The sequence below is a fragment of the Amycolatopsis sp. NPDC005003 genome, assembly GCF_053600695.1.
The window spans coordinates 1-113,186 of record NZ_JBSGAI010000010.1 but is presented as its reverse complement, the minus strand read 5'-3'; the positions used below and the strand labels follow the sequence as shown (position 1 = coordinate 113,186).

The 113,186-nt window shown below is 71.9% G+C and carries 107 protein-coding genes and 1 pseudogene; 61 read left to right on the top strand and 47 right to left on the bottom strand.

Translation table 11 applies throughout. From position 1 onward, the window contains the following. The first annotated feature begins 178 nt into the window (after positions 1–178). The 3 genes from ACWED2_RS14395 (at position 179) to ACWED2_RS14385 (ending at position 4,225) form a co-directional block, all read left to right on the top strand. Positions 179–1,855, top strand: coding sequence for a PQQ-dependent sugar dehydrogenase (locus tag ACWED2_RS14395; RefSeq protein WP_449690919.1), 1,677 nt, complete (start codon positions 179–181; stop codon positions 1,853–1,855). A gap of 26 nt (positions 1,856–1,881) precedes the next feature. Beyond that, a complete protein-coding gene (locus ACWED2_RS14390) occupies positions 1,882–2,892 on the top strand; it encodes an SMP-30/gluconolactonase/LRE family protein (RefSeq protein ID WP_449690918.1) in 1,011 nt (336 codons plus the stop codon). 184 nt (positions 2,893–3,076) lie between these two features. Further along, the gene (locus tag ACWED2_RS14385) at positions 3,077–4,225 is read left to right on the top strand and encodes a M48 family metalloprotease (RefSeq protein ID WP_449690917.1); all 1,149 of its coding nucleotides are present in this window, start codon (positions 3,077–3,079) and stop codon (positions 4,223–4,225) included. 47 nt (positions 4,226–4,272) lie between these two features. Here ACWED2_RS14385 and ACWED2_RS14380 read toward each other — a convergent pair whose 3' ends face one another. Beyond that, the gene (locus ACWED2_RS14380; protein WP_449690916.1) at positions 4,273–4,875 is read right to left on the bottom strand and encodes a TetR family transcriptional regulator; all 603 of its coding nucleotides are present in this window, start codon (positions 4,873–4,875) and stop codon (positions 4,273–4,275) included. A gap of 81 nt (positions 4,876–4,956) precedes the next feature. Between ACWED2_RS14380 and ACWED2_RS14375 the strand changes: the two genes are divergently transcribed. Continuing rightward, positions 4,957–5,418 carry a nitroreductase/quinone reductase family protein gene (locus tag ACWED2_RS14375; RefSeq protein ID WP_449690915.1) on the top strand — a complete coding sequence of 154 codons (462 nt, stop codon included), beginning with the start codon at positions 4,957–4,959 and terminating at the stop codon, positions 5,416–5,418. A 48-nt stretch (positions 5,419–5,466) separates the two neighbouring features. Here ACWED2_RS14375 and ACWED2_RS14370 read toward each other — a convergent pair whose 3' ends face one another. Next, positions 5,467–6,372 carry a LysR family transcriptional regulator gene (locus ACWED2_RS14370; protein ID WP_449690914.1) on the bottom strand — a complete coding sequence of 302 codons (906 nt, stop codon included), beginning with the start codon at positions 6,370–6,372 and terminating at the stop codon, positions 5,467–5,469. A 128-nt stretch (positions 6,373–6,500) separates the two neighbouring features. Here ACWED2_RS14370 and ACWED2_RS14365 point away from each other — a divergent pair, with 128 nt between their 5' ends. From ACWED2_RS14365 to ACWED2_RS14345, 5 genes are all read left to right on the top strand, one after another. Continuing rightward, positions 6,501–7,595, top strand: a complete 1,095-nt coding sequence (locus ACWED2_RS14365) for a PrpF domain-containing protein (RefSeq protein WP_449690913.1) — start codon at positions 6,501–6,503, stop codon at positions 7,593–7,595. Positions 7,596–7,609: 14 nt separating this feature from the next. Continuing rightward, positions 7,610–8,977 carry a C4-dicarboxylate transporter DctA gene (gene dctA / locus ACWED2_RS14360; protein ID WP_449690912.1) on the top strand — a complete coding sequence of 456 codons (1,368 nt, stop codon included), beginning with the start codon at positions 7,610–7,612 and terminating at the stop codon, positions 8,975–8,977. Positions 8,978–9,332: 355 nt separating this feature from the next. Then, positions 9,333–10,322, top strand: a complete 990-nt coding sequence (locus ACWED2_RS14355; protein WP_449690911.1) for a trypsin-like serine peptidase — start codon at positions 9,333–9,335, stop codon at positions 10,320–10,322. A gap of 10 nt (positions 10,323–10,332) precedes the next feature. Continuing rightward, positions 10,333–10,578, top strand: coding sequence for a hypothetical protein (locus ACWED2_RS14350; RefSeq protein WP_449690910.1), 246 nt, complete (start codon positions 10,333–10,335; stop codon positions 10,576–10,578). Between the two features lie 145 nt (positions 10,579–10,723). Further along, complete coding sequence (locus ACWED2_RS14345) at positions 10,724–11,599, top strand: fumarylacetoacetate hydrolase family protein (RefSeq protein ID WP_449690909.1); 876 nt, start codon at positions 10,724–10,726, stop codon at positions 11,597–11,599. A gap of 28 nt (positions 11,600–11,627) precedes the next feature. Here the strand turns inward: ACWED2_RS14345 and ACWED2_RS14340 are convergent, their stop codons facing one another. After that, positions 11,628–13,547, bottom strand: a complete 1,920-nt coding sequence (locus tag ACWED2_RS14340; protein WP_449690908.1) for a potassium transporter Kup — start codon at positions 13,545–13,547, stop codon at positions 11,628–11,630. A 240-nt stretch (positions 13,548–13,787) separates the two neighbouring features. Between ACWED2_RS14340 and ACWED2_RS14335 the strand changes: the two genes are divergently transcribed. From ACWED2_RS14335 to ACWED2_RS14325, 3 genes are all read left to right on the top strand, one after another. After that, positions 13,788–14,324, top strand: coding sequence for a hypothetical protein (locus ACWED2_RS14335; RefSeq protein WP_449690907.1), 537 nt, complete (start codon positions 13,788–13,790; stop codon positions 14,322–14,324). A 73-nt stretch (positions 14,325–14,397) separates the two neighbouring features. Continuing rightward, positions 14,398–15,240 carry a class I SAM-dependent methyltransferase gene (locus ACWED2_RS14330; protein WP_449690906.1) on the top strand — a complete coding sequence of 281 codons (843 nt, stop codon included), beginning with the start codon at positions 14,398–14,400 and terminating at the stop codon, positions 15,238–15,240. Between the two features lie 194 nt (positions 15,241–15,434). Next, positions 15,435–16,874: a DUF1996 domain-containing protein gene (locus ACWED2_RS14325; RefSeq protein WP_449690905.1), complete on the top strand. Its 1,440-nt coding sequence runs from the start codon at positions 15,435–15,437 to the stop codon at positions 16,872–16,874. Between the two features lie 106 nt (positions 16,875–16,980). On the opposite strand, the gene ACWED2_RS14320 is transcribed toward ACWED2_RS14325, so the two are convergent. Beyond that, positions 16,981–18,300, bottom strand: a complete 1,320-nt coding sequence (locus ACWED2_RS14320; RefSeq protein ID WP_449691017.1) for a pyridoxal phosphate-dependent decarboxylase family protein — start codon at positions 18,298–18,300, stop codon at positions 16,981–16,983. Between the two features lie 165 nt (positions 18,301–18,465). On the opposite strand from ACWED2_RS14320, the gene ACWED2_RS14315 reads away from it, so the two are divergent. Then, a complete protein-coding gene (locus tag ACWED2_RS14315) occupies positions 18,466–18,918 on the top strand; it encodes a MarR family winged helix-turn-helix transcriptional regulator (RefSeq protein WP_449690904.1) in 453 nt (150 codons plus the stop codon). A gap of 17 nt (positions 18,919–18,935) precedes the next feature. Here ACWED2_RS14315 and ACWED2_RS14310 read toward each other — a convergent pair whose 3' ends face one another. Then, the gene (locus ACWED2_RS14310) at positions 18,936–19,625 is read right to left on the bottom strand and encodes a TetR/AcrR family transcriptional regulator (RefSeq protein ID WP_449690903.1); all 690 of its coding nucleotides are present in this window, start codon (positions 19,623–19,625) and stop codon (positions 18,936–18,938) included. Positions 19,626–19,736: 111 nt separating this feature from the next. Between ACWED2_RS14310 and ACWED2_RS14305 the strand changes: the two genes are divergently transcribed. Together ACWED2_RS14305 and ACWED2_RS14300 are read left to right on the top strand one after the other, a co-directional pair. Then, positions 19,737–20,588: a 3-hydroxybutyryl-CoA dehydrogenase gene (locus tag ACWED2_RS14305; protein WP_449690902.1), complete on the top strand. Its 852-nt coding sequence runs from the start codon at positions 19,737–19,739 to the stop codon at positions 20,586–20,588. Then, a complete protein-coding gene (locus ACWED2_RS14300; RefSeq protein ID WP_449690901.1) occupies positions 20,588–20,905 on the top strand; it encodes a hypothetical protein in 318 nt (105 codons plus the stop codon). The genes ACWED2_RS14305 and ACWED2_RS14300 overlap by 1 nt, the downstream gene beginning before the upstream one ends. A gap of 133 nt (positions 20,906–21,038) precedes the next feature. Here the strand turns inward: ACWED2_RS14300 and ACWED2_RS14295 are convergent, their stop codons facing one another. From ACWED2_RS14295 to ACWED2_RS14280, 4 genes are all read right to left on the bottom strand, one after another. Next, the gene (locus ACWED2_RS14295; RefSeq protein ID WP_449690900.1) at positions 21,039–23,702 is read right to left on the bottom strand and encodes an RICIN domain-containing protein; all 2,664 of its coding nucleotides are present in this window, start codon (positions 23,700–23,702) and stop codon (positions 21,039–21,041) included. Positions 23,703–23,794: 92 nt separating this feature from the next. Next, positions 23,795–24,547 carry an ATP-binding cassette domain-containing protein gene (locus tag ACWED2_RS14290; RefSeq protein WP_449690899.1) on the bottom strand — a complete coding sequence of 251 codons (753 nt, stop codon included), beginning with the start codon at positions 24,545–24,547 and terminating at the stop codon, positions 23,795–23,797. Continuing rightward, positions 24,544–25,512, bottom strand: coding sequence for an ABC transporter permease (locus tag ACWED2_RS14285; RefSeq protein WP_449690898.1), 969 nt, complete (start codon positions 25,510–25,512; stop codon positions 24,544–24,546). The genes ACWED2_RS14290 and ACWED2_RS14285 overlap by 4 nt, the downstream gene beginning before the upstream one ends. 13 nt (positions 25,513–25,525) lie before the next feature. Continuing rightward, positions 25,526–26,623 carry a substrate-binding domain-containing protein gene (locus ACWED2_RS14280; RefSeq protein ID WP_449690897.1) on the bottom strand — a complete coding sequence of 366 codons (1,098 nt, stop codon included), beginning with the start codon at positions 26,621–26,623 and terminating at the stop codon, positions 25,526–25,528. Between the two features lie 287 nt (positions 26,624–26,910). On the opposite strand from ACWED2_RS14280, the gene ACWED2_RS14275 reads away from it, so the two are divergent. The 15 genes from ACWED2_RS14275 to hypB are packed head-to-tail and all read left to right on the top strand — an operon-like array spanning position 26,911 to position 38,147. Beyond that, the gene (locus ACWED2_RS14275) at positions 26,911–27,531 is read left to right on the top strand and encodes a D-sedoheptulose-7-phosphate isomerase (protein WP_449690896.1); all 621 of its coding nucleotides are present in this window, start codon (positions 26,911–26,913) and stop codon (positions 27,529–27,531) included. Beyond that, complete coding sequence (locus tag ACWED2_RS14270; protein ID WP_449690895.1) at positions 27,528–27,770, top strand: HypC/HybG/HupF family hydrogenase formation chaperone; 243 nt, start codon at positions 27,528–27,530, stop codon at positions 27,768–27,770. Before ACWED2_RS14275 ends, ACWED2_RS14270 begins: the two co-directional genes overlap by 4 nt. A 5-nt stretch (positions 27,771–27,775) precedes the next feature. Continuing rightward, positions 27,776–28,459 (top strand): D-sedoheptulose-7-phosphate isomerase, encoded by a 684-nt coding sequence (locus tag ACWED2_RS14265; RefSeq protein WP_449690894.1) that lies wholly within the window; start codon positions 27,776–27,778, stop codon positions 28,457–28,459. Then, the gene (locus ACWED2_RS14260) at positions 28,456–29,508 is read left to right on the top strand and encodes an NADH-quinone oxidoreductase subunit B family protein (RefSeq protein ID WP_449690893.1); all 1,053 of its coding nucleotides are present in this window, start codon (positions 28,456–28,458) and stop codon (positions 29,506–29,508) included. The genes ACWED2_RS14265 and ACWED2_RS14260 overlap by 4 nt, the downstream gene beginning before the upstream one ends. Further along, complete coding sequence (locus ACWED2_RS14255) at positions 29,505–31,277, top strand: nickel-dependent hydrogenase large subunit (protein ID WP_449690892.1); 1,773 nt, start codon at positions 29,505–29,507, stop codon at positions 31,275–31,277. The genes ACWED2_RS14260 and ACWED2_RS14255 overlap by 4 nt, the downstream gene beginning before the upstream one ends. Beyond that, complete coding sequence (locus ACWED2_RS14250; protein ID WP_449690891.1) at positions 31,277–31,786, top strand: NifU family protein; 510 nt, start codon at positions 31,277–31,279, stop codon at positions 31,784–31,786. Before ACWED2_RS14255 ends, ACWED2_RS14250 begins: the two co-directional genes overlap by 1 nt. After that, positions 31,783–32,388, top strand: a complete 606-nt coding sequence (locus ACWED2_RS14245; RefSeq protein WP_449690890.1) for a DUF5947 family protein — start codon at positions 31,783–31,785, stop codon at positions 32,386–32,388. The genes ACWED2_RS14250 and ACWED2_RS14245 overlap by 4 nt, the downstream gene beginning before the upstream one ends. Then, the gene (locus tag ACWED2_RS14240; protein ID WP_449690889.1) at positions 32,381–33,010 is read left to right on the top strand and encodes a DUF6084 family protein; all 630 of its coding nucleotides are present in this window, start codon (positions 32,381–32,383) and stop codon (positions 33,008–33,010) included. Before ACWED2_RS14245 ends, ACWED2_RS14240 begins: the two co-directional genes overlap by 8 nt. Further along, positions 33,007–34,155: a hypothetical protein gene (locus ACWED2_RS14235; protein ID WP_449690888.1), complete on the top strand. Its 1,149-nt coding sequence runs from the start codon at positions 33,007–33,009 to the stop codon at positions 34,153–34,155. Before ACWED2_RS14240 ends, ACWED2_RS14235 begins: the two co-directional genes overlap by 4 nt. Then, positions 34,152–34,637, top strand: a complete 486-nt coding sequence (locus tag ACWED2_RS14230; protein WP_449690887.1) for a hydrogenase maturation protease — start codon at positions 34,152–34,154, stop codon at positions 34,635–34,637. The genes ACWED2_RS14235 and ACWED2_RS14230 overlap by 4 nt, the downstream gene beginning before the upstream one ends. A 4-nt stretch (positions 34,638–34,641) precedes the next feature. Next, entirely contained in the window at positions 34,642–34,914 is a 273-nt protein-coding gene (locus tag ACWED2_RS14225; RefSeq protein ID WP_449690886.1) for a HypC/HybG/HupF family hydrogenase formation chaperone, read from the top strand. An 8-nt stretch (positions 34,915–34,922) separates the two neighbouring features. Then, the gene (gene hypD, locus ACWED2_RS14220; protein WP_449690885.1) at positions 34,923–36,050 is read left to right on the top strand and encodes a hydrogenase formation protein HypD; all 1,128 of its coding nucleotides are present in this window, start codon (positions 34,923–34,925) and stop codon (positions 36,048–36,050) included. After that, on the top strand, positions 36,047–37,123 hold the full coding sequence (hypE, locus tag ACWED2_RS14215) for a hydrogenase expression/formation protein HypE (RefSeq protein ID WP_449690884.1): 1,077 nt from the start codon (positions 36,047–36,049) through the stop codon (positions 37,121–37,123). Before hypD ends, hypE begins: the two co-directional genes overlap by 4 nt. Next, the gene (locus ACWED2_RS14210) at positions 37,124–37,459 is read left to right on the top strand and encodes a hydrogenase maturation nickel metallochaperone HypA/HybF (RefSeq protein ID WP_449690883.1); all 336 of its coding nucleotides are present in this window, start codon (positions 37,124–37,126) and stop codon (positions 37,457–37,459) included. Further along, positions 37,452–38,147 (top strand): hydrogenase nickel incorporation protein HypB, encoded by a 696-nt coding sequence (hypB, locus tag ACWED2_RS14205; protein WP_449690882.1) that lies wholly within the window; start codon positions 37,452–37,454, stop codon positions 38,145–38,147. Before ACWED2_RS14210 ends, hypB begins: the two co-directional genes overlap by 8 nt. Here hypB and hypF read toward each other — a convergent pair. The 4 genes from hypF to ACWED2_RS14185 form a co-directional block, all read right to left on the bottom strand. Further along, on the bottom strand, positions 38,104–40,260 hold the full coding sequence (hypF, locus tag ACWED2_RS14200; protein WP_449690881.1) for a carbamoyltransferase HypF: 2,157 nt from the start codon (positions 40,258–40,260) through the stop codon (positions 38,104–38,106). The two genes, hypB and hypF, sit on opposite strands and share 44 nt — an antisense overlap. A 321-nt stretch (positions 40,261–40,581) precedes the next feature. Beyond that, positions 40,582–41,169 carry a DUF5947 family protein gene (locus ACWED2_RS14195; RefSeq protein WP_449690880.1) on the bottom strand — a complete coding sequence of 196 codons (588 nt, stop codon included), beginning with the start codon at positions 41,167–41,169 and terminating at the stop codon, positions 40,582–40,584. Further along, positions 41,166–41,648, bottom strand: a complete 483-nt coding sequence (locus ACWED2_RS14190; protein ID WP_449690879.1) for a NifU family protein — start codon at positions 41,646–41,648, stop codon at positions 41,166–41,168. Before ACWED2_RS14190 ends, ACWED2_RS14195 begins: the two co-directional genes overlap by 4 nt. A gap of 2 nt (positions 41,649–41,650) precedes the next feature. Then, positions 41,651–42,670, bottom strand: a complete 1,020-nt coding sequence (locus ACWED2_RS14185; RefSeq protein ID WP_449690878.1) for an NADH-quinone oxidoreductase subunit B family protein — start codon at positions 42,668–42,670, stop codon at positions 41,651–41,653. 223 nt (positions 42,671–42,893) lie between these two features. Between ACWED2_RS14185 and ACWED2_RS14180 the strand changes: the two genes are divergently transcribed. Beyond that, the gene (locus tag ACWED2_RS14180) at positions 42,894–43,409 is read left to right on the top strand and encodes a helix-turn-helix domain-containing protein (RefSeq protein WP_449690877.1); all 516 of its coding nucleotides are present in this window, start codon (positions 42,894–42,896) and stop codon (positions 43,407–43,409) included. A gap of 28 nt (positions 43,410–43,437) precedes the next feature. Here ACWED2_RS14180 and ACWED2_RS14175 read toward each other — a convergent pair whose 3' ends face one another. Beyond that, a complete protein-coding gene (locus tag ACWED2_RS14175; RefSeq protein ID WP_449690876.1) occupies positions 43,438–44,427 on the bottom strand; it encodes an anti-sigma factor RsbA family regulatory protein in 990 nt (329 codons plus the stop codon). Positions 44,428–44,935: 508 nt separating this feature from the next. Here ACWED2_RS14175 and ACWED2_RS14170 point away from each other — a divergent pair. Then, on the top strand, positions 44,936–45,679 hold the full coding sequence (locus ACWED2_RS14170) for a PP2C family protein-serine/threonine phosphatase (RefSeq protein ID WP_449690875.1): 744 nt from the start codon (positions 44,936–44,938) through the stop codon (positions 45,677–45,679). Between the two features lie 46 nt (positions 45,680–45,725). On the opposite strand, the gene ACWED2_RS14165 is transcribed toward ACWED2_RS14170, so the two are convergent. Together ACWED2_RS14165 and ACWED2_RS14160 are read right to left on the bottom strand one after the other, a co-directional pair. Beyond that, a complete protein-coding gene (locus tag ACWED2_RS14165) occupies positions 45,726–45,908 on the bottom strand; it encodes a hypothetical protein (protein WP_449690874.1) in 183 nt (60 codons plus the stop codon). After that, positions 45,908–47,155 (bottom strand): sulfite oxidase, encoded by a 1,248-nt coding sequence (locus tag ACWED2_RS14160; protein WP_449690873.1) that lies wholly within the window; start codon positions 47,153–47,155, stop codon positions 45,908–45,910. The genes ACWED2_RS14165 and ACWED2_RS14160 overlap by 1 nt, the downstream gene beginning before the upstream one ends. A 646-nt stretch (positions 47,156–47,801) precedes the next feature. Here ACWED2_RS14160 and ACWED2_RS14155 point away from each other — a divergent pair. The 3 genes and pseudogenes from ACWED2_RS14155 to ACWED2_RS14145 all read left to right on the top strand — a co-directional run. After that, positions 47,802–48,164: pseudogene (locus tag ACWED2_RS14155) on the top strand (SRPBCC family protein); the annotation flags it as partial. 175 nt (positions 48,165–48,339) lie between these two features. Further along, on the top strand, positions 48,340–49,515 hold the full coding sequence (locus ACWED2_RS14150; RefSeq protein ID WP_449690872.1) for a zinc-dependent alcohol dehydrogenase: 1,176 nt from the start codon (positions 48,340–48,342) through the stop codon (positions 49,513–49,515). Between the two features lie 17 nt (positions 49,516–49,532). Then, positions 49,533–50,657, top strand: coding sequence for a hypothetical protein (locus tag ACWED2_RS14145; RefSeq protein WP_449690871.1), 1,125 nt, complete (start codon positions 49,533–49,535; stop codon positions 50,655–50,657). Here ACWED2_RS14145 and ACWED2_RS14140 read toward each other — a convergent pair. The 3 genes from ACWED2_RS14140 to ACWED2_RS14130 all read right to left on the bottom strand — a co-directional run bounded on the left by ACWED2_RS14140 (position 50,654) and on the right by ACWED2_RS14130 (position 53,895). After that, positions 50,654–51,580: a phosphotransferase family protein gene (locus ACWED2_RS14140; protein WP_449690870.1), complete on the bottom strand. Its 927-nt coding sequence runs from the start codon at positions 51,578–51,580 to the stop codon at positions 50,654–50,656. The genes ACWED2_RS14145 and ACWED2_RS14140 overlap by 4 nt on opposite strands. Before the next feature lie 74 nt (positions 51,581–51,654). After that, positions 51,655–52,875, bottom strand: coding sequence for an MFS transporter (locus tag ACWED2_RS14135; protein ID WP_449690869.1), 1,221 nt, complete (start codon positions 52,873–52,875; stop codon positions 51,655–51,657). 96 nt (positions 52,876–52,971) lie between these two features. Next, complete coding sequence (locus tag ACWED2_RS14130; protein WP_449690868.1) at positions 52,972–53,895, bottom strand: LysR family transcriptional regulator; 924 nt, start codon at positions 53,893–53,895, stop codon at positions 52,972–52,974. Between the two features lie 84 nt (positions 53,896–53,979). Here ACWED2_RS14130 and ACWED2_RS14125 point away from each other — a divergent pair, with 84 nt between their 5' ends. From ACWED2_RS14125 to ACWED2_RS14100, 6 genes are read left to right on the top strand one after another with little or no spacing between them, the layout of a single operon-like run. Next, entirely contained in the window at positions 53,980–54,942 is a 963-nt protein-coding gene (locus ACWED2_RS14125) for a cyclase family protein (protein ID WP_449690867.1), read from the top strand. Positions 54,943–54,968: 26 nt separating this feature from the next. Continuing rightward, on the top strand, positions 54,969–56,099 hold the full coding sequence (locus ACWED2_RS14120; protein WP_449690866.1) for an FAD-dependent oxidoreductase: 1,131 nt from the start codon (positions 54,969–54,971) through the stop codon (positions 56,097–56,099). A 19-nt stretch (positions 56,100–56,118) separates the two neighbouring features. Further along, entirely contained in the window at positions 56,119–57,045 is a 927-nt protein-coding gene (locus ACWED2_RS14115) for a VOC family protein (protein WP_449690865.1), read from the top strand. A 10-nt stretch (positions 57,046–57,055) separates the two neighbouring features. After that, a complete protein-coding gene (locus tag ACWED2_RS14110) occupies positions 57,056–57,976 on the top strand; it encodes a fumarylacetoacetate hydrolase family protein (protein WP_449690864.1) in 921 nt (306 codons plus the stop codon). After that, complete coding sequence (locus ACWED2_RS14105) at positions 57,973–58,698, top strand: SDR family NAD(P)-dependent oxidoreductase (protein ID WP_449690863.1); 726 nt, start codon at positions 57,973–57,975, stop codon at positions 58,696–58,698. Before ACWED2_RS14110 ends, ACWED2_RS14105 begins: the two co-directional genes overlap by 4 nt. 10 nt (positions 58,699–58,708) lie before the next feature. Beyond that, the gene (locus ACWED2_RS14100; RefSeq protein ID WP_449690862.1) at positions 58,709–59,866 is read left to right on the top strand and encodes an alpha/beta hydrolase family protein; all 1,158 of its coding nucleotides are present in this window, start codon (positions 58,709–58,711) and stop codon (positions 59,864–59,866) included. Between the two features lie 37 nt (positions 59,867–59,903). On the opposite strand, the gene ACWED2_RS14095 is transcribed toward ACWED2_RS14100, so the two are convergent. From ACWED2_RS14095 to ACWED2_RS14085, 3 genes are all read right to left on the bottom strand, one after another. Continuing rightward, on the bottom strand, positions 59,904–60,950 hold the full coding sequence (locus ACWED2_RS14095; protein ID WP_449690861.1) for an NAD(P)/FAD-dependent oxidoreductase: 1,047 nt from the start codon (positions 60,948–60,950) through the stop codon (positions 59,904–59,906). Next, positions 60,947–62,419, bottom strand: coding sequence for a LodA/GoxA family CTQ-dependent oxidase (locus tag ACWED2_RS14090; RefSeq protein WP_449690860.1), 1,473 nt, complete (start codon positions 62,417–62,419; stop codon positions 60,947–60,949). The genes ACWED2_RS14095 and ACWED2_RS14090 overlap by 4 nt, the downstream gene beginning before the upstream one ends. Before the next feature lie 177 nt (positions 62,420–62,596). Further along, positions 62,597–65,215, bottom strand: a complete 2,619-nt coding sequence (locus ACWED2_RS14085; protein ID WP_449690859.1) for a CHAT domain-containing protein — start codon at positions 65,213–65,215, stop codon at positions 62,597–62,599. 120 nt (positions 65,216–65,335) lie between these two features. Between ACWED2_RS14085 and ACWED2_RS14080 the strand changes: the two genes are divergently transcribed. From ACWED2_RS14080 to ACWED2_RS14055, 6 genes are all read left to right on the top strand, one after another. Further along, the gene (locus ACWED2_RS14080) at positions 65,336–66,478 is read left to right on the top strand and encodes a S8/S53 family peptidase (protein WP_449690858.1); all 1,143 of its coding nucleotides are present in this window, start codon (positions 65,336–65,338) and stop codon (positions 66,476–66,478) included. A 10-nt stretch (positions 66,479–66,488) separates the two neighbouring features. Then, entirely contained in the window at positions 66,489–67,061 is a 573-nt protein-coding gene (locus tag ACWED2_RS14075; protein WP_449690857.1) for an RNA polymerase sigma factor, read from the top strand. Beyond that, positions 67,061–67,516 carry a hypothetical protein gene (locus ACWED2_RS14070; RefSeq protein WP_449690856.1) on the top strand — a complete coding sequence of 152 codons (456 nt, stop codon included), beginning with the start codon at positions 67,061–67,063 and terminating at the stop codon, positions 67,514–67,516. The genes ACWED2_RS14075 and ACWED2_RS14070 overlap by 1 nt, the downstream gene beginning before the upstream one ends. 276 nt (positions 67,517–67,792) lie before the next feature. Continuing rightward, positions 67,793–68,140, top strand: coding sequence for a hypothetical protein (locus ACWED2_RS14065; protein ID WP_449690855.1), 348 nt, complete (start codon positions 67,793–67,795; stop codon positions 68,138–68,140). Then, positions 68,137–69,555 carry a M4 family metallopeptidase gene (locus tag ACWED2_RS14060; RefSeq protein WP_449690854.1) on the top strand — a complete coding sequence of 473 codons (1,419 nt, stop codon included), beginning with the start codon at positions 68,137–68,139 and terminating at the stop codon, positions 69,553–69,555. The genes ACWED2_RS14065 and ACWED2_RS14060 overlap by 4 nt, the downstream gene beginning before the upstream one ends. After that, positions 69,552–69,899, top strand: coding sequence for a protealysin inhibitor emfourin (locus tag ACWED2_RS14055; protein WP_449690853.1), 348 nt, complete (start codon positions 69,552–69,554; stop codon positions 69,897–69,899). Before ACWED2_RS14060 ends, ACWED2_RS14055 begins: the two co-directional genes overlap by 4 nt. Before the next feature lie 94 nt (positions 69,900–69,993). On the opposite strand, the gene ACWED2_RS14050 is transcribed toward ACWED2_RS14055, so the two are convergent. Next, the gene (locus ACWED2_RS14050; protein ID WP_449690852.1) at positions 69,994–71,175 is read right to left on the bottom strand and encodes a glycosyltransferase; all 1,182 of its coding nucleotides are present in this window, start codon (positions 71,173–71,175) and stop codon (positions 69,994–69,996) included. 44 nt (positions 71,176–71,219) lie between these two features. On the opposite strand from ACWED2_RS14050, the gene ACWED2_RS14045 reads away from it, so the two are divergent. After that, complete coding sequence (locus tag ACWED2_RS14045; RefSeq protein ID WP_449690851.1) at positions 71,220–71,834, top strand: TetR/AcrR family transcriptional regulator; 615 nt, start codon at positions 71,220–71,222, stop codon at positions 71,832–71,834. Here the strand turns inward: ACWED2_RS14045 and ACWED2_RS14040 are convergent. The 3 genes from ACWED2_RS14040 to ACWED2_RS14030 all read right to left on the bottom strand — a co-directional run bounded on the left by ACWED2_RS14040 (position 71,806) and on the right by ACWED2_RS14030 (position 74,351). Beyond that, entirely contained in the window at positions 71,806–72,714 is a 909-nt protein-coding gene (locus ACWED2_RS14040; protein WP_449690850.1) for a dioxygenase family protein, read from the bottom strand. The two genes, ACWED2_RS14045 and ACWED2_RS14040, sit on opposite strands and share 29 nt — an antisense overlap. Positions 72,715–72,718: 4 nt before the next feature. Continuing rightward, complete coding sequence (locus ACWED2_RS14035) at positions 72,719–73,282, bottom strand: NADPH-dependent FMN reductase (protein ID WP_449690849.1); 564 nt, start codon at positions 73,280–73,282, stop codon at positions 72,719–72,721. 100 nt (positions 73,283–73,382) lie between these two features. Next, positions 73,383–74,351 carry a helix-turn-helix transcriptional regulator gene (locus ACWED2_RS14030; protein ID WP_449690848.1) on the bottom strand — a complete coding sequence of 323 codons (969 nt, stop codon included), beginning with the start codon at positions 74,349–74,351 and terminating at the stop codon, positions 73,383–73,385. A gap of 172 nt (positions 74,352–74,523) precedes the next feature. Here ACWED2_RS14030 and ACWED2_RS14025 point away from each other — a divergent pair, with 172 nt between their 5' ends. After that, entirely contained in the window at positions 74,524–77,937 is a 3,414-nt protein-coding gene (locus tag ACWED2_RS14025) for a S8 family serine peptidase (RefSeq protein ID WP_449690847.1), read from the top strand. Positions 77,938–78,197: 260 nt separating this feature from the next. Here ACWED2_RS14025 and ACWED2_RS14020 read toward each other — a convergent pair whose 3' ends face one another. Further along, on the bottom strand, positions 78,198–79,154 hold the full coding sequence (locus ACWED2_RS14020) for an NADP-dependent oxidoreductase (RefSeq protein ID WP_449690846.1): 957 nt from the start codon (positions 79,152–79,154) through the stop codon (positions 78,198–78,200). A gap of 95 nt (positions 79,155–79,249) precedes the next feature. Between ACWED2_RS14020 and ACWED2_RS14015 the strand changes: the two genes are divergently transcribed. Beyond that, positions 79,250–79,870, top strand: a complete 621-nt coding sequence (locus tag ACWED2_RS14015) for a TetR/AcrR family transcriptional regulator (RefSeq protein WP_449690845.1) — start codon at positions 79,250–79,252, stop codon at positions 79,868–79,870. 7 nt (positions 79,871–79,877) lie between these two features. Here the strand turns inward: ACWED2_RS14015 and ACWED2_RS14010 are convergent, their stop codons facing one another. The 4 genes from ACWED2_RS14010 to ACWED2_RS13995 all read right to left on the bottom strand — a co-directional run bounded on the left by ACWED2_RS14010 (position 79,878) and on the right by ACWED2_RS13995 (position 84,933). Then, positions 79,878–81,632: a hypothetical protein gene (locus ACWED2_RS14010; RefSeq protein WP_449690844.1), complete on the bottom strand. Its 1,755-nt coding sequence runs from the start codon at positions 81,630–81,632 to the stop codon at positions 79,878–79,880. A 16-nt stretch (positions 81,633–81,648) separates the two neighbouring features. Continuing rightward, entirely contained in the window at positions 81,649–82,689 is a 1,041-nt protein-coding gene (locus ACWED2_RS14005; RefSeq protein WP_449691016.1) for an AAA family ATPase, read from the bottom strand. 5 nt (positions 82,690–82,694) lie between these two features. Continuing rightward, positions 82,695–84,173, bottom strand: a complete 1,479-nt coding sequence (locus tag ACWED2_RS14000) for a VMAP-C domain-containing protein (RefSeq protein WP_449690843.1) — start codon at positions 84,171–84,173, stop codon at positions 82,695–82,697. 142 nt (positions 84,174–84,315) lie between these two features. Beyond that, positions 84,316–84,933: a TetR/AcrR family transcriptional regulator gene (locus ACWED2_RS13995; RefSeq protein ID WP_449690842.1), complete on the bottom strand. Its 618-nt coding sequence runs from the start codon at positions 84,931–84,933 to the stop codon at positions 84,316–84,318. A 96-nt stretch (positions 84,934–85,029) separates the two neighbouring features. Between ACWED2_RS13995 and ACWED2_RS13990 the strand changes: the two genes are divergently transcribed. The 5 genes from ACWED2_RS13990 to ACWED2_RS13970 all read left to right on the top strand — a co-directional run bounded on the left by ACWED2_RS13990 (position 85,030) and on the right by ACWED2_RS13970 (position 89,096). Continuing rightward, positions 85,030–86,199, top strand: a complete 1,170-nt coding sequence (locus ACWED2_RS13990) for an alpha/beta hydrolase family protein (protein WP_449690841.1) — start codon at positions 85,030–85,032, stop codon at positions 86,197–86,199. Positions 86,200–86,301: 102 nt separating this feature from the next. After that, a complete protein-coding gene (locus tag ACWED2_RS13985) occupies positions 86,302–87,048 on the top strand; it encodes an SDR family oxidoreductase (RefSeq protein WP_449690840.1) in 747 nt (248 codons plus the stop codon). 9 nt (positions 87,049–87,057) lie between these two features. Next, entirely contained in the window at positions 87,058–87,960 is a 903-nt protein-coding gene (locus tag ACWED2_RS13980) for an SDR family NAD(P)-dependent oxidoreductase (RefSeq protein WP_449690839.1), read from the top strand. A gap of 31 nt (positions 87,961–87,991) precedes the next feature. Continuing rightward, positions 87,992–88,216, top strand: coding sequence for a tautomerase family protein (locus ACWED2_RS13975; protein ID WP_449690838.1), 225 nt, complete (start codon positions 87,992–87,994; stop codon positions 88,214–88,216). A 118-nt stretch (positions 88,217–88,334) separates the two neighbouring features. Beyond that, a complete protein-coding gene (locus ACWED2_RS13970; RefSeq protein ID WP_449690837.1) occupies positions 88,335–89,096 on the top strand; it encodes a TetR/AcrR family transcriptional regulator in 762 nt (253 codons plus the stop codon). A gap of 195 nt (positions 89,097–89,291) precedes the next feature. On the opposite strand, the gene ACWED2_RS13965 is transcribed toward ACWED2_RS13970, so the two are convergent. The 3 genes from ACWED2_RS13965 to ACWED2_RS13955 form a co-directional block, all read right to left on the bottom strand. After that, positions 89,292–90,047 (bottom strand): hypothetical protein, encoded by a 756-nt coding sequence (locus ACWED2_RS13965; RefSeq protein ID WP_449690836.1) that lies wholly within the window; start codon positions 90,045–90,047, stop codon positions 89,292–89,294. Then, positions 90,047–90,676, bottom strand: a complete 630-nt coding sequence (locus tag ACWED2_RS13960) for an RNA polymerase sigma factor (RefSeq protein ID WP_449690835.1) — start codon at positions 90,674–90,676, stop codon at positions 90,047–90,049. Before ACWED2_RS13960 ends, ACWED2_RS13965 begins: the two co-directional genes overlap by 1 nt. Before the next feature lie 152 nt (positions 90,677–90,828). Next, entirely contained in the window at positions 90,829–92,310 is a 1,482-nt protein-coding gene (locus tag ACWED2_RS13955) for a hypothetical protein (protein ID WP_449690834.1), read from the bottom strand. A 224-nt stretch (positions 92,311–92,534) separates the two neighbouring features. Between ACWED2_RS13955 and ACWED2_RS13950 the strand changes: the two genes are divergently transcribed. Continuing rightward, positions 92,535–93,365: a helix-turn-helix domain-containing protein gene (locus ACWED2_RS13950; RefSeq protein WP_449690833.1), complete on the top strand. Its 831-nt coding sequence runs from the start codon at positions 92,535–92,537 to the stop codon at positions 93,363–93,365. Here the strand turns inward: ACWED2_RS13950 and ACWED2_RS13945 are convergent. Further along, a complete protein-coding gene (locus ACWED2_RS13945) occupies positions 93,346–93,603 on the bottom strand; it encodes a hypothetical protein (protein ID WP_449690832.1) in 258 nt (85 codons plus the stop codon). The two genes, ACWED2_RS13950 and ACWED2_RS13945, sit on opposite strands and share 20 nt — an antisense overlap. Before the next feature lie 191 nt (positions 93,604–93,794). On the opposite strand from ACWED2_RS13945, the gene ACWED2_RS13940 reads away from it, so the two are divergent. Next, complete coding sequence (locus ACWED2_RS13940) at positions 93,795–94,322, top strand: DUF6318 family protein (RefSeq protein ID WP_449690831.1); 528 nt, start codon at positions 93,795–93,797, stop codon at positions 94,320–94,322. Positions 94,323–94,559: 237 nt separating this feature from the next. On the opposite strand, the gene ACWED2_RS13935 is transcribed toward ACWED2_RS13940, so the two are convergent. From ACWED2_RS13935 to ACWED2_RS13915, 5 genes are all read right to left on the bottom strand, one after another. Beyond that, positions 94,560–95,297, bottom strand: a complete 738-nt coding sequence (locus tag ACWED2_RS13935) for a helix-turn-helix domain-containing protein (RefSeq protein ID WP_449690830.1) — start codon at positions 95,295–95,297, stop codon at positions 94,560–94,562. 23 nt (positions 95,298–95,320) lie between these two features. Continuing rightward, positions 95,321–97,066: a copper resistance CopC/CopD family protein gene (locus tag ACWED2_RS13930; RefSeq protein WP_449690829.1), complete on the bottom strand. Its 1,746-nt coding sequence runs from the start codon at positions 97,064–97,066 to the stop codon at positions 95,321–95,323. 85 nt (positions 97,067–97,151) lie between these two features. Further along, complete coding sequence (locus ACWED2_RS13925; RefSeq protein ID WP_449690828.1) at positions 97,152–97,871, bottom strand: YcnI family copper-binding membrane protein; 720 nt, start codon at positions 97,869–97,871, stop codon at positions 97,152–97,154. Positions 97,872–97,885: 14 nt separating this feature from the next. Continuing rightward, a complete protein-coding gene (locus ACWED2_RS13920) occupies positions 97,886–98,971 on the bottom strand; it encodes a multicopper oxidase domain-containing protein (RefSeq protein ID WP_449690827.1) in 1,086 nt (361 codons plus the stop codon). Positions 98,972–99,042: 71 nt separating this feature from the next. Then, positions 99,043–101,865 carry a plastocyanin/azurin family copper-binding protein gene (locus ACWED2_RS13915; RefSeq protein WP_449690826.1) on the bottom strand — a complete coding sequence of 941 codons (2,823 nt, stop codon included), beginning with the start codon at positions 101,863–101,865 and terminating at the stop codon, positions 99,043–99,045. An 876-nt stretch (positions 101,866–102,741) separates the two neighbouring features. On the opposite strand from ACWED2_RS13915, the gene ACWED2_RS13910 reads away from it, so the two are divergent. The 3 genes from ACWED2_RS13910 to ACWED2_RS13900 are packed head-to-tail and all read left to right on the top strand — an operon-like array spanning position 102,742 to position 104,976. After that, positions 102,742–103,245, top strand: coding sequence for an MmpS family transport accessory protein (locus ACWED2_RS13910; RefSeq protein ID WP_449690825.1), 504 nt, complete (start codon positions 102,742–102,744; stop codon positions 103,243–103,245). 4 nt (positions 103,246–103,249) lie between these two features. Next, complete coding sequence (locus tag ACWED2_RS13905) at positions 103,250–104,122, top strand: hypothetical protein (protein WP_449690824.1); 873 nt, start codon at positions 103,250–103,252, stop codon at positions 104,120–104,122. An 8-nt stretch (positions 104,123–104,130) separates the two neighbouring features. Continuing rightward, on the top strand, positions 104,131–104,976 hold the full coding sequence (locus tag ACWED2_RS13900; protein ID WP_449690823.1) for a carbon-nitrogen hydrolase family protein: 846 nt from the start codon (positions 104,131–104,133) through the stop codon (positions 104,974–104,976). Between the two features lie 27 nt (positions 104,977–105,003). Here the strand turns inward: ACWED2_RS13900 and ACWED2_RS13895 are convergent, their stop codons facing one another. Genes ACWED2_RS13895 through ACWED2_RS13875 form a run of 5 tightly spaced genes read right to left on the bottom strand, consistent with a single transcriptional unit; the run spans position 105,004 to position 109,321 of the window. Continuing rightward, entirely contained in the window at positions 105,004–105,882 is an 879-nt protein-coding gene (locus ACWED2_RS13895; protein ID WP_449690822.1) for a MurR/RpiR family transcriptional regulator, read from the bottom strand. Continuing rightward, a complete protein-coding gene (locus tag ACWED2_RS13890) occupies positions 105,879–106,805 on the bottom strand; it encodes an ABC transporter substrate-binding protein (RefSeq protein ID WP_449690821.1) in 927 nt (308 codons plus the stop codon). The genes ACWED2_RS13895 and ACWED2_RS13890 overlap by 4 nt, the downstream gene beginning before the upstream one ends. A 53-nt stretch (positions 106,806–106,858) precedes the next feature. Beyond that, entirely contained in the window at positions 106,859–107,548 is a 690-nt protein-coding gene (locus ACWED2_RS13885) for an ABC transporter permease (RefSeq protein WP_449690820.1), read from the bottom strand. 10 nt (positions 107,549–107,558) lie between these two features. Beyond that, positions 107,559–108,188, bottom strand: a complete 630-nt coding sequence (locus tag ACWED2_RS13880; protein ID WP_449690819.1) for an ABC transporter permease — start codon at positions 108,186–108,188, stop codon at positions 107,559–107,561. Then, the gene (locus ACWED2_RS13875) at positions 108,185–109,321 is read right to left on the bottom strand and encodes an ABC transporter ATP-binding protein (protein ID WP_449690818.1); all 1,137 of its coding nucleotides are present in this window, start codon (positions 109,319–109,321) and stop codon (positions 108,185–108,187) included. Before ACWED2_RS13875 ends, ACWED2_RS13880 begins: the two co-directional genes overlap by 4 nt. A 151-nt stretch (positions 109,322–109,472) precedes the next feature. On the opposite strand from ACWED2_RS13875, the gene ACWED2_RS13870 reads away from it, so the two are divergent. Further along, entirely contained in the window at positions 109,473–110,966 is a 1,494-nt protein-coding gene (locus ACWED2_RS13870; protein WP_449690817.1) for an aromatic amino acid ammonia-lyase, read from the top strand. 32 nt (positions 110,967–110,998) lie between these two features. Here the strand turns inward: ACWED2_RS13870 and ACWED2_RS13865 are convergent, their stop codons facing one another. Further along, positions 110,999–112,282, bottom strand: a complete 1,284-nt coding sequence (locus ACWED2_RS13865; protein ID WP_449690816.1) for an amidohydrolase family protein — start codon at positions 112,280–112,282, stop codon at positions 110,999–111,001. Positions 112,283–112,291: 9 nt separating this feature from the next. Next, complete coding sequence (locus ACWED2_RS13860; RefSeq protein ID WP_449690815.1) at positions 112,292–113,032, bottom strand: PDR/VanB family oxidoreductase; 741 nt, start codon at positions 113,030–113,032, stop codon at positions 112,292–112,294. Positions 113,033–113,186: the final 154 nt, after the last annotated feature.

The window sequence follows — 113,186 nt, the reverse complement described above, 5'->3', positions numbered from 1 at the left end:
CCGAAGCTGCCCGGCATCCCCGGCATCGAGGCCTTCCGCGGGCACACCTTCCACACCAGCGGGTGCGGTTGGATATCTGCCCACCGGCCTTGTCGGCGGCAAACCATTTGCGCTACGGTACGGCTGGGAGCGCTCCCAGCCGGGTTGATCACCTCGCATTCCGTGAGAGAGGAACACCATGCGAGCTATCCCGGGAACGAACCGCTCGGGCTTCCGGGCGGTGTGCACGGTGGTGCTGGTGAGCATGGGTGTCGTGCTGCCGTCACCGGCCGCGCCGGCCGCCACCGCCGCCGACACGACGCCGCCGACCGCGCCGGCCAACCCCCGCACCTCGAACCTGACCTGCACCGGGGTGACGCTTTCGTGGTGGCCGTCGTCCGACGACGTCGGGGTGGCCTTCTACGACATCTACCACGACGGGCAGCTCATGACGTCGGTGCCGGGCACCGCGCTGTCCGCGCGGCTGACCACCGTACCGGGAGCCACCTGGGGCCTGTACGTCAACGCCCGCGACGCCGCGGGCAACGTCTCCCAGGCCAGCCGCACGGTCACCCTCACCGTGCCGCAGTGCCAGAGCGACACCGAGCCGCCCACCACCCCCACCGGCGTGACGGCGGCCGCGGCGGGCACCACGGTCACCGTGCGCTGGACGGCCGCCACCGACAACATCGGCGTCACGGGCTACGAGGTGCTTCGCGACAGCACCGTGGCCGGCTCGACCAGCGGTGCGGCCGCGACCTCGTTCACCGACAGCGGCCTGGCCGCGAGCACCCGCTACCGCTACCAGGTGCGGGCGCGCGACGCGCAGGGCAACCGGTCGGCCCCGAGCACCGAGGTCACCGTCACCACGGGCTCCGCCTGCGCCACGGCGTTGTGCTCGGTCACCCGCGTCACCACCGAAACCGACCTGCCGTGGGGGCTGACCACCCTGCCCGACGGGCAGGTGCTCTTCGGCCGCCGCGACACCTTCGAGATCGTCCGCCTCGACCCCGCCACCGGCACGAAGACCGTGGCCGGGCGGCTGCCGAACGTGGCGGGAACCGACGGTGAGGGCGGGGTTCTCGGGCTCGCCGTGGCCACCGACTTCGCGGCCGACCCGTGGCTGTACGTCATGCACACCAGCTCGACCGACAACCGCGTGGTGCGCGTCCGCTACAGCGGCGGCGTGCTGACCGGCACCCCGCAGGTGCTGCTCACCGGCATCCCGCGCAACAAGTACCACAACGGCGGCCGGCTGCGGTTCGGGCCCGACGGCAAGCTCTACGTCTCGACCGGCGACGGCCAGAACGGCGACTGGGCCCAGGACCTCGCGAATCTCGCGGGCAAGGTCCTGCGCATCAACCGCGACGGCACCGTGCCCTCGGACAACCCCTTCGGCACCCCGGTGTGGAGTTACGGGCACCGCAACCCGCAGGGCCTGGCCTTCGACTCCCAGGGGCGGCTCTGGGAACAGGAATTCGGCAACAACGTCATGGACGAGACCAACCTGATCGTCCGCGGCGGCAACTACGGCTGGCCCCTCTGCGAGGGCACCACGGGCGACTGCGGCCGGGCCGGCTTCGTCGCGCCCAAGCACACCTACCCCGTCGCCGAAGGTTCGTGCAGCGGCATCGCCGTGGTCCGCGACGCCCTCTACATCGCCTGCCTGCGCGGAGCCCGGCTGTACCGGGCCGAAATCTCCGGGGACAGCCTGACCGATGTCCAGCAGTACCTCAACGGCACGTACGGGCGGCTGCGCACCGTCGAACCGTCCGCCGACGGCGGTTTGTGGCTGACCACCAGCACCCGCGGCGACAAGGACAGCATCCCGAACAACAGCAGCGAAAGCATCCTCAAGGTCGAGCTCGGACACTGACCCCCGCTCACGAAAGGAAAGCCGTCATGGCTCACCGCAGGACAGCGCCGCACCGTCGCATGTGGACGGTGACGGCGGCGGCGGTCGTCGTCGCGGGCGCGGTGGCGCCCCCGGCGTCCGGCACCACCACGAGTTCGCCGTGCACCCCGGGAACGACCTACGGCTCGCCGTTGCCGAGCCCGGCGGTCACGTCCCGGCTCGTGCGAGGAGGCTTCACCTTCCTCGAAGGGCCCACCTGGGACCAGCGGACGGGCACCCTGCTGGTGTCGGACATGCAGAACGCCACCGGCCCCCAGGGCGTGCAGCCCTCCGCCGTGCTCCGGTACACCCCGCCGGCCACCTTCGAAACCTTCATCGCCGGCTCCGGGAGCAACGGCCTGGCGATCACCCCCGACGGCACGCGGGTGCTCGCCGCCACGCACGACAACCGCACCGTTTCCGCCTACGACCTGACCGACCGCAGCCGGACGACCGTCGCGGCCGGCGCCCCCGGCCACGCGTTCAACTCGCCGAACGACCTGACCATCGCCCGCGACGGCACCGTCTACTTCAGCGATCCCAACTACCAGCGCGGCAACCGCGCCGACGAACAAGGCGGCCGCACCAGCGTCTTCCGCGTCCACGACGGGGTGGTCGGCCTCGTCGACGACACGCTGCGCCAGCCGAACGGCGTCGTCCTGTCCCCCGACGGCAAGACGCTCTACGTGGGAGCCACCGGCGGCGACGTGATCATGAAATACCCGGTCCGCCCCGACGGCACCACCGGCGGCGGGACGACGTTCGCGAACATCCGGACGCCCGACGGCGCGACCGTCGACTGCGCGGGCAACCTGTACTGGGTGTCCAACAGCGAAGGGCTCGTGCACGTCTTCTCGCCCTCGGGCGCGCAGCTCGGCACCGTCTCCGCCGGCCGCACCAGCACCAACGCGGCGTTCGGCGGGCCGGACGGGCGAACCCTGTACATCACGTCGAGCGCGCCCGGTGGCGGCTTCGGTCTCTACCAGACACGCCTCAACGTGCCCGGCAATCCCTACTGAGTTACACCCGGCGATCAACCGTCCCGCGCCTAGTACTTTCGGCCGAGGTCCGCACGGTGAAAACCCTCCGAAAGGCGTGAGCCATTCCGGGGTTCCTTTCCCGGCGCCGGTTCCACCGCCAGTAACCGTCCTAGCGTGGCGGTGCTTGGTGATCTTCAACCGGAACCGAAGAGGGGAAACCACCTTGCCCGACCGGACCAGATTCCTCGGCAAGACGCTCGCGGCCGCGGGCACCGCGGTGGCACTCGTGCTCGCCACCGCCGTGCCCGCCGCCGCGGCCGCACCATCCACCGTCGAAGAGGACGTCGCGCAGCTGTACCAGGACGTCACCGACCTCTACAACGGCCTGCCCGCGGACGCGCTGCGCGGCGTCGACCGGCTCATCGAGTCGCCCATCCCGCGGATCGGCCCCCGCAGCCGGGCCGCGGACGGCCCGATCCCGGGCTGCACCGAGGGTTCGCTGCTGACGTACGCGAACAAGCTCGCGTCGCAGCTCACCCCGCTCGAAGGCCGGGCGCTCGACGCGTTGACCGGGCTCAGCCAGCTCTACGTCCTGGGCGTCACGTCCGACCGGACACCACAGGTCTTCGGCACCGACGGCCAGTACACCGCCCGCGCCACCACCGCGATCGACAAACTGCGCGGGTTCTGGGACATCGAAAGCTGGAACATCCAGCTCGTCGCCTGGAAGGGCACCGACCTCGGCAGCCAGGCGAAGATGGCGCAGACCTTCAGCCTCGGTCTCGCGCCGGCGAAGGTGAAGGCGGCCGCCGCGCTCGCCACCAAGGTGCTCTACGAAATCCCGACCCTGCAGGGCGGCCGCCACCCGCTGCTCACCCTGAACGCGTTCGCCGCCCCGGCCGACAGCCTCGGCGGCAAGCGCATCGCCCTCGGCGACGGCCTGCTCGACACGGTCGAGGTCCTCGGGTTCGACGACGTCTCGGTGGAGTCCGTGCTCGGCCACGAATACGGCCACCAGGTCGACTTCGCCCACGACAACCACCCGCGCAACGAATCGTCGGAAATGGGCCCCGACGCCTACGGCGGCTACTTCGTCGCGCACGCCAAGGGTTTCGCCTGGAACGCCCGCATCCAGCAGGAGGTCAGCTACCTCGACGCCTCGATCGGTGACTGCTACCACAGCCACGGCACCCCCGACCAGCGGAAGGCCGCCGGTGCCTGGGGCGAGAAGCAGGCGACGAGCCAGGCCAACCCGAACCGGATCATCCCGTCCGCGACGATGATCGAGAAGTTCCAGAAGGTGTACCCGAAGCTGATGCCGCCGGCCACCGGCCAGCCGGCCGCCGCCGCGGTGGCCGCGGCTCGCGGCTGACCCCCGGCGGGCCGTCTCCCTCGCCGCGAGCGGACGGCCCGCCGCGGTCACCGGGCCGCGGGGTAATCCAGGCCGGCGCCCAGCAGGTCGAAGGCCTGCCCGGTCAGTTCGGACTCCGGCCCCGGCCGTCCCGCCGCCCGCCAGGCGACGATGGCGGGCGGCACCGCGCACAGCGCCACCGAGGCCACCAGGTACGGCCGGGGGTCCACCGCCGGATCGACGCCCATCCGGGCGCCGACCAACCCCGCGACCTCGTCGAACCGGGCGATCGCCCGCTCGAGGCGCGCGGCCGTCAGCGCCGGGCTGACCGAGATCAGGTCCTGCAGGCCGTGGAAGCGCGCGTCGGCCTCGTACGCCCGGATGACCTCGACCGCGGCGGTCCGCAACGCGGTCAGCACCGGCAGGCCGGCCGGTTGCGCCGCGAACGCCTCGAGCACCGCGGTGATCTGTTCGTCGGCGAGGGCCAGCGCGACGTCCTCCTTCGAGGAGAAGTACCGGAAGAACGTCCGCGAGGAGACTTCGACCGCTTCGGCGATCTGGTCGATGGTCGTGGCCTCGAACCCGTTGGCGCAGAACAGTTCCTGGGCCGCGTCGATCAGCGCCTCCCGGGTCCGCCGCTTCTTCCGTTCCCGCAGGCCGAGCGTCTCCATGCCGGCCAGCATACGGCCGGGACGTCATCGACGGACTCTTGTCGCTTGACGACATTTGTCACTCTATGACAGATTGTCCTCATGCCCAAGGCTCCCCCACCGACGTCCCGCTACTGGAAAGTGCAGCGGCAGCTGGCGCGGCTCAACACGTTCCTGTTCCGCAAGACCCGGGGCAAGGTCGGCGGCTCGTTCTTCGGCGGCGCCCCCGTGCTGCTGTTGCACCACGTCGGCCGCAAGTCCGGCGAAGCCCGGGTCAGCCCCTTGATCTACCTCGACGACGCGCCGCGGCTGGTCGTCATCGCCTCGAAAGGCGGCGTGGACGCACATCCGGCGTGGTTCCACAACCTGACCGCGATGGCGACCACCGAGGTGGAGCTCCCCGGCGGCGAACGACGGCGAGTCCGCCCGCGCGTCGCCGAGGGCGCCGAGCGCGCCCGTTTGTGGGATCGGGCGGTGGCGATCTACCGGCCGTACGCGAACTACGCGACCTACACCGAACGCCGGATTCCGGTGGTCGTCCTCGAACCGGTGCCGGCACCGTGACCGAGCGGGCCCGCCCCGGCCCGCAGCTTCGTCCCCGGTGCCGGACGGTCAGCCGGCGCGAGCGGCGGCGCTCTCGCGCAGGAGTTCGCTGAACGCCTGCGCGGCCGGGGTCAGCGAGTGGCCGGCCATCCGGACGAGCAGGATGCGGCGGATCGCCGTGGCGGGGCGCAGCGGCAGCACTTTCACCCCGGGGCGGATTCCCTCCAAGGCCAGCCGGGGTGCCAGTGCGACGCCGATCCCGGTGGCGACCATCGCCTGGGCTTCCTGGTAGTCGTGGGCTTCGTAGGCGATCTGCGGTTCGAAGCCGACCTCCCGGCAGCTGCGGGTCAGCGCCTCGGCCACCGGGTGGTTTTCCGCGCGGGTGATCCAGGTGTCGCCGGCGAGGTCGGCGAGTGCCGCGCTGCGCCGCCCGGCGAGCGGGTGCCGGTCGCTGACCAGCAGCGCCGGCGGGTCGTCGAGCAACGGGGTGACGACGGCGTCTTCGCGATCGATGCGGCACCAGTCGTAGTCCCACATCAGCGAGAGTTCGATCTCGCGGTTCTCCAGCATCGTCCACAGGCCGGCGATGCGGCTGCTGCGCACGGTCAGCCGGATGTCCGGATGCCGGTCGCGGAACGCGGTCACCGCGTGCGGGAGCAGGGCGGCGCCCACCGTGGGGAACGTCCCGACGCGCAAGGCGCCCGCGCGCAGGCCGGCGAAGTCCGCCAGCTCGTTTTCGATGGCCGTGAGCTCGCGCTCGATGCGTTCGCCCCGTTCGACCAGAGCTCGGCCGGCGTCGGTCAGCGTGACGCCGCGGGCGTGGCGCTCCAGCAAGGGCTGGGCCGCTTCGGTTTCCAAGCGGTGGATCTGCTGCGACACCGCCGAAGGGGTGTAGCTCAGAGCGCGCGCGGCCGCGGTCACCGAACCGCGACGGGCCACCTCGACCAGCAGCAGCACGCGGCGGACGTCCAGCACCACGATCCTCCAGCGTTAAGTCCAGCTTAATGGCCATGCAGGTTTTCGAGATTGTACTTCACGCAGACGTCGTCGAAGGTGGAACGCGGCAGAGCCGAGCCGCCCCCATCCCCGGACAGGAGTCAGTCGTGTTGCGTCTGCAGGGCGAAATGATCCGCGGAGGTACCAGCAAGTGCTGGATCTTCGACCACGACGACGTGACCGCGACGGGCGCGGACGTCGACGCGCTGCTGCTCGCCGCCTTCAACGCCGCCGACCCCCGGCAGATCGACGGCGTCGGCGGTGCCTCCTCCACGACGTCGAAGGCCGCGATCGTGCGCACCCCGGCCCGGCCGGGTGACCCCGTCGAGTACGCGTTCGCGCAGGTCGGCATCGGGGACGAGCGGGTCGAGTGGACCAGCAACTGCGGCAACTGCGCCACCGCGGTCGCCCTCTACGCCCTCCACCACGGCCTCGTCCCGGTCCGCTCCGGTGCCACCACCGTCAGCATGGTCAACGTGAACACCGGCGCCCGGCTGACCGGCACCATCCCCACCCCCGGCGGGATCGCGCCCGACGAAGGGACCGCGACGATCCCCGGGACGTCGGCACCGGGCGTGCCCGTCCTGCTCGGGTTCACCGAGCCGGCCGGGACGACCACCGGCAGACTGCTGCCGACCGGGCACCCGATCGACGCGCTGCCCGAGGAGGCCGGCACCGTCGAAGTGACCCTGGTGGACGCCGGTGCGCCGGCGGCGCTGTTCGACGCCAAGGCCTTCGGGCTCGACGGCGGCACCACCCTCGAGCGGTTCGCCGCCGCCGTTCCCGCCCTCACCGCGCTGCGGCCGGAGGCCGCACTGGCCATGGGGCTTGCCCGGCCGGGACAGCCGGTGAGCCACGCCGTCCCGAAGGTCGGCGTCATCGCCCACCCGGTGCCCTACCGCACCTCCCAAGGCATCGAGGTCGCCGCGGATTCCTACGACCTCGCCGTGCGCATGGTCTCCATGCACGCCCCCCACCCGGCGATCGGACTGACCTCCGCCGTCGCCGTGGCCACCGCCGCCGCCACCCCCGGCACCCTCGCCCACCGCATCGCCCGGCCGACCGCCGACGGCACCCTGCGCCTGGGCACGCCCGCGGGCGTGATCACCGCCCGGACCGCGTCCGGGACCGTGCTGCTGCGCCGGGCCGCCCGGCGCATCGCCCGGGCGGAACTGCACGTCCCGATCCCCGTCCCCCTGTAGAAAGGACGCCCGCCATGAGCCGCAACGCCGCCGCCACGGGCACCGGCCGTCTCCGTCGCCTGCTCTCCCACCTCTACGTCCAGTGCCTGATCGGCGTCCTCGCCGGTGCCGTGGCCGGCTGGCTGTGGCCCTCGTTCGGCGCCGGCCTCAAACCGCTCGGGGACGGCTTCATCGCGCTGGTGAAGATGCTGATCGCGCCGATCATCTTCTGCACCGTCGTGCACGGGATCGCCACCATGGGCAACGCCCGCGCGGTCGGCCGGGTCAGCGTGAAGGCGCTCGTCTACTTCGAAGTACTGACCACGATCGCGCTGGTGATCGGCCTCGTCGTGGTGAACGTCGTGAAACCCGGCAGCGGGCTGCACGTCGACGTCGCGAGCCTGTCGACCGCGCACCTGCCGGCCACGGCGACGCAAAGCCACGAGGGCTTCGCGGACTTCCTGCTCGGCATCATCCCCGCCACCCTGGTCGGCGCCCTGACCGGCCAGGAGATCCTGCCGGTGCTGCTCGTCTCCGTCCTGTTCGGCTTCGGCCTGCACGCCACCGGCCCGGCCGGCCGCAGCATCGCCGACGGCATCGAGAAGTTCTCCAAGGTCCTGTTCACGATCATCCGCTGGATCATGCGGCTCGCCCCGATCGGCGCGTTCGGCTCCATGGCCTTCACCATCGGCAACTACGGCCTGGGCACCCTGCGCCACCTCGCCCTGCTGGTCGGCTCGTTCTGGCTCACGGCGGCGTTCTTCGTGCTGGTCGTCCTCGGCACGGTGATGCGGCTCAACGGCCTGCGCCTGCTGCCGTTCCTGCGCTACCTCAAGGAAGAACTGCTCATCGTGCTGGGCACGTCCTCCACCGAGCCGGTCCTGCCGCGGATGATGGCCAAGCTGGAGCACGCGGGCGCCGCGAAGCCCGTCGTGGGCATCACCCTGCCCGCGGGCTATTCGTTCAACCTCGACGGCACCGCGATCTACCTCACCATGGGCGGGGTCTTCCTCGCCCAGGCGCTCGGCATCGAGCTCAGCTTCACCCAGCAGCTGACGATGCTGGCCGTCATGCTGCTGACGTCCAAGGGCGCGGCCGGCGTCACCGGCTCCGGCTTCGTGGCCCTCGCGGCCACACTGAGCGCCATCCCGCACGTGCCGGTCGCGGCCCTCGCGCTGATCTTCGGCATCGACCGGTTCATGTCCGAAGCCCGCGCACTGACCAGCCTCGTCGGCAACGGGGTCGCCACCCTGGCCGTCGCGCGCTGGGACGGCCAGCTGGACACCGCCCGCGCCCGCGCGGTGCTGCGCGGCGACCTGCCGTTCATCCCGGTTCCGGAGGTCGCGGCATCTCCGAAACCGGCCGCCGAGCCGGCGCGCGACCCGGTACCGGTCCTCCCCTGACCGGCGGCGGTTCCCGGTCGTCCGTACGCCCTCGGCCGCTCCGCCGAGGGCGTACGGCCGCCGAACTGCCGTCGGACGGGCGACTGTCCATTTCGGTCACCATGCGCAACGCCGGCCGGGGTCGTGCCACGGGACGGCCGATTGCACGGGCAGCCGGTTTCCGCATCACGCAATCAGTGGGAAAAATCTGGCCGGAGGCACCGAGCAACCGGAAATGCGCCGTGGTGCGCAAGCTCTTGTGCCAACCGGCGGGTTGTTCGACCAAAATCATCTCGGTACGGTCTTGCGCAGGCCGGCGAAATCGCCGCCGTCGTAAATCAAATCGAGGGGAACAATGATCTTCGAGCGAAGACCCGTGCTTGCCTTCATTTCCGGCCTGACGCTCGCCGCGTCGGCACTGATCACGGTTCCGGCCGCCGCGGAAACCGTGGCGAAGACCGATTCGATCGTCGGCGCTCCCGCGGCCGTGTGGGACGAAAGCGCCCACGCGCAGCGAACCGTCTCCGCCGCGGACGCCCAGCGGATCGTCGGCGACTACTGGACGCCGGAGCGGCTGGCCTCGGCCACCCCCGTCGCCACACCCACCGCCACACCCACCGGCACGCCCGACAAGGAACTCACGGCCGCGGCGCAGAAGGCCGTGACCGCATCCGATCCGGCGGCCCCGGCCGGCGACCGGGCGACCCGGGACGCCTGGTTCTCCTACACCAACGGCAAGATCTACTTCGTCGACCCGCGGGACAGCAAGCGGTACATGTGCTCCGGCAGCGCCTTGAACAGCGGCTCGAAACGGCTCGTCGTGACCGCGGGCCACTGTTCGGTCGTGGGTGGCGGCAACGGGCAGGTCATGCTGAACTGGATCTTCATCCCGGGCTACGACCACGGCTCCGAGCCGCGAGGACGGTTCTCCGCCTACTGGTTCCACTACTCCACCGGGTGGTCGGTGCGCAACGACTGGCAGCGGGACTTCGCGTTCGTGGTGACCAACACCAACGGTTCCGGCCAGCGGGTGGTCGACGCGGCGGGTGGCCACGGCTTCCGGGTCAACGGCAGCTACAGCCGGTTCGTGCACATCGCGGGATATCCCGGCGACCGGGACAGCGGTGAAGTGCAGTGGTACTGCTGGGGAACGACCGACCGGTGGCCGAGTGCCAACGCCTATCGGCTCGGCTGCAATTTCGGCGGCGGTTCCAGCGGCGGGCCGTGGCTCGAGGACTACCAATCGAACGGCCTCGGCTACGTGATCAGCGCCATGCAGGGCAATCTCAACGGAAACAATTCCGGACCGTATTACGACAACCACGTCCTCGACGTCTTCAACCAGGCGAAGGACCACACCCCGTAAGGAGGTACCCGTGACCGCCCGCACGCGCAGGGTCGTGGTGGTGGCGCTGGTCGCGGCGGCCGTCGCGCTGGGCGCCTCCGCGGTCGCCGGGTGGCTGAGCGCCGGTGGCGCGGCCACGCCGGCCGGTCCGGCCGCACCCGCCGATCCGGAGGCGACCGGTGGGCCGGCGGTGCACACCGACCCGGACTACTGGACCGAGGATCGCCTGCGCGGGGCACAGCCGGCCCCGATGCCGGCACCACCCGAAGGCCGGTGAAAGCACGCGACCGAACCGAAGGCCCGTTCCCGCCCGTGCGGCCGGAACGGGCCTTCGCCGCGTGCCGGCCGGGCCCCGGCCACCGCGTCGCATTGACCGCCGCGCCTCGCACTCCGTAAGTTCGACGGTGACGAGGAGGTCCCGGATGAGCCACCTGGTGCGATTCGCCGTCGGAACCGGCGAAATCCGCGTCGGCCTGCTCACCGGTGAGCGGCTGCGGCCGCTCGCGGTGGCATCGATGAGCGACCTGCTGCGCCGGCCGGTCGCGGAGATCCGGGCGCTGGCCGAGGCCGCCGGGGAGCCCGTGCCCGCGGCCGGAGCCCGCCTGCTGCCACCGCTGGACGGCCGGATGGAGGTGTGGGCGGCCGGGGTGACCTATCTGCGGTCGGAGGAGGCCCGCCGCGAGGAGAGCGTGGACCAGGACGTCTACGCGCGGGTGTACCGCGCGGAGCGGCCCGAGTTGTTCTTCAAGTCGCCCGCGTGGCGCGTGGTCACCGACGGCGAGCCGATCGCCGTCCGCGCCGATTCCGCCAACAACGTGCCGGAGCCGGAACTCGGCCTGCTGCTGACCGCGACCGGGGAGATCGCCGGGTACCTGGTGGTCGACGACGTCAGCTCCCGCAGCATCGAAGGCGAGAACCCGCTGTACCTCCCGCAGGCCAAGATCTACACCGGTTCGTGCGCGGTGTCGGCGCGGGTGCGACCGGCGTGGGAGGTGCCGGACCCGCTTTCGCTCGGCCTCCGCATGCGGATCCTGCGCGACGGCCGCGAAGTGTTCGCCGGCGACGCCAACACCTCGCAGCTGAACCGCAAACCGGCCGAACTGGTCGAGTACCTGTGGCGCGACAACGACTTCCCCGACGGCGCCGTGCTCTCGACGGGCACGTCCGTCGTGCCGTCCCTCGATCTCGGGCTGCGGCCGGCCGATGTGGTCGAGATCGAGATCGGCGAGGTCGGATCGCTGCGCTCCCCCGTGGTGCTGGGCGCGGACGAGGTGCGCCGGGCGCTCGCCGCACGCTGAGACCGCCGGACGCGCCGCCCCGCCGGGCTCACACGTCGATGTGGGAGCCCATGATCACCGTGCGGTCCCGCGGCAGGCCGAAGTACTCCGCGGCGTCCGCGGTGATGTAGGAGGTGGCGATGAACAGCCGCTTGCGCCAGCCCGCCATGGTCGGTTCCGGGCCGCGCTGCAGCTCGATCTTGGACAGGAAGTACGACGCCTCGTCCAGCTGCAGCCGGCCTTCGGTCTGCGCCGGGTCCAGCCGGGCGAGCGCGCCGGGGACGTCCGGGGTTTCCATGTAGCCGTAGCGAGCGATGACGAAGACGATGCCGTCGTCGGCGTGGCCCAGGTCCTGCACGGTCGTCCGCTGCTCGGCCGGCACCCGCGGCACCGGCTCGGTCTCCAGGGACAGGATGACGACCTGCTCGTGGCGCACGTGGTTGTGCTCGGCGTTCGCCCGCAGCGCCAGCGGGGCGGTCCGGCCGCCGCGGTTGAGGAACACCGCCGTTCCCGGCACCCGCTGCACCGGGGCCTCGCGGAGCTCCTCGACGAACTCCGGCAGCGCGCCTTCGCGGCGTTCGCGCTCGGCGGTGACGATCCGGCGGCCGCGCTGCCAGGTCGTCATGATCGTGAACGCCGTGAGGCCGATCAGCAGCGGCAGCCACGCGCCGTGCACCAGCTTGGTCAGGTTGGCCGCGACGAACAGCAGGTCCACGGCCAGCAGCACGGTCGCGCCGACGCCGATCAGCCACGCCGGGGTCCCCCACCGTGATCGGGCGATGTAGAAGAACAGCAACGTCGTAATGGTGATCGTGCCGGTGACCGCCATGCCGAACGCGAACGCCAGCGCCGCCGAGCTGCGGAAGGCGAACACCAGCGTGAGCACCGAGACCATGAGCAGCCAGTTGATCCACGGGACGTAGATCTGGCCCCGCTCGGTCTCCGACGTGTGCGCGACGCGCAGCCGCGGCAGGTACCCGAGCTGCGCGGCCTGGGCGGCGACCGAGTAGGCCCCGGTGATCACCGCCTGGGACGCGATCACCGTCGCCGCCGTCGCCAGCACCACCAGCGGCAGCCGCGCCCAAGAGGGCACGAGCAGGAAGAACGGGCTGCTGATGTTCGCCGGGCTCTCCAGGATCAGCGCGCCTTGGCCGAGGTAGCTGAGCACGCACGCGGGCAGCACGAGCAGCAGCCAGCCGCGGGTGATCGCCCGGCGGCCGAAGTGGCCCATGTCGGCGTACAGGGCTTCGGCGCCGGTGACCGACAGCACGACCGCGGCGAGTGCGAAGAACGCGATGTCGAAGTGGCCCGCCATGAACCCGATGGCATACGTCGGCGAGAGCGCCTTGAGGATGTCCGGGTGCCCGGCGATGCCGGCCACGCCGAACCCGCCGACCGTGACGAACCAGGCGATCATCACCGGCCCGAACACCCGGCCGACGGCGGCGGTGCCGCGCCGCTGCACGAGGAACAACCCGATGATGATCACGGCGGTGATCGGGACGATCCAGTCGTCGAGGCCGTCGGAGACGACCTTCAGCCCTTCCACCGCCGACAGCACGGAGATCGCCGGGGTGATCATGCTGTCGCCGAAGAACAGCGCCGCGCCGAAGATGCCCAGCCCGGCCAGGACGACGGCCGCGCGCTTGCCGCGTTGCGCGCCCCAGCGGCGCAGCAGGGTGATGAGGGCCATGATGCCGCCCTCGCCGTCGTTGTCGGCGCGCATCGCCAGCAGCACGTAGGTGACGGTCACGATGATCATCACCGACCAGAAGATCAGCGACACCACGCCGAACACGTTGTCGGTGCTGACCGGAACCGGGTGCGGGTCGGCGGGGTTGAACACCGTCTGCAGCGTGTAGATCGGGCTGGTCCCGATGTCCCCGAACACCACGCCGAGCGCGCCGATCACGAGGCTCAGCCGCACCACGTCACGCGCGGACGACGTGGGGGTCTTCTCCTGCTTCACGAACCGCGACCCTACCGGTCCACTGTGGCCGGACGCCGGTCAGCACGGCCGGTTCCCGGGGAGCTTCACACGTATTTACGAAACCTTTGCGCCGACGCGCCGCCGACGCCCCGCGGCCTGACGTGACCGCCGGCGGAGCCGCCGCCGGTACGCCATCCGGCCGAAGTGGCGGAAACCCACCGGGTCGCCCGCCGAATCGCCAGCCACAACCGGCTACCGATCGTGGCTAGGCTGGGTTCCGTGACGCGTGCCGACCGCCTTCCGGCCCCCGCCCTGAGCGGCGGCGTGCTCGGCGTGGTCACCACGGGGATCGGCATCTCGGCGCACGCGGCCGGCGGCGGCGCGCTCCCCCACCCGGGGCTGACCATCGGCGTCGGCGCGCTCGTCGCCTGGGCCGGCTCCGCACCGGCGGGCCGACGGCGCGGCCCGGCCGCCACGGTGGCCGCGCTGACCGCGGGCCAGGCGATGCTGCACGTCGTCCTCGTGCTGCCGCCCGGGCTCGGGCACCAGCACCCGCCGTCCGGTGCCGGCCTGCTGACGATGCTGGCCGGCCACACCACCGCCGTCGTGCTCGTGGGGCTGCTGCTGGCCTGGACGGACACGGTGGTCCTCGCGGCCCTCCGGATCGTCCGCGGCGTCCTGCGCCGGATCCGGACGACCGTTCCCGTGCACGCACCGCTCTGGGTGGCCGTCGTGCCCGCCGTGGCGCGTGACGGCGCGAAAGAGGTCCTCCTGCGCCGGACCCGCACCCGGCGCGGCCCGCCGCTGTTCGCCTGACTTCTCCCGTACCCGCCGGAGCTCCGGCGGCTTCCGCACTCCCCCGCCTCACCGACACCAGCGAGGTCCCCCCATGCCCGATTTGCCGTCCGCGGCCGTCCGCCGAGCGAAACGCGCGGCCCGCCACGCCGAAAATCTGTTCCACCGCGCGCTCGCCACCGTCGGCGCCCGGCACCCCGAGTCGCGCATCTCCGCCGACGCCCAGGACTACTGGCGGCAACCCGCCGACGAGGCCTGGCGCGGCAACTCCCACTGGCGCGACGCCCCGGTGTTCGGCGGCACCGACCTGTGGACCCGGATCGGCGCCCGGCACCTCGACCTGTTCGACGCCGGTGCCCGCATGTGCGGCTTCGACCGCCCCTGGCGCCGCGTTCTCGAGTGGGGGTGCGGCGGCGGCGCCAACGCGGTCCACTTCGCCCCGCGCGCCGAAGAGTTCATCGGGGTCGACATCTCCGCGGAAACCCTGCGGGAATGCGCAAGACAGGTCGGCGCGGTGTGCGAGACGCCGTTCCGGCCGATCGCGATCGACGTCGCGGACCCGGAATCGGCGATCCCGCGCATCGAAGGCGCGTGCGATGTCTTCCTGTCCTGCTACGTCTTCGAGCTGGTGCCGACACCGGAGTACGGGGAACGCCTGCTGCGCATCGCCCACGAAGTCCTCGCTCCGGGCGGGCTGGCCCTGATCCAGATCAAGTACTCCGACGGCAGCTGGCGCACGAAGCCCCGCCGCCGCGCGTACCGCCGCGGACTCGCCGAGATGACCACCTACCCGATCGACGGGTTCTGGCAGCTCGGCCAGCGGTGCGGGTTCGTCCCGAAGGCCGTCCACCTCGTGCCGCGCAACGAGCTCGACGAGCGCTACGCCTACTTCTTCCTCATGCGGGAGCCGGCCGCGGATTTGATAACGAAACGGTAACGCAGCCCCGGCGATTTGAACCGATAGTCTGAATTGCCCGTTTCTGCCTACGTCGGGACCAGTGGCCGGAGGTCGAGACCCTCCGGCCGCTCCCCCGGGTCCCGCGCGTCCGGACCGGACGTGTCGCTGGTTGCTGCCCGAGCGCGCTTCACCTTGCCGCGCCCGGGAAAAACCCGAACGAGGTGAACGACTCCATGCCCCGAAACCCCGCCACGGGCCGACACCGCATCACCCGCCGCACCAAGATCGCCACCCTCGGCATCGGCCTGGCCCTGGCCGCCGGCGCCTTGGTCGTCGCCGCCACCACCGGCGGCTCCGGCACCGCCGGAGCGTCCGAAGTGGACAAGTCGTTCTTCGTCGACATCACGAAGGTCCCCAAGGGGACCAACGTCGACCAGGCACTGCAACGCCAGGGCGCCCGCGGCACCTTCACCGTGGACTGCGGCCGCAACGAGAACCAGCACTTCAACCCCGACAACTTCATCGCCCAGCCCGGCGTCCGCAACGGCGCCGAGCACCTGCACGACTACGTCGGCAACCTCTCCACCAACGCCGACTCCACCAACGAGAGCCTGGCCAAGGCCGGCACCACCTGCAAGAACGGGGACAAGTCGACGTACTTCTGGCCGGTCGTCCGCATCGACACCGAAGAGGACGAGGAGAACCCGCCCGCCAAGGACGTCTCCCGCGATCGCGAGCAGGCGAAACAGGAGAAGGCCGGCACGCGGGTCGACTGCCCCGACGTCGCCAGCAAGCTCGCCGACGTCCCGGACCAGGCGGCCGCCGAGGTCGAGCGCAACCTCGACCTGCTCGACACCCAGGTCGAGGAAGCGAACACCCGGATCGCCGGTGGCGACCTGAAGGCGGAGCAGGACATCCGCAACGCCGTGCTGAACCCGCTCGGCGACAAGCGGAAGGCGACCCTCGACCGCATCGCCATCGCGATCGGCCGCACCGGCGCGAAGCCGGCGGACCTCGGCGGCCTGGCGGCCTGCGCGCTGAAGAAGAACGGCCAAGGCGGGCTCGACAACGGCGGCGGCAACAGCAACGGGCAGCCGGCCGAGCTGCCGGGCGTCAACGAGGACAACGAGATCGGCGACAACGAAGGCGAGATCCAGCGCGTCGAGCGGGCGGACCTGACGTTCACCAGCGGCGGCGCCCGCCGGGTCGTGGCGATGCCGCAGTTCCTCCGGATCCTCTACGGCGACGCCAAACAAAGCACGAACGGCCCGGCCAACGCCCGGCCGAGCTGGACGTGCAGCGGCTTCGAGGACCGGCTCACCGACAAGTACCCGATCTGCCCCGAGGGCAGCAAGGTGAAGCGGATCCACAGTTTCCCGAACTGCTGGGACGGCAAGAACATCGACAGCGCGAACCACCGCTCGCACATCGTGTTCGCCGACGGGCAGGGCCGCTGCCCGCAGGGCTTCAAGAACGTGCCCCAGCTGCGGATCACGTTGACCTACAACATCCCCAGGGACGTCCAGGTCAACGGTCAGTACAAAGTGGACGCTTTCGCGCAGGAGAAGCACAACCCGCGCTCGGACCACGACGACTTCGCCAACGTCATGGGCCAGCGCCTGATGAACCAGGTGGTCCGCTGCATCAACACGGGGCAGCGCTGCTCGCAGTGACAGCGCGCCTGCCCGGGTTGCCGAGCACGCCCGGCAACCCGGGCACCGCGGTCAGGCCACTGCCCCACCGGGCCGGCGCCTCGGCCGGCGCGAGCCGGGACGCCCGCTACCCGGGCCGCACGTCCACCGCGGTACCACGGCTCAACCGGGCGATTTCGCCGTGCAGGCCGTGGATGTACGTTTCGCTCTCCGGCTTCATCAGGACGCTGCGCAGGATGCGGCCGCGCGGGATGTCGTCGTGCACGGCGTGGCCCCGGCGGGCGAGGTCGGCCGCCGTGACGGTGTACGTCGCCACGAACAGCGCCTGGCTCATCCCCGTCTCGAGGACGTGGGCGCTGGCCCGGTCGATCTCGGAAAGGGTTTCGCGGACCGGGAAGTAGCTGACGATGTCGAGCTGCGGCGGCTGGAACGTCGCCAGTTCGGCGCTGCCGGTGATCAGGTCGGCCCAGGCCAGGGCGGCGCGGCGGCCGGGCCGGAGCACCGCGCCGAGGCCGTCCGGGGTCAGGGGCAGGACCCGGGAGGTCAGCCACAGTGCCGCGGCCGCCGCGCCGGCGCGTGAGCATTCGAGGGAGATCTCACCGAGGTGCAGCTCGTCGGAGGTGAAGTACGTGTACGGCGAGTCGTGCAGGTAGTGGCGGGCGACCGACGGGTCGCGGAAGAGCACGGCACCGCAGCCGTAGGGCTGCAGGCCGTGCTTGTGCGGGTCGATGACCACCGAATCGGCGTCGGCGATGGCGCGGAACGGCGCCGAGCGCACCCCGTCGGCGGTGTCGTCGGCGATGAGCCGGAAGAAGCCGCCGTAGGCCGCGTCCACGTGCACCCGGGCTCCGTGGCGGCGCGCGAGGGCGACGATCTCGTCGACGGGGTCGACGGCACCGAGGCCCGTCGTCCCGGTGGTCGCGACCACCGTGCCGACGCGTCCGGTGCGGAGCAGGTCCTCGAGCGTGTTCAGGTCGAGGGTCCCGGCCGCGGTGACGGGCACCGGAACCGCCTCGATGCCGAGCAGGTGGCTCATCCGGCCGTGGGTGTAGTGGGCGTCGGCGCTGTGCGCGATCACCCGGCCCGGGTGCGTCTCGCGGGCGACGAACAGGGCTTCCAGGTTCGCGATCGTCCCGCTGCTGGTGAGGTGCCCCAGGTGCTGGGGAAGGCCGAACATCGCCGCCAGGTCCGCGACCACCTCCTTCTCCATGGCCGCGGTGGCGGGACCGCCGTCGAGGGCGTGGTTGTTCGGGTTGATCAGCATCGCGCTCAGGTAGCCGGCGACGGCCGCCGGGTGCGGCGGCTTGAGCATCTGCCCGGCGTAGCGGGGGTGGAAGAACGGGTAGTTGTCCCGCAGGCGCCGGTGCAGTTCCGCCGCCGCTTCCCGGAACCGCCCGAGCGGCACGTCCTGGGACGGGTGCGGGTCGTAGCCGCCGTACTCCGACATCCAGGCCCCGACGTCGCGGACGGCGTCGCCGAGCACCGCGGCGAGCTCCGCGAAACCAGCCGGCCCCGCACGCAGGACACCTTCGTTCCGGTCCATCGGCACTCCCCGCACACAGGCTATCGATTGATAATTATGCTTGCATAATTATCAGGTAGTGTTCAAGGGGTGCCCCGCCCCCAGCCTCCGGATCCGCACGCCGACCTGGCCGACCTCGTGCTCAACGTCGCCCGCCTGATCCGCCTGCGCACCCCGGCCGCGCCGGACATCGTGCCGCTCACCGCCACCGAGCGCCAGGTGATGCGCATCGTGGACCTGGACCCCGGGTGCGCGCCGAGCCGGATCGCCGAGCGCACCGGGCTGCAGCGCCCGAACGTCAGCACCGCCCTCCGCGGGCTCGAAGCCAAGGGCATGCTGACCCGGTCCGGCCAGGGCCGGAGCGTCACCGTGCACCCCACCGAACTGGCCCGGGCCAACCTCGAAGTCCTCCGCGGCGCCTGGTCGGAACTGCTGGCGGACCTGCTCGACGACGTCGACCCGGGCACGATCGCGCAGTGCAACCGCACCCTCGCCCACCTCGAGCGGCGCTTCGCCGGCGACGATTTGGGCAGCGGCGCCTAACGTCGGCGCGCCACGCCTTAAGGACGCGGGTTCTCCGGTGCCCTCGACCGGGGTTCGCCGAGCAGCCGGTGCAGCTCGGGGAGCACGGCGTCGAGGTCCTTGGTCGTCCGGAAGACCACAATGGACGACGCACCGGCTTCCGGGGGACGGCTGAACAGGTCGACCGCCTCGGTCATCGCGGCGTCGAACTCGCGCTCCGGATCGCTCGCCTGGCCGCGCAGCCACCGGCGCAGCACGTGGTTGTGGGCGCTCACGACCGCTCCGGCCATCAGCTCGGCGCGCAACGCCGTGTCCGGGCCGCCGCCCATCCAGCGGTGCAGGAAGCGGCCGAAAAGCCGTTGGTACTGCTGCACTCCGGCGATCTCGCGGTCGCGCAGCGCCGGGACGCTGCGCGTCAGGCGGTAGCGGGTCACCGCCCGCTCCCCCTCGGCCAGGTAGTGGCGCAGGACCAGCCGGGCCGCCTCGGTCACCGCGATCAGCGCCGTGCTTTCGGTCGAGCCGGCCAGGCGGGATTCGATGGCCCCGAGGAGCACGTCGTGGTCCGGGAAGATCACGTCTTCCTTCGCCCGGAACGTGCGGAAGAAGGTCGTGCGGCCGACGCCGGCCCGGTCGGTGATGTCGTCGACCGTCGTCTGCTCGTAGCCACGCTCGGCGAACAACGCGAACGCAGCCTCGGTCAGCCGCTCCTTGGTCGGCTTCGCCGCCATATCCCCTCCTCCTGCCGCGGGCGAGCCTAGTGCGTGGCAGGCGTCACCTTCAGCTACCGGTCGGTACTGAGTACCGTCGACACGGTATCGAGTCCCAGAGAGGTGGCGGCGATGGAACGCGTTGGCGTGGTCGGATGCGGGCAGATGGGCGCCGGGATCGCCGAGGTGTGCGCCCGGGCCGGGCTCGACGTGGTGGTCGTCGAGGCGGATCCGGTCGGCGCGGACACCGGGCGGCGCCGGCTCGAAACCTCGCTGGCCCGCGCGGAGAAGAAGGGCAAGGTCCCCGACGCCGCCGAGGTCCTGCGCCGGATCCGGGTCACCGAAACGCTGGACGACCTGGCCGACCGCACCTTCGTCGTGGAAGCCATCGTCGAAGACGAGACGGTGAAGACCGAGCTGTTCGGTCAGCTCGACAAGATCGTGGCCGCGCCGGACGCGGTCCTGGCGTCGAACACCTCGTCCATTCCCATCATGAAGCTCGGCACCGCCACCGGACGGCCGGAACAGGTCGTCGGTGTGCACTTCTTCAACCCGGTACCGGTGCTCCCCCTGGTCGAGCTCGTGCCCAGCCTGCTGACCACCGAGGCCACCGTCGACCGCGCCCGGACCTTCGCCCAGGACGCGCTGGGCAAGGAGGCGATCCTCTGCCAGGACCGCGCCGGGTTCGTGGTCAACGCCCTGCTCATCCCGTTCGTCCTCGCCGCGATCCGCATGCTGGAATCCGGCTTCGCCACCCGCGAAGCCATCGACGAAGGCCTCGTCCGCGGCGCCGCCCACCCGCAAGGGCCGCTCGCGCTGGCCGACCTGATCGGCCTCGACACCACCAAGGCCGTCGCCGAATCGCTCTACGAAGAGTTCAAAGAGCCGCTGTACGCGCCGCCGCCGCTGCTCGCCCGCATGGTCGACGCCGGCCTGCTCGGCCGCAAGACCGGCCGCGGCTTCTACACCTATGGCCGGTCCTGATGGAGTGCCAGTGCCTCTGCGCCCCGGCCGGCCACCAGCACCAGATCTGCACCGGAGCCGCGGAGTTCGGCAAAGCCGTCCGGCTCCCGGGCAGCCCGGCGACGGCGTTGGTGCCCGCGTGCGCTCCCTGCCAGCACGCGACAGCCGCCAAGCCGCCCCGCGCCCCGGCCGCCCCGCAGCTCGGCGGACCGCATCGGCCCCTCGGCAAGCGCGACTGGGACGACGCCGCACTCGCCCGCCCGGGACGGCGCTCCGCGCGCTGGCCGAGACCGGCCGAGGCACCGAGCCCGGCCCGGCATCCGCGCCCCGCGGACTGAACGGCCGGCGTCGGCAGGCTTCCGGCCCGGATCAGCGCCTGCACCCGCGGCGGCAGCGCCAGGGCCGTCACCGCGGACGGCTTGACGCGACCGCGAGATCACCGCGGCCTACCGCCACCGGGTCTCCTCACGCTCACGCCGGGGTCAGCTGCCATTGCTGGTTCGGCCCGTTGTTGGCCGACCACTGGACGACCTGCGCGCCATCGGCGGTCGACTGGCCGTACACGTCGGCGACCAAGCCGCTGTCGTGACTGGCGATGGCGTAGTACCCGTCGCCGGTCGCACGCAGGTACCACTGCTGGTTCGTGCCGCCGTTGGCGGTCCACTGCTGCAACTGCAGCCCCACAGTGGTCGCGGAGCCGTTGACGTCGAGCGCCTTGCCGCTCGCGGTGTAGCGCAAGGTGTAGGCCCCGCCCGCAACGGTGGCGAGGGTCCAGGTCGCGGTCCCGGCCTGCTGGACCGCCTTGGCGCCGTCGGCCGTCGAGTTGCCGGCGATGGCGAGCGGCTTGCCGCTGTTGCGGTTGACGATGCGGTAGATGCCCGGCGCCGGGCCGGTGCTCGAACCGCCCAGCGTGAAGTACTCGACCGCGTCGGTGAACGTCGTCGCGCCGGCCTTCGCGGTCGACAGCACGAGGTACACCCGCGAGCCGGAAGCCGGGGCGGTGAACGACACGGGCTGGGTCACCCGGGACCCCTGCGGAATCGAGAGGGTCGCGCCGCCGGACGCGAGCACCGTGCCGGTGGGACTGTCGAGCCGGGCGCTCCAGGCGAAGTCCACGGCGGTACCCGCGAGGTCGTCGTTGAAGACGGTGACCGCGCGGCTCACCGGGGCGCCGGCGGCGTAGCCCGGCACCGCCTGCGGCAGCGGGAAAGCCCCGCCGGCGTCCGAGACGCCGGACGCCGACCAGTACGGCAGGTCGATCGCCGCGACCGGGTTGAACGCGGCCTGGACCCGCTGGAACTGCGGGTTGCTCCACGGGTCGGCCAGGTTGTCCGCGCCGTAGACCGGACGCCCGCCCTCCTCGGGCGTGAAGTCCGTGGACCGCACCCCCGGGACGACGCCCGCCCAGGCGGACAGCAGCGTGTAGGGGCGCAGGTCGTTGGCACCCTTGCCGCGTTTGGCGGCCGTCGCCGTGGCGAACCACTCGAAGCCCTGCTTGGTGCTGCACTTCGGCCAGATGTACTCGCCCTCGCCGTCGGGCCGTCCGGGCACGGACGGCACCCGCTCGCCGTACTGGCCGGTGCCGTCGAGGTAGTGCGCGAAGATCGCGAAGTTGGCGTAGTTCATGTTCGGGTACCGGCCGGCCGAGTCGGCGCCGGGCGCGGCGTCCACGCTGATCGGCCGGGTCCCGTCCGCGCCGTTCACCGCCGCGTAGAGATCTTGCTCGAACTGCTCCGAGTCATTGCCGAAGCTGGGTTCGTTCGCCTGGCTCCAGCGGACGACCGCCGGGTGGTTGCGGTCCCGCAGCGTCAACGCCCGGACGTGGTCGACCATGTTGTCGTGCCCGCCGGCGAAGTCCTCCGCACCGCCGCGGACGCCGCTCTCGTCGATGATCATCAGGCCCAGCTCGTCGGCCACGTCCAGCATGTACGGGCTGGCCGGTTCCTGGTGGATCCGCACTACGTTGAAATTCAGCCGCTGGTAGTTGTCGACGGCTCGGGGCCAGCCCGGATTTCCCGATGACGGCGGGAGGAACCCGGGCAGCGTGTCGTAGGCGTCGCCCTTCCCGCCGTTGTCGATCCGGTCGTAGTCCGCGCCCTGGAGGTTGTCGCCGCGGTAGTTCACGCGCACGCCGTTGAGCTCGAAGTACTCGCCGTTCTGCGTGCTTTCGCGGAACCCGAACCGGTAGGCGGTGTCGCTGGTGCGCCCGTCGTCGGTGACCGCGTGCACCGACAGCCGGTGCAGCTGCGCCCGGTACCCCGGCCGGTAGGGCACGTTCGGCCACCAGTACGAGGCCGGGCCGAGGTTCCACGCGACCGGGCCGACGGTGACCTTGGCCGTCGAGCGGGCGGGCACGCTGACCGTCCGGCTCGGCAGGGCCGGGTAGGCGAACGAGCCGCCGCCGTCCGGGGCGAGCGTCCCGGTGAGGGTCACCGACCGGGCGACGGCGGAACTGTTCGTCACGGACACGTCGTAGGTGAGGGACTGGCTCGCCACCGACGTGCGGACGAACGTGTCGCTGACGGACACCGCCGGGTACGTCCGCAGGAAGGCCGAACGGAAGATGCCCTGCGGCACGGCTTCCGACCAGTCGGCGGCCACCGGCACCAGGTACTTGCCCGCGGCGTTGCGCAACGCGCCACGGCCCTTCACCGCCACGCTGATCGTGTGCGTGGTGCCGGGGGCGGCGAACGCGGTGATGTCGAAGTCCGACGGGGTGAAGGCCGTGGTCCGGGTGGCGACCACCCGCCCGTCCACCGACAGCGTCGCCTGGTGGTTGACCGCACCGAACTCGAGCCACGCCGACTGCGGCTGCCCCGAATCCGGCACGGTCACGCTGCGGGAGTACACCGCCTCGTCGACGTCGGTGAAGCCCTGCTTGTACCAGCCGCCGCCGGGCACGGTGATCGACGTCGTGGCCCGGCCCGCCGGGGTGAAACTCCACGTCCCGGCGAGGTCGACCGAACCGAGCGCGCCATTGCCCGCGGTGACGCCGTCCACCTGAGACATCGAGGCGGCGGGAGCCGGCTCCGCGGGCCGGGAAGCCGCTGCCGGTGGCGCCGGAGCCGCGATGAGCAACGCCAGGAGCGCCGGCGTGAAGCGTCGGCGGTGCGGCCGCCGGAGGTGTCGTCGCATGGCACGCGCCTCTCGTCGGGAATGGAGCCATCGTGCTGGATCCCGGCGAAATTCGCACCAAACCTCGAAAGTTACACCGGTACGACCGGGCTTCACGGACCGCCGAGGCGGTATTCCGCGTTCACCAATTCGAGAAGCTCGGGCACCGAGGTCTCCGCGGCCGGGCGGTCGAAGGTGATTTCGCCGTGCTGCAGCAGGTTCACCCGGTCGCAGACGTCGATCACCTGCCCGTAGTTGTGGGCGATGAGGATGATCGCGATGTCGCCGCGGCGTTTCAGTTCCTGCAGCAGGCGCAGGATCAGCGCGCTTTCCTTGGCGCCCATCGCGGCGAGCGGCTCGTCGAGCAGCAGCAGCTTCGCCTTCGAGTACACCGAGCGCGCGACCGCGATCGCCTGGCGCTGGCCACCGGACAGCATGCCCACTTCCGCGGTGACCGAGGGGATGTCGATGCCGATCGAGTCGAGGGCCTCCCGGGCCCGGCGCTTCATCTCGCGGCGCCGCAGGAACGGCATCCCGCGATGGGTCAGCTCGCGGTTGAGGTGCAGGTTCAGGTACACCGGCAGGTCGTCCACCATCGCCAGGTCCTGGAACACCGTCTCGATGCCCAGCGACCGCGCGTGCACGACCGACCGCAGCGTCACCGGCTCGCCTTCGAACAGGATGCGGCCGCCGTCGGGCTGGTGGTAGCCGGTGAGGATCTTGATCAGCGTCGACTTGCCGGCGCCGTTGTCCCCGATGAGCCCGAGCACCTCGCCGCGCCGCACGTGCAGGTTGACGTCGGCGAGCGCGGTGACCGGGCCGAACCGCTTGCCGACCCCCTCGACCCGGATGACGTCGGCGGTCACGAGCGCCCCCGTGATCCGGCGCGTTTGCGCACCACGATCAGCGTCACGTTGAGCGCCATCGCGACCAGGATGGCGGCGCCGAGGACCACGTTGAACGCGTTCGCGCTGACCCCGGTCAGGTTGAACCCGTCGAACACGATGCCCAGCAGCAGCGCGCCGAGGAACGCGCCGACGACCGTGCCGGACCCGCCCAGCAGCGCGGTGCCGCCGATCACGGCCGAGGCGACCGCGAAGAACATCGTGGTGAACCCGCCGTTGGTCGGGTCGTACGAGCCGACCCGGGTGCCCTGCAGAATGCCGGCGAGCCCGGCCAGCGTGCTGGTGATCGCGAAGTTGACCACCTTCACCCGGTTCACCGCGATGCCGGATTCCGCGGCGCCGACCGGGTTCCCGCCGGTGGCCTGGGTGTGGATGCCGAACCGGGTCGACGAAAGCACGACCTGCATGACCACCACCACCGCGGCCGCCCACAGGAACTCCGTCCAGCGCGTCCCGCCGAACGCGGCGAGCACCCAGCTGTCCTTCGGTGCCCCGACCGGGCGGGCGTTCGAGATGATCAGGACCAGGCCCTGCAACAGGAACGCCATGCCCAGGGTGGTGATGAACGACGGGATGTTCAGCACGGTCCGGATCAGCCCGTTGACCACCCCGACCAGGGTGCTCACCACGATCGCGCCGGGCAGCGCGAGCCACAGCGGCCAGCCGTTGACGAAGAACAGCATCAGCACGAACGGGGCGAGGGTGAAGACGAACCCGGCCGAGAGGTCGATTTCGCCGCAGATCAGCAGCATCACCTGCCCCGCGGCGATGATCGCCCACGGCGCCACGTACTGGGCGATCGTCTGGTAGTTGTCCGGGGAGTTGAACGCGCCGCCGGTCACCGTGAAGTAGGTGCCCGCGGCGATCGTGACCAGCAGGATGCTGAGCTCCTTCACCCGCATCACGCCGAGCAGCAACGGTCTCACCGACGTCTCCCGCCTACCGGCTCAGCACCGACGCCGGTGGTAGCGGGATCGCGCCCGGCATCGCGATGACGTCCTTGTTGTCGCCGCCCTCGAACCGGCTGTGCGCCGTGGCGTAGGGGCCGACGTTCTCCTTGGTGACGAAGGTGAGACCGGTGTCGGTGGCCGGCGGGGCGACGAGCGTGCCGGACAGCCGGAACAGGTACAGGTAGAGCACGGACAGGAACCCCTGCAGGTACGGGGACTGGTCGATGGTGAAGTCGAGCGCACCGCTCTGAACCCCGGCGACCGTGTCGTCGAGCAGGTCGAACCCGCCGCCGCCGATCTTGCCCGACAGGCCGCGGTCGGCGATCAGCTTCGCGCACGCGGCGGTGCTCCCGGCGTCGACCGCGTAGATCCCCTTCACGCCGGTGTTGCCGGTGTAGGCGGCGGTCATCGCGTTGAGCTCGCCCGCCTGCTCGGCCCCGGTGTTCACCGACTGGACGCGCACGCCGGGCGCCCCCTGCTTCAGCGCGTCGGTGATGCCGTCGAGCCGTGGCTGGACGTTGTTGCCGCCCGGCTGGGAAATCCCCACCAGGATGTCGCCGGAGGTGATCTTCTGCGCGATGCGCTGTCCCATCCGGAACCCGGACAGGTACAGGTCCTGCCCGACGTAGGCGAGCGGGTAGTTGCCGGCCGCGCCGGCGTTGTAGGCGATCACCGGGATGCCCTGGCCCAGCGCCCGCTTGGTGAGGTCGACGAAGGCGTGGTCATCGGTCAGCGCGACGGCGATCCCGTCGGCCTTGCCGGTGATCGCGGTCTCCATCGCGCTCGCCATCTGGGCCACGTTGCCGTTCTCCGAACCGGTCCACTGCGGCTCGGGCACCCCGAGCAACGCCGCCGCGTCGGCGAGCCCGGACCGCGTCGGGACGAAGAAGGAGTTGGTGGTGACGTGGTTGACGAACACGAACCGCCACCCCGGCGTGCCCGGGAACGGCCCGGAACGGCCGCCGGTCTGGGCCTGCTGGACGCCGGTGCACCCGGCCAGCGCGGCGCCCGCGGCCACCAGGCCGCCGCTCGCGCCGAGGTACTTCAACACCGCTCTCCGGGAACTGGCGCCGGTTTCGGGCATCATCGGTCTGCGTTCCTTCCTTCGGCGGACGGGGAGCCTCCGGACTGCACACCCTTGAAGATGCCGCTGCCGCGCGTTCTGTTGCGGTGGCGGCGAAGATTCCCCCGGCGAGCGCAGCCACCGGTCAGCCGGAATGGCGCGTATTTCGGCCGTTCCTTCGCGAACCCCGGCGTGCCGAGGGCGGGCCCAGCACACGTTTGCAACCGCCCACACTATTGTGTGATCCAACTCACACCTCTAGCCTGGGATGCGCTCCCACCACCGAGCAGCAGCCCGGAGGCAGTACCGCGATGCCCTGGTCACCGAATCACCCGGACGCCGTCGAGGCACTCTTCGAGCGCCGGAAGGCGCCGGTGCTCGCCCTGGCCGAGGACGCCGGAACGGTCGCCGAGGCGTGCCACGCCATGGCCCGCCGCTTCCAGCGGGGCGGCAAGCTCGTGGTGTTCGGCAACGGCGGGCCCAGCACCGACGCCCAGCACGTGGCGGTGGAGTTCGTCCACCCGGTGATCGTCGGCAAACGCGCGCTGCCCGCGATTTCGCTGACCGCCGACGTCGCGACCGTCACCGGCGTCGCCAGCCGCGCCGGCCTCGACGACGTCTTCGCCCACCAGCTGCGGATCATCGGCGAACCGGCCGACATCGCCTTGGGCATCTCCGCCGACGGCGAGTGCGCCAACGTCCGCCGCGCCCTCGAAACGGCCCGTGACCTCGGGATGCTCACCGTCGCGCTGACCGGTCGTAACGGTGGCGCGATCGCTGCGACTCCAGGGCTGAACCACGTCTTCGTCGCCCGCTCGGCCGACCCGCGGATCGTCAAGGAGGTGCACGTGACCACCTACCACGTGTTGTGGGAGCTGGTGCACGTCTTCTTCGAACACCCCGGCGCGCTGACCTCGGAGGTGGCGCCGTGAGCGCCGGTGGCGCCGGCAGACAAGCCGGCCCCGTCTGTCACGACGGGGTGTGCATCACCTGCTCCGACACCGCGGTCGAAGTGACCGTGGTCGAACTCCTGGACCTCGGGCTCGCCGTCGTGGACACCGGCTCGGGCCGGGAAGAGGTGAGCGTGGCGCTGGTCGAAGCCGGCGTCGGCGACCGGATCCTGGTGCACGCCGGGGAAGCCATCGCCCTCCTGGAGAAGCCGAGGAGTTGACCGCGATGACGCGGGAGCAGTCCCCCGCGGACGGTCTCGAAGCGCTGTACCCGTTCCTCTACGCGGGTTCCGGCGACGTCGACGCCGTCCTCGACCGGGTTCGACAGTCCACTGTGGACAAGGTGCACGAGATCGTCGCGCTACGGGCCGAGGTGCTCGCGGCCGACGGCGAGCGCCTGTTCGCCTGCGCGCAGGACCTCGCGCGCGCGTTCGCCGCCGGCGGCCGGCTGCTCGCGTTCGGCAACGGGGGCAGCTCGACCGACGCCCAAGACCTGGCCAGCCTGTTCCTGAGCCCGGCGGGCGACGCCCGGCCGTTGCCCGCCTTCGGGTTGACCAACGACATCGCCGTGGTGACCGCCCTTTCCAACGACATCGGGTTCGACGTCGTGTTCGCCCGGCAGCTCGGCGCGTTCGGGCGGGCCGGTGACATCGCGGTGGGCCTGTCCACCAGCGGGAACTCCGCGAACCTGGTGCGGGCCTTCGACGAAGCCGCCCGGCTCGGCATGGTGACCGTCGGCATCGCCGGCTACGACGGCGGGAAGATGGCCGAGCTGGACAGCATCGACCACCTCTTCGTCGTCCCGTCCCCGTCCGTGCACCGCATCCAGGAAGCCCAGACGACCCTTTACCACGCGCTGTGGGAACTGACCCTCGGCGCGCTCGACGACCTCGGGGTTGATCAGCCGTGACGCAAGCGCAGCAAGAAGAGCAGCCCATCCACCTCCTCTGGATCAACGCCGGCCTGTCGTGCGACGGCGACTCCGTCGCCCTCACCGCGGCCACCCAGCCGAGCATCGAAGAGATCGTCCTCGGCGCTTTGCCGGGCCTGCCCAAGGTCGCGGTCCACTGGCCGCTGATCGACTTCGAGTGCGGCCCCGACAAGGGAGCGGACACGTTCATCGAGTGGTTCCACAAGGCCGACCGCGGCGAGCTGGAACCGTTCGTGCTGGTCGTCGAGGGCTCGATCCCGAACGAGGCGATCAAGGACGAAGGCTACTGGTGCGGGTTCGGCAACAACCCCGAGACCGGGCAGCCGATGACCACCAGCGAGTGGCTGGACCGCCTGGCGCCCAAGGCGCTCGCCGTGCTGGCGGTCGGCACCTGCGCCACCTACGGCGGCATCCACGCGATGGAGGGCAACCCCACCGGCGCCATGGGTGTGCCGGACTACCTGGGCTGGGACTGGCGCTCCGGCGCCGGCATCCCGATCGTCTGCGTGCCCGGCTGCCCGACCCACCCGGACAACCTGTCCGAGACCATCACCTACCTGCTCTACCAGGCCGCCGGCCAGGCGCCGATGATCCCGCTCGACGACCACCTGCGACCGCAGTGGCTCTTCGGCGCGACCGTGCACGAGGGCTGCGACCGCGGCGGCTACTACGAGCAGGGCCAGTTCGCGACCGAGTACGGCTCCCCGAAGTGCCTGGTGAAACTGGGCTGCTGGGGCCCGGTCGTGAAGTGCAACGTGCCCAAGCGCGGCTGGATCAACGGCGTCGGCGGCTGCCCGAACGTCGGCGGGATCTGCATCGGCTGCACCATGCCCGGCTTCCCGGACAAGTTCATGCCGTTCATGGACGAACCACCGGGTGCGAACGTGTCGTCGCTGGCCAGCGGCGCGTACGGGTCGGTGATCCGCCGGCTGCGGAAGATCACCGAACGCAAGGCCGACAAGGAACCGAAGTGGCGGCACAAGGGCAGCAAGCTCGACACCGGCTACCAGGCAGGGGCGCGGTCATGACCGAGATGAAGGACAAGACCGACCTCGTCGAGATGGCGTGGGACCCGATCACCCGGATCGTCGGCAGCCTCGGGATCTACACGAAGATCGACTGGGCGGCCAAGCGGGTCGTCGAATGCCACAGCACGTCGTCGGTGTTCCGCGGCTACAGCATCTTCATGAAGGGCAAGGACCCGCGCGACGCGCACTTCATCACCAGCCGGATCTGCGGGATCTGCGGCGACAACCACGCGACGTGCTCGGTGTACGCCCAGAACATGGCCTACGGCGTCCGCCCGCCGCACCTCGGCGAGTGGATCCTCAACCTCGGCGAGGCCGCCGAGTACATGTTCGACCACAACATCTTCCAGGAGAACCTGGTCGGGGTCGACTACTGCGAGAAGATGGTCGCCGAGACCAACCCCGGCGTCCTGGAGCTGGCCAACCGCACCGAAGCGCCGCACGCGGGCGACCACGGGTACAGGACCATCGGCGACATCATGCGCTCGCTCAACCCCCTGGAAGGCGAGTTCTACCGCGAGGCGCTGCAGGTCAGCCGCAGCACGCGCGAGATGTTCTGCCTGATGGAGGGCAGGCACGTCCATCCGTCCACTTTGTACCCCGGCGGTGTCGGCACGGTGGCGACCGTGCAGCTGTTCACCGACTACCTGACCCGGCTGATGCGCTACGTCGAGTTCATGAAGCGCTGCCTGCCGATGCACGACGACTTGTTCGACTTCTTCTACGAAGCCCTCCCCGGCTACGAAGAGGTCGGCCGGCGGCGGATCCTGCTCGGCTGCTGGGGCAGCCTGAACGACCCGGAGCACTGCGACTTCACCTACGAGAACATGGAGGCCTGGGGCCGCAAGATGTTCGTGACGCCCGGCGTGGTCGTCGACGGCAAGCTCGTCACCACCAGCCTGGTCGACATCAACCTCGGCATCCGGATCCTGCTCGGCAGCTCGTTCTACGAAGACTGGGCCGACCAGCCGATGTTCGTCACCCGGGACCCCCTGGGCAACCCGGTCGACCAGCGCCACCCGTGGAACCAGCACACCATCCCGCGCCCGGCCAAGCGCGACTTCGACGGCAAGTACTCGTGGACGATGTCGCCGCGCTGGTTCGACGGGAAAGACCACCTGGCCCTCGACACCGGCGGCGGCCCGATCGCGCGTCTGTGGGTCACGGCGCTCGCCGGGCTCGTCGACACGCCGTACGTCAAGTCGACCGGGCACAGCGTCACCATCACCCTGCCGCGCACGGCGACCAAGCCCGAGGTCGCCTTCGAGTGGAAGATCCCGCAGTGGAGCAACGCGCTCGAGCGCAACCGCGCCCGGACGTACTTCCAGGCGTACTCGGCCGCGATGGCGCTGCACTTCGGCGAGCAGGCCCTCGGTGAGGTCCGCAAGGGCAACACCAAGACGTGGGAGCCGTTCAAGGTCCCGGACGAAGGCGTCAGCTGCGGCTTCACCGAAGCCGTCCGAGGGGTGCTGTCGCACCACATGGTGATCAAGGGCGGCAAGATCGCGAACTACCACCCGTACCCGCCGACGCCGTGGAACGGCAGCGTGCGCGACAGCTTCGGCACGCCGGGGCCGTACGAGGACGCCGTGCAGAACACGCCGATCTTCGAGGAGAACACGCAGGAGAACTTCAAGGGCATCGACATCATGCGCGCGGTCCGCAGCTTCGACCCCTGCCTGCCCTGCGGCGTCCACATGTACACCGGCAAGGGCAAGGTGGTCGAACGGCTGCACACCCCGCACGCGTTCGGCGGGGAGCTCGGCTGATGACCGACGTCGACCGCGTCGGCGAGCGCATCGAGCAGCTGCTGACCGAGTTCTCCGGTGAAGACGCCGAGCTCGCGGAGGAGCTCGTCCACACGCTGATCGAGTTCTACGGCGCCGGTCTCACGCGGATCGCCGAGCTCGTCGACCGGCCCCTGCTGGACCGCCTCGCCGAGGACGAGCTCGTCCGCGGCCTGCTCGTGCTGCACGACCTGCACCCGAGGTCCACGCGCGAGCGGGTCACCGAGGCACTCGACAAGGTCCGGCCGTACCTGGGTTCGCACGCCGGGGACGTCGAGTTCGTCGGGATCGACGACGGCGTCCTGCGGCTGCGGCTGCAGGGGTCCTGCGACGGCTGCCCGTCGTCGACGGTCACCGCGAAGCACGCCATCGAACGAGTGGTCCGGGAGGTGGCGCCGGAGATCTCCGACGTCGTCGTCGAGGGTGTGGTCGAGGACGCCGGCCCGGGCGGCCGTCCGCTGCTCCCGCTGTGCCCGGTGGAGGTCCCGTGACCGGCGGCCTGCGCAGGTTCCGGACACCCGCCCCGCGGGCCGCGCCGGGCGAGAAGTGCGAGATGTGCGCCGAACCGATCGGCGCGGAGCACGGGCACGTCATCGACCTCGAGTCCCGGACGATCCTGTGCACCTGCCGGGGCTGCTACCTGCTCTTCACCCACCGCGGGGCGGGCGGTAAGCGGCACCGGGCGGTACCCGACCGCTGCCGGCACCTGCCCCGCTTCGGGCCCGGCCCGGCGCTGTGGGAATCCGCCGGGATCCCGGTGAAGACGGCGTTCCTGTTCCGGAACTCCGTGCAGGACCGCACGGTCGCGTTCTACCCGAGCCCGGCCGGTGCGACGGAGTCGCTGCTCCCGCTGGGCACCGGCGACGACCTGCTCACGGCGGCCGGCGTCGCCGACGACGTCGAGGCACTCCTGCTGAACCAGCTCGACCTGGGTTTCGAGGCCTTCCTGGTGCCGATCGACGCCTGCTACGAGCTGGTCGGGCTCGTCCGCTCGACGTGGCGTGGCTTCGACGGCGGCACCGAAGCGCACGAGGCGATCGACGGGTTCTTCGCGCGCCTGCGGGAGCGCAGCGAGGTCGTGGCGGATGGCTGAGCTGACCTTCGACTGCATCGACGTCCGGCCGCTGAAGTACGCCGCATCGCCGACGCTGGCGTTCAAGCTGCGGATCTCCGAGCTGACCGGGCAGCCCGTGCACGCGATGGTGCTGCGCGTCCAGATCCGCATCGAGCCGCAGCGCCGCCGGTACGCCGACGACGAGTCGGAGCTGCTCACCCACCTCTTCGGCGACCGGTCCCGGTGGGGTGAGACGCTGAAGCCGTTCCAGTTCACGACGGTTTCGGTGACCGTGCCGGCGTTCACCGGCGCCACCGAGGTGGCCGCCGAGGTGCCGTGCACCTACGACCTCGAAGTCGCGGCCGGCAAGTACTTCCACGCCCTGTCCGGCGGGGTCGTGCCGATGGTGCTGCTGTTCAGCGGCACCGTGTTCGGCAAGGGCGGGCCGGGGTTCTGGGTCGAGCAGGTGCCGTGGCACACGCAGGCCGAGTGCCGGATGCCGGTGGCCGTCTGGGACGAGCTGATGGCCCGGTACTTCCCGAACGCCGGGTGGATCAAGCTCCCGCACGAGACACTCGACGCGCTGCTCAAGTACAAGGCGGAACACGCGATCCCGACCTGGGAAGCCGCCATCGAGCGGCTGCTGGCCGGTGGGCCGTGAGCGCCCTCGACCAGGCCCGCGCGGTCGGCGACGCCGTGCTCTACGAGGGCTACCTCCTCTACCCGTACCGGGCGTCGGCACCGAAGAACCGGGTGCGCTGGCAGTGGGGTGTGCTGGTGCCGCCGTCGTACGCGTCGGCGGAGATCGGCGAGCACTCCTCGGCGCGCGTCGAATGCCTGGTGGAGCCGCTGGAACGGACGGTGCTGCACGTCAAGCTGCGGTTCCTGCAGACGCGGACGCAGCGCACGTGGGACGAAGCGGTCGAGCACGAGATCGACTTCGAGCTACCGCTCGCGGAACTGCCGGTCGAGACGCCGTTCCAGGTGCCCGGCGACGAAGAACGGACGCACGAGCTCTCCGGCGTCCTCACCGCCCGGATCGATCCGCTCGACGGGCCGTTCGGCGGCGCCCGGCTGCGGCTGGACCTGCACAACACGACGTCGTGGCGCTCCGACTACGTCCGCGAGCACGCCCTGCGGCACTCCCTGCTCGCCGCCCACTTGGTGCTCAGCGTCGACACCGGGCACTTCCTGTCGATGCTGGACCCGCCGGAGTGGGCGAAACCGGCCGTCGAAGCGTGCCGGCAGGAACGGCTGTGGCCGGTGCTGATCGGTGACACTTCGCGCAGCACGGTGGTGCTCGCGTCGCCGATCATCCTCTACGACGACCCGTCGATCGCGCCGGAAAGCCCGGGCGACCTCTTCGACGGCACCGAGATCGACGAGATCCTCACCCTGCGCACGATGACGCTGACCGACGAGGAGAAGCGCGCGGCCCGCGCCACCGACCCGCGGGCGGCGGCCATCGTCGACCGCGTCGACGCGATGCCGCCCGAACTGCTGGAGCGGCTGCACGGCGCGATCCGGTCCGTGCGGCCGGTCGAGCCCTCGGTGGTCGTCGGGGGCGTCCGCGTCGCCGCGGGATCGCGCGTGCGGCTGCGGCCGAACCTGCGCGGGACCGACGCCCAGGACATGTTCCTCGTCGGCAAGACGGCCACCGTGCGGGTCGTGCTGTCCGATGTGGACGGTTTCGCGCACCTGGCGGTGACCCTCGACGACGACCCGGCCGCCGATCTGCAGCACGCGCACGGCCGCTACCGGTACTTCTCCCCCGACGAGATCGAACCCCTGGAGGTGGCGGAATGAAGCCACGAGTCCTGGTCGCCGGCATCGGGAACATCTTCCTGAGCGACGACGGTTTCGGCGTGGAGGTCGTCAAGGAGCTCGAGCGGGCCGACCTGCCGCCGTGGGTGCAGATCGCCGACTACGGCATCGCCGGCCTGCACCTCGCCTACGACCTGCTGGGCGGCTACGACACGACGATCCTGCTCGACGCCACCCCGCACGGCCGCCCGCCCGGCACGCTGTCGCTCATCGAGGCCGACACCGAAGACCTGGCGACGGCGTCGATCGACGCCCACGGCATGCAGCCGGACGCGGTGTTCCGGCTGCTGCGGCTGCTCGGCGGGGACGCCGGCCGCGTGCTCCTCGTCGGCTGCGAACCCGCCTGCGTCGACGAAGGCATCGGGCTGTCCCCCGAAGTGACGGCGGCCGTCCCGGCCGCGGTCCGCACGGTGACCGAGCTGGCCTGGGGCGCCTGCCCGCGGCTGCAAACCACGGAGGTCTGACGCCATGTGCCTCGGGATCCCGGGCGAGATCATCGAAATCAGCGAGGAGCGCCCGGACCTCGCGAAGGTCTCGGTCAGCGGCGTCAAGCGGCTCATCAACATCGGCCTGCTCGAGGACGACCCGCCGGTGCCGGGCGAGTGGGTCCTCATCCACGTCGGCTTCGCACTGTCCAAAATAGACGAGCAGGAGGCCGCGGCCGCGCTGGACTTCCTCGAAAGCATCGGCAAGGCCTACGAGGACGAGATGGCCGCCCTCCTGGAATCCAGGATCGAATAGGAGTCGTCATGCGTTTCGTCGACGAGTTCCGCGACGCCGAGAAGGCGCGGGCGCTGTCCGCGAAGATCACGGCGTTGTGCGAGCCCGGCCGCCACTACAAGTTCATGGAGGTCTGCGGCGGCCACACGCACACCATCTACAAGCACGGCCTCGAGGACTACCTGCCCGAGAACATCACGCTGGTGCACGGGCCGGGCTGCCCGGTGTGCGTGATCCCGATGGGCCGCATCGACGACGCCATCCACATCGCCCGGCAGCCCGGCGTGCTCATGACGTCCTTCGGCGACATGATGCGCGTGCCCGGCTCCGGCGGGAACTTCTTCGACTCCAACGCCGAAGGCACCAACATCCGGATGGTGTATTCGCCGCTGGACTCGTTGAAGATCGCCCGGCAGCACCCGGACCTGCGCGTGGTGTTCATGGCCATCGGGTTCGAGACGACCACGCCGTCCACCGCCATGACGCTGCTGCGCGCGGCCGCCGAAGGCATCGAGAACTTCTCGGTGTTCGGCAACCACGTCACGATCATCCCGGCGATCAAGGCCATCCTCGACTCGCCCGACCTGCGGCTCGACGGCTTCATCGGGCCGGGCCACGTCTCCACGGTGATCGGCTGCCGGCCGTACGAGTTCATCGCCCGCGACTACGGCAAGCCGGTCGTCGTCGCCGGGTTCGAACCACTGGACATCCTGCAGTCGATCTACCTGTTGATGCTCCAGCTGGCCGAGAAGCGGTGCGATGTCGAAAACCAGTACTCACGGGTCGTGCCGTGGAACGGCAACCTCGTGGCGGTGAAGGTGATCAACGAGGTGATGGAGCTGCGGCCGTACTTCGAGTGGCGCGGCCTCGGGTTCATCACGCACTCGGCGATGGCGATCCGCGAAAAGTACGCCGCCTTCGACGCCGAGCGGATCTTCGAACTCCCCGGCCTGCGCGTCGCGGACCCGAAGGCGTGCCAGTGCGGCGAGGTGCTCAAGGGCGTGCTGAAACCGTGGGAGTGCAAGGTGTTCGGCACCGCGTGCACGCCGGAGACGCCGATCGGGACGTGCATGGTGTCGCCCGAAGGCGCCTGCGCGGCGTACTACAACTTCGGCCGGTTCAGCCGGCAGCGCGTCCGGGAGGCGAGCCGCACGTGACCACCACCGATCGCGAGCAGCAGGTGCTCGACCGCATCGAGCGGGCCCGGCGCCGGCGCGCGAAGGTGCGTGAAGAGCGCATCACGCTGTCCCACGGCGCCGGCGGCAAGGCGACGCACACGCTGATCGAGGCCGTGTTCCTCGACGCGTTCCGCAACCCGCTGCTCGAACCCCTCGAAGACGCCGCGTCGCTGACCATCGGCGACGCCCGGCTGGCCCTGACGACGGACTCCTACGTCGTCTCGCCGCTGTTCTTCCCCGGCGGGAACATCGGCGACCTGGCGGTCAACGGCACGGTGAACGACCTCGCCGTCTCCGGCGCGCGGCCGCTGTACCTGACCGCGGGGTTCATCCTCGAAGAAGGGTTCCCGGTCGACGACCTGCTGAAGATCGTCGAGTCGATGAAGGACGCGGCTCTCGCGGCGGACGTCCGGATCGTCACCGGGGACACCAAGGTCGTGCAGCGCGGCAAGGCCGACGGCGTCTACGTCAACACCGCCGGGGTCGGGGTGCTCACCCGCACCGGGCTCGGCGTCGCCACCGTGCGGCCCGGAGACGCCGTCCTCGTCTCCGGGCCGATCGGCGACCACGGCGTCACGATCATGCTGGCCCGCGGCGAGCTGGACATCGACGCAGACCTCGCGTCCGACACCGCGCCGGTGCACGACCTGGTGGCCGGGCTGCTGGCCGCGGTGCCCGGGGTGCGCGCGATGCGCGACGCGACCCGCGGCGGCGTCGCGACGATCCTCAACGAAATCGCGAAGGCCGCGGAGGTCGCCGTGGTCGTCGACGAGAACGCCGTCCCGGTCCGGGAAGAGGTCCGCGGCGCGTCGGAGCTGCTGGGCATCGACCCGCTGTACGTCGCCTGCGAAGGCCGGATCGTGGTCGTCGTCGACGGCGCTCAGGCTGCCGAAGCGCTGGCCGCGTTGCGCGCGCACCCGCTCGGCGCGGACGCCGCGGTGATCGGGCGGATCGCCGGCGACCCGCCGGGGATCGTGCTGCTGAACACCGCGTTCGGCGGCACCCGGATCGTGGACCTGCTGGTCGGGGACCCGCTGCCGAGGATCTGCTGAATGCACGAAATGGCGATCACGCAGTCGGTCGTCGACGCGATCGTCGCCAAGCTGGGCGACGCTCCGGTGACGGGCGTGCGGCTGGAGATCGGGCGGCTGTCCGGAGTGGTGCCGGACAGCGTCCGCTTCTGCTTCGACGTGCTGTGCGCGGGCACGTCCCTCGAAGGCGCCCGGCTGGACATCGCCGAGCCGCCGGGCCGGGCCCGCTGCCGCGACTGCGGCGACGAGTTCGCCCTCGACGACTTCATCCTGCTGTGTCCCTGCGGCAGCGCCGACGTGTCGGTGCTCGCGGGGCGGGAACTACGCATCACCTCGGTGGAGGTCGGCCATGTGTGACACCTGCGGTTGCTCGGATTCGGACGTCCGGATCACCGACCACGCCCACACGGTGGTCCTGGAGCAGGACATCCTGGCGAAGAACGACGAGCTCGCGGCGCACAACCGCGCGCACCTGCGTGAGTCCGGTGTCTTCGCGATCAACCTGATGAGCTCGCCCGGCGCCGGCAAGACGACGCTGCTGGAGCGGACCATCCGTTCGGTGGGGACGCCGTGCGCGGTGATCGAGGGCGACCAGGAGACGCTGCTGGACGCCGAGCGGATCAAGGCCACCGGCGCACCGGTGGTGCAGATCAACACCGGCGCCGGCTGCCACCTCGACGCGTCGATGCTGCACCGGGCGCTGCACTCGCTCTCGCCCGCGCCCGGCTCGACGCTGTTCGTCGAGAACGTCGGCAACCTGGTCTGCCCGGCGTTGTTCGACCTCGGCGAGGCGGCGCGGGTCGTGGTCCTCTCGGTGACCGAAGGGCCCGGGAAGCCGCTGAAGTACCCGCACATGTTCGCCGCGACGGACCTGGTGCTGCTGAACAAGGTCGACCTGCTGCCCTACGTCGAGTTCGACGTCGGCGAGTTCGAGCGGGACGTCCGCCGGGTGAACCCGTCGGCGGCGCTGCTCCAGGTCAGCGCGACGCGCGGCGACGGTCTCACCGAGTGGTACGACTGGCTACGGCGACCTGACCGAAGCTGATCCCGCCGTCGTTGGTGGGCACGTCCCGGTGGGTGAGCACGCGGAATCCGGCGCGTTCGAGGTTTTCCACCGTCCGGTCGAGCAGCAGGACGTTCTGGAAGACCCCGCCGGAGAGCGCGACCGTGGTGCTGTGGTCGCGGAAGCGGTCGCAGGTCCGCGCGATCGCGTCGGCGACGCCGTTGTGGAACCGCGCCGCTCTCGTCGCCCGCGGGCCGCCGTCGTCCAGCAGCGCGGCGATGAGGTCCTCGCCGTGCACGACGTCGTCGATGCGAGCCCGGTAGGCGGACCGCTCGGCCGGATCGGCCAGCTGTTCCAGCTCGATGGCGGCCTGGCCCTCGTAAGTGATGCTCTCGCGGACCCCGAGCAGCGCGGCCGCGGCGTCGAAGAGCCGTCCGGCGCTGGAGGTCAGTGGCGAGTTGAGGCCGCTGCGCTTGAGCCGCACGATGTCTTCCCGCGCCGGCCGCCCGAGTTCGTCCACATAGGACGCGGCCATCCGCCACGGCTGCCGGATGGCCATCACCCCGCCGGGCATGGCGACCGGGCGGAGGTGGGTGAGACGTGCATAGCTCGTCAGGTCGGCGAGGAGGAACTCACCGCCCCAGACGGTGCCGTCGGGGCCGAAGCCGGTGCCGTCGAAGGCGACGCCGAGGACCGGGCCGTCCTCGCCGTTGTCGGCCAGGCACGCGGCGATGTGGGCGTGGTGGTGCTGGACGCCCAGCAGCTCGACGTCCTGCTCCAGGGCGTACTTCGTGGACAGGTACTCGGGGTGCAGGTCGTGCGCGACGAGCACCGGATCGACGTCGAAGAGGTGCTTGAAGTGCTCGATGCCCTCGGTGAAGGCCGTCAGCGTCTCGTAGTTCTCGAGGTCGCCGATGTGGTGCGAGACGAACGCGTGGCGGCCCTTGGCGAGGCAGAAGGTGTTCTTGAGTTCGGCGCCGCAGCCCAGAAGGTGCCTCGGGGTGGCTCGCTTCAGGGTGACGGGCTCGGGCGCGTACCCCCGCGAACGCCGCTGCAGCTGCTCCCGGTTCCGCACGATGCGCACGACCGAGTCGTCGGTCCGGACGTGGATCGGCCGGTCGTGGCCGAGGAAGGCGTCGGCGATGCCCTCGAGGCGGCCCAGGTCTTCGTCGCGGTACACGATGGGCTCGTCGGAGACGTTCGCGCTGGTCAGCACGATCGGCCCGGTGTGCTCCAGCAGCAGGTGGTGCACCGGGGTGTAGGGCAGCATGAGCCCGATCCGCCGGTTCCCGGGCGCGACGGCGGCCGCGAGCTCGCCCGTCCTCGGCAGCAGCACGATGGGCCGTCGCCGGCTCGTGAGGGCTCCTTCGGCCGCCGTGTCCACTTCGGCCAGTTCCCGCGCCTGCGCCAGGTCGGCGACCATGACGGCGAACGGCTTGTCCTCGCGGTGCTTGCGCTGCCGGAGCCGCCGCGCGGCGGCCTCGTGCCTCGCCCCGACGGCGAGGTGGTAGCCGCCCAGCCCTTTCACGGCCACGATGGCGCCCGCGCGCAGGGCTTCGACGGCCGCCGGGATCGGCTCCCCGCCACCGGGCCCGAACCGCAGCGCGGGCCCGCAGGCCGGGCAGCAGACGGGCTGGGCGTGGAACCGCCGGTCGCCCGGGTCTTCGTACTCCTGCTTGCACTCGGCGCACATCGCGAAGGCGGCCATGGTGGTGCGCGGCCGGTCGTAGGGCACGCCCCGGACGATGGTGAACCGCGGACCGCAGTTCGTGCAGTTCACGAAGGGGTACCGGAACCGCCGGTCCGCGGGATCGGCGAGTTCGCGAAGGCAGTCGTCGCAGGTGGCGGAATCGGCGGAGATCAACGTGTCGGCAACGCCACCCCGAGGACTCCCGACGATCCGGAACCCACCCCCACCGACGGCGGGAATCTCCCACGCCCGCACCTCATCGACGACGGCGAGCGGCGGCGCTCCGGCCTCGAGCGCGCCGACGAAGCGGCCGACCACCGCCGGCGGCCCTTCGACCTCGACGAAGACGCCGTGCACATCGTTCCCGACGAACCCGCTGAGCCCGAGCCCGACGGCCAGCTGGTGGACGAAGGGCCGAAACCCCACGCCTTGAACCACCCCGGTAACCCGAACCGCCACTCGCACCAGCCCAGTCTGCGCCCGAGCCGCCCCCTCGGCCAGGCCGACGCGCAGCGGCGCGGCCGCGGGCACCCCGACCAAACCGCAGGACAAAGGAAAGCCCGGCGGCCCCGCAAACCGAACCGACCAGACGGAACCCACACCCCCCGCAACCCCGATCCGAAGCCAGAACACGGCCGGCGGCGCCGGGTCAAGGCACGCTTTCCCGCCTTGACCCGGTGCTGCCGGCCGTAGTCACAATGACGGCTTCGGGGTTGCGGAAACACAGCAAAGGGCATCTCCGGCACACGCGCCGACGCACCCCACCACCAACGGCACGCCTGCCCGCTACCGCAACGGCCGAGCCCGCTGTTCGATCTCCGCGAACAGCTCACCGACACGCTCCGCCAGCTCGGCACCGCCGTCACACCCGGTCCAGTACCGGCGGACCACGCCGGCCAGCCGGTAACACACATCGACGGGCACGAGAAAGCAGTCCGTGCCGCACTCACGCCCCCGGAACACGATCGCCTCGACGTCCGGCTCGGCGGTGGCCAGCAGCGGGTGCCCCGCCGAGAGCTCCGCCCACAAGCCGGGCGGAAGGGCCGTCTCGGTCGCGCCGGCCGGTCCGGGCTGGAACGCGGTGACGCCGGTGCCGCACGGCACGAAGAACGCGAAGCGCGCCGGGATCCCGAGCCGGCGCCAGTCGAGGCGGGCGATCGGGCGCAGGGGGTCCCACAGGTAGCGCTCCGGGACCGCGCGGTACCGCGTACCGGTGCACAGCAGGAAGCACGCGCGGCACGAGCACAGCAGGACACCGCGGCCGGTGTCGACCACGTGGCAGTGCCGCGCGGCCACCGGTGTCCGGCAGAGCTCGCACCGCTCCTGCGGCGCGGATCGACGACCCCGGGCGAACGCGGGATGAGCCACGCTCATGACGCTCTTCCTTCCGGTGCGGCGCCGGGTGGTCCCATGCCGATCCGGTACAGCGCCGGGGCGGTGGCGATCTCGACGCCGGCGAGCTCCGGAGCGGCGTCCCGGACGGCGGCTTCGACCGTCGCACGGGCCGCGGACGAACAGCCACGGGTCGCGCCGAGGCTCAGCCGGACCACGCCGTCGTCGATGCCCAGGTACGCGACCGCGCCCACCTGCGGGCCGATCCGGTCCAGGGCCCGCCGGACCCGCGCCGGCGCGTCGAGGGGGTGCAGGTCGTGGAGCGCCAGCAGGCTCGCGACGACGTCGTCGGCGGCGATCGCCCCCACCAGCGCCGGGGCGTGCTCGCGCACCGTGCCGACGATCCGGGTCAGGCCTTCGCCGTACAGGTCCGTCAACTGCCGGACGATCTCTTCGGCGGGCCGCCGTCCCGGACCGGCGAGCAGGGCGCCCAGAAGTGTCTCGAGGCGTGCGCCGGGCACGCTCACCGGTCCGCCGCCGTCCGGATCTCCCGCAGGATGCGGATCGCGGACCCGGACACGCTGCTGCTCGCCGTCGGGCCGCCGGCACCCACCGGGTCCTCCATGAACGGCATGAACTTGTCCGGGAAGCCCGGCATCGTGCAGCCGATGCAGATGCCCCCGACGTTCGGGCAGCCGCCGACGCCGTTGATCCAGCCACGCTTGGGCACGTTGCACTTGACCACCTGGCCCCAGCACCCCAGCTTGACCAGGCACTTGGGCGAACCGTGCTGATCGGCGAACTCGTCCTGCTCGTAGTACCCGGCCCGGTCGCACCCCTCGTGGACGGTGTTGGAGAACAGCCACTTCGGGCGCAGTGCCTCGTCGACGTCGATCTCCGGTGCCCGCCCGGCCACCTGGAACAGCAGGTGCAGGATGGTCTCCGAGAGGTTGTCCGGCTGGACCGGGCAGCCCGGCACGCACACAACGGGCAGCCCGGCCCACGACCGCCAGTCCCGGCCGAGGTACTCGGGCACGCCCATGGCGCCGGTGGGGTTGCCGGCCATGGCGTGCACGCCGCCGTAGCTCGCGCAGGTGCCGACGGCCAGGATCGCCATCGCCTTGGGGGCCAGCCGGTCGAGCCACTCGCTCGCCGTCACGGGCTGGCCGGTCGCGGGGTCCGTGCCGAAGCCGCACCAGTAGCCCTCGGCCTTGTTCGTCTCGTCGGCGATCGAACCCTCGACGATCAGGATGAACGGCTCGAGCTCGCCGCGGTCCGCGCGGTGCCACCATTCGATGAAGCTGTCGGAACCGCCGTCGGGCCCGCTGTGGAAATCGAGGAACGGCCAGTGCATCGCGACCTCGGGCAGCCCGGGAAGACCGCCGAGAACGATCTCTTCGATACTGGGCTGAGTGGCCGCGGTCAGCGCGACCGATTCGCCGTCACAGCTCAGGCCACCATTCATCCAGAGAATATGGACAACCGGTGGATTGTTCTCGGAGTCGTCCGCCGGGCCGTTGCCGGTCTGCGGGGACCTGAGCATCGATGACACCTTCCCTGCGGCCGCGGGCCGCGCGCGAGGTTCCCCGACTGACCGGCCCGAAGGACGCCTACCGTAGACCCGTCCGGCAGCAGCGGCAAGGCTGGCGAGCCCGCGTCCCGGACACAGCGGGTCCCGGCGGCGGACAGTACCGGCCGGTTCGGCGGGGGCAGCCGGAAATCGCGCGGACGACTACACTGGACGTCCGGCGGAAGGGGCATTGATCGTGGTGGAATCGGCGGGCCGGTCGCCCGGCAAATCGATCGAGGTCGTCCCGGTCGAAATCGTCACGAAGATCTTTCCCGCCCGCCCGTCCGCCGTTCCGGGAATCCGGGAATTCGTCCAGGAGTGCCTCGCGGGCGCGCCGCTGGCCGAGGCCGAAGAACGCGAGGTGGGCAACACGATCCTCCGGGCCCTGCTGGCCGCGGCCGGCCCGTCCGGCGTGCTCGAGGTCTCCTGCCGGAAGTACCCGCAGCGCGTCGAGTTCGACGTGCTCCCGTCTCGCGACGAAGAGCCGCCCGAGGTGCCCCCACAGGCCGCCGGGCCGGACGCGTCCGCCGCCAGCTTCGCCGAGTGGCTGGCCGAGGCGTTGCGCAGCCGCGGGATCACGAAGGAGACCGCGGCCGAAGAGCTGGGGGTGTCCCCGAAAACGGTGAACCGCTGGCTCGGCGGGCAGACCGAGCCCCGGCTGCGCGATCTGCGCCGCATCGAAGACCGCTTCGGCGACGTGCGGCTGCACTGACGGACAGATGTGTCCCGAGGCCGGCGTCCTAGCCGCGGGCAGGGGGCTTCGCGCCGGTGGCCCGCTCTCGCATGGCCAGCTCGATGGTGCAGCCGGCCGTGTCGGAGCTGACGTCGAGCCACTCACAGATCTGATCGGTCATCCACAACGAGGTGCCGGGGCGGGTGGCCGCCCGTGGCCCGTAGAACGCCGGGCCGTCGACGGGCCGTTCGCTGTGCAGCGTGCACACCACCCGGCCCGCCGCCGGCCGCACCCACACGGCCGCCCGGTCGATGCCGTGCTCGAGCAGGTAGGCCACGGCCTCGCCGACAGCGATGCCGAACAGCGTCGCGGTGTCCTCGGACCGCAGCAGAACACTCGCCCGCTCCAGCACGTGGCGCCGCACGGCGACCAGGTCGCCCTCGAAGCGGAAGCAGTCCTCGGCGGTGTGCGGCAGCGTGGCCGCCGCGGGTCCGCCCGCCTCCTCGGGCGCCCTGAACTGCGCGGACGACCGGATCTCGCCGTCCACGACGTACTCGGGATGCGTGCGGCGGGCCACCTCGACCACAGCGGGACCGGTGGTCCTCGTGTCGTAGGGGCAGATCATCCAGATCCGGGTGCCGGTCAGCGCCACGTTGAACTCCGCCTCGGCCAGCAGCCAGGCGGCTTCGTCGCCGGAGCCGACGGCCCGGGTGGGTTCGGCGAGGATGCGGACCGTGCCGGTCGGCGCGGTCGACCGGTGCCGGCGCCAGTAGCGGTGCAGCGCATCAGCCAGCTGCGACGGCCGCCGGCCGAAGTAGTCCGACTCCGCGAAGGCGATCCGGTCGGCATCCGCGCCCATCACCGTGTGCAGCAGCCGGAGGTTGCCCGCCGTCGTGGTGACCAGCACCGGCTCACCCCGGCGCAGCCCGTTCTCCGCGAACGGAACGGCCATCGCGAGGAACTCGGCGTCGCTGCCGTAGAGGCAGCCCTGGTGCCGGAAACCTGGCTCCACCGCGCTTTCCCGCGCCGCGGCAGCCGCCGGGGTGTTCGTGCACACCGAGCCTCCTGAGGATTTCTTCGCCGGTTGTCCATTCGATCGCGTTTCCACGTTTCCCACGGGACCGCTTGCGGACGACTGGGAGCGTACCGGCAAAAGCGCGGTCCAGCCATCACGCGACGAATCTTTTACACCCGTTCGGACCATTTATCCCCGCGCCGGTCCGCGGTGGACACAACCGTCGTCGGCAAGCCCCCTCGAACCACGGTGACCGCCTGCCGAAACCGCTGTCACGCAGGGAACTCGGGCCAGATGTGTCTCCTCCGGCCATGCGCCGGACAGTAGTGTCCCCGGCCGCGCCGACGGCGGGCCGGGAATGATCTCACGCTCACTCGTTCGAAAACAATTCGCCGCCATTACGAGCAGATAATGGGAATTGTTCGCAAGTCGCTGGTCGATTTTTTGTCACGGGTTTCGGGCACCAGCTCGAGCTGCGCGCCGGGATCCTGGTGCCGATCCGCGGCGCCCGCCCCGAGGTGGCCGGCGACCGGCTGGCATCCTTCTCGGGGTGACCGACTTCGCGTTCAGTGCCGCTGCCGGAAGCGTCGTCGGCGGGCGCTACTCGGACAACTTCGACGTCGTCCACCTGACGCGGGACCCGTTGCTCGCGGTCGTGGCGGACGGGATGGGTGACGGGGACGGCAGCCGCGCGGCCGGCCGTACCGCCGTCGATGTCGTCACCGACCGGATCCGCGCGGCCGGCGAGGCCCTCGACGCGGGGAGGCTCCGGGCCGCGGTCGCCGAAGCCCAGGTGCGGGTCGGGGCGGCCGGACGGCGGATCGGCCAGTTGACCGGCTGCACCCTGACCGCTCTGGCAGCGTCGCCGGCCGGACTGTGGCTGGTGCAGATCGGCGACTCCCGCGCCTACCGCCTCCGAGCCGGCCTGCTGGAGCAACTGACCGTCGATCACACCATGGCGTGGCTCGGTGCCGTCAACGGCTGGTACGCGTTCGATTCGCCCGAAGCCCGCTCCGCCCGCTACCAGCTGACCCGGTACGTCGGGCACGACGCGCACCCCGAACCGGACGTGCTCAACCTCGCCCCGCGCCCCGGTGACGTCCTCCTGCTGTGCAGCGACGGCGTCAGCGACCAGGTACCCTACCCCCGGATCCGGGAAGTCCTGCAGTGGGCGGCCACGCCGGACCGGCAGGTGAGCCGGCTGCTCGCGGACACCGAAACCGCAGGCGGGGACGACAACGCCAGCGCGGTGATCGTCCAGGTGACCGCGGGAGATCCGCCGGCCGGGTCCTGACCGGAGAAGGGCACCCGGAACTCCCCGCTCCCCCGGCGCTGACCGGTCAGCCGGAGACGATCCGCCGGAAGGTTTCCCGTTCCCGCCGCGAAAGCGGCACCCGCGGGACGTCCGCCGCGGGCCGCGGCACCGGCACCACCACCGCGGGCTCGAACGGCGGGACCGGCGACACCAGCACCCAGCCCACGCCGGTCAACGCCCTGGCGAGCGCGCGCACCAGGCGCCTCATCAGCCGGCCGCGACCGTGACCGGGTGGCGGACCACCGCGCCGAAGAGGTACCCCTGCGTGTTGTAGGGCGCGACGTCCGGCTGGCGGGCGCCGGTGATGTCGGTGGCGCGCGCCCGCAGCGTGTACGCCCCCGCCGCGCGCGGGCGCCACGGGAACTCCCAGCGCAGCCACCCGCGATCCGGCGCCGGCCCGATCGGCTTCGCGCGCTCCCAGGTCGCGCCGTCCGTGCTCACCTCGACCCGCCGGATCCGGCCGTGGCCGGACCAGGACCGGCCGCGCAGCACCTGCCGCTCCCCCGCCGCCAAGGTCGCGCCCCACGGGAGCTCGAACGCGCTCTTCACCACCTGTTCGGTGACCACCGTGCCCTCGGCCGGATAGTCCGGGCCCAGCAGCCGGTAGTACTGCGTGTTCCACGGCGACACCAGCGGCGTCGCCGACACCTCGATCCGGCCCAGCCACTTGATCGACGCAATCCCGGCCCACGACGGCACCACCAGCCGCACCGGGAAACCGTGGTCGGGCGGCAGCGGCTGCCCGTTCATCTCGTACGCCAGCAGCACGTCCTGCAGCGCCTTGCCCACCGGCAGCGGCCGCCGCACCTTGCCCAGGTTCACCCCGCCCGTCACGTAGTCCGGATCGAGCCCCTCCGGGAGCACGTCCACGGCGTCGTGCGACAGCCCGGCCCGGGCGAGCACCGTCGCGAGCCGGACACCGCGCCAGCGGGCGACCCCGACCGCGCCGAGCTTCCACGCCGTCCCCCCGACGGTCTGGCCCTGCTGGCTGGTGAAGAAACTCCGGCCGTTGCCCGCGCATTCGATGAACGCGGTGAGCGTCTCGGACGGCAGCGCGCGCAGATCGCGGTAGGTGAACCGGACCGGCCCGCCGCGCAGCCCGGAGCCGAACAGCTCGAGCCGCCAGGTGGCCGCGTCCAGCACCGGGGTCGACGTGTGGTCGCGGACGAAGAACCGGTCGACCGGTGTCAGGTAACCCTGGCCGCGCATGGCTTCCCACCGCGTCTCGGCGTTGGTGCCGTAGACGTCGAACAGCTCCGGCGGCAGCGGCTTCACGATCGGCCCCGCGGCCGACGCCGCGGGAGCCGCCGCCCCGGTCGCCGCCAGTGCGAGTCCGCCGGCCGCCGTCAGCCGCAGCAGATCACGCCGGTTCAGCCCCGGCATGCGCGCCCGGCCGGCTCGCCACTGCCCGGCACGCACCCGGTCGTAGGCGGTTTCGTCGTTCAACGCCGTCATGCGGGCATTCTCGGGATCCCGTTGCCGGACGGCCAGCACGTCCACACAGCGGAACGAGAGCGCTCACACCGTGAGCGCGCGGCGGCGGCGAACCGCTCGAACACCGCGCGCGCCTGTGCCCACACGTCGGTCTGGTCCGGGGTCTGTACCTGACCGCCGAAAGCGGCCATCTTCGCGGCCGCGGCGACGCAGGCTCATCGCTGGTTTTCCTTGCTGCAGAGGAAGTCTCGGTCCAGAGCCATGCAACCGGCCGCGCCGGCGCGGGACAAGACTCCTACTACTCAGGTTCCCGGCACCGGACCCAAGGAGGTAGCGCCGCCTCCCGCAACCGATCGAAACCCGGCCCCGATCGATGGGTTAGCCGGATCGCCGAGGGGTAGCCGCCCGGAGATCGAACAGGTCCCGGGGGTGCCACACCTGGTCCTCCGGCAGGGCGCAACCGGATACGGAGGCTGACCATGACGCGCTGACCGCGCTCGGCCCGGCCCTCGCCCACCGCGGCGGGCCCCGGCGGCGACGGCTCGCCGGGGGTCACCGGCGCCGTCGCCGGAAGCACCGCGCCGGACCTGCTGACCGCCGTGCGGCCACTCGCGCGGACCACACCGGTTCCGCGCGGTCGGCGCGGGGCACCCGCAAAGGAGATTCCGTGGAACTGACCGCAGCGACCACCATCCGCAAACCCGCGCCGGACGTCTTCGCGTTCTGGCGCGACCTCGAGCACCTTCCGGCGTTCATGGCGCACGTCGAGCAGGTCCGCACCACCGGCGACCGGACCAGCCACTGGACCGCCGCTGCCCCGTTCGGCCAGGACGTCGAGTGGGACGCGGAAATCACCGAGGAGACGCCGGGCGAGCGGATCGCGTGGCGCTCGACCGGGAAAGCCGCCGTACCGAACGCCGGCACCGTCTGGTTCACCCCCGCCCCCGACGGGGAGAGCACCGAGGTGCACGTCGTCCTGGCCTACGAGATCCCCGGCGGCGCGGTCGGCAAGGCCGTCGCCGAGTACTACGGCGAAGAACCGCACCAGCAGCTCGACGACGACCTGCGCCGCCTCAAGCAGGTCCTGGAAACCGGCGAAGTCGTCCGGTCCGACGGCGCCCCGTGGGGCAAACGGCCCGCGAGGAATTCCCGCAGCGCCCGGCACAACCGCTGTCGGACGCCGAACTGGAAAAGGGAGCGGACGCATGAGGGCCAACACCTGGTCGGGCCGCAACAAGGTCGAGGTCCGCGAGGTTCCGGACCCGAAGATCCTCAACCACCGCGACGCGATCATCCGGATCACCTCCACCGCGATCTGCGGCTCGGACCTGCACCTGGTCGACGGGTACGTCCCCACCATGCAGGACGGCGACGTCCTGGGCCATGAGTTCATGGGCGAAGTGGTCGAGGTCGGTCCGGGCGTTGACGCGGGCCGGCTGCGCGTCGGGGACCGGGTCGTCGTCCCGTTCCCGATCGCCTGCGGCGCGTGCGCCGCCTGCGCCGCGGAACTGTACTCCTGCTGCGAGAACTCCAACCCCAACGCGGGGATCGCGGAGAAGATGTTCGGGCACTCGGTCGCCGGGATCTTCGGCTACTCGCACCTGACCGGCGGCTTCGCGGGCGGCCAGGCCCAGTACGCGCGCGTGCCGTTCGCCGACGTCGGCCCGATCAAGATCGAGTCGGACCTGACCGACGAGCAGGTGCTCTTCCTCTCCGACATCCTGCCCACCGGCTACATGGGCGCCGAAATGTGCGACATCACCTCCAGCGACGTGGTCGCGGTCTGGGGCGCCGGCCCGGTCGGCCAGTTCGCCATGGACAGCGCCCGGCTGCTGGGCGCGGCGAAGGTCATCGCCGTCGACAAGGAGCCGTACCGGCTGCGGCTGGCCGAAGAAGCGGGCCACCTCCCGGTGAACTTCGAGGAGGTCGACGTCCGGTCCCGGCTGCTGGAGCTGACCGGCGGCCGCGGCCCCGACAAGTGCATCGACGCCGTCGGGCTGGAAGCCACCCACGGCAGCTCGCACATCGCCGCCTACGACCGGGTCAAGCAGGCCGTGCGCTCGGAGACCGACCGCCCGCACGCGTTGCGCCAGGCGATCCTGTCGTGCCGCAGCGGCGGCGTGGTTTCGGTGATCGGCGTGTACGGCGGCCTCGTGGACAAGTTCCCGGCCGGTGCGTGGATGAACCGGTCACTGACCCTGCGGACCGGGCAGTGCCACGTGCAGCGCTACATGCAACTGCTGCTGCGGCGCATCGAACGCGGCGAGCTCGACCCGACCCGGATCATCACCCACACGCTGCCGCTGGAGGAGGCCGAACGCGGCTTCGAGCTGTTCAAGAACAAGCAGGACAACTGCGAGAAGGTCGTCCTCAAGCCCTGATCGGTGAGGTGAACCGCATGACCGCACCACGCCAGGTGGCCGTCGGGGTCCTGGCCGACGAAGGGCTGCCGGAGCAGGTGATCACGACGATCGCCGACGAGCTGCCCCGGCTCCTCGCCACCGGGGTCGACGGGCGGACGCGGTGGCGGGTGGAGCACGAAGTCGACCGGCTTCCGCTGGACGAAGACGGCGAAATCCCGATGCGCACGCTGTCGCGGCAGCACCGCCACGACCGGGGCTGGGACCTGCTGGTCCTCGTCACCGACCTGCCGCGGCGCGCGGGCACGGACCCCGTCGTCGCCGGGGTCGACGCCGAGCACGGCGTCGCGATGATCTCGCTGCCCGCGCTCGGTGCCGTCCTCGTGCGGCGCCGGGCGCGGGCGTTGCTGGTGCGCGTGGTGCGGCACCTGGCGGCACGACGGCTCGGGATCGACGCCGGTCACGACCGGCCGGGAACGCTGGCGAGGCTGCGTGAGGTGCTGGCCCCGACGCGGCGGCTGCCCGGCGAACGCCAATCGTCGGCGACGCACCTCGCGCTGGTCGGCCTGCGTGGCCGGCTGCGGCTGCTGGCCGGGATGGTGCGGGACAACCGGCCGTGGCGGCTCGTCCCGCACCTCGCCGGCGCCACCGCGGCCGCGGCCGGCACCGCCGCCTACGGCATCATCACCAGTTCGTTCTGGAAGCTCGCGGACGCGCTGTCGCCGCTGCGGCTGACCGCGATCACCGTGGTCACCATCGTGGTCATGACGGTGTGGCTGACGGTGTACAACCACCTCTGGGACCGGCCCGACGAAGCCGCCGAGCGGCGCAAAGCGCTGCTGTACAACGTTTCCACGGCCGCCACACTGGCGATCGGGGTGGCGTGCATGTACGCGATCCTGTACGTGCTCGCCCTGCTCGCGTCGGTCGTCCTGATCGACAGCGGCTATTTCGCCCAGGCGCTGGGGCACCCGGTCGGCGCGGGCTCGTACCTGACCCTGGTCTGGCTGTGCAGTTCGGTCGGCATCGTCGCCGGCGCGCTCGGCTCGAGCCTGGAAGACGAAGAAACCGTCCGCAACGCGACCTACGGCCGCCGCGAGCGGGAACGCCAGGAACGAAACAAGCGTGGGCGGAGAGACCGGACGGCCGGGAAGGGGCCCTAGTGATCGCCGGCGTCGAGCCGGCTCAATGCGGCGCGGAGGAACGCATCCCGGCGTTGCCCGAGCAGGTCGGCGTGGAGATCCCCGCGGCCCTGGTCGTGGAGCGCCGGAACGCAGAACGCCATGTCGGCCAGGGTGCCCAGCGCCGCGACGACGTCCCAGTAGGCGACCCGCTCGGCTCGCCGCCCGGCCGCGCGCTGCCAGCCCTCCAGGACCTGCTCCGCCGCGGGCAGCCCGAACATCAGGGCCGCGTCGAAGCGCGCGCCGCCGAGGTCGATGCCCGGCGATCCGGCGCCGGCGCAGTCCCAGTCGACCAGGCCGGTGCAGCGGTCACCGGACCAGAGGGTGTTGCCGAACCACAGGTCACCGTGCACGAGGACGGTCGGGCCGCCGGGCGCGGGCAACCGTTCGAGACGTTCTTCCGCAGCCGTCAGCAGCGCGGTGGTGCCCTTTTCCCGCCGCTGGGCCGCGAAGTCGACGTCCGCGATCGAACGCGTCCGCAACGGCAGGGCAGCCCCGGGCGCCAACGGGACCGCCTGCAGCGCGGCGGCCGCGGCCCCCAGGCCCTGGAGCCGTTCGGTGGAGGCGACCGGGGGGATCCGGCTGTGCCCCGGCAGGACGGTCGTCAGCACCGCCAGGACGCCGGCCGCGGAACCGCCGAGATCTTCGGCGATCAGCCCGGCCGCGGGCAGCCGGTGGTCCCCCGCGACGCGCAGGGCCGCGACCTCGGTCGCGAACCGCTCGCGATCGCCGGGATCAGCGGGGTCCCCGAGCCGCAGCACGGCCGCCTCGACGCGGCCGCCCGGTTCGAACGTCAAGAGCCAAGGGTTGGCTCCCTGCCGCAGGCCGGTGGCGGTGGCCACCCGGGTGCCGCCGCCCACCACGTCGCTCACCCAGCGCCGGACCTTTTCGGGCAGCTCGTGCACCGTGATCACCCCCGTGTCGCACCCGATACCGAGCGACCACGATGACACGAGCGCTGCCGGGTTCGCCGTGGCGGTCAGCCTTCGGTGACGTCGAGCGGCTGGTTGTTCCGCCGCAGCAGGAACGCGGTCAGGACGCCGGCGACGGCGGACGCGACGCCGAGGACGGCGAGCGCGCCCTGCAGTCCGCCGGTGCCGGTACCGATCGCGGCGAGGGCCAGCGGGCACACGAACTCGCCGAGGAACAGCGTGCCGGTCCACAGGCCGGTGCCGCGGCCTCGCTGGTCGAAGGTGAGCCGGTTGACCGCCCACGTCAGCAGGGTCGGCAGCAGCATGCCGGTGCCGAAGCCGGTGAAGATCGCGCCGACGGTGATGACGGCCGGTGAGGCGGTGGCGAACACCAGGAGGAGGCCGACGGCGGCGAGCCCGAATTCGACCGGCAGCAGGATCCGGGGCGTCCTGCCGGACAGGCGGCTGAACACGATCGCTCCCGCGGCCGTCGCCAGCGACATGACCGCGGAGATAGCGCCGATGGTCCCGGTGGCGGTCACGCCGACGCCGGTGAGCACAAAGGACAGTTCGACGATCAGGGCGTAGAAGACGACGCCGCCGAACAGGGTGACGAGGCAGGGCGCGGCCAGCCGGCGCCAGGGCAGGCTCGTCAGGTGGCCGGCGGACCGTCGGTGCGGCTGCCAGAGCTTGAGCGCCATGGGGATCGCCAGCGGGGCGGCGACGGCGTACAGCCAGAACGGCGTGCGCCAGCCCGACGCGCCGAGCACGCCGCCGAGCGCCAGGAACACGGTGGCCGACAGGGTGGCGACCAGGGTCTGCAGGCCCAGGTAACGCGCCCGGCGCGGGCCGGACCAGTAGTCACCGATGAGGGTGGTGCAGCAGGTCATGATCGCGCCCTCGCACAGCCCGACGAGCACGCGGCTGGCCAGGATCGTGCCGAGTGAGTCCAGATAGAGCGGAGCCGTTCCGAACGCCGCGTAGGCCAGCATGGCCAGCAGCAGCACCCGTTTCCGGTCGATCCGGTCGGCGATGACGCCGGCGAACGGCGCGGTCAGCCCGATCAGCAGGGCCGGCGCGGTCAGCACGATCGGGACGAGGACGTCCGCGCCGGGCGTGTCCGCGAACGCCCGGGACAGCTGCGGCAGGACAGGGGCGATGAGGACGGCGCCGAGCACCGACAGGCAGCTTCCCGCGAGCAGCAGGAGCAGCTGGACCGGGCCGGCGGTCGCCCCTTGGCCGGTGGACGGGATGGCTGGTGACCGGTTCACGGCCGGGCTTTCGGGCATTTCGGCACCTGAGTTCCGTCGTTGGGTCAGGAAAGGTGCCGAAAGTGTGAGTTCCGCGGTGGGCGCAGCGGAAATCACTTCTGCTGAACCGCGGTATCAGCGCGATGGATGCTCGGCGACGCCGGCGGCGATCCGCGCCAGCAGGTCGCGGAGGTACTGGTGTTCGGGATCGTGTTCGTACATCGGGTGCCACCAGACCGCCTCGACCAGCGGCCCCGCTTCGAACGGGCAGGGCAGCGCCCGCACGTTCGTGTCGGCCGGGATGCGTTCGGCGAGCCGCCGCTGCAGCAGGGCCACCCGGCCGGTGCCGGCCACCAGGCCCGGGACGGTCAGGAAGTTCTCCGTGATCACCTGGACGTGCGGTTCGATGCCGAGGATCCGCATCTGCAGCGCGGCCGGGGTCGACGCGGTGGGGCCGTGGAAGGAGACCACCCACGGCATGGTCTGCAGCTGCTCCACCGTCAGCCCCTGCTCCACCGCCGGGTGACCGGCATCGACCAGGCAGACCCAGTCGTCGCGGTGGAGGTCCCGGTGCGGCAGGCCGTCGAGGAAGCCGTGCGGCAGCACCAGCAGGTCGATGCCGGTGAGGGCCTGGCGGGCGTTGTCGACGATCGCCGGGGTGTTGGCGATGAACCGCACGCGGGCGCCGGGCGCCTCGTGAGCCAGTGCGGCGGCCAGCGGGACGCCGAGGACCGCGACACCGTAGTCGGTCATGGCGAGGGAGAACTCCCGGACCGTGGTCGCCGGGTCGAAGTCGGGCTCGGCGGCGAACACGCGCTCGACGCCGTTCACCGCGGTGCGCACCCGGCCACGCAGCTGGACGGCCAGCGGCGTGAGGCGGTACTGGTTGCCGAAGCGGGCCAGCAGCTCGTCGCCGAAGTGCCGCCGCAACCGCGCCAGCTGGGCCGACACCGCGGGCTGGCTGAGGCCGATCTGCTCCGCCGCGCGGCTCACGCTGCGGTGTTCGAGCAGCGCGTCGAGCGTCACGAGCAGGTTCAGGTCCAGACTCGCCAGGTTCACCACCTCAGGTTATCCACCGGATGGATAGCTCGCATCACCTATTTCGTCTTCCCTGATGCTGTGGTCCGCCGCACAGTGAGCGGCATGGACCGCACCGATCCCGAAGCCGCGATCGCCGCCGCAGCCAAGCGCTGTTCCAACTGGGGCCGCTGGGGTGCCGACGACGTCCTCGGCACCCTCAACTTCCTCGACGACACCAAGCGCCGCGAAGGCGCGGCACTGGTCCGCCGGGGCGTCAGCTTCTCCCTGGCGCAGCGCTTCGACGCCGACGGCCCGCAGAAAGGCTGGCGGCGCCGGACCAACCCGGTGCACACGATGCTGGACACCGGCCTGGACGCCGAGCGCGGCACCCAGGGCTTCCCGCACGGCATCGGCGGCGCCGACGACGTCGTGTTCATGCCGCTGCAGGCGTCGACGCAGTGGGACGGGCTCGGGCACATCTTCGACCACGGCGTGGCGTGGAACGGCCGCCGGGCCGGGGACGTCGTGACCAGTGAAGGCGACCGCGTCACCGGGATCGAGACCGCGGCGGGCCGGATCGCCGGGCGCGGGGTCCTGCTCGACGTCGGCCGCGCGCTCGGTGCGGACGGCGAGCTGCCGGACGGGTTCGCGATCACCGTGGAACACCTCGAAGAAACCATGGCCGCGCAGGGGGAAACCGCGCGCGTCGGCCGGGGCGACCTGCTCCTGGTGCGGACCGGACGGCTCGCCCGGGCGCGGCGCGAAGGCTGGGGTGACTACGCGGGCGGCCCCGCGCCCGGGCTGTCGTTCACCACCGCGGAGTGGCTGCACGACACCGAAATCGCGGCGATCGCCACCGACACCTGGGGCTTCGAGGTCCGGCCCAACGAGTTCGATGACGCCTTCCAGCCGCTGCACCAGGTCGCCATCCCGCACATCGGGTTGTTCCTCGGCGAGATGTGGGACCTCGACGCACTGGCCGCGGACTGCGCCGCCGACGGCCGGTACGACTTCTGGCTGACCGCCGACCCGCTGCCGGTGACCGGCGCGGTCGGTGCGCCGGTCGCCCCGATCGCCGTCAAGTAGTTCCCGTACCGGACGAAGGAGTCCCCATGCCCGCCGTGCACACCGTCCTCGTGGTCGGCAGCGGTCTCGCCGGCACCGCCACGGCGATCCACCTCGCCGATCACGGCGTCGCGGTCGACCTGATCGAGATCAAGCCGGACATCGCCGCCATCGGCTCCGGAATCACCCTGCAGGGCAACGCCCTGCGCGAGCTGCGGAAGCTCGGTCTCTGGGAAGCCGTGCGGGCGCACGGATACAGCTTCGACAGCCTCGGCCTGCGTGCCCCGGACCCCGCCGGGACGCTGCTCGCCGAGATCCCCGACGTCCGGACCGGCGGCCCCGACCTGCCGGCCACGCTGGGGATGCCCCGGCCGGACCTGGCGCGGCTCCTGCACGAGCGCGCCGGTTCGGCCGGGGTCAAGGTTCGCTTCGGGCTCACGGTCACCGAGCTGGCCCAGGACGCGAGCGGGGCCGACGTCACCTTCTCCGACGGCTCGACCGGCCGTTACGACCTCGTCGTCGGCGCCGACGGGATCCGCTCGGCGGTCCGCCGGCTGCTGGGCATCGACCCGGGGATCCGGCCGACGGGCATGGGCATCTGGCGCGCGTTCGGCCCCCGCCCGGCTTCGGTGACCCGGACCGACCTGTTCTACGGTGGCCCGTCCTACATCGCGGGCTACTGCCCGACCAGCGAGGACACGCTCTACGCCTACGTCGTCGAGCACGCGCGGGACCGCAGCGGCCTGTCCCCCGCCGAACAACTCGCGACCATGCGTGAGCTCGCATCGGCGTACCACGGCCCGTGGGACGACGTCCGCGCCACGCTGACCGATGCGTCGCGGGTCAACTACACGCTGTTCGAGACCCACGTCCTGCCCGCGCCGTGGCACCGGGGACGCGTGGTGCTGATCGGCGACGCCGCCCACTCGTGCCCGCCCACCCTGGCCCAGGGCGGCGCCCAGGCCCTCGAAGACGCCGCGGTGCTGACCGAGCTGCTGCTGGCGTCGGAAACCCTCGACGACCGCGTCTGGACCGAGTTCACCGGACGTCGCTGCGCACGAGCGGCCACGGTCGTCGCGGCGTCCGTCCAGCTCGGACAGTGGCTTTTGGACGGCGAACAGGGCGACGTGCCCGGGCTGATCGCCCGGATCGCCGCGCTCGTCGGCCGGCCCGCCTGAACCTACGGAGGAGAACGAGATGATCACGCACCTGCGGCACGTCGACCTCGCCGTGCCGGACCTGGCCCGCCAGCGGGACTTCTACACCGGCGCCTGGGGCCTGAAGACCGAGCACACCGACACCGGCGTCGCGTTCCTCGCCGCGGAAGGCTCGCCCGAGCAGTACGTGGTACGGCTGCGCGAGGCCGCCGACAAGCGGATCGACCTGATCGCCTTCGGCGTCGCCACGCCGTCCGATGTGGACACCCTCGCCGCCCGGCTGGCCACCGGGGGCGTGACGCTCGTCCACGAGCCCCGGGCGCTGCACACCCCGGGCGGCGGCTACGGGTTCCGGTTCTTCGACAACGAGGGCCGCACCATCGAGATCAGCGCCGACGTCGCCGTCCGGGCCCACCGCCGGATCGAAGCCGGCGAGGCGGTCCCGGTCCGCCTGTCCCACGTGGTGATCAACTCGACGAACCCCGAGGCGACCCGGGCCTTCTACGAAAAGCACCTGGGGTTCCGGCTGTCGGACATCCTGATGCACCCGCGGATGGGCGAGATGATGTGGTTCCTGCGGGTGAACTCGTGGCACCACAGCATGGCCATCGCGCGCTGCCCGCACCCGTCGCTGCACCACGTGTCGTTCGAGATGCGGGGCCTGGACGAGTACATGCGCGGGACCGGACGGCTGCTGCGCGCGGGCGTCGAGAAGATCTGGGGCCCGGGCCGGCACCTGGCGGGCAACAACACCTTCAGCTACTTCCTCGACCCGCACGGCAACACGGTGGAGTACACCACCGAGCTGGAGCTGGTCGACGAGGACACCTGGCACCCGCACCTCTACGACTTCAGCGACCCCGAGGTGTCCGACCAGTGGGGCACGGCGAACGCGATGAACGAGTTCGTCGCGCAGCGGTCGTTCAACGACCCCGACAAGGGCCTGTTCGTCGCCCCGCCGGTGTGAGGAGACCCCGATGAAGTTCGCGACCGTCGAGGAACCCGGCGGCGCCGTCCGCTGCGGTGTCGTCGAAGGCGAAATGCTGCTGCGCCTGCCTGCCGGGGCAACTGTGCTGGACCTGATCCGCTCCGGCGCGCTCCACGAGGCAGGTGCGCAGGCCCGCGCCACGGGTGACGCGGTGCCGTTGGCCGGACGGCGGCTCCTCCCACCGCTGGAGCCGCCGTCCGTGCGGGACTTCGTCGCGTTCGAGGAACACGTCGAAGGCATGGTCGCCCCGGGGTCCGTGCCGCCGGAGTGGTACGAGGCACCGACGTTCTACTTCACCAACCCCTGCGCGCTCGTCGGCGCGCACGACGACGTGCCGGTCCCGCCGGGCTCCCGGCTGTTCGACTTCGAACTGGAGGTCGCCGCCGTGCTGGGCCCGGACGGGATCTGCGGCTACACGATCCTCAACGACTGGTCCGCCCGCGACCTCCAGCGCCGCGAGATGAAGGTCAACCTCGGGCCCGCCAAGGGCAAGGACTCGGCCACGACGCTCGGGCCGTGGCTCGTCACGGCCGGCGAACTGGAGCCGTACCGCGACGCGGAGGGCTTCCTGGCCCTCGACATGCGGGTGGCGGTGAACGGCGTCGAAGTGGGTCGGGACCTGCTGTCCAACATGGGCTGGCCGTTCGAGGAACTGGCCGCCTACGCCGGCCGGGGCACGCGGCTGCGCGCGGGCGACGTCCTGGGCTCCGGGACCTGCGGCAACGGCGGCTGCCTGGCCGAGCTGTGGGGACGGCGAGGCGAGCGGACACCGCCGCCCCTCGAACCCGGCGACGTCGTCGAGATGACCGTCGAGGGCATCGGGACGATCCGCAACACCGTCGTCGCCGGGGTCGACCTGCCGCCGGTCCGCCGGGCCCGCTCCCGCCATCCCCGGAGGCGGTCGCGGTGACCGGCGGCAAGGTCGTGCTCGTCACCGGTGCGGCACAGGGCATCGGCGCGGCGGTCGCTCGGCTGCTCGCCGCGGAAGGCGCCCGCGTGCTCGGGGTCGACCGCGCCGAGGACCCCGGGCTGCCCGGCGTCGAGCACCACCGGCTCGACGTCACCGACGACGCCGGCTGGACCGAGCTCGCCGCGGGCCTCGACCGGGTCGACGGGCTCGTCGCCGCCGCGGGCATCACCTGGCGGACGCGGCTCGGCGACCTGGCCGCGGCCGACCTGGCGCGCGTGCAGGACGTCAACGTCGGCGGCGTCCTGCGGGCGGTGCGGGCGGTGGCGCCGCTGATGCCGTCCGGCGGGTCGATCGTCGTGACCGGCTCGGCCGCGGCGCTGACCGGGCACTACTCGCTGGCCTACACCGCGAGCAAGTGGGCGCTGCGCGGTTTCGTCAAGGCCGCCTGCCTCGAACTGGGCGGCCGGGGCATCCGCGTCAACGCCGTGCACCCGGGGTACATCGAAACCCCGATGACCGCTTCGGCGCCGCCCGGGTTCCGGGCCGCGAACGTCGCCGAGACCCCGCTCGGCCGCACCGGGACCGCCGAGGAGGTCGCCGCCCTCGTCGCGTTCTTGATCAGCGACGCGGCCTCCTACATCTCCGGCGCCGAAATCCCCGTCGACGGCGGCATGACCGCGCACGGCGGCGTCAAGTCGATCAGCGAAGCCGCTTTGACCTGAGAGGAACCCCGTGTTCGAATACTTCCCCGGAAACTACGTGTGGAACCTCGGCGTGGTCGCCGCGCTCAACAGCGGCGGCCTGATCGACGAGGTGGACCGCGCCTGCCGGCCCATCCGCGAAGCCGCGGCCCAGGGCTCGGACGCCGGGACGCCGGACTTCCTGCGGGCCTGGAGCGCGCTCACCGACCAGCTCGTGGACCAAGCCGAGCAGGCCGAGAAAGCCGGGCACACCCGTACGGCGGGCGAGCTGTACTTCCGGGCCACCAACTACCTCTGCCAGGCCGAGCGCATGCTCGCCCACTCCGACCCGGACCGGCTGCCCACCTACCGGCGGGTCCTCGACCTCGCGCAGAAGGCCTTCGACCTGCGCGACCGGCGGATCTCCCGGGTGGCGATCCCGTACGAGGGCACCACCCTGCCCGCCTACCTTTCCCTCGCCCCGGCCACCGAAGCCGGGCCGGCGCCGGTGATCGTGCTGGTCAACGGCCTGGATTCGACCAAGGAACACATGTACAGCTCGGCGCACTGGCGTGAGCTGGCCGACCGCGGGATCTCGTGCCTGATGCTCGACCAGCCGGGCACCGGGGAAGCCCTGCGCCTGCAGGGGCTCACCGCCCGCATCGACGCCGAAGCCTGGGCGGGCGCGGCCGTGGACTGGCTCGAAACCCGGTCCGAAGTGGACACCAGCCGGATCGGGATCGTCGGCTGGTCCCTCGGCGGCTACTACGCACCCCGCGCCGCGGCGTTCGAGAAGCGGTTCGCGCTGTGCGTCGCCTGGGGCGCCAACCACAACTGGGGCGCGGTGCAGCGGCGCCGTCTCGAACGCGAAGGCGAACGGCCGGTCCCGCACTACTGGGAACACGTGCTGTGGGTGTGGGGCCACGACGACCTGGAGGAGTTCATCGCCTTCGCCGACGACGTGCACCTCGACGGCGTGGTCGAGAAGATCACCGTGCCGTTCCTCGTCGCCCACGGCGAGAACGACCGCCAGATCCCGCTCGAGTACGCCCACCGCTCCTACGAGCAGGCCGTCAACTCGCCCCGGCGGCAGCTGCGGGTGTTCACCCCGGAGGAGGGCGCGACCGAGCACATCGGACTCGACCACCTGCCCCACGTGAGCACCTTCATCGCCGACTGGGTGGCGGACACGTTGCGAGAACGGCCCTGACCGGGGCGATCCCGCGCCGGACGACAAAGCAGGCAGCTCAGGCCGGCAACCGGCGGGCCCGCCAGAACGGCGCACCCGGAAACCTCGTTTCCGCACCGTAGACCCGGGCGTGCCGTCGCCCGTACTCGGCGGCGGTGTCGTGCACGAACTTCGCATAGCGCTCGGTATCGCCGCGGAGCAGCGCTTCCGCGCCGAGCTCGGCGGACCGCAGGGCGAACGCGACCCCGCCGCCGGACAGCGGGTCCATCGCCAGCGCCGCGTCGCCCACGGCGAGCCAGCCGGGTCCGGCGCAGGGCCGGAGCAGGTGCCCGCCCACGGCCACGACCAGGGGCTCGCCCAGCGGCACCGGCCCGGCCTCACCGCGCACGTGCGTCGTCGCGGCCAGCGCGGCCGCCCAGCCCGCCGGCGTGGCCAGCCGGGCGGCCGCGGCGATCGCCGGCTCGGTGAAGCAGGCGACGACCCGACGACCGCCGGGCAGCGGCGAGACGTACCACCAGCCGTAGGGCACGGACTCGACGAAAGTGTCTTCCGGCGCCACGCCGGCTTCGCCGGCGACCCGGGCGAGGCAGACGAGCCGGTCGAACCGGACCCGCCGGGCACCCCGGCCGCGCGCGAGGCGGGCCGCACGGCCGGTGGCATCCACAATGGACAGCGAGCGGACCGGGACGGCCGCGCGGATCGCGAACCCGCCCGGAACCGGGTCGGCTCCGGCCACCCGGTGCCGGATCACCGAGACCCCCGCGTCGGCCGCGGCCCCGGCGAGCATCCGGTCGAAGCCGGCCCGGTCGACGTGCCACCCGGGGCCGTGGGGGTCGAACAGCGAGGACCGGACGACCGGCTCCCCGCCGCCCCAGGCACTGGTCGTCCGGTAGGACGGCACGGGCCGCAGGCCGGCGAACGCGGTCCGGACACCGAGGTCCCGCAGCAGCGGGGTGACGGCGGCGGCCAGCGTCTCCCCCATGCGCACCGAGCCGTAGTCCGACGGCTCGTACAGCGCGACCTCGCGGCCCGCCCGCGCCAGCCGCAGGGCGACGGCGGCCCCGGCCGGGCCGCCACCCGCCACCACGACGTCGAAGCTCCTCACAACGTGCGGTCGCGTTCGACGAGCTCGCCGTCCGGCCGCCGCAGCACGAACCCGAGGTGCGCCCAGCACCCTCTGGCGAACTGCTCCGGGTCCTCGGCGCCCCGGAGCCACTCTTCCGACTCATTCGGGGGAGCCCCGTCCGGCACGACCCGGTCGGGGCGCACGGCCGGCCACCACCCCTGGCACTCGTGGAAGTCCTGCTGCCACGGCAGGGCCATCCCCTCGGTCACGGCGCCGGGCGGCAGGTCCGGGCGCAACCGGAAGGAGGGATGCCGTCCCCCGACGGTGAAGTCGCCGACGTAGTTCGCCGGGTCCACCAGCACCTTCCCGGCCTCGACCCCCGGTTCCAGGGCACCGCCGACACAGTTCTCGAGAGCGGCCCGGTCGAGCCCGTCCGGGGTGATGGCGGTGTCCACCGGCGGGGAATCCGCTCCGTCCGGCCAGTCGTCGTCGAAGTCGTTCGCCGCCCAGCTCTCGAGCCGGCGTTTCTGCGTCTTGGTGAGGGCCAGGTCGAGCCGCCCCTGTTTGCTCCCGTACAGCCGGGGCATGTGCGTCGGTCCCGTCGCCCTGATCCGGGCGAGGATTTTGTCTTTCGTGTCCGTGTCCCGCACCGGGTGGGTGAACCGGTGCCGAGTGCGCGCCGGCCCGTTCACCGCGCCCACGTCGCGCGCCGCCTGCAGGATCGGGTAGATGTCCCGCACGTACGACGGGCGGGCGAACTTCGCCGCGTCGTCCGCGAGCGCCTCGAACACCACGTCCCAGAGGCGCACGACGTTGCCGACCGGCGGCGCGAACTTCGGGGGGCCGACGATCACGCGGGCGGGTTCGACGTCGATCGTCACCCCGGCCATCCGGACCGTGGCCGAGACCGGGCCGTCCGAGACGTCGTCGTACCACTCGTCGCTGTCCCCGGCGTCGTTGAACTTGTGGCCGGACGGGGAACCGGCCCGGCCGCGGCCGCCGGCGACGACCAGGTGGCCGTCCGCGTCGGTCGAAATCTCCCCCAAGCGCACCGATTCCTTCGATTCCTCCGGATGGTGTGGGACGACGAAGTCCCCGTCGAGCCGGACGGGCCTGCGGTTCGAGCCTTCGACGCTGTGCGGTCCGGGATCGATGACCAGCTTCGCGCGTTCGGCGGCCGCCCGGTGGGCGCTGTTGCGTTCCGTGCCGGGCCCGTTCCCCCGCGCTCCGAGCCGGCGGCCGACCGCCTTGCGGTTCACGAGGTGGACCGTCCACCGGATGTCCGCGGTCGCCGCGGTCAGTTCCTCGACCCGGCCGTCGTCGTGGTAGCCGAACACCCGGAACCGCGCCGCCTGGCGTCTGATCCGGTGGTCCGTTCCGCGGTAGTCGATTCCCTGCGGGAAAGCCGGATCCCCGGGGATCTCGGGGCCGATGAACGGCTCGCTGTCGCTGTCACCCACTCGGGCAATTCCGATCGCGGGGTGGATCCGCGCGGCGATGATGGTCATATGGCATCACCTCGAAGAAAACCGTTCACCGGCTGTGCCCGGGACCGGTGGGCCACCGCCGGAATGGGAAATGGCGCAATTCTCATTCGTGGCGGTGAGTCGCCCGCCACCCCCCGGTGTTACGCGATTTCCCCTTCGAGTGAACCCCTTCACACCATCGGAGCAAGGCCGTCCGGTTCAGTGGCCCGCCCCGAAACAACAAAACGCCGCAGCGGCCACGAGCGAATCGATTCCTTTGTCCCGCAGCGATTCCTGCGCTTCGGTGAGGGCGACGGCGGGAGCCCGGCCGGCCACCAATCCTTGGTGGAACGCCACCATCAGCGGAGCCGTTTCGGCGTCGGGCACGGTCAGGACCGACGCGACGAGCTGGGCGGTGCCGAGTGCCATGAACGTGGCGCTGAGCCCGAGGAGCTCGTCGCCCGTGCAGACCACCGAGCGGCCGCTGTCGCACGAGGCCAGCACCACCGTGCGGGGCACCCGGTCGAGCCGCTCGAGGTCGTACACCAGCAGTGGCCCGTCGGCGAGCCGCAGGTCCGAAAGCAGCGGCTGGTCCACGGCCAGCCGCCCGTGCGCGGCGAGGTGCAGCACGTCGGAGCCGGCGACCGCCTTCACGACGGCCTCGACCGTGGCTTCCGCGCCGACCAGCGGGGTCGTGCGGTACAGCGCGGCGACCGCCTCGGCTTCCTCGTGGGCCCCGGTCAGCCCCGGTCCGGCCGCGACGCTGACCGCACCCGGCAGCGGCGCGCGCCGGGCGGCCGCGGCGGACTGCCAGAGCGTGGCCGACGGGCAGACCGTGACCGGCCGGCCGCGGCACGACGGGAGCGCCGCCCACGCCACGCTGTGCAGGGGCCCGGTCGGCACCACCACCAGCGGCCGGTCGCCGACCTCGGGCAGCGATCGCAGCAGGACGCGGTCGAGCTCGCCGGCCGCGTGCTCCAGCAGGTCGAGGGCGGCGGTCCGCGCGGCCGTCCCGCCCCGGCGGCGGGCCAGCCGGCGCAGCCCGAACGTCATCCGGTCGACCAGGTCCGCGATGCGCCCGCCCGGCCCCAGCGCCCGCAGCCGCAGCCGGCCGCCGACCGAGCTGAGCGCGTACATCGTGCTGTCGAGCTGCACGAACTCGACCAGCGCGGCGTCTCCGAGGTCGAGTTCGGCCGGCTTGACCGGGCGCACCCGGTGGTGCCCGGGTTCCCCGGGGTCCAGCCGGGCGCGGTCGCGGATCCGGCGCTCGAGGGCCGCTTGCCGGGCCCGCGCCTTCCCTGTCGGGTCCGCGCGGATCTCCAGCGAGGTCGCCCTCAGTTCCGCGAGCAGCGACCGGAGCTCCGGGTCCGCCGGCGGCCGCAGCGGCCGGTTGGCGAGCCAGGTCGCCCGCCCGCGCTCGGCCCATTCGAAGACCCGGCCGGCCTGCCCGGACCGCATGGCGATGCGCAGGCCGAGCTCGCTCAGCTCGCTCCGGTGCACGGCCGAGTGGGCCCGCAGGTCGGTCGCGCCCAGGGAGGCGGCGTGCTCGTCGAGGATGTTCAGGCCGGCCCGCACCGCGCGCGCGGCCGCGGCACCGTCCCCGGTCCGCCAGTCGAGCAACGCCCGCGCGTAGCGGGCACGAGCCCGCAACACCGCCGGTCCGCCCCGGACGGCCGCACCGGCGGCGCGGAGGCAGGCGGCGGCGGTCGCGTCGTCGCCCCGGCCGGCCGTGATCCGCGCGGCCACGAGCCGGGCTTCCAGCGCCGCGGCCGGCCAGCCGGCCGACGCCAGCACCTCGACCATGGCGACGAGGCGCTCGGTCGGCACCCGGCTCCGGCCGGTCGCGGCGAGCTGGGCGCGCAGGGAGGCCAGCCGGGCCAGCTCGGCCCATTCGCGCCGGCCCTGCCGGGCGAACTCCCGGCGTGCACGTTGCGCCTGGTCGCGGGCGGTCGGCCAGTCCCGGCCGAGGAAAGCGGCCTGCGCCAGCAAGAGCCGGGCCCCCGGGACGAGCAGGCGACGGCGGTCGCGTTCGAACGCGAGCACGGCCTGCCGGGCCGCCTCGGCCGCCTCGGCGTGGGCGCCGACCGACAGCAGCAGCTCGGCCCGGTCCGAGTGCACCGGGCCGAGCTGCCCGCCGAGCTCGCCGATCGCGCGTTCGGCCCGGCCGAGGTGGGCCAGCGCGGCCGGCACGTCACCCCGCACCGTCTCGAGGAACCCGAGGTTCTCGGCGATGATGCCCGCGGCCAAGCGGCGGCCGAGCGCGCCGGCCAGCTCGTCGGCTTCGCGCAGGTTCGCCTCGGCGGCGGCGAAGGCGTACCGCTCGGTGTCCAGGATGCCGCGGTTGACCAGGGCACGCTGCAGGTTGAGCGCGTCACCGGCGCACCGCAGCAGGGGAATCGCGGCGTCGTACTCCGCCTGCGCCGCCGACAGCCTGCCGAGCTGGTGCAGGAGGTCCGCGCGCTGGGCCCGCGCGCGGGCGTTCCCGCCGCCGTCGAGCCGGCCGACGGCCGTGTCGATCTCCCGCAGCGCTTCGCCCGCCCGGCCCCGCTGCAGCAGCGCCGCCGCCAGCGGGATCCGCGCCTCCCCGGCGAGGTCCGCGGCCCCGGTCCGCTCGGCGAGCACCACCGAGCGCCGCAGGTGCCGGATCGCGTTCTCCACGTCACCGCACTGGAGGAGGGCGCGCCCCCAGGCGCGTTCGGCGACGGACGCCGCGACGTCGTCCCGCGCCGCGGCCGCCTGGCGGACGGCCCGCTCCGCGAACGGCGCCGCCCGCCCCGCGTCGACGTCGGCACGGCGCAATGCCGCCTGTGCCAGTTCCCGCACCGCCGAGGTGTGCATGGCTGAAATCATGCCCCGTTTCGGCGGTACCCGGAACTTGTTTACCGGTGTTGGTATCAAACGCGCGGCCGGCCGCTCCGTGAGCCGAGTGAACCGGACGTCCAGGAGAGGGGCGGAAGCATGACCGAGAACGCGGAACTGATCGTCGACACCAAAAGCCGGGCCGAGGTGGAGGAGCAACTGGAAATACGGGGGGTCTGGAAAAGAGGCGCGGGTGTCGAAGTCGACGAGCGTTTGCGGCTCGCCCGGATCGCCGAACTGGTGAATCTCAGCGAGTACGCCCAGCAGGCGCGGCGCACGTTCTTGAACGAGATCGACACGCTCGAGCGCCGCACCGACCGCCTTTTCACCGACCTCGACGTCCTGCTGTACGACCTCCGCGCCTGGTTCACCGCCACGGCCGGAACCGTTCCGGCGATGGGCAAGAACCGCGACACCTTCATCGGCTACCCGCAGCACAAGTACGCCGGCGAACCCGTCCCCGTCTCCCGGCCGCTGAAGCTGGCGGAGGGACGGGCCACGAACCGCAAGATCCGGGTCGGTGTCGTCGACACGCCGCTCTTCTGGCACGCGCAGTTCAGCAAGGAAATGGTCGAAGCCGACGAGCTGTCCACGCCGGACGCGGACGGGGTCTACGCGGGCTGGCAGGGGCACGCCACCGCGGTGGTCGGCAAGATCCACGAGCTCGCCCCCGACGCCTACATCATCGTGAAAGCCGGCCTCGACGGCCAGACCGGCCGGAAAACCGTCTGGGAAACCGCGCGGAAGATCGCCGCCTTCGACGGGAACCCGGCCATCGACGTGCTGAACCTTTCCTGCGGTACGACGACCGGCGACGGGCAGGCCCCGATGGCCCTGCGGCGCGCGATCGACACCGTCAAGAAGGCCAACCCGGGTCTGCTGATCGTGGCCGCGGCCGGCAACCAGGGATCCGCGCCCAACCCGCCGCTGGCCGTGTGGCCCGCCGCGATGACCGAAGTCGAGGCCGTCGGCGCGGAGAACGCTCCGTGGAGCGAACAGCGGATGTGGGTCGACCTGGTCGCCGACGGCACCGACGTCCACGTGCTCTTCCTCGACGGCAAGGTCCGGCTGACCACCGGGGAAACGCTGTTCGACGGTTCCGCGATGCTGAACGGGACCTCGTTCGCGGCCGCCTGCGTCAGCGGCGCGCTGGCGGCGGAGCTGGAAGACACCCCGAATCCGGCCGAGGCACTGCGGAAGGTGCTCGCCGGGCCGCTCGTGTCCCGGTATTCACCGCGCTGACGGCGCCGGCATGCGTGACGACCCGGTGGTGGTGGCGCTCGTGCAGCGCGCCCGAGACGGTGATCAAGCAGCCTGGACGGCGCTCGTGCAGCGCTACGCCCCGCTGGTGTGGTCGATCTGCGCGCAGCACCGGCTCAGGCGGGCCGACGCGGAGGACGTCGGCTCGAACGTGTGGCTGCGGCTGGTCGAAGCGCTGGAAAGGCTGCGGGATCCGGCCGCGCTGCCCGGCTGGCTGGCCACGGTGACCCGCCGGGAATGCCTCCGGGTGGTGCGCGAGCGGGGCACGCAGATCCCGGTGGACCACGACGGGTTCCCGGACGAGACCAGCCCGGAAGCCGACGCTGAGCTGCTGAAGCAGGAGCGGCACATCGCGCTCCGGCAGGCGTTCGCCGGGCTGCCCGAGCACTGCCGGCGGTTGCTCACGTTGCTGTTCGGCGATCCACCGGTCCCCTACACCGAAGTCGCCGAGCGGCTCGGCATGCGGGTCGGCGGGATCGGTCCCACCCGGGGCCGGTGCCTCGCCGCCCTGCGCAGCAGCGCCTCGCTGGCGCCGTTCGCGGAATCCCCGAGAGGGGGATCGTGATGGCCGGCCCGCATGACGCCGACGAAGAACTGCTGGCCGAGTTGCACGCGGCCATGGTGTCCGCGGCGGCCGTGCCGGACTGGTTCCTCGACACCGCGAACGCGGCCTTCGCGTGGCACCGCCTGAACGTCGAACTGGCCGTCCTCACCGCGGATTCCGCCGCTGAGCCCGAACCGGCCGGCGCCCGCGCCGAGCCCCTTGCGGTGCGGTCCCTCACGTTCTCGGGGCGGGCGGTCACGATCGAGCTGGAGATCGAACCCGGCGCGGTCCACGGCCAGGTGCTGCCACCACAGGCGGGGACCGTGGAACTCCGCGGGCGCCGCGGCACCCCGGCACCGGTGGCGGTCGACGACGACGGGTGGTTCGCCATCAGGCCGCGGCCCACCGGCGTTTTCCGGCTCGTGTTCCGCAGCGCCGCCGGGCACAGCGTGCTCACCGACTGGGCGATCGCGTAAAGCGATTCACGTCCATTCGATGACCGAATAGCCGGCGCACCGGAGTGCCGTCGACGGCGTTTGATACCGCCACACCGGATTCGTCTCCGGAAAAACACCGCGGTTGCGCCGAAAGGCTAGTTTCCCTTGCCCGACCGCAGAACCGGACATACGCTCACGGCGAGGGTCCACACCAGACTCCCCCGGAGAACCGCGACACCACAGCCGATCCCGGCGGAGATCTATTTTCGACCCGGCGGAAATATCGACAGTTCCCGCAAACCAGGAGGAAAATTCATGAGCGTCAGCGGCAATTGGACACTGCATTTCAGCTGGGGGTGCACCGGCAGCTACGGCCAGTCCGCCGTGGCGTTCGCCGGCGACGGCACCTTCGGCGGCCAGTTCCCCGGGAAATGGCGTCAGCGGGACGGCACGCTCCTGCTCAGCTTCGACACCGGGCCGGCCAAGTACGGCGGAACGGTCGTCGGCAACGTCGGCAGCGGCCTGATGACGACCTTCACCGGTCTCGACGGCTGCTGGTACCTGACCAAGGAAGGCACCAGCGGGATCGTGCCCGAAGCCGCCGGCAGCGAAGCCGGGCAGCCGGCGGGCGCCGACGGTTCCGCACAGGGAGGAGCACGATGACCACCACACCGTCCCACCGGCACGCGCTGCACTGCATCCTGCCGCCGCACGTCCTGGAGAACATCGCCCGCAACGGCACGGCCGGCGAACGCGAGCGAGCGCTGAACACGCTGTCCGCCGACGTGACGGCGCGGTACGCCCGGTCGGCGCGGCAACTGGAAGTGCGGCAGGCACTTCCGGGTGAGTACGCCCAGGCGGCCGCGCCCCACAAGAACCGGGTGATCTACGACGCCAAGCACGGCTCCGGGTTGCCCGGCGACCTCGTCCGGGCGGAGGGCGCGGGCCCGGTCGGCGACGCCGCCACCGACGAAGCCTACGACGGTCTCGGTGCGACGTTCGACCTGTTCTGGTCCGCCTACGCCCGTGACTCGATCGACAACGCCGGCAACGACCTGGTCGGCTCCGTCCACTTCGGCCAGGACTACGACAACGCGTTCTGGGACGGCCGGCAGATGGTCTTCGGCGACGGCGACGGGCAGTACTTCAACCGGTTCACCATCGCCGTCGACATCATGGGGCACGAGCTGACCCACGGCGTCACCGCGCACCAGGCGGACCTGGTGTACCAGGACCAGCCGGGCGCGCTCAACGAGTCCATTTCGGACGTCTTCGGCTCCTTGGTGAAGCAGCACGCGCACAACCCGCCGCAGACCGCCGACGAGGCGGACTGGCTGATCGGTGCCGGGCTGTTCACCGCCGCGGTGAACGGGACCGCTCTGCGCTCGATGAAGGAGCCCGGGACGGCTTACGACGACTCCGTCCTCGGGAAGGACCCTCAGCCGGCGCACATGGCGGACTACGTGACGACCACGCGCGACCACGGTGGCGTCCACATCAATTCCGGGATCCCGAACCGGGCGTTCTACCTGGCGGCCGTGGGACTCGGCGGCTACGCGTGGGAAAAGGCCGGGCTGATCTGGTACCGGACGCTGTGCGACGCGCGGCTGACGCGGACCGCGCAGTTCCAGGACTTCGCCGACCTCACGACCGACAACGCGAGCCGGCTGTTCGGCGCGGAAGAACAGCGGATCGTCGCGGACGCGTGGCGCCAGGTCGGCATCGAGGTCCGGGTCCCCGTGATCTCCGGGACCTGGATCCTGCACTTCAGCTGGGGTTCGACGCTGTTCTACGGGCAGGCCGACCTCACGTTCAACGGTGACGGGACGTTCAGCGGGGCCTACCCCGGCCAGTGGCGGATGCGCGACGGCGGCCTCCTGCTGGCTTTCGACGACGGGCCGGCCAAGTACTTCGGCACGGTGGACGGCAACGTCGGCACCGGCGAGATGTCGACGTTCGCCGACCTCGACGGGTCGTTCTACCTGACCCGCAGAGGTATCGTCGGCCTCGTGGAAAACCTGTCGGGAGGTGCGATGGCGCGGCAGCAGCCGCTGACGGCCGCCGGGAACCCCTGGTGACCAGAGGGGAAGGCGGCTCTCCGTCCCGGGTGCGCGTCCGGCTCGAGGGCGAGGGCGGGTTCGCCCACATCCCGGGCCTGAGCCGGCCGGTCGAGGTCGACACGAGCGACCTCGACCCGGCCGACGCCGCCGCGCTGCGGGCCCTGCTCGCGCGGTCGGGCTTCTTCGGGCGCCACCCGGAACCGGCGAAGCCCCTGCCGGGCGCCGCGGACTACCGCACCTGGACGCTCACGGCGACGGACGGCGCGAAATCGCACACGATCCGGCTCACCGAACCGATCGAGGACCCGGCGTTGCGCGAACTCGTCGGCTGGCTGCGCGCCCGGCGCCGGCCGGCACCGTGAGCCGGCCGCGGCTTCCGGATCGGTGATTCGCTTCCGAAGATCGCGTTTCGGCCGATGACGGGCAGCTGGTCACCGGGCACCAGGACCCGTGCGCCTACGGAGCAATTCCTTCGGAAGCGAAGACACCGGCTGCCGGCCCGACGAGCGCCTCGAATTCCTTCGCGACATCGGGGGCACCGGGCAGGTCGGCGATTTCGGCGGCGATCTGCCGGGCGCGATCGCGAACGCCCGGCGTCAAGGCCTGCTCGAGGGCGTCCCCGATGTCCTGGCCGGGCAGCACCGCGGTGCCCGCTCCGGCGGCGACGACCCGTTCGGCCTGGATGAACTGGTCGGCGGCTTGCGGGACGACGACCAGCGGGAGCCCCCGGGACAGCCCCGACAACACACTCCCGGCGCCCCCGTGGGTGACCATCACGGTCACGTTGTCCAGCAGCCGAGCCATCGGCGCGAACGGCACCAGCCGCACATCCCTGTCTGCGGGCAAGCCGTAGTCGGCCGCCTGGCGGCCGAGGCCGACCGTGACCGCGACCTCGAAACCGCGGCCGGACAACGCGCGCACCACCGGCGACACGTTTTCCGGCGCGGTGAAATGCGTGCCGAAGGTGACCAGGATCCGTCCGCGCCCGGCCGCCGGACCGTCGAACACCGGCCGCCCGGCTGCGGCGGCCGCGGCGTGCGGTTCGGGGCGAAGCGGGACCCGAAGGGCGGGCGGGCTCCAGTCCGGGTGCTGCAACGCGGGCGGGCAGATGTCCAGGTAGCGCCGGCCGGCCGCGGCCGCGGCACCGGAGACGTCCACGCCCAGTTCCGCGAATCGCGGCGCGGCCGCGGCAGCGAACAACTCGAGAAGCTCCCGCGGGTGGCCGGGCCCCAGCGCGTGCGTCACGAAGGGGACGCCGAGTGCGGTCGCGACCAGCGGGCCGATCAGGTCCGTCGCCTCGTGCACGACAACGTCGGGCTGCCAGCGTTCGGCAGCCCGCAGGGAGTCCGGTCCGGCCAGCGCGACCCGGACGTCGGCGAACAGCGTCGCCACCATGGCCGGGGTGGGCGCCGAGGCGCCGTCATCGCCGTGGCGGCGCGCGGATTCGGCGAACACCGCACCCATCCCGGGGCCGGCCGGCACCGCCTCGAACCCTTCCTCCGCGATCACACCGGCCAGGTCCTGACCGGTCAGCACCCCCACGGTGTGGCCGCACGCGGCCAGGGCGCGGGCCAGCGGGAGCAGGGGCAGCAGATGGCCGTGGGCCGGCACAGTTGACAAAAGTATCTTCACATTCATCAGAGTAGTGTTCTTGTCAACTTGCATGGTCTATAGTCACCGACGTGGCACCTGTCGCATACAACTCACCCCGCCGCCGGGAGGCCGCCGCCCAGACCAGGCAGGCCATCCTGGACGCGGCACGCAGCCTCTTCGCCGAACACGGCTACCCCGCCACCACCATTCAGGAGATCGCCGCGGCCGCCCGGGTGGCCACCGCGACGGTCTACGCGAGCGTGGGCGGCAAAGCGCAGCTGCTGGAGCACCTGATCACCCTCGGGGCGGGCGACGCCGAGCTCCGCCAGGGCACCGAGCGGGTCGCGGCGTCGGACGATCCGGCCGCGATCGTGCGGGACAGCGTCGCCAATACGCGCTTCGCGGTCGAAAAGTACGGCGACGTGTTCGAGCTGATGCTGGTGACAGCGCGCGGTGACGCCGCGGTCGCGGCGGCGGCAGGCCGAGCCGAGGAGGGCTTCCGCGCGACCCTGCGCGGGGTGGCCACCCGGCTCGGCGAACTGGACGCGCTGCCCGGCACAGCCGAGCAGGCGGTGGACGTGTTCGCCTACTACCTCGACTACACGTCCTGGCGACGCCTGGTGAGCCAGTTCGGCTGGAGCTATCCGCAGGCCGAAGAATGGCTCACCGGGCGGATCACCGAGGCACTGCGCATTCCTGCCTGACCGATGTCTTTTTTGAAGAGGGAACAATGCGTATCGCGGGGCGCAGCACGAAGTCGTAGGTGAGCGCCCGGTACGGCCGGTCCAAGCCGCGGGCGTGGTGGTCTTCGTGGCGGGTGGTCGCCTTCACCGCCTCGGCGGGAACAGCGCCTTCGATGGTGCTCTCGACGAGTGGGTCGCCGTCGAAGTAGATCTGGGTGGTCAACGGCAGGCACCCCGGGGCGCTGACGATCGCGTGGATGTGCCGGGGGCGGAGGCCGTCGAGCTGCAAGGCGCGCGTCAACGTCGCGAGCGGGCTGTCCGTGGCGAGTCCGAAGGTTTCGACCCCGGGCATGACCGTCCGGAACTCGTAACGGCCGTCGCCGTCGGCGATGACCCTGGCCCGGAGGTTGTCGGCGGGAATGCCGGTGGCGTCGTTCGGGATGTTCAGCGGCGCGAAATCGCCGGCGTCCATGCCGGAATAGACGTTGTCGGCGTCGATCTGCCAGATCTCGAGGGCCGCGCCGGGCAGCGGGTCGCCGGCGGTGGTGCGCACCGCGCCGGACACGATGAGCGGCTCGCCGGGTTCGTCGGGCCGCATGGGCAGCACGGCCGGGCTGGGCAGCACGGGCGCCCCGGACCGGTGGGCGGGGCCTTCCATTTCCCAGTGGCTCGCGCCGTCCTTCTCCGGGTGGGCATAGGTCGCGCCCGCGGTTCCCTTGAGAACGGTCTTGTAGAAGAAGATGCTCGCCGACGGCAGCTCGCCGGCGTCGGCGACCTGCTGGAGCCAGTCGATGGCGCCGAGCAGTTCGCCGAGGGTGACCTGGTGTTCGAGGATGACGTCGTCGACAGCGCGGCGCAGATCGGCGAACACGACCCGGAGCCGTCCGTGCGGCTGGTTCACGGGATCAGCCCCGGACGGTCTTGAGCGCGCCGGCCCAGGATTCGAGCTGGTCGAACAGGATCGTGGCCGCCCGGTCGTGCGCGGCCGCGGGGGTGAAGGTACTGAAGTTCCGGAAGTCGTTGACCAGGGAGAAGGACAGCTGCTGACGGACGTGGGCGAGCTGCAGTTCGCTGCAGATCGCACGCAGGTGCTCGATCGCCCGGGCGCCGCCGAGTGAGCCGTAGGAGACGAAAGCGGCGGCCTTGTTGTTCCACTCGCCGTAGAGGTAGTCGATGGCGTTCTTCAGCACCGCGGACGTGGAGTGGTTGTACTCGGGGGTGACGAAGACGAAGCCGTCGAACTTCGCGATGGTGGCCGCCCAGGCCTTGGTGTGCTCCCCGGCGTACTTGCCGACGCTGGCGGGGACGGGCTCGTCCAGGTGCGGCAGCGGGTGGTCGAGCAGGTCGATCAGTTCGTAGTCGGCGCCGGTGCGTTCCTTGGCCTTGGTCAGGACCCAGTCGGCCACCGCCGCGCCGTTGCGGCCGGGACGGGTGCTGCCGAGGATGACGGCGAGCTTCAGATCGCTCAAGGTGTGCCTCCGAAGGTGCGGGACTTGAATCTTCAAGTCAACCTACCCACGTTCACTTGAACTTTCAAGTGAAACTTCGGGGCGGCGCACGCCCCCGCCTTCAGATCCAGCCGCGCCGGGTGGCTTCCATCGCGATCTGGAACCGGGTCTGCGCCCCGACCCGCGTCATGAGCTTGGTGACGTGGCGCTGGACGGTCCGCTCGCTCCAGCCCAGCGCCCGCCCGGCGGCCTTGTCGGTCGCGCCGGAGGCCAGCAGCATCAGCAGCTTCGCTTCCTCCGCGGACAGCTCGCCGGGTTCGGCGGGGCCGAACCGCACCGGCACGCTGCGGGCCCACACCGCCTCGAACAGCGCGATCAGCGCGTCCAGCAGCGGTGACGGGTGGATGAGGTACGACGCGGTCAGCGCGGGGTCGCCGGGCCGCATGAGCGGGATGATCGCGAGCCGGTCGTCGGCGATCGCGAGCTTCATCGGGACGTCGCCGTCGATCCTGGCCTGCTCGCCGTGCCGCATCCCGAGCTCGATGTCGTCGATGCGCCCGGGCAGCTCGATCGCGCTCTTGTCGTAGACCACCCGGCACTTCACCCCGCGGCCGAGCAGGCCCAGCTCGACCTCGTTCGAGTCCGAGGCGCCCCGTGGCGCGGCGTACGGCGGGCGGTCGAACCCACGCATCTGCACCCGGATGTCCTGCTGCATCCGGCCCCAGCGCTCGTTGACCTCGTCCCGCCCGGTGATCACCTCGACCAGCTCGCCGGGGTGCGCGAACCGCGTGCTCGCGCGGTACATCTCCATGAGCGTGCCGATGTAGCGGCGCGTGTCGCGCAGGGCGGCCTCGCGTTCGCGCAGCACCGCCTCGATCGCCCGGTCCGGCGGGACGACGACGTACCGGGACGGCCGCCCGCCCTCCAGCGTCGCCAGGCCCAGCCCGACGAGCGTCCGCACCGCGCGCCGCGTCACCGGCAGCGAACGGCGGGTGTCCTCGGCGAGTTCGGAAACCGCCGCGCGGGTGCGCCGGACCAGCGCGTCGTAGATCGCTTCTTCCGCGTCCCCCAGCCCGATCGGCTCCAGCACGGCCGCCCCTCCCCTGTCGGGTTTCCGCCACCTGGCGGGAATTCGCCGCCCCGGTGAGCTTGTCATGTGTTGATCACTGATGCACCGTTTTGACGTCGACGGCGCGCAACCTCACTCGGGGCGCGCCGTCTCGCTTGTCCGCCGGAACCTGACGGAGCGAAGGAGTCTCCCCATGTCCCTGTCCGCCTCGCGGACCCGTGGCCGCCGGTTGGCGCTGGCGGTGCTCGTCGCCGCCGGGTCGCTCGGCGCCCTGCCGGCCGCGGCCGCCGCCGCACCGGAAGCCCCGCCGGCCGCGCACCACAAGATCGCCAAGGAGCTGCTCGACCGGATCGCCGGCGCCCGGTCCGGTCCGGGCACGCGGTTCGAGGCGGTCGTCGTGCTGAAGGACCGGGGCCTGGCACCGTCCTCGCCGGACGCCGCGCGCCGGACCCTCACCGATTCGGCGAAGGCCATGCAGGCCCCGGTCACCGACCTGGTCGGCGCCCGCCGCGACCAGGTGGTGAACACGTTCTGGCTCAAGAACATGGTGCTCGTCCGGGCGACTCCGGCCACCCTGGACGCGGTGGCCGCGCTGCCGCTGGTCGACCGCGTCATCCCCAACTTCACGCTGAAGACGCCCACCGAACCGCAGCGCAAGCAGGCCAAGGCCCAGGCGGACGCGGCCGTCGCGTGGGGCGTGTCGAAGATCGGCGCGGACCGGGTCCAGGCCGGCGGCACCACCGGCGCCGGGGTGCGGGTGGCGATCCTCGACACCGGCATCGACACCGCCCACCCCGACCTCGCGGGCAAGCTGGTGAGCGCCGACCCGGCGAACCCGGAGCACCCCGGTGGCTGGCTCGAGTTCGCCGCCGACGGCTCGCCGGTGCACTCCACCCCCCACGACAGCTCCTACCACGGCACCCACGTGGCGGGCACCATCGCGGGCGGGCACAGCTCGGGCACCCAGATCGGCGTCGCCCCGGGCGCGGAACTGATGGCCGGGCTCGTCATCCCGGGCGGATCCGGCACGCTGGCGCAGGTGATCGCCGGGATGCAGTGGGCGATCGCGCCGTACGACGCCGACGGCAAGCCCGCGGGCAAACCCGCGAACGTCGTCAGCATGTCGCTCGGCGAAGAGGGCTACAGCAGCGAGATGGTCGAGCCGGCCCGCAACATCCACCTGGCCGGTGCGTTCCCCGCGTTCGCCATCGGCAACGACTGCGTCCCCGGCGGTTCGGCGGCGCCCGGCAACGTCTTCGAGTCGACCGGGGTCGGCGCCACGGACGACGGCGACAACGTGCCGGACTTCTCGTGCGGTGGCGTCGTGCGGAAGAAGGACTGGGCGGACGCCCCGGCGAGCTGGCCGGACAGCTACGTCGTGCCCGACCTGTCCGCACCGGGCGTGGACGTGCTGTCCTCGCTGCCCGGCGGCGAGTACGGGCTGCTGAGCGGCACGTCGATGGCGACCCCGCACGTCTCCGGCACGGTCGCGCTGATGCTGCAGGCGAACCCGAAGCTGACCCCGGACGAGACGCTGGAAATCCTCGCCGGCACGTCGTTCTTCGACAACCGCTACGGCGCGCGGCCGAACACCCGCTTCGGCACGGGCCGGATCGATGCGGCCGCCGCCGTCGCCGAGGCGCGGCTCGCGAGCGGCATCACCGGTACGGTGACCGCGTCCCGGGATGCCTTGGCGAAGACCACGATCACGGTCGCGTCCACCGGCCGGTCCTACACCAGTGACGCCGCGGGGCACTTCAAGATCCGGGTGCCCGCCGGCACCTACGACCTCACGCTGTCCCGCTTCGGCTACCACGACCAGCGGGTGCGGGCCGTGGTGACCACCGGGAAGCAGACGGACCTGCGCGTCGCGCTGAAACCGACCCCTCGGGGCACGATCAGCGGCCGCGTCACCTACGGGCCGACCGGTTCGACGGTGCCCGGCGCGACGGTCCGGGTGCTCGACGTGCTCGACGAACTCACCGCCGTGTCGGACGGCAACGGCGGCTACACCGTCCAGAACGTGCCCGAGGGCACCTACCGGGTGGCCGCTTCGGCGGCAGGCATCTCGGCCGCGACTCCGCGGCAGGTCGTCGTGACCGGCGGGCACCGGCCCGCATCGGCCGACTTCGCGCTCCCGCGGCCGCCCGCGACGCAGCGGGTCTCGATGACCCGGGACGGCGGGCAGATCCAGGCCCACACCTTCTGGCCGGCCATGAGCGGTGACGCCGGGGTGATCGCGTTCGCCAGCGCGTCCGGCGAGCTCGCGCCCGGCGACACCAACGACGACATGGACATCTTCGCGCGGGACGGGCGCACCGGGGCGATCGAGCGGATCACGGTGGCCTCGGACGGCACCGGGGCGAACGCGTGGTCGGTGAGCCCGAGCGTCAGCCCCGACGGCCGGTACGTCGGCTTCCTCAGCGGCGCGACGAACCTGGTTCCGGGTGACGCCAACGGAATCCCCGACTCCTTCGTCCGCGACCGCCGGACCGGCACGACCGAGCTGATTTCGGTGTCCTCCGAAGAGAAGCAGGCCGACGGGCTGTCCGGGCAGCCGGTGTTCGGCACCGACGGCCGCTACGCCGTCTTCCTCAGCCAGGCCACGAATCTGGTGCCGGGCGACACGAACGGCAAGCAGGACATCTTCCTGCGTGACCGGGTGGCCGGCACCACCGAGCTCGTCTCGGCGGGTCTGGGCGGCGCACCGGCGGACGGCGACTCGCTCGAGCCGAGCGTCAGCGGCGACGGCCGGTTCGTCGCGTTCGAAAGCGGTGCGGAGAACCTCGTGCCCGGTGGCGGCAACGGCCACCGCGACGTGTTCGTGCGCGACCGCAGGACCGGAACCACCGAGGTGATCCCGGCGCCGGGCGGGGCGGAGGCGACGCAGCCGTCGATCAGCGCGGACGGCCGGAAGGTGGCCTACGTGGTCAGCCCGGCCGACGGGCCCTCGCAGGTCTACCTCTACGACCGGCAGGCGCACGCGAACACGCTGGTGTCGCAGGCGGCGAGCGGGACCGGCGGGGCCGATTCCTACACGGCGAGCCCGAGGATCAGCGGGGACGGGACGGCGGTCGCGTTCTTCAGCTTCGCCGGCAACCTCGTGCCCGGCGACGGTGACGGCGCGTCCGACGTGTTCGTGCGCGACCTGCGCACGGCGAAGACGGACAAGGTCTCCGGTGCCCTCGGCGGCCGGGAAGGCGATGCCTACAGCGACTTCCCGTCCATCAGCACCGACGGCAAGTACGTGGCGTTCGAAAGCGAGGCGACGAACCTCGTCGAGGAGGACACGAACGGGCGCTCGGACATCTTCGTCCGCGACCGGGCCCCCGGGCCCGCGCCACGCTTCGCCGTCGCCGACCTCCGCACCGAGGACAGCCATTGGTGGTCGCCCGCCCGGGTCACCGCCTCGGTGAAGGACGTCGGCGAAAAGGCCGGCGACTACCTGGCGGTGCTGTGGGTGGACGGCGCGGTCGCCGCCGAACGGCCGGTGTCGGTGTGGCCGGGCCAGACCACGTGCGTCACGTTCGAGCTGCGGAACCTGGCCCGCGGCACGCACACCGTGCGGCTCGGCCCGCTCACCGGTTCGGTGACCGTGGGCCGCTGAGCGGTCCCGGCCGGGAGGGTGGCAGCGCCCTCCCGGCCGGGACCGCGCGTGCTGTGGGGTCTACCGAAGCTTGGCCAGGAAGGGCAGAACCACGACTGCCCTCGACGGCCGGCCACAGCACCCGGGATGCCCGGTTCGTGCTGAGGCTGTACTTGGCGTGCATCGCGGACTACCTCGAGTCGGCCGGCCGGTGACGGGCCCGGCCTTGCGCCGATCAGCGGTTCTCGGCGGGGCCGAGCCCGGAAGGCGCTCCTCCCCTCCTAGAGGTCGATGACGACCTTCCCGTGCACGTGCCGCCCCGCCTGCAGTTCGACCGCCGCGCGGATCTGCTCGACCGGAAAGGCCGCCGCGATCGGGACCCGGAGCCGGCCGGTTGCGACCAGGGCGGCGATCTCCTCGATGGCGCCCGGGGCCGCGTTGGCGCCGTTCGCCGGCGTGATCCCGTCGACCTGGGCGGCGATGGCGGTGCTGCGCTCGTCGGGCACGCCCAGCTTGCGCCCGGCCTGCACCGTGTCGGTCCCGTGCAGGTCCAGGACCGCGGTGACGCCGGCCGGAGCCAGGGCGCGGACCCGGTCGGCCAGGCCGTCGCCGTAGGTGACCGGCTCGGCCCCCAGGGCGCGCAGGGCGTCGGCCGAGGCCGCCGATCCCGTGCCGATCACTCGCGCGCCCGCGAGGCGCGCGAGCTGGACGGCGAACACGCCGACCCCGCCGCCCGCGCCGCCGATGAGCACCGTGTCACCCGGACCCGGCTCGACCACGGCGAGGGCCGCGGCCGCCGTGCAGCCCGCGATGGCCAAGGTGGCGGCGGTGCGATCGTCGACACCGTCCGGGGTGTGGTGTGCCCGGCCGCCCACCGCGATGGTCCCCGCCACGTCCACCACCACGTAGTCGGCCACCGCGCGGGACAGGGCACCGCCGAACACCCGGTCTCCGGCCGCGAATTCGCTCACCCCGGCACCGACCTGGTCCACGACCCCGGCGTAGTCGGTCCCGAACCCGCAGGGCAGGCTCAAGCCGAACCGCGCGGCGGTCTCCGCGTCGGAAGTCATGAACCAGTCCATCGGGTTCAGGCCGGCCGCGGTGACCCGCACCCGGACCTGTCCCGGGCCGGCCTGCGGCACGGGCACCTCGCGGATCCTCAACGCCTCCGGACCACCGAACGACTCGAACCGGACCGCCCGGCCCGTGGTCGACGACGTCACGCTCGCTTCTTCCATGCTCGCCTGTCTCCTGGTGCCGCGCGTGAAGCACGCTAAACGGACTACGCTTCGGTTAGTGCCTCGACCCTAGCATAAGTGGAGCGTGATCCGTTTTGACTGTCCCCAGGAGCCGTGGACCCCGGGCGGACGCGACCCGCAACCGCCGCCAGCTGCTGGACGTGGCGACCAGGCTGTTCGCCTCGGCCGAGACCGAGCCGTCGATGCGCGCGATCGCCGCCGAAGCCGGAGTCGGCATCGCCACCCTCTACCGGCACTTCCCCACCCGCGAATCACTGGTCGACGCCGTCTACCAGGACCAGGTCTCCCGGCTCACCGCCGGCGCCCGCGAGCTACTCGCCCACCTCGACCCGCCGGCCGCCCTGCGCCGCTGGATGGACCTGTTCGGGAACTGGATCGCGACCAAGAACGGGATGCTCGACACCTTGCTCGCGATGGTCGAATCCGGCGAAATCGCCCATGCCCACACCCGGACCGAACTGCTCGCGGCCATCGACGTCATCCTCGAAGCCGGCCGCACGAGCGGGCAGCTCCGCGGCGACGTCCCCGCCGGAGACATCGCCGCCGCGCTCATCGGCATCTTCACCGTGGCCGGTTCCCCGGAACACGAAGCACTGGCGGCCCGCCTGCTCGACCTGCTGATGGCCGGACTCAGGCCGGGCACGCGGAGGTGGCTCGATAAAAGCGCAGGCGCCAATCCCGCCCACTGTCCATAAAGGACGCCTAGTCCACCAGGCGGACCCAGGCCCGCGCGTGCGTCTCCTTCGAGTCCGCCAGCACCGCGCGGAACGTCCCGGCGTCGATGCCCGGGTCCTGCCGCACGACCGACGTGTAGATCTGGTCGGACACCACCAGCGCCACGGTCGCCGTCGACCGCGCCAACGCGTCCTTCACCGTCGCCGCGTCGAGCAGCCGGTAGGTCAGGATCAGGTCCTGCCCGACCCGCCCCGGCCCGTCGTAGTAGACCTCACCCGCGTTGACGGCCATGCGCAGCCGGATCCGCGCGGCCGGCGCGTGCACCGCGTTGTGCCGCCGCACCGCGGCGGCCAGCCGGGTCGGCAGGATGTCCACGAGCGCCACCTTGGGCACCTCCGCCGGGAAGAGCAGCAACAGCCCGTCACCCGAGTCGCTCACGTTCGCCGGGTCCCACGGCACCCGCGCCTCCGCACACGCGGTGGCCATCGCGTCGTGGATGCCGGCCCGCGCGGCCATGCGGTGGTAGGACGTCCTCGCGGGATCGCCGTAGCTCTCCACGTCCACGGCGACGATCGCCCGATGCACCGACGTGCGGGGCACCGCTGCCCGTGGTTCCTGACCGGACAGCGCACCGTGCACGGCCAGGTCCGCCTCCTCGGCATCCGCCGACCGCTCGACCGCCACCCCGCCGTGGCGCCGGCTCAGGTGGCGGCGCACGATCTCCCGCACGTACTCCGTTTCGCTGCGCCGGCCGAAGCCCAGCAGCTCACCACGCAACCCGGCGATGGTGAACTGGAAGTTCACCACCCCGGCCGGCGCCGCCTCCCGCGGTTCGATGAGGGGGCTCGCCAGGAACTCCGCCAGCGCCGCCCGGCTCGTCCTGGGCAGCAGCCGCTCGCCGACCTGGACCATCAGCTGGAGCTCCAACGGGACGGCCGCGAGGTACACCGCCAGCCGGAAGGCGTCGGGAGAACTGTTGGTGCGGAAGGCCGACACCAGTTCCGCGGGCGACAGCACCGGCGGTTCCACCGAGTCCCGCGGCCGGCCGGGGACGAGGATCGCACCGGTGTCGGTCCAGGCCGGCGGGCGCCCGGTCAGGTCTCCCCACCGACGCAGGCCGACCAGGTCGAGCTCGCTGAAGCAGACCGGCATCGCGTCCGCCAGATCGTCGTACACACCGAGCGGGTCGGCACGCGGCCGCCACTGCAGCACGCCGTTGGCCGTGCCGGGCCGCTCCGCCCGCAACCGCAGCCGGTGCACGGCCAGTCCGCCGCGGCCGGCCACGGACCACGGCACGAGGCTGACGAGGACGACCGGGTGCGCCGCGCCCCACAACCGCAACGGCGACCACATGCGCCCGGAATTCCACATCGGGTGGGCGCAGTCGGTCAGCACCAGGACGACCCGTTGCCGGTGCGCGTCGACGACCGCCCGCGGTCCCCCGTCCGCACGGCCGGAGCCCCGAAGGACCGGGCCGTGTGCGTCCACCCCGAGTCTGCGCACCACGACGTTGCGGAACACCCCGCTCGCCCGGAGGGACCGTTCCGTCCCCTGGACCACCGACGACCACAACCGCATGGACGGGCTGTCGTCCACGACCAGCACGGCGTCCCACGGCTTGCGCGGCACCGCCGGACGAGCCAGCACCGGCTCGACGCAGAACTCGGGCGTCGGCGCGGTGCGGGTCCGGCCGCGCAAAGCACGCAGCACGTCGCGGAACGCCTCCGGTGTCGGCGCGGTGGCCTGGTGGCCGGGGCGGGCACGAGGCAGCGTCGTCGTCATGGGCCACTGCTCGTGGTCATAGGTGCTCTCGGTCGGCAGGTCCGCGCCAGAGCAGGCCCAGAATCTCGTCACGCTGTTCCGGGTCGGACATCATCTCCTCGTTCACCGAAAAGAGGTGGATCGCGTGGAGCAGCTGCTCCACGTCCGGAGCACCGTCGCCGGCCCGGCGCTCCGCGAACAGGTGGACCAGCTCGTCGACGAAGGGGTGTTGCTGCTCGGGGAAGTGGGCGTCCACGATGACCCGGAGCTCCTCCGTGGTGGGCGGGCGCAGGGAGACCTCCACGCACCGGCGGCGGAAGGACGAGGGAAGGTCCCGGTCGCCATTGCTCGTGATGATCACCAGCGGGAACGCGTCGCACGTCACGATGCCGTTCACCACCGATGCCCGGACCCCGGGATCCGCGGTGAACACGACCGCCTCCGGCTGGGCATCGCGCACCAGCTCGGGGATCTCGAAGCAACCGTCCTCGACGAGCGTCAGCAGGTGACAGGTGAAGTCGAAGTCGGTCTGGTCGATCGCGTCGAGCAGCAGCACCCTCGGCCGCCGGTAGCCGAGGAAGGCCGTGCCCACCGGACCCAGCCGGACGAACTCGCTGACCGAGCCGTTCTGCCCGGTCCGGCTCGCGTTGACGTGGCCGACCATGTCGTACTCGTAGAGCCCGGACCGCAGCGTGTCGGTCGGGGTCAGCGACCAGCGGAGCACCCGGCCCAGCCCCAGCTCGCTGGCGATGGCGTACGCGATGGCGGACTTCCCCGTGCCCGGAGCACCGGTCACGAGGAGCGGGCGGGCCAGCGCGATGGCGACGTTGATCCCGTTGAGCAGCCCGCGATCGCGGTAGCCGGCGAACGTCCGGCAGCCGAACCGCCGCTGGGTCTCGACGTTGTCGAACTCGGGCGCCTCCCGCCGCGTCGTGCCCCGCGGCTGCCGCGCCGGTGGCGCCTTGGGCCACCGCGAGTCCCACTTCCCCGCCGGGGCGGTGTGTCCGGTCCCGCGGTAGATCCACCACTTCGGGAAGGTCGACGAGTAGCCCTCCAGGCTGTCCATCTCCTCGGGCATCGGGGTCACGCTCCCTCCAGATGCCTCGGCACGTACGGCAGTTCCGGCATGTGGTCCGGGTCGTCCCACAAGAGGACCAGCGTCCGCCCCGCGTGGGACTGCCGTCCGGCGGCGATGAGCGCGTCGCGCTTCAGCCGCGCCACGCGTTCCGGCAGTTCGGTCGGCTCACCCTCGACGAGGTGGCTGACGGCGTCGCGGAAGCCGGGTGCCGCACAGTCCTCGCGGTCCCAGATGATGACCGGCAGACCCGCGCGGAACGCCGCGGCGACCTCCCGCCACGCGGTGCCGCCCCGGGCACCCGGCGGTTCGCTCAGCACGAGCGACACGGTGTCGCTGTGCACGAGCTCGACCGCCAGCCGCTCGGCCTCGGGCCCGTCCGCGACGGCGTGGCTCCAGTAGGGGCGGGCCGACGCGTCCCGGTTGACCAGCGACTGCCAGCGCCGTCGCCACGCGCGGTGGTAGCGCAGGGCCCGCATCCGGTCCAGGCTGCGGACCACGACGGGGTAGTCGACCCCCAGCGGGGCCGCCGTCGAATCCCGGCGCCAGGACTCCACCGGCGTGTTGAGCATCTCCCACGGCAGGATGAACTCGAGGACGATCGAGCTGTCCGGAGCGTCGGCCTCGCCGACGGCCAGCGTGGTCTCGAGGGCCCCGATGGCGTCGTCGACCTCCGACTCCAGGTCGGCCACCGGCACCGGCGTGCCACCGAGCCGCTGGCTGAACCCGGACCGGTCGCCCCAGTGACGCCAGTGCGACAGCATGACCCTGCTGTCGTCGAACGGGTCCGGGTCGAACTCGAACACGAGGCGGACGGTGGCCAGGCGATCGGCGTCGGGTGCCGTCACCCGTGAAGCGGCCTGTCGCAACGCCTCGGCCATGCCCGTCCGCTCGGCCCAGCGCTGGTTCCACCTCCTCAGTTCCGCCGCGATCTCGCGGTCCGCCAAGAAGCCGGCGACCTGGGCGACGAACACCATGGCCGGCGGTGGCCCGCCGGCCGGGGCGTTGTAGTCGGTCAGGCAAAGGAACATCGTGCGGACGGAACGGCACTGCGGCGGCAGTTCGTCGAACCGGTCGCTGGTCGCCTGGCGCGCCAACCCGAGCAAGGCGCGCTGCTCCCCCGCGTCCGTGTTCGCGAGGCGGATCGGTTGCAGGAGCGCGAGAACGTGGCCCAGGTCGGGCACCCGCTCGGCGGCGGTGAGCTCGTCCCGCAGGGCCAGCAGGTCCGTCAACGCCGGCGAGTCCGGCTCCAGTTCGCCGACGACGCGGATGAGGGCGGTGAGCCGGTACGGCTGCTCGAGGACGAAGCGGGCGAGGTCCGGATTCCCGGTCCGGTACGGGATGGGACCGCCGAGCACGTCCCCCAGCAGAGCCGGCGGGAACTGCCTGTCCGCCCCGTCTCCGAGCACTTCGAATCGCGCGAGGAGCTCCTCGAGCCGATCCGCCATCCGGGCCGACGCGTTGTTTCCGTCGAATGTGGCGTCCATCCAGGCGGTACCCCTCGGCTCAGCTGGTCCGGTCGGTGGCCGACACCCATCCTCGCACGGGCCGGCCCGCGCTCGAGGCCGCCGACACCGCCGGCTTCCGCCTCCTCCGGATATCCGGCCGCCTACGCCGGCGTCACCACGGTCACCGCGGTTGCGACGCCTTCAGGGCCGCCTCGACCGCTCGCGTCAGCGCGTCCAGGTACTCGTCGCCGCTGGGGCCCTTCACCACGAGCATCCGGAAGGCCAGCGGGGCGATCAGCAGATCGGTGCCCAGCTCCGGATCCAGGCCGGGTGGGAGCTCGCCGCGGCCGATCGCGTTCCGCAGGATCGCGCGGGCCGCCGCCCGCCGCGGTGCGGCCACCGCCGTCTGGAGCACCTCGTCCAACGCCGCGTCGTGCGTGGCTTCGGCGAGGAGCCCGGCCCCGATCCGGGCCACCAGCGGATGGGCCAGCTGACCGCGGAAGGTCGCGAACAGCTCGCGCAGGTCGGTGCGCAGCGCGCCGGTGTCCGGCACCGGCGGCGACGCCGCGGTGACCTTGTCCCGGATCAGCTCGGCCAGCATCGCCTGCTTCGACGGCCACCGCCGGTACAGCGCGGCCTTGCCGACGCCGGCGCGCCGGGCGACCGCGTCCATCGACGTCCGCGCATACCCCGTCTCCGCCACCTCGGCGAACGCCGCCTCGGTGATCGCGTCGGTCACCTGTTTCCGCAGCACCGCCCCACCGCTCGCGGGCCGGGTCCCGTCTTCGCTCGTCGCCATACCACCGAGTGTAGCGAACGGAACGGTTGCGTTCCATCTTCGACCCTGTTAAAACGGAACGGCACCGTTCCGTTCGCACCGAGCAGGAGGCATCCGATGAAATTCCTCTTCGACGACGAGTCCTTCTCCTTCGAAGCCCTGCGCGCCGCGGGCTACGCCGCCTACGCCGGCGCCGACCTCGGCGAAGTCCTGGTCACCTGCCGGGAGATCCCCGAGGGCGACGAGGAAGCCTGGTCGACGCGGTGGGCCGCGACGGCCGCGCGGATCGAGGGCATCGGCCGCGACGCACTGGCCGCCGGGCACCGGGTCAGCGCGCGGGAGGCGCTGCTGCGGGCGTCCAACTACTACCGGGTCGCCGACTTCTACCGCCGCGACGACCCCGCGCACGACCCGGAGTCCGCGCGACTGGCGAAAGCCGCTCAGCGGACGTTCGCCGACGCCGCTCCGCTGCTGGACACCCCGGCCCGCGCGCTGAGCATCCCGTACGAGGACACCACGCTGCCCGCCTACCTGTTCCTCGTCGACGACTCGGGCACCCCGCGGCCGACCGTGCTGTTCCACGGTGGGTTCGACTCGATCCTGGAGGAGAACTACTTCGCCATCGCCGTGGGCGCGTTGCGGCGCGGCTACAACGTCCTCGCCTTCGACGGTCCCGGCCAGGGCGCCCCGCTGCGGCAGGACGGCCGGTACTTCCGGTCCGACTGGGAAGCCGTGGTCACTCCCGCCGTCGACCTCGCCCTGACCCTGCCCGAAGTGGACAACGACAAGATCGCGCTGATCGGGATGAGCATGGGCGGCTACCTCGCCGGGCGCGCGGCCGCTTTCGAGCACCGCATCGCCGCCTGCGTGCTCTACGACGGGGTCTACGACCTGCACGAACCCTTCGCCACCGTCGCCGCGCAAGCCGCGTCGGCCCCGGGCGGGCTCGACGCGATGATCGCGCGGAACACCTCGGCGCGCTGGGTCGTCCGCAACGGCAAGTGGACCTTCGGGGTGTCCACCTTCGACGAGGTGGTCGAGGCGACCAAGGCCTACACCATGGCCGGGATCGCCGGCCGCATCACCTGCCCCACCCTGGTCCTCGACGGCGAGAACGACCAGTTCTTCGCCGGTCAGCCCCAGCGCGTGTTCGACGAGCTGACCTGCGAGAAGAAGCTGATCTTCTTCCGCGAGGACGAAGGTGCCGGCGAGCACTGCCAGGAAGGCGCCCTGTTCCTGTTCCACCAGCGCACCTTCGACTGGCTCGACACCGTCCTCGCCGCCTGAGCAGGCAGTTATCAATGAAAACAAGATTTCGGTAGCGCTGACACGCAAGTCGTGTTATCGTCGAAAAGCGCCACAAGTTATCGCTGACAACAGGAGTTCACCATGACCGCTCCCTCCACCCACCCGCGGGTCGCGCTGGTCACCGGAGGTTCCGGAGGCATCGGACGCGCCGTCGTCGAACGGCTCGCCGGCGAGGGCTACCACCTCGGCGTGCACTACTCGGCCAACAAAGCGACCGCGGACGAGATCGTCGAAAGCATCACGGCGGCCGGCGGCCACGCGATCGCCGTCGGTGGCGACGTCGCCGACGAGGTCGCCATGGCCGCCGCCTTCGACTCGGTCGAAGAGGCCTTCGGCGGCATCGACGTCCTGGTGCACACCGCCGGGATCATGCGGCTCAAGCCGATCGTCGACCTCGACCTGTCCGAACTGGACGCCGTGCACCGCACCAACATCCGCGGCACCTTCGTCGTCGACCAGCTGGCCGCCCGCCGGCTGCGGGCCGGCGGAGCCATCATCAACTTTTCGACCTCGGTCGTCGGCCTCCAGTTCCCCGCCTACGGCGCCTACGTCGCCAGCAAGGGCGCGGTCGAAGCCCTCACCCTGGTTTTGGCCCGGGAACTGCGCGGCCGCGACATCACCGTCAACGCCGTCGCCCCCGGCCCCACCGCGACACCGCTGTTCCTCGACGGCAAGGACGAGGCGGCGATCGAGAAGCTGGCCGCCCAGCCGCCGCTGGAACGGCTGGGCCGTCCCGAAGACATCGCCCACCTCACGGCGTTCCTCGCCGGCCCGGACGGCCGGTGGGTCAACGGCCAGAACATCCGCGACAACGGCGGAATCATCTAGGAGGCACCGATGTCCGAGCAGAACGTCATCCTGATCACCGGCGCGTCCAGCGGCTTCGGCAACCTCGCCGCCCGCGCGCTGGCCAGGGCCGGCCACACCGTGTACGCCGGCATGCGCGCCACCGCCGGCCGCAACGCTCCCCGCGTGGCCGAGCTGGCCCGCCTGGCCGAGGCGGAGCGGATCGACATCCGCGGTCTCGAGATGGACGTGCAGGACCAGGCGTCGGTGGACGCCGCGGTCGCCGACGTCCTGGACCGGCACGGCCACATCGACGTGGTGGTGCACAACGCGGGGCACATGGTCCTCGGTCCGGCCGAAGCCTTCACCACCGAGCAGCTCGCCCAGCTCTACGACGTCAACGTGCTTTCGACCCAGCGGGTCAACCGCGCCGTGCTGCCCGCGCTGCGCGCCCGCCGCCGCGGGCACCTGGTGTGGATCGCTTCGTCGTCCACCCGCGGCGGCCATCCCCCGTTCCTCGCCCCGTACTTCGCCGCGAAGGCGGCGATGGACGCCCTTGCCGAGAGCTACGCGGCGGAGCTGATCAAGTACGGCATCGACACCACGATCGTCGTGCCGGGCGCCTACCCCAGCGGCACCAACCACTTCGCGCACGCGGGCACCCCCGCCGACACCGGCCGCGATGCCGAGTACCAGGCCGAGTACGGCAAGCTGCGCGACGGGATGGCGCAGGCGCTGACCGACATCTTCCCCGCGGGCCGGACCACCGACGAGGTCGCGGACGAGATCGTGCGCGTCGTCGGCCTGCCGGCCGGGCAGCGCCCCTTCCGCGTCCACATCGACCCCAGCAACGACGGCAGCGAGGTCGTCGCGATCGTGAACGACCGCATCCGGGCCGAGTTCTACCGCCGGATCGGCATCGAAGAACTGCTGCCGGCCAACGCCGTCCACTGATCCCGCACACCGAGAAACCGAGGAGAAAACCATGCCGTTCGCCAACTTCAAGGTCCCGGCCGGCACCATCGAGCCGGAGCAGAAGAAGCTGATCATCGACCGCACCACCGACCTCTACGTCGAGATCTACGGCGAAGTCGCCCGCCAGAACGTGCTCGTGGTCGTCGACGAGGTCGTCGACGGCGGCTGGGGCATCGGCGGCACCGTCCTCACCGCCGCCATGATCAACGGCACCGCCGAACCCGGCACCGAGTGACCCGGACCGGCGCCGGTCGCTCCCCAGCGCGCGGCCGGCGCCGGCCGCTCTGTATACAGTGGCCCCGGGATCCCGGTGGCCGCACGGCCGAGCAGGTCAGGAAGTGAGAGGGCAGGTCATGTCCGATGCCGCCACGCGCAGCGCGAAGGCCGACGACCTGCGCACCCGCATGCTCGCCGCCGCCGAGGAGCTCCTGGTCACCGCCGAGGACCACGACATCTCCACGCGCGCGGTGTGCGACGCGGTCGGCGTGGCCCAGCCGATGCTGTACCGGATCTTCAAGGACAAGAACGGCCTGCTGCTCGCGCTGGTGCAGAACGGGTTCGAACGCTACGTCGCGCGGAAACAGGCCCTCGAGTCCACCGACGACCCGGTCGCCGACCTGCGCGCCGGCTGGGACGACCACATGGACTTCGCCTTCACCAACGGCGCGCTCTACCGGCTCATGTTCTCCCCCGCCCTGCCGGAGGTCCCCGCGCCCGCCGGCCGGATCTTCGAGCTGCTGACCCAGGCGCTCGATCGCTGCGCGGCGATCGGCGCGCTCCGGATCCCGCCGGCCGAAGCGGCGCAGGCGATCCTGTCGGCGAACGTCGGCGTCGCGTTGAACATCCTCTCCCAGCCCGCACGCTACGCCGACCCCGGCCTCTCCCACCGCGTCCGCGACGCGGTCTTCGCCGCCTGCCTCACCCCGGAAGCCACGGCGGCACCGGCACCGGGCAACGCGATGGCGGTTCCGGCGCTCGCGCTCGCGGCGCAACTCAAGAAGCCGGGCACGTCGCCGCTGGAACCCGAGGAGACCGCGCTGCTCCTCAAGTGGCTGGACCGGATTCAGGCCTCTCCTGCGCCGGACGTCCGCGACGACCTGGCGAACAGCCACTGACCGGACCTGCTTCGCCGCTGTCCGCGCCTGGCGGCGGAAGACCTCGAGCAGGTTTGGCCGTCGAGTGAGCGCCCCGGCTGCGGTACGTGGACGGACGGCGGCCCGGTGATGGGGGTTCGGCCGCCGCCCGTCCAGGGAGCGGCGATCCCTCAGGGGGGAGGGGGAGGGATCGCCGCCGGTCGGTGGTGGAGGAAGTCAGTGCGTCGGGCGGGTCGTCGGCGGTCCGGACGGGTGGGTGCCGGGCGGCCCCGTCGGGTGGGCGGCCGTCGGGTGGTCCTTGCCGTTCTCCGAGTTGCCCGGGTCCGCCGGCGCGCCGGTCGGGTGGGCCGGCTTCGTGGCTTCGGCCTTCGTCAGGGTGTCGCAGTAGGCGTCGACCTTGGTCTTGTCGCCCGCCGCCGTGATCAGGGCGGTGAATGCCGGGCTTTCCAGCGCCTTTCCGTGCTCGGCCTTGTCGCCGGCGCTGTACGCCTGGCACAGCCCGGCCAGCGAGGGTGACGGCGACGGCTGGTCCGCCGGCCGGGTTCCGTCCGGCCCGTGCGTCGCCGTGGCCTCGGCCGTGGTGCCGGTCGGCGCCTGGGCGTGGCTGGACGCCGCGGGGGCTGGCGACGGTGCGTCGCCGGCCTGGAAGGGCAGTGCGCCGGTGGCGGCGGCCGCGGCGACGCCGCCGACGGTGAAGACCGCCGCGGCCGCGGCGGCGACCTTCACCGTGAGCAGCTTCGCCCACATGGTCTTGATCATCGAGGGGCTCCGGGGTAGCTGGGGACTGGTGTGCCGAGCCGCCTCGAGGAACGCCGTCACGGCCGCCGGTTCCCCACCCAGCTCGCCGTCGCGCGGTGGGGCGGCCGCGGCGGCGAGCAGGCCGGCCAGCGCGTCCGGGGTGTCGGCCGGCGCACCCCGCAGCAACTGCTCCGCGGTGTGCCGGTCGATCCGGCGTCCTTGCTGCTTGCTCATCACACACCCCTCAGCGTCGGGCCGCTCGAAAGTGTCACACCGGAGGCATCGAGGCGGTCGGCGAGCGTGCGAAGTCCCCGGTAGGCGGCGGTGCGGACGGCGCCGGGGCGCTTGCCCAGCACGGCCGCGGCCGCCTTGGCGTCGAGCCCGACCACGGCCCGCAGCACCACCGCCTCGGCCTGGTCACGCGGCAGCGTCGCGATCAGCGCGAGCGCCGCTTCGGTGGCGGTCGCTTCGATCGCCGCGGCGGCGGTGTCGTCGGTCGCGGGCCGCTCGGGAAACCACTCGGCCGGCGCTTCGGCCACCGGGCGGCGGCGCCGGTGCCGCAGGTGGTCCAGCGCCCGGTGCCGCCCGATCGTCGCGGTCCAGGCGCGGAACCCGTCCGCGTCACCCCGGAACGAAGCCAGGTCCCGGGTGATCTGCAGCCACGCCTCCGAGGCGACGTCCTCGGCGTCCTGCCCCACCAGGACCCGCAGGTACCGGCACAGGCCGGGCTGCACCGACCGGTACAGCAGGCGGAACGCGTCCTCGTCGCCCCGCTGCGCCCGCGCGAGCACGGCCGACAGGTCATCGTCGTCGACCGGCTCCCCGGACGTACGCCGGGCACGGTAAGGGACCGACTCCAGCACCACATGCATCCTTTGCGGTCAGCCCCACCGCGTTGACCGCGCCATCATGGTCCATCGGCCCGGCATGCGAAAGCCCGCCCCGCTCCTGGCTGCTTCCGGCAGGACAGGTTCAGTTCGCGGCCCGGCCGGTCGGGTGGTTCCCCGCCACCGGCTCAGCCGCCTCGTGGGACGACCAGCTCCATGTGCATCGAGTCGGTGGACTCGCCGGTCCAGGCGACGCCGAGGTCGAAGCCGTGCTGTGCCAGCGCGACCAGGAAGTCCGCGTTGAAGTGCTCGCGTCCCGCCGCCGGGTCGCGAGGGTTGTAGTAGCCCTTCTCCACCAGCTGTGCCATCGACGGCGTGTCCGGGACCGTCGCGGTGGTGGGCCGCTCGCCCTTCTTGCGCTTCGCGCTGCCGAACAGGAACGCCGGATCGCTCAGCTTGGCCCGCAACGACGTCAGCTTCGCGAGCGTTTCCTTCGCACCCACCAGGGGCCTGAGCGCGCCGAGGAGGGTCTGGGCCTGCTCGGTGACGCGCGTGACGCGCTCACCGAACGTACCGTCCGGCTCGGTCTTCACCAGCTTCTCCCAGGCCGCGAGCCGCCCCCACAGCTTGGACTTCGCGTCCGGTTCCTTGCCTTTCGCCTGGGCGACGGCCCGGCCCGCCTCCCGCACGGCCGCCTCGATCTGCGCGATCTGCGCGACCAGCTGGGCCTTCGCGGGCAGCGCGGCCGGATCGAGCGCGGCCGCGGTCGCCAACGCCGTCAAGCGCTGCTCCTCGGCGGTGATCGCGGTCGTCCACGGCACGATCAGGGCCGGGACCTGGTTCAGGACCGCGGTTTTCGCCTCCGGCGTCGTCGCCTCGAAGTACTGGGTCCGCAGCTCGAGGAACCCCTCGCGCGCGGCGCCGAGACTCGCCTGGAACGCCTGCGAGGACGCCGCCAGCCGCTGCGACTCGGCGCGGATCTGGTCCATCAGCGCCGCCGCCTGCGCCGGGGGTGCCTCCCCCGCGGCGGTCGCGTCGCCGGTCGCGCTGATGACGGCCCGCCGGGCCGAGTATTCGCCGAGCTGGGCGTTGCTGGGGCCGCCGCCGGTGAGCCGGAGCAGCTCGGCCGTCTCGCCGCGGCCGATGCGGGGCATGTTGTTGGCGTCGTAGTCGATCGCGTAGCCGAGCGTGTGCATCGACGCGGGCGTGTAGTGGGTGTCCTTGGTGAACGCCTTGCGGAAGGAGAACGCCACGGTCGACGACGGCCCGGGACCGCCGAGCGACGCGATCGCCGCCTCCAGCCGGGCTTTCGCGTCCCGATGCAGGAACGGGTGGCCGGGCGCGGTGGACTGCTCGATGCCGCGGAAGTGGTCCAGCGTCGCCTCGTGGCTGCCGAACCACTCCCGGCCCGCGCGCAGGAAATCCTGCTTCGCCGCCTCGGTCGCCAGCGGCACGCCACCGTTGCCGGACAGCACGTGCGCGGGCAGCCCGTCGACCGCGGCGAGCGCGGCCTGGTCGTCGAGATCGCGCTGCACGGTGACCAGCCGCGTGGTCGCGGCGTTCCCGGCGAGGCGCTGCAGCCGCAGCAACCCCGGCTCTGTCGCCGCGGGGCCCCGGTCGGGCTGGGCATCGCGCGGCCGGGCGGCCGGTTTCCTCCGCACATGCTCCACGGTTCGACGATACGATCCGCCGGGAGCGGCGACCACGACCGCGGGGGCAGACGGAACGGCCCGAAAGGGCCAGGCTGGGGCGCGCTTCCCCCTGACCGGCTGACGGCCACTGTGATCCGTGTTACAGCCTGATCACCGGGCAGGGGCGGTTTGGCCGGGTTTCGGACGGAAAGGTTCATCTGCGGATAACCGGCACCCTCGCGAAGATCCGTACCGTCGGGGGCTTGACGACGAAGACTCCGGGCGACGCGCGCAGCCTGCCAGCCGAAGCGCTGGAAGTCCTGCGTCGACGAGCCGTCGCCGCGGTGGAGGCCGGTGCGTCCCAGGTCGAAGTCGCCCGTACGTTCGGCGTGTCGCGCAAGACCGTCGGTGCCTGGGTGCGGGCGTATCGTGAGGCCGGGAGCACCGCGTTCCGGCCGAAGCCGCGCGGCCGCCGCCCGGGTGAGCAGCTCGTGCTGTCGCCGCCCCGCCAGGCGGCGACGATCGAGGCGATCATCGCCGGCTCCCCGGAGTCGCACGGCCTGCCGCACCGGCTGTGGAACCGCCAGGCGGTCGCCGAGCTCGTCAACCACCGGTACCGGATCCTGCTCAGCACCACGACGGTGACGCACTACCTCGGCCGCTGGGGGCTGCTCGAGGACCACGCGCTGCGGCCGGAGCCGGCCCGGCGCCGGGTCCCGGCGTTCGTCCCCGTCCAGCGGCCGGCCGAGTGGCTGCCGGACGCCGAACCGCTGTGGTTCGGCTGGACCCGCCCGCACGCCCCGCCGGACACCGGCGCCGGCCCGGTCGCGGCGGGGCACAACCTGCTGAACGGCTTCCGCACCCACTTCGGTGACGTGCACGTGCTGTACGCGGTCACCAGCCGCGGCGCCCTCCACTTCCAGGCTCGGGTGGGCCCGTTCGACGCCGGGGAGGTGACCGCGTTCCTGCTCGAGCTGACCCGGGCCGGCCGCGGGCTCAACGTCGTCGTCGGCCGGTGGCCCGCGCACGCCCGCGACGTGCTGCGGGCGGTGCCGGCCGTCTTCCCGGTCCGGTTCATCCTGATGCCAAGCTGACGACCGGCCCGGTTTCTCCGCGCGGGTACGGCGAAGGCCGGGCCGGGAAGAGCCTGCCGACCGCGGCGATCGCGCATTCCGGGCAGATCCGCGCGTGCGGGCTGCGGTACTCGCTGACCTGGTCCATGATCAGTTCGGTGTAGCGGCCCTGGCTGCACAGGGAAACGGTGCTGCCGGGCAGGATCGTGTGCACCCGGCCCGGGTAGAGGTCGGTGGTGCCCCAGCACAGGTTCGGCATCGCGGCGCTCCCTCGGGTCGACCCGGCGGATTGTTTTGGCGAGCATAGAACACCGAAAACGCCGAAGTCGACGAAAACGAGCGGACACACAGATACTTCACCGCGACCCGGCCGCCCCGGCGGACATTTCGTAACGCGCCATTAATGCACCGGCGCACGAATTCATCACGCAGTCTGCCATTCTCGGGTTCATGCGTTCCTCCCGGGGCGGCCGCGGTGCCGCGATCGCGTTCGCCGTCGGCCTGTCCGCCGCCGGGTGCACCACGGCGGACGTCCCGGCGGCGCCCGCCACGCCGGTGCCGCCGATGCCGCCGCACGCGACCACAAAGGACACCCAGGGCGCGACTTCGTTCGCCACGCACTGGCTGGACCTCGCCGACTACGGCTACCGGACGCTCGACGCCGTCCCGCTGCGCGACCTGGCCGCACCGACCTGCCGGACCTGCACCCAGCTGGCCGCCCAGCTCGACCGGGACAAGGCCGCGGGCGCCACGTACCAGGGCGGCCGGATCCATTTCCGCAGCGCCGTCCCGGACGGACCGGCGGAAAAGCCGACCGTCACCGTGCTCTTCGACCAGGACGAATTGAAAGTGCTCGACCGCACGGGCGCCACCACGGAAACCGTGCCCGCGAATCGCACGGTTTTCGTGTTCGAGCTCGACTGGACGGGCACGGCCTGGCGCACCACGGCGATCAAGCTGGGCGTCGAAAAGAGCTAGCCGCGGACGGGCGGCCGGGAGCGCAAGGCGACCAACGACGTCACCAGACCTGCTTCTGCCGCGGCAGAAGCGGGTCTGCCGCGGCGGAAGTAACCCGCAGCTGCCGAGTCTGCCGCGGCTTCAAAGACAAAAGCGTCCTCGCCGGACGGGCAGGCTCTGGGATGGCCCTCTCTCCCGCTGTCTCCTCACCTTCTGGAGGTGGGCCGCTGGGTGGTCATCACCCGACCACCAACCGAGTCACGCATTACTCGTCCAGGCGAACCGCAGCTCGATCCGGGGATCCGGCACCGGCGGCCACGATCGCACCAGGCCGGTGCCGGAGGCGGGCCAGGCCCGGACCACGACCGTGATCGGGTGACCGAGCTGGTCGGCCAGCCGGCGCAGGAAGCCCGTCACCGCGACGGCGTCGAACGGCGTGGTCCGGACGTCGAAGTACAGCGAGCCCCGGTTGCACGCCGCGAGCAGCACGTCGAGGTCCGCCGGGCTCCGGTGCCACGTCAGCCACACCACCTCCGCGGCCCGGAACCCCACCGCTCCCCGGCCCCGCAGGGCGGCCAGCACGTTCGGGCCGGGCAGCAGGCCCCAGCGGGCCAGGTAGCCGCTGACCGTCTTCAGGCTCAGCGTGATCCGGAACTCGCGGTTGACCAGCTCCGCGATCGCCTGCCGCGTCCACACCCGGTACGGCAGCGCGACTTCCTCGGGGTCCCGCCCGGTCACAGCCTCGAGCACGGCGGCCTGCTGCCCGGGTGAGAGCGCCAGCTGCTCGCCGGGGCGCCGGCCGCGGGTCCGCGGCCGGAACGCGTCCTCGCCGAGGTCCCGGTAGGCCGTCACCCAGGTCCCGACCGTCTTGCGGGAGACGCCGAACAGGCGGGCCACCTCGCTGCGCGTGAGGCCGGACTCGACCGCGGCGACCGCACGGCGGCGCAGGTCCTCCAACGCGGCCTCGGGCAGCCGCCGCGCGTCGCGCCGGACCATCCCACCCCCTGCCAGCACGGCGGTCACCGGACCCCGAACGGGACGCGGATCGTCGCCTGGTCCACTTCGGACGTCCGGACGACCACGGCGAGCTCCCACTGCCCGGGCACGGCGATCGACGCCCCGGCGACGTAGTGGCCGAGCCCGGCGTAGGCCACCTTGACCGGCAGCGGCCCCACCCCGCGGTCCGGCAGCCGCAGCTCGGCCCGCAGCTCCGCGACCTCGTGCGGCCGGGACTGCGCGTCCAACACGGTCAGGTGCAGTTCGTTCGGCCCGATCCGCCCCGGCGATATGTCGACACCGAGCTGCCCGGTCGTACCGCCCGCGGTGAACGGCCGCACGGTGCTCACCGGCCCGGTGTAGGCGGGGATCTTCGGCGCGGCCTGCTCCCGGGCCACCTGCGCCTGCGCCGGCTCCACGCTGACCAGCGCGGCGGTGAACCCGAGCACGGCGACGGCGACGGCGGCTTCGCACCCGACCGCCCGCCGGAAGCGCCGCACCTGGAGTTCCGGCGGTCCACGCCGGGCGCGCTTGCGCTGCAGCGCCGTCGTCACCGGCTCGCCGTAGTGCCGCCGCACCCACCGGCGCGCCAGCCCGCCCAGCGCGACGAGCACCGCGACCAGGGCCAGCTTGCCGAGCAGGATCGTGCCGTAGGTCGTCCCGAACAGCGCCGACGGCGTCCCGACCTGGCGCCAGGCCTCGAAGGTCCCGGTGACCACCAGGACGGCGACGCACACCGCGGCCACCCGCGAGAAGCGCGGGACCGCCTGCCGCAGCGCGTCGGCGTCGCCCGGCCGCCTGAGCAGCACCAGCAACGCGACCAGCCCGCCGATCCAGACGCTCATCGCCGTCAGGTGCACGGTGTCGGCGACGAGCGCGAACCCGACGTGCGCCCCGGCCGCGCTGTGGTTGGCGAGGCTCCACGTCGTCGCGAGCGCGACCCCGACGGCGAGCACCGCGCCGCCGTGCCACCACGGGTTGCGCGGCACGCGCGGCCACCGGGCGAGCCACGCCGCCACCACCGCCAGCAGGACCAGCCGGACGGCGAGCACCAGCCCCATCCGGCTGCCCAGCGTCGATCCGAGCAGGGCGAAGTCGCCCAGCGCGGAGAGCGGCCGTCCGGCGGCGTACGGGCCGTAGCCGAGGAAACCGAGCACGGTCGCCGACACCAGCACCCACCAGCCCGGCCACAGCAGCCGCCGGTCGCCCGCCGGGGACTCGCCGGCCGGCCGGCGCAGCGCGGCCAGGAACGCCGCGCCGAGCAGCACCGCGAGACCGGCGTAACCGGTCCAGCGCACGACACCGTAGGCCGTCGCGGTCAGGCCGTCCGCCGCGCCGGAGGACATCGGGGTGGCGTCCGACGTCCGCATCGGCTGCCCGACGCTGAAGCTGAACGCGCCCTGCACCGGGTGGGAGTCCGCGGACACCACCCGGTAGGTCACCGTGTGCGTGCCGGTCGCGAGCGCGTTGGGCACGGCCATGGTCACCACTTCGCGGTGCTCCCCCGGGTGCACCGGCCGCGGCAGGCCCTCGACGGCGTCGCCGCGCGGGCCGAGCAGCCGGATCTCGGCGAGCCCGACGTCGACGGGTTCGTTGAACCGCAACGAGATCTCGTGCGGCGAGGCGGCCACGACCTGCCAGTTGCCCGGGGTGGTGTCCAGCAGGACGGCGTGGGCCGAGGCGGTTCCGGGGACCAGCACGAGCAGGAGCAGCGCGAGGACCGGCGCCGTGACGGCGGCCGCGAGCCGCCGGGTCGTTGCTGCGAGCACGGGGTTCCTTTCGCGGGCGGGGACGGCGGCAGGCAGCGGAAGGCGGTGGCCGGCCGAGGTCCGGTCGGCCGGGCCACCGCCCGTTTCAGACCCCGACCTTCGGCTTGTGCGCCGCCGGGGAGGGTGCGGCAGGCGCCTGCTTCGCCCGCCGCCGCGACTGCCACGCCCAGCCGCACGCGGCGATCGCGAGCGCGAGCCCGCCGCCGCCGAGCGCCCGCGCGGTCGAATCCCCCTGCGCGGCCGCCGGCTCGGGAGCGGCGGCCGCGGGCGCGGCGGCCAGCGAGAGCGTCGGCGCGGGGTGTTCCGGCTCGGCGCCGCTGCCGTCCGGCAGGTCGATCCAGCGCACCACGGAACCGTCCGAATAGGTCTGCAACGCCTTGAACACCAGCTGGCCGGTGTCCTTCGGCAGCGGCCCGAGCGAGACGAGGAACTGCTGGAACTGGCCGGGCTGCACCTGCCCGCCCTGCCACACGATCGACGTGACGGCCTCGGTCACCTCGCCGTCGTCGGTCCGCACCGGCTGGGGCAGCTTGGTCTTCTCCCGGGTGACCGTCCAGCCGGGCACCGGCTGCACGGAGACCGAGGCGAGCGGGTGGTCGGCCGGCAGCACCACTTCGAGCTTCACGGTTGAGGCGTCCGGCTTTTCGTTGGGGACGTTGAAGGCCACCCGCGTGTAGCCGCCGGGCGTCCCCGTGTTCGGGGTGACCGTGACGTGCGCGAAGGCGGCCTGCTGCGCGAGGAGCACGCCGGCGGCGCCGAGCAGGGAGACGGCGGCGACCCGGCGGGCGGCGAGGGGAAGGGACATGTCGGCTCCAGGGTTCAGTTGTGCTGCTGCTGGGACTCGGTGACGCCCGGCAGGCCGGGCAGGGGGAGGGTGGCCGGGTGGACGTCGGCGATGGTGACCATGCCGGTCATCCCCATCGACACCTCGGAGTGCGAGAAGACGTGGCAGTGGATCATCCACTTGCCCGGCCGGACGGGCACCCAGATCAGGTCGTAGGTCTGCCCGACCCCGACGGTCAGCGTGTCCATCTGCTGCGGCACCGCGAGCGGGCGGCCGTCCTGGGCGACCACGGTGAAGTACCCGCCGTGGATGTGGATGGCGTGGAACATCTCCGGCCCGGTGCCGATCAGCCGGATGTGCACGCGCTCGCCGACCTTCGCGGCCAGCGACGTCGTCGCCGGGTAGCTCTTGGCGTTGAAGACGAACCCGAGCGCGCCGTCGCCGGTCATGATCCGGTAGTCGCGCTCGGCCGGGATGTCGCCGAGGGTCGGCACGACTTCCAGTGCGCCGTAGAGACCGCGGCCTTCCTGGTCGCCGTCCTCGTGCGAGTGGTACCAGTGGGTGCCGGTCGACACCGCGGTCCACTCGTAGGTGAAGCTCTGGCCCGGCTCGATGTCCGGCTGGGTCAGCATCGGCACGCCGTCCTGGTCGTTCGGCAGCTCCATGCCGTGCCAGTGCACCGCGGTCGGCTTCGCCATGTTGTTCTTGACGACGATCCGGACCTTGTCGCCCTGGTTGACCCGGATGACGGGCCCGGGCAGGTGGCCGTTGAACGCCAGTGCCTGCTTGGTGCGGCCGGGCTCGGTCTCCCAGGTCAGCGGCGCGGCGGTCAGGTGGAATTCCTTGACGCCGTCCTTCAGCTCCCAGGCGGCGAGCGTGGTGCCGTCGCCGAGGTCGGCCTCGGCCTGCGACTGCTGCCCGAACGCCGTCCCGAGTGGCCGCTGCAGCAGCTGCGTCGCCGCGGCCTCCTGGACGGCGACCGGTGCCGAGGCGCTCACCGCCGAACGCACCGGGCCGACGGCCGCGGCCGCGGTCAGCCCGACCGCCGAGCCGATCGCGACGAACCGCAGGACCCGGCTGCGCGGACGCCGGAACTTCCGTGTCCACTGTGGATAACGCATCGAATTCCCTTCTGCTGCGCGGAAACCGGCGGGGAGGAGCCGGGCCGGCACCCGGCCCCTCCCCTGTCCTGCTACTTGCACACGGTCGCGAAGGCGACCGGGTTGCGCTGCCGGCAGGTCAACTGGTCGTTGACCGCGTTGCTCGGCGCCTGCTGCACCCAGCCCTCGTACGCGAGCGGGATCGGCAGCACGCCCATCCCGCCCATCCCCGCGTACCCGGTGACCTTGTCGTCGGTCGCCGTGTTCGGGCCGGCGGTCAGCACCATCCGGCCGACCACCGCGGCGTCGGACGGGTTGCCGTCGCCGTTCGGGTCCGGGTCCACCACGGACATCGCGTTCGAGAACTTGCTGGAGACGTAGGCGTAGTAGCCGCCGCCCTTCTTCGCCCCGTAGTTGATGCCGTGACAACCCGAGTCACACGGCAGCCACTTGACGATCTTGTCCGTCTTCGGGTCGATCACCGTGATGTTGTTGGTGAGCGTGTTCGCCACCAGCACCGCGGAGTTGTCCGGCGACACCGGGATCTGGATGTCCAGACCGCCCCAGTCCCCGGACGGGCCCTTGACGGGGTCGTAGTTGGCCCACAGGTCGATCTTCTTGTAGTGCTGCTTCGCCCCGCCGTCGGCGACGCACGCGTCGGCCTTCAGCGAGATGCACGAAACGGTGGCACCCGAGAAGTCGGCCTCGTAGGCCTTCGACCCGTCCGGCGTCATGCCCGAGGCGATCGGCAGCTCGCCGGTCTGCTCGTGCCGGATCTGCCCGCTCGGGATGTCGACGACCGTGGCGTTGTACAGGTTGACGTTGGGCGTGATCATCGTCGACCCGTCCCCGGTCATCCAGTGGGCGTGCGGGTGCGCGACCTTCTCACCCGGTAGCTCGACCGGGATGCGCCGGTCGATCTTCGTGGCGTCGGGCGAAAGCTCCATCACCGCGCCGCCACCGTTGAGCGCGACGTGCAGCTGCCCGGTGTCGGTCCGGCTCATCACGTGTGACGGGTCGGGGCCGACTTCGATCTGCCTGATGAACGCGCCGCTGGCCCGGTCGAAGACGTCCAGCTTGTTGTTGAACCATTCGGTCTGGTAGATGACCTTCTCGTCCTTGTCGGTCCACATGTTGTGCGGGTTGTTCATGTTGACCTGGGGCAGCGCGACCTTCCGCTCCACTTCCCAGTTCTGCACGTTCACCCGCGTCGCGGTCCCCGGCTTGGTCTTGCCCGCCGTGGTCTCCATCTCGGTGTCGACCCACACCTCGCCGACACCGGGAGTGCCCGGTTTCTTGTTGGCGGCCGCGAGCTTCTTCGGCACGCCTTGGTGTTCCTTGAGGTACAGGCTCAGCAGCGGGATGAGCTGCGGGTTGCCGGCCTCGTCGTAGGTCAGGATGGGCGCCGGCGGGTAGTCCGACGGGTTCCACTCCACGTCCTGCGTGCCGCTGTAGTTCTGCCAGTTGCCCGGCGCGGTGATGTTGAAGAACTTTGTCACCAGCTGCGTGATGATGTCCGCGTTGGACGGCACCACCAGGTTGCGGCTGTTGACGTGCAGCTTCTTCCCGAAGTCCAGGCCCGGCGTGAGCGGGTCGTCGACCACGACCGCGCCGAGCATGTACGGGTGGATCTTGCACTGGAAGGCGTACAGGCCGGGCTCGGTGAGCTGGACGGTCTGGTTGCCCACCCAGGCCCCGCCCTGGTCGTACGGGAAGCCCTTCGCCCCGTCCGGCCAGATCAGGCTCGTCGCGGTGTGCGCGGACGCCGCGGCGGGCTGGTTCACCCCGAAGTTGACCGTGACCGGCAGCGTGATGTCGTTGCTGGCCCACTTCTTCAGCTCGTCCAGCAGGCCCATCAGGTCCGCCCCGACCGGCAGTTTGTCGAGCGACACCGGCACGTTCGCCGGTTGCGCCGCGACCTGCTGCTGGAACTGGTCGAGCAGGGTGTTCGCCTTCGCCGCCCGGGCATCCCCGAGCGGCAGGACCTGCCCGACCGCGCTGCGCAACGCGCCGATGTTGAGCAGCTGGGCCGGATCGACGCCGAGGTTGCCGACCTGGGGCGTGTTGCTCCCGCTCGGCAGCAGCTTGCTCAGCTGCGAGACGGCTCCGCCGAGCAGGTTGGTCGCGCTCGACCCGTCCAGGGCGCCGTTGCCCAGCAGCGGCAGCTTCGACAGGTCCAGCGACGGCAGCAGGCCGAGCACCTTGCCCAGGTTCAGCCGCGGCAGCTCCGCCACGGCCAGGGACTTGGTGCCGAACAGGTTGAGATTGGTGTTGTACCAGGACCCGTTGTCGTCGGTGAGCCGGAAGCTGACCGGCAGCGGACCGACCCCGATGGGTGCCCCGCCGGGCCCGGTGGTCGCCGGCGGTGCGGTGGTCCCGCCCGTCGGCGGCGCCGTCGTCCCCGGTGGCGCCGTCGTGGTCGGCGGCGCCGTGGTGGTCGGCGGCGCGGTCGTCGTCGGCGGGGCCGTCGTGGTCGGCGGCGCCGTCGTGGTCGGCGGTGCGGTGGTGGTCGGCGGTGTGCTGTCGCCGACGTGCACCGCCATGAACATGTCGGGGTGGAACCGGCAGGTGATGTTCACCGTGCCGGGGCTGCTGAAGGTGTGGCTGAAGGAGGCGCCCGGCGGCATGTCGGGCGAGTTGATCTCACCGCCGCCGGACTGCACGACGCTGTGCACGGTGCCGTCGGTCTCGGCGTTGGTCCAGGTGACGGTGTCGCCGACGGCGATGGAGATGTCGGCGGGGTTGAAGCTGAGGTTCTGCTGCGTGACGTTGGTGGTGGCCGCCGACGCCGGAGCCGGCCCGGTGAACACGACACCGAGGGTGCTCAGGACCACGGTGGTCGCGAGGACCACGGCCCGTGAGGTCCGGCGGCGCCGTCCGGAGGAGAACCTGCGCAACGGATGCGATGGACGCATCGTCTTCCCTTCTCTTGGCAGGGGCAGCGCCGGACTCCCCGGGGACCCCGGTCGGGTGGGTGCCCTGGAGGCTTTCCGGTGCTGCACGGTTCTTGGCTGGTGGGGAATTCCGCTGGCCGCGCGAGTACCGCACCCGGGTCCGGCCACCCGGACGAGAGCACTCGCGCCGAGCACGGGCCACGTCGGTGGGGCCCGGCCGCGAAAGGGCCGTTCCGGTGTTCCCCGTCCGCGCGGCTGCTGCGCCATCTGGTCCTCACCAATCGACCGAACGCCGTGGACGTGGAGCCACAATTAGGAGGGCGGCACGTGTACAGCACTTCTCAGCACTGTTAACTGTCGATTACCAAGATCCCTTGCCGACTTATTTTTGAAGTGAAAGGCTTAATTTTCCAAGAGGGAAGAACAATGACCGGGAATACAAATACGTGCCACCGGGAGATCATGGCGCACAACTCGTCCCGGATACCGTTCGCACTGATCGCACCGTTTTCGGTCGGCCGACCGGGCACCACGGCGGAGTGACACCTTTTTGCCCTGGAAGTGAATTACCGCCCACCCCGCAACGGCTCCGCGCAGTAGTCCACCCGGCCGAGCGCCCTGCTGCGCCGACCAGGCCCGTGACCAGCGAAGATCGCCCGTGATCCCGGTGCCGAAGCTGCGTTTCCGGCAGGTTAACGGCACGGTACGAGCCGGCCGGCCCCTGCTCGGCGGGCACTGGCCAGAACGCCCGGGGGCGTGCCACGATGTCGCCACCCGGCGCCGGCGAGTCCGCGCCTTTCGTCTTCCGACCCTCCCATATCACCGTGGCGCGCACCTGAGAAGACGCCAAGAAAGTGAGAGCTTTATGACCGTCCACGCCTGCCGAAGGAGCCGGCCGTGACCACGGGAACGGCGAAACCGAAACCGGACGGAAAACCGTCCCCGGTCCCGCGCGGCAGGGCGTTCCGGCTCGCGCAGCGCACGTGGTGGCTGCCCTGGGTGCTCGGCGCGGCCACCGTGGCGGTCGCCGCCGTCATCGTGACCGAGGTGGTCACCCCGGACGAGCCGGCCGGGTGGGACCAGGTCCGGCTGCCCACGGCCGAGCACCAGGTCGTCTACAGCGTGACCGGCACCGGGAAGTCCCCGGAGATCAAGTACGTGGTCGACGGCGTGAACGGCACGGAGACCGTGGTGAACGGGGATCTGCCGTGGCGCAAGGAGTTCACGCTCAAGGTCGGCCCCGGGCTCGGGGTCGTCCAGGTGCTGGCCGCGAACAACGAGACCGCGGACTCGATCGCCTGCACGGTCAGCGTCGACGGCAACGTCGTGCACCAGGCGTCCTCGCGCGGGCCGGGCACCCAGGTCTCCTGTTCCTCCGTGATCCGCCCGTCCTCGAGGTAGCCTGATGAAACTCCCCGGTATGCGCCGCGTGGTCGCGGCCGCGGCGGTGTCGGCGGCGCTGGCCACCGCGACGCCGGCCGCCGCCGCGCAGCCGGTGGTGCTCGACAGCTGCGCGGTGACCGTGCAGGGCGAGCCGGGCCAGCTCGTCTCGCTCCGGCCCGCGGCGGTGACCCCGCAGATCCTCGCGGCGCTGGCCCCGCTGGATCCGCTCAACGTGCTCCGCCCGGCCTTCACCGGCGTGTGGCAGGCGCTCCCGCCGATCACGCTCGGCTCGATCGGCGCGGCCGACGCCGTGATCCCGGGCAGCACCGTGGCCGACGCCGTGCTGGGCGAGCTGCGCCGGATCTCGTTGCTGGCCCCGGTGATCGACGCGCTGTCCCCGGCGCTGCGCGGGCTGCTGGGCGCGAACTGCCGGGTCACGACGAAGCCGGGGAACCCGGCACCGTCGGCTCCTCCGTCGGCGCCTCCGTCCTCCCCGCCGCCGGGCGGCGCCCGGCCGCCGGCCACGGGCGGCAGTCCGCCGCGGACGACCCCGGGCACTTCCCCGGCGACCGGGGCGACGGTCACCAGCCCGGGCCTGCCCGAAGCGGTCCTCGGGGCGCAGTTCCCCGGGGCGGCCGGGCAGGGCGGGATCCCCGGGCCCGGCATCCCGCCGGACCGCGTCGCCTACGACTACGGCCCGGCCGCGGTGCCGCAGGTCCCGGCGGTCGACGCGCGGATGCAAGGTCTCGGCGGCCAGGCGACCGGCTCGGCGGAGGCCCTGCCGGCCGCGGCCCGCGGCGGCGTCAGCCGGGAGACGCTGCTCGCCGGCCTGCTCGTGACCCTGATGGGGACCCAGCTGTTCCGCCGCTGGGCGTTGCGGCGGAAAACCGGTTAGGAGAACAGATGGGACTCACCCGGATCGCCACGGTCGCCGCCCACTTCGGCCGCGACCTCGCGTTCGGCCTCAGCCGCGTGGCGGCGCTGATCGAGGAGGCCCGCCGGGCGGGCGCCACGGTGCTGGTGCTGCCGGACGGCACGCTCGGTGGCGCCTTCGCCGACTTCGGCCGGGCCGACCCCGAGCACCCTCCGCCCGCGCTCGCCCCGGACGGCCCGGAAGTGCGGGCGGTGGCGACACTGGCCGCGGAACTGGTGGTGTGCTTCGGATACCGCGAAGCGGGCGAGAACGGCGAACGCTACTCGGCGGCGGCCTGCGTCTCGGGCGACGGCGTGCTCGGCCGGCATCGCAAGGTGCACCTGTCCGCGGCCGAAGCACTGCAGTGCGAACCGGGCACCGGGTTCGCGGCGTTCGACACCCCGGCCGGCCGGCTCGGCATGCTGCTCGACTACGAAAAGGCGTTCCCCGAAGCCACCCGCAGCCTCGCCGCCGACGGCGCCGCCATCGTCGCCTGCCCGTGTTCGTGGGCCGCCGGAAGCCGGGCACCGACGCTTTCCCGGGACCGCCAGGCCCGGCTGTTCGACGTCTACGACTGCGTGCGCGCGGTGGAGAACCAGGTGGTGTTCGTGTCCGCCAACCAGGCGGGCGTCATGCACGGGACCCGCTTCCTCGGCCTGGCCAAGGTGGTCGGCCCGGACGGCGCCACCCTTGCCCGGACTGCTTCCCGGCCGGCGCTCGTCGTCGCGGAGCTGGACGTCGAAGCGGAGATCGCCACCGCCCGCCGCGCCCGCCACCACCTCGAGGAGCGAAGACCGGAGGCGTACGCACTGCGCCGCCGGCAAGACACTCATTGACGCACGCCCTCGCCGGCGCCGGCCCGGTCATCTGGACAGGAAGATCTGGCGTTCCTCCGCGGTCGTCTCGAACAGGTCGAGGCTGGCCTGCTGGTCGGTCGGGGTGGCGCCGAGCACCGTGTGCAGCAGCGCCGTGCACAGCACGGTCGCCGCCGCGTGGGAGTCGAACGCGAAGTCCGAGCAGACCGGCGCGGCCAGCACGACGTCCGCGTACTCGGCCAGCGGGTTGAGCTGCTGGTCGGTGACCAGGGCGATCGTCAGGCCGACCCGCCGGGCCCAGACCATCGCCTTCTTGGTCTCCTCCGGCTGGCGGGGCAGCGCGAACACGAGCACCCATTCGGCGCCGATCTCGGCCGCCCGGGTCAGCCCGTCTTCGAGCGTCGAACCGGGAACGTCGAACACCCGGACGTCGGGCAGCACCTTCGCCGCGAAGTAGCCGAAGAGCTGCGCGAGCGGCGCCGACACCCGCAGCCCGATCACGGGCAACGGGCGTGACGCCGCCAGCGCGGCCGATACGGTGCGCAGGGGACCGAGGTCCGCCATCGTGTCCCGCAGGGTTTCCAGGTTCCGGATCTCGGCGTCGATCAGCAGCTGGATCTCGTTGCGCACCCCCGCGGCCGGCTGGCCGGCCGGCCGGGCCAGCAGCGCCGACTGCAGTGCGCTGCGGAACTCCGGGAAGCCGTCGAAGCCCAGCGCGGTGGCGAACCTCGTGACCGACGGCTGGCTGACGCCCACCTTCTCCGCGATGTCGACGCTGCTGAGGAACACCGCCTCCCGCGGATGGTCGAGCAGGTACTGGGCGATCCGCCGTTGCGCCGGGGACAGCCGGTGTCCGCCGAACAGCTCGTGCATCCTGGCGGTCATCCAGCCGGTGTCCGGTGCCGAACCGAGATCCGGTTGGGTCACGAAGTAATCCCCTCCTGCTTCAGCCAGTCGGCGGCGACCTGGTCCGGGTCGGCCTTGTCGTTGTCCACTTTGGAGTCCAGGTTGCTGAGGGCGTCGGTGGTCAGCTTGTCGTTGAGCAGGGCCAGCGCGCTTTCCACCGTCGGGTTCTGCTTGGCCGAGTTGATCAGCGGCACGATGTGCTGAGCGGCGATGAGGTGCTTCGGGTCGGTGAGCACCACCCAGCCGTTGCGCTCGATGTCCACGTCCGTGCTGAACAGGTTCGCCACGTCGATGTCACCCTTGCCCAGTGCTCCCTTGGTCAGCGGCCCGTCCGCGTCCAGGGCCTTGAATTCCTTGAACTGCGCCCCGTACACCTGTTGAAGGCCGACGATGCCAGCGTACCGGGTCTGGTCCTCGGCCGGCCCGCCGAACACGAGCTGTCCGTTGTGCGCGGCCAGGTCGGCCAGCGAGTGCAGGTTGTACTTGTCGGCGGTGGCCTTGGTGACCGCGTACACGTCGGCGTCCTCGGCGGCCGCATACGGAAGCACCTTCAGCCCGGCGGGCAGCGCGGCGGCCAGTGCCTGCTGCACGTCCTCGGCACTGCTCTGCTTGGCGTCCGGCTTCAGGTAGGCGAGCAGGCTGCCCTGGTACTCCGGCAGCAGGTCGATGTCGCCGTGCTGCAACGCCGGGATGATCACCTCACGGGAACCGAGGTTCGGCTTGACGGTGGCGGTGATGCCCTTGGCCTTGAGCACGCCGGCGTAGAGGTAGCCGAGTACGACGTTTTCGGTGTAGTTGGCGGTGCCGACGGTGATGGCGCCGCCGCTGTTCGAAGCGGGTGCGCCGGAGGGCTGGTTGAGCGAGCTGACGCCACCGGAACAGCCGGCGAGCAGGACGGTGGCGATGGTGACGGTGGTGGCGATCAAGCCGATGCGGTTTTTCACGGCGCTCCTCGACAAACGCGGGTACTGAGGTGGGTCGGGTACGGCTCGGCCGGCTAGGCGTCGTTCTGTTGACGTCGCCGCAGCGCGATGCCCCGTGGTACGAGACTCCGCTGCAGCCCGGTGAACGCGAGGTCCACCGTGATGGCCAGGACAGCGACGAGCACAGCACCGGCGAGCACCTGGGTGAGGTCGCGCTGGGCAAGGCCGTCGAACAGGTAGCGGCCGAGGCCGCCGAAGCTGATGTACGCGGCGATGGTCGCGGTGGCGATCACCTGCACCGCGGCCAGCCGGATGCCGGCGATGATCAGGGGCAGCGCCAGGGGGATCTCGATCTCCCACAGCACCTGGAAGCCGGTCATCCCGACGCCGCGCGCCGCGTCACGCACCTCGCGGTCGACCGAGGCCATGCCGGCGTAGGTGTTGGTGATGATCACGGGAACGGCCAGCACCACCAGCGCGACGTACACCGGCCACAGGCTCAGCCCGCTGACCAGGAACACCAGGGTGACGAGCCCGACGGTGGGCAGCGCCCGGCCGAAGCCGCTGATGTTGATGGCCAGGAACGCCCCTCGGCCGGTGTGCCCGATGAGCAGGCCGATCGGCAGCGCGACGACCATCGCCGCGAGCGTGGAGAGCAGGGAGTACTGCAGGTGCTCCAGCAAGCGGCTGCCCACCCCGCCGGGGCCCGCCCAGTGCGCACCGCTGGTCAGCCAGCCGAAGACCGAGCCGAAGATTCCGAACATGACGCGGCTCCTACTTCCTGGTCCACGGGGTGAACACGCGCTGCGCACCGACCAGCAACCCGTCGGCGGCCAGCGCGAGCAGCAGCGTCAACACGACGCCGACGACGATCGGGGTGGGAAAGTCGCGCTGGAAGCCGTCGATGAACAACTGGCCGAGCGCGCCGTAGCCGATGAACCCGGCCACGCTGACCAGGCTGATCGTCATCACGGTCGCCATCCGGACACCGGCCATGATCACCGGCAGGGCGAGCGGCAGCTCCACCGCGAACAGGGTGTGCAGCCGGGTGTACCCCATCGCCCTGGCCGCCTGGCGGACCTGCGGGGACACCCCGGCGAGGCCCTCGACGATGTTGCGCACCAGCACAACCAGTGTGTAGACGGTCAGCCCGGCGATGGCGGTCGTCTCGGTCAGCCCGGTGATCGGCAGCAGCAGGATGAACAGGGCGAGCGAAGGAATCGTGAACAGCACACCGCTGACCGCCGTGATCGGGCCGCGCAACGCGGGCAGCCGGTGCGCGAGCACCCCGAGCGGCAGCGCGATCACCAGCCCGAGCAGCACCGCGATCGCGGTCATCTCGGCGTGGGTCAGCACCAGCGTCCACAGTGCACCGGCGTGGGCGGGAATCCACGACCACATCATGAGGACGGCACCTCGTGCGCGGTGGCCGCGGCGACGATCCCGGCGCGGAAGCCGGCCGCGAGCTCGCCGATCTCCCGCTGATCGGAAACGCCGGCCACCGCACCGTGTTCGTCGAGCCGGACGGCGAGCCCGGTCGGCGCGGACATCGCGTTGTCCAATGCGGACAGCAGGGAGGCGTCGGGCCGCAGGCCGGCGGCCGGGAAGAGCTCGCCGTCGGCCACCACACCGGTCGCCGGAAGGCCTTGCCGGTCAACCCATCCGACCGGCTGGCCATCCACTGTCACGGCGAGCAGCCACTGCTGGTCACCGGCCGCCGACCGCGCTTCGGCGACCGGGGTGTCGGCGCGGACCGTGGTGACCGGCCGGACCGGCACGCCGTCCAGCGAACGCAGGGACAGCAGCTTCAGCCCGCGCTGCTCGCCGAGGAAGTCGGCGACGAACTCGTCCGCCGGATGGGCGAGCAGTTCGGCCGGCGCCGCGTACTGGGCGAGTTTGCCGCCGGTGCGGAAGATCGCGATCCGGTCGCCCAGCTTCACCGCCTCGTCGATGTCGTGCGTGACGAACACGATCGTCTTGCGCAGCCGGCGCTGCAGGTTGCGCAGCTCTTCCTGCAGGCGGCCGCGGACCACCGGATCGACCGCACCGAACGGTTCGTCCATCAGCAGGACCGGCGGATCGGCGGCCAGCGCGCGGGCGACCCCGACGCGCTGCTGCTGCCCGCCGGAGAGCTGGTGCGGGTACCGGTCGGCCAGTTGTTCCGCCAGCCCGACCGTCTCCAGCAGCTCGTCCACGCGGTCCCGGATCCGGCGTTTCGGCCAGCCGAGCAGCCGCGGCACCGTGCCGATGTTGTCCCGGACTGTCCGATGTGGAAACAACCCGGACTGCTGGATCACGTAGCCGATACCCCTGCGCAGGGCGGCTTCCGGCAGCTCGCGCACGTTGCGTCCGTCCACTGTGACCACACCGGAGGTCGCCTCGACCATCCGGTTGACCATCCGGAGGGTGGTCGTCTTTCCGCATCCCGACGTTCCGACGAGCACGGTGAGCTGTCCCTCCGGGATGGTCATGTCCAGCTCGTGCACCGCCGTGGCGCCGCCCGGGAAGCGCTTCGTCACCGACTCAAATCTGATCAACTATCTTCACCCCTTGAAGTGAGTGAATATCTTCATGCATAGTTCGTAGCGAATACGCGTATGTCAAGGTGCAGTCTCGGGCGTTAACCGACCGGAAACACGAGCTGGTCCGGCCGCCGTCCGCGATGACCCGCGTCCAGAGGAGATCGACATGACGTCGGTGATCGGAACTGTCGCGCCCGTGGTGCTCGACGGCCGCACGTTGAGCGCCGACCAGCTCGTCAGCGTGGCTTGTGAACGGGCAACGGTCGTGCTGGACGACACCGGTCGCAAGCGGATGGCCGCCTCGGCGCGCGCGTCCAAGGAAATCGTCGACCGGCAGCTCGTCTACGGACGCAACACCGGGGTCGGCGCCAACCGCACCGAGAGCGTGTCCGCGAACGACCACGCCGAGCACGGGCTCCGGCTGCTGCGCAGCCACGCCGGCGGAATCGGCGACCTGCTGCCGGAGGAACAGGCCCGGGCGATGCTCGCGGTCCGGATCAACCAGCTGATGGCCGGCGGTGCCGGACTGCCGCCTGCCATCGCCGAAACGCTGACCGCCGCGCTCAACGCCGGCGCCTACCCGGCGGTGCACGAGTTCGGGGCGATCGGCACCGGCGACCTGACCGCGCTCGCCGAAACCGGGCTGGTGCTGCTCGGCGAACGGCCGTGGCTCGGCTCCGGCACCACCCCGCCCCCGATCACCCTCGAACCGGGCGACGCCCTCGCGCTGATCAGCAGCAACGCGCTGACCATCGGCCTGGCGTCGCTGGCCTGGCGGATGGTGCGGGACCTGGTGGCCGCCACCAGCCTGGTCGCGGGTCTGTCCTTCCTGGCCGTCGACGCCTCGCTGGAGCCCTTGGCCGAGCGGGTCCACCGCGCCCGGCCGCACCCCGGCCAGGTGCTCGCCGCCGCGCGGATGCGGCACCTGATCGGTACGCCGCCGCGGCAGCGGGCCAGGATCCAGGATCCTTACGGCTACCGGTGTTTCCCGCAGATCACCGGGCTCGCCGTGGACGCCGTCGACGGACTGGAGCGGGTGCTGGCGGTCGAGCTCAACGCGGCCGCGGAGAACCCGCTGATCTCGGCCGAGGACGACGCCGCGTACCACCACGGCGGCTTCCACTGCGCTTACCTGGGCATGGCCCTGGACACGACGAAACTCGCGCTGCTGCACACCGGGCAGCTGTCCACCGCGCGGCTGACCACCCTGAGCGAACCCGGATTCACCACCCAGCGCCCCTTCCTCGCCGAGGGCGCGACCGGCAGTTCCGGGATCATGATCCTCGAATACAGCGCGCACTCGGCGCTGGCCGAGGTGCGCAGCATGGCCCAGCCGGCCGGCCTCGGACACGCAGTCGTCTCCCGGGGCGTCGAGGACCACTCGAGCTTCGCGTTCCAGTCCGCGAGCCAGGCGCTGCGCGCGGCCCGCGCGTTCCGGCTGGTGCTGGCCTGCGAACTCGTGGCGGCCATGCGGACGCTGCGACAGCGAGCCATCGAGCCGGATCCGGCCAGTCCCCTGGCCACCGCCTACCGGCTCGCCGATCGCGCACTGGACGCGGACATGGCCGACAGGTCGTTGAGCCCGGACGTCATGACGGCCGCCACCCTGCTCGACCGGCTGGCGGGCGACGAAGAAGGCAAGGGGCGATCGATCGCGTGAGGCATCCCGTTCGCCGCGCCTGAACCCGGGGGTCAGGCACGCCCGATCCGTTCGCGCAGGCGGGCCACGAGTTCCGCCTCGTCGGCGGTGACCAGCCGGTGGTCGCGCACGACGATGCGGCCTCCGACGACGACGTGTTTCGGCCGCCGCCCGGGCGAAGCCCACAGGAGTCCCGCGACCGGATCGTGCACACCCGCGTCGGCGACGCCGGACACGTCCCAGACGCACAGGTCCCCCGCCGACCCCGGGCCCAGGTGCCCGAGCTCGGGTCGTCCCAGCCCCGAGGCGGAACCCGTCGTCGCCATGCCGAGCACGGTGCGGGCGGGCAGCTGCGGCCCCACGAGGCCGGAGACCTGGAGGGCGAGCCGGGCGTCGGCGAGCAGGTGCCCGGCGTCGTTGCTGCCGCCGCCGCTCGTGCCCAGGCCGACGACGACTCCCGCCCCGATCAGCTCGGCGACCGGTGCGACACCCCATCCCATGGGCACGTCGCACCCCGGTGCGTGCGTCGCGGTGACCCCCGCCCGCGCCAGCAGGCGGATCTCCGCGGGCGTGATGTCACACAGGTGGGCCACGGTGACGTCCGGTGCCAGCCAGCCCCATTCGTCGAGGAGCTGCAGCGGACGGCGCCCGTAGCGCTCGGCGGCGATCACGGTGTCGACCTGCTCGTTGGCCTGGGTCCGGCGACGCAGGCCGTGGCGGGCGGCGACCGTGCCGAGCGCCGCGAACGTCTCCCGCGCGTCGGAATGGACCCCGGCGGGGCCGACCGCGAGCTGGAGCATGCCGTCCGCCGAAACCCCGCCGGCGTCGCCGGGAACGAGCGCGGTCACGATGGCCTCGGCGGACTCGCCGGCCCACTCCGGATCGTCCCGCGCCGAGCCGCGCACGAAGACGAGCCGGGCGCCGAGGGACCCGACGGCCTCGGCCGTCGCCCTCGCGAGGGCGACGGTGTCGGCGACCGGGGCGCCGTGTGGCCAGTTCAGGTGGTGGTCCGCGATGGTCGTGACGCCGCACAGCAGGCTTTCGGCGGCGCCCACCGACGCGGCGACGCTGTAGGTCTCCGGGTCGTGGCCCACTCGCGCGTAGGCGGCGGCCATCGCGGGCAGCCACTCGGCCATCGGCACCCCCCGCGTTCCCGGCAGCGTGCGGAACGCGCTCTGCAGGAGATGGTGGTGGGCGTTCACGAGCCCCGGCGTCACCACGCATCCGGACGCGTCCAGCACCGTCTCGCGCGGGGAACCGTCGCCGACCGCGAGATCACCACTGTCCTCTGTGGACGAATCGACGAGAACGCGGTCGGCGCCCCGGATCGTCAGCATGAGTTCCCCTCACAGCTCCAGGACGAGCCGGCCGCCGCGCGAGCGCGAGACACAGATCATCATGGCGCGGTTGGCAGCTTGCTCGTCCTCGCTCAGGATCGAGTCCCGGTGCTCGGCGGCGCCGTCGAGGATCGGGGTCTCGCACGTCCCGCACGTGCCTTCCCGGCACGAGGAGAGCGCGAGCACCCCGGCGTCCTCGACGACGTCCAGAACGGACCGTCCGGGCGGAACCGAAAGGACCTGGCCCGACAGGGCGAGCTCCACTTCGAACCCGGCCTCGGCCGTCCGCGGAACCGTCTTCGGCACGAACCGCTCGACGCGCAGGGAACCTCGCGGCCACGCCCGCATCGCCGCTTCGACGTCGCCGATCAGGCCGGCGGGCCCGCAGCAGTAGACGACGGTTCCCGCCGCGGGAACGTCCAGCAGCCGGCCGGGATCGAGCCGGGAGCCCTCGGTACTGATCCGCAGCTCGACCTTCCCGGGGTGGCGCCGCATGAGTTCGCCGCCGAACGCCATCGACGCCCGCGTGCGGCCCGCGTACACCAGCCGCCACGGCGTGCCCCTCGCCTCGGCTTCCTCGATCATCGACAGGATCGGGGTGATGCCGATGCCACCGGCGACGAAGAGCGCGGGGACACCGGACCGGAACTCGAAGTGGCAGACCGGCCCGCGGGCCCGCAGCGACGTCCCGGTCCCGAGGACGTCGTGGACATACGCCGATCCCCCACGGCCGGTCTCTTCGCGGCGCACGGCGATCCGCCAGACATCGGCGGCCAGAGGCCCGCAGAGCGAGTACTGCCGCTCCCCCCCCCCGTTACCTTTTTCGTGGCTCCCATCAGGGAGTTGTGGTCGCCAGGCCCGGCATGACTTGCGCCCCCAGTCGAACCCATGATCCGGGGGGTGG

Coding starts and splice junctions, on each gene's coding strand:
- ACWED2_RS13995 (WP_449690842.1), bottom strand. CDS start 84,933: ATGGCGACGAGCGAAGACGGGACCCGGCCCGCGAGCGGTGGGGCGGTG.
- ACWED2_RS14020 (WP_449690846.1), bottom strand. CDS start 79,154: ATGGAAGAAGCGAGCGTGACGTCGTCGACCACGGGCCGGGCGGTCCGG.
- ACWED2_RS14115 (WP_449690865.1), top strand. CDS start 56,119: ATGATCACGCACCTGCGGCACGTCGACCTCGCCGTGCCGGACCTGGCC.
- ACWED2_RS14010 (WP_449690844.1), bottom strand. CDS start 81,632: ATGACGACGACGCTGCCTCGTGCCCGCCCCGGCCACCAGGCCACCGCG.
- ACWED2_RS14150 (WP_449690872.1), top strand. CDS start 48,340: ATGAGGGCCAACACCTGGTCGGGCCGCAACAAGGTCGAGGTCCGCGAG.
- hypB (WP_449690882.1), top strand. CDS start 37,452: ATGTGTGACACCTGCGGTTGCTCGGATTCGGACGTCCGGATCACCGAC.
- ACWED2_RS14075 (WP_449690857.1), top strand. CDS start 66,489: ATGCGTGACGACCCGGTGGTGGTGGCGCTCGTGCAGCGCGCCCGAGAC.
- ACWED2_RS14050 (WP_449690852.1), bottom strand. CDS start 71,175: ATGAATGTGAAGATACTTTTGTCAACTGTGCCGGCCCACGGCCATCTG.
- ACWED2_RS13920 (WP_449690827.1), bottom strand. CDS start 98,971: ATGCGTTATCCACAGTGGACACGGAAGTTCCGGCGTCCGCGCAGCCGG.
- ACWED2_RS14005 (WP_449691016.1), bottom strand. CDS start 82,689: ATGCCCGAGGAGATGGACAGCCTGGAGGGCTACTCGTCGACCTTCCCG.
- ACWED2_RS14375 (WP_449690915.1), top strand. CDS start 4,957: ATGCCCAAGGCTCCCCCACCGACGTCCCGCTACTGGAAAGTGCAGCGG.
- ACWED2_RS14120 (WP_449690866.1), top strand. CDS start 54,969: ATGCCCGCCGTGCACACCGTCCTCGTGGTCGGCAGCGGTCTCGCCGGC.
- ACWED2_RS14135 (WP_449690869.1), bottom strand. CDS start 52,875: ATGCCCGAAAGCCCGGCCGTGAACCGGTCACCAGCCATCCCGTCCACC.
- ACWED2_RS13945 (WP_449690832.1), bottom strand. CDS start 93,603: ATGCCGAACCTGTGCTGGGGCACCACCGACCTCTACCCGGGCCGGGTG.
- ACWED2_RS14240 (WP_449690889.1), top strand. CDS start 32,381: ATGGCTGAGCTGACCTTCGACTGCATCGACGTCCGGCCGCTGAAGTAC.
- ACWED2_RS14255 (WP_449690892.1), top strand. CDS start 29,505: ATGACCGAGATGAAGGACAAGACCGACCTCGTCGAGATGGCGTGGGAC.
- ACWED2_RS14195 (WP_449690880.1), bottom strand. CDS start 41,169: ATGAGCGTGGCTCATCCCGCGTTCGCCCGGGGTCGTCGATCCGCGCCG.
- ACWED2_RS14295 (WP_449690900.1), bottom strand. CDS start 23,702: ATGCGACGACACCTCCGGCGGCCGCACCGCCGACGCTTCACGCCGGCG.
- ACWED2_RS13925 (WP_449690828.1), bottom strand. CDS start 97,871: ATGTCCCTTCCCCTCGCCGCCCGCCGGGTCGCCGCCGTCTCCCTGCTC.
- ACWED2_RS14320 (WP_449691017.1), bottom strand. CDS start 18,300: ATGTCGGAGTACGGCGGCTACGACCCGCACCCGTCCCAGGACGTGCCG.
- ACWED2_RS14070 (WP_449690856.1), top strand. CDS start 67,061: ATGGCCGGCCCGCATGACGCCGACGAAGAACTGCTGGCCGAGTTGCAC.
- hypD (WP_449690885.1), top strand. CDS start 34,923: ATGCGTTTCGTCGACGAGTTCCGCGACGCCGAGAAGGCGCGGGCGCTG.
- ACWED2_RS13970 (WP_449690837.1), top strand. CDS start 88,335: ATGTCCGATGCCGCCACGCGCAGCGCGAAGGCCGACGACCTGCGCACC.
- ACWED2_RS14065 (WP_449690855.1), top strand. CDS start 67,793: ATGAGCGTCAGCGGCAATTGGACACTGCATTTCAGCTGGGGGTGCACC.
- ACWED2_RS13935 (WP_449690830.1), bottom strand. CDS start 95,297: ATGGTCCGGCGCGACGCGCGGCGGCTGCCCGAGGCCGCGTTGGAGGAC.
- ACWED2_RS14210 (WP_449690883.1), top strand. CDS start 37,124: ATGCACGAAATGGCGATCACGCAGTCGGTCGTCGACGCGATCGTCGCC.
- ACWED2_RS14125 (WP_449690867.1), top strand. CDS start 53,980: ATGGACCGCACCGATCCCGAAGCCGCGATCGCCGCCGCAGCCAAGCGC.
- ACWED2_RS14305 (WP_449690902.1), top strand. CDS start 19,737: ATGGAACGCGTTGGCGTGGTCGGATGCGGGCAGATGGGCGCCGGGATC.
- ACWED2_RS14310 (WP_449690903.1), bottom strand. CDS start 19,625: ATGGCGGCGAAGCCGACCAAGGAGCGGCTGACCGAGGCTGCGTTCGCG.
- ACWED2_RS14380 (WP_449690916.1), bottom strand. CDS start 4,875: ATGGAGACGCTCGGCCTGCGGGAACGGAAGAAGCGGCGGACCCGGGAG.
- ACWED2_RS13975 (WP_449690838.1), top strand. CDS start 87,992: ATGCCGTTCGCCAACTTCAAGGTCCCGGCCGGCACCATCGAGCCGGAG.
- ACWED2_RS14080 (WP_449690858.1), top strand. CDS start 65,336: ATGACCGAGAACGCGGAACTGATCGTCGACACCAAAAGCCGGGCCGAG.
- ACWED2_RS14085 (WP_449690859.1), bottom strand. CDS start 65,215: ATGCACACCTCGGCGGTGCGGGAACTGGCACAGGCGGCATTGCGCCGT.
- ACWED2_RS14025 (WP_449690847.1), top strand. CDS start 74,524: ATGTCCCTGTCCGCCTCGCGGACCCGTGGCCGCCGGTTGGCGCTGGCG.
- ACWED2_RS14110 (WP_449690864.1), top strand. CDS start 57,056: ATGAAGTTCGCGACCGTCGAGGAACCCGGCGGCGCCGTCCGCTGCGGT.
- ACWED2_RS13990 (WP_449690841.1), top strand. CDS start 85,030: ATGAAATTCCTCTTCGACGACGAGTCCTTCTCCTTCGAAGCCCTGCGC.
- ACWED2_RS13880 (WP_449690819.1), bottom strand. CDS start 108,188: ATGATGTGGTCGTGGATTCCCGCCCACGCCGGTGCACTGTGGACGCTG.
- ACWED2_RS14330 (WP_449690906.1), top strand. CDS start 14,398: ATGCCCGATTTGCCGTCCGCGGCCGTCCGCCGAGCGAAACGCGCGGCC.
- ACWED2_RS13965 (WP_449690836.1), bottom strand. CDS start 90,047: ATGAGCAAGCAGCAAGGACGCCGGATCGACCGGCACACCGCGGAGCAG.
- ACWED2_RS14225 (WP_449690886.1), top strand. CDS start 34,642: ATGTGCCTCGGGATCCCGGGCGAGATCATCGAAATCAGCGAGGAGCGC.
- ACWED2_RS14390 (WP_449690918.1), top strand. CDS start 1,882: ATGGCTCACCGCAGGACAGCGCCGCACCGTCGCATGTGGACGGTGACG.
- ACWED2_RS14060 (WP_449690854.1), top strand. CDS start 68,137: ATGACCACCACACCGTCCCACCGGCACGCGCTGCACTGCATCCTGCCG.
- ACWED2_RS14145 (WP_449690871.1), top strand. CDS start 49,533: ATGACCGCACCACGCCAGGTGGCCGTCGGGGTCCTGGCCGACGAAGGG.
- ACWED2_RS13900 (WP_449690823.1), top strand. CDS start 104,131: ATGGGACTCACCCGGATCGCCACGGTCGCCGCCCACTTCGGCCGCGAC.
- dctA (WP_449690912.1), top strand. CDS start 7,610: ATGAGCCGCAACGCCGCCGCCACGGGCACCGGCCGTCTCCGTCGCCTG.
- ACWED2_RS14280 (WP_449690897.1), bottom strand. CDS start 26,623: ATGATGCCCGAAACCGGCGCCAGTTCCCGGAGAGCGGTGTTGAAGTAC.
- ACWED2_RS13865 (WP_449690816.1), bottom strand. CDS start 112,282: ATGCTGACGATCCGGGGCGCCGACCGCGTTCTCGTCGATTCGTCCACA.
- ACWED2_RS13870 (WP_449690817.1), top strand. CDS start 109,473: ATGACGTCGGTGATCGGAACTGTCGCGCCCGTGGTGCTCGACGGCCGC.
- ACWED2_RS13915 (WP_449690826.1), bottom strand. CDS start 101,865: ATGCGTCCATCGCATCCGTTGCGCAGGTTCTCCTCCGGACGGCGCCGC.
- ACWED2_RS14090 (WP_449690860.1), bottom strand. CDS start 62,419: ATGACCATCATCGCCGCGCGGATCCACCCCGCGATCGGAATTGCCCGA.
- ACWED2_RS14300 (WP_449690901.1), top strand. CDS start 20,588: ATGGAGTGCCAGTGCCTCTGCGCCCCGGCCGGCCACCAGCACCAGATC.
- ACWED2_RS14265 (WP_449690894.1), top strand. CDS start 27,776: ATGACGCGGGAGCAGTCCCCCGCGGACGGTCTCGAAGCGCTGTACCCG.
- ACWED2_RS13905 (WP_449690824.1), top strand. CDS start 103,250: ATGAAACTCCCCGGTATGCGCCGCGTGGTCGCGGCCGCGGCGGTGTCG.
- ACWED2_RS14165 (WP_449690874.1), bottom strand. CDS start 45,908: ATGAGGCGCCTGGTGCGCGCGCTCGCCAGGGCGTTGACCGGCGTGGGC.
- ACWED2_RS13885 (WP_449690820.1), bottom strand. CDS start 107,548: ATGTTCGGAATCTTCGGCTCGGTCTTCGGCTGGCTGACCAGCGGTGCG.
- ACWED2_RS13985 (WP_449690840.1), top strand. CDS start 86,302: ATGACCGCTCCCTCCACCCACCCGCGGGTCGCGCTGGTCACCGGAGGT.
- ACWED2_RS14345 (WP_449690909.1), top strand. CDS start 10,724: ATGAGCCACCTGGTGCGATTCGCCGTCGGAACCGGCGAAATCCGCGTC.
- ACWED2_RS14185 (WP_449690878.1), bottom strand. CDS start 42,670: ATGCTCAGGTCCCCGCAGACCGGCAACGGCCCGGCGGACGACTCCGAG.
- ACWED2_RS14395 (WP_449690919.1), top strand. CDS start 179: ATGCGAGCTATCCCGGGAACGAACCGCTCGGGCTTCCGGGCGGTGTGC.
- ACWED2_RS14275 (WP_449690896.1), top strand. CDS start 26,911: ATGCCCTGGTCACCGAATCACCCGGACGCCGTCGAGGCACTCTTCGAG.
- ACWED2_RS13940 (WP_449690831.1), top strand. CDS start 93,795: ATGCGTTCCTCCCGGGGCGGCCGCGGTGCCGCGATCGCGTTCGCCGTC.
- ACWED2_RS14230 (WP_449690887.1), top strand. CDS start 34,152: ATGAAGCCACGAGTCCTGGTCGCCGGCATCGGGAACATCTTCCTGAGC.
- ACWED2_RS14250 (WP_449690891.1), top strand. CDS start 31,277: ATGACCGACGTCGACCGCGTCGGCGAGCGCATCGAGCAGCTGCTGACC.
- ACWED2_RS13980 (WP_449690839.1), top strand. CDS start 87,058: ATGTCCGAGCAGAACGTCATCCTGATCACCGGCGCGTCCAGCGGCTTC.
- ACWED2_RS14000 (WP_449690843.1), bottom strand. CDS start 84,173: ATGGACGCCACATTCGACGGAAACAACGCGTCGGCCCGGATGGCGGAT.
- ACWED2_RS14325 (WP_449690905.1), top strand. CDS start 15,435: ATGCCCCGAAACCCCGCCACGGGCCGACACCGCATCACCCGCCGCACC.
- ACWED2_RS14160 (WP_449690873.1), bottom strand. CDS start 47,155: ATGACGGCGTTGAACGACGAAACCGCCTACGACCGGGTGCGTGCCGGG.